The following is a 115343-nucleotide window of genomic DNA, read 5'->3' as shown; positions in this document are numbered from 1 at the left end:
TGACGCTGCGCATTCGCTGCGCGGGCTGAGCAAGCTTTCATGCGTGAAACCGCGTCGCTCAATGCGGTGTCGCTCCCAAGTTGCAACAACCAATGGACATGATCCGGCATCAACACCCAGGCCAGCAGCCTGGCATCGCAAGGCGTCGCTTTGGTGAATGCTCGACAGGCGGTTGCCGCAATCAGAAAATCTGCGAACACGGCGCGACGCTGCCATGTCGCGGTAGTCAGCAGGTAAGCGCTGTGGGCCGAAGACTGCCTACCGCGGCGCAGCGCGCGATGCCCGGGAGAGTCGATATTGGCCATACCGCAATGCTGATGGCCTTGGACCACGCGGGATATCGGCGGTTGCCGTGTTCTGCGCTAGGAATCCATGTGGCGACTGACTGTCAGAGGCCATCAGCGGGTCGACCGGTGAGGCCCGTCGCGCCCAGGTGCGCTCCTACGATGGGGCGCGCGCGTCTGTCTGCCCTACGGTGACAGGCACAAACAAGAACGCCCGCATGACGCGGGCGTTCTTGTTTCAAGGCAGAGCGATGTTTCAAGACAGAGCGATCAACGGTCGCTCTTGAGGTACTGCAGGAACGGGTCGTTCTTGTCCAGCACCACCACGCCGTTGCCGTCTGCCATGGAGCTGCGGTAAGCCTCCAGGCTGCGGTAGAACGCATAGAACGACGGGTCCTTGGAACCGGCCTGGCCGTAGATGCGGGCCGCTTCGGCATCGCCTTCACCACGCAGCTTCTGCGCGTCGCGCTCGGCGTCGGCCACGATCACGGTGGACTCGCGATCGGCTTGCGCGCGGATGGTCAGGGCCTGCTCTTCGCCTTCGGCGCGCAGCTTGCTGGCTTCCTGCTTGCGCTGGGCGCGCATGCGCTCGTAGACGTCGGTGATCACCTGGCTGTCGGTCGGCAGGTCGATCTGCTTGATGCGCAGGTCGGTGATCTGCATCCCTAAGCCCTTGATGGCGCCATTGATGCCCTTGAGCTGGTTGGCGATCAGTTCGCTGCGGTCGCCGGAAACCAGCTGTTGCAGGGTGCGCGAGTTGATCTGGTTGCGCAGCGAATCGGTGATGATCGGGGCCAGGCGCGAGTTGGCCACCGATTCCTCGCCACCGGTCGCACGATAAAACGCCCGCACATCGGAGATGTAGCCGATGGCGAAGAAATCCACGCTCACGTCTTTCTGCTCGGCAGTGAAGTAACGCGCCGGCGCGGTGTCCAGTACCTGAAAGCGGCGGTCGAACACGCGCACCGATTCCACCACCGGAATTTTGAAGTGCAGGCCGGGCTTGAGGTCGGCACGCACGACACGGCCCAGGTTGAGCACCATGGCGGTCTGGTCTTCGCGCACAACGAATACCGAGCCCATCAGGGTCAGCAAGACGGCGATGATCAGGCCGATGACTAGCGAATTCTTCATTATTCGGTTCCCTCACGGCCGGTCGGGCGCGGGCCGCGCTCCGGGTTGCGGATGGCCTCGCTACTGGCGCTTTGCGGCGGATTCAACAGCACGTCCTGGGGCACCATCGACGGCATGCCGGCATTGCCACCGGTCGTGGCCGGCTTGCTGGCGTCGGCCGGTAGCGGCACGTAGATGACCTGGCGGCCATCGCTACCGATGACCTTGCGGTTCTCCGACAGCACCTTCTGCACGGTTTCCAGCCACAGACGCTTGCGGGTGACTTCCGGCGCGCCGGCGTACTGCGCCTGCAACAGCGTGAAGCGATCGGCGTCGCCCTCGGCCTTGGAAATGGTGGCCTGCTTGTAGCCCTCGGCGCCGGTACGGGTGCGCGCACCCTGGCCGCGCGCTTCCGGCACCACCTTGGCGGCATACGCCTGGGCTTCGTTGATCAGGCGCTCGCGCACCTGTTGGGCACCGTTGACCTCATCGAAGGCCGGCTTCACTTCTTCCGGCGGACGGGCGTCGGGCAGGGTCACGCCGGTGACGGCCAGGCCGGTGTTATAGGCATCCAGCGCCGCCTGCAGACGGTCCTTGGACGCGATCGCCAGCGGGCCGCGATTGTTGAGCACGGTATTGAGGTCCGAACGCCCCACCTGCTCGCGCACGGCACTTTGCGCGGCCTGCTCCAGCACCAGATCGGCGTTGCGCGAACCGAACAGGTATTTGCGCGGGTCGCTGATCTGGTACTGCACGTTGAGCGAGACGTTGACGATGTTCTCGTCGCGCGTCAGCACCGGCACCTGGTTGCTGAAGGTCTTGATCTCGGTGGCATTGACCTTGCGCACCGACTCGATCGGCCAGGGCAGCTTGAAGTTCGGGCCGGGCTGCAGGATGCGCGAGAACTGGCCGAAGCGCAGCACCACGCCACGCTGCTGCTCGCCGATGAGCTGGAAGCTGGAGAACAGCACCATCAGCACCACCGCGACCAGGATCCAGCGCCCCACGCCGCCATCGAACAGCTCCTTCAACGGAGCGGGCAGATTGCCCCAACCGCCACCGTTGCCACCACCGCGCGGGCCCCAGGACCTGCGACGGTTGGGATCCGGGCCGTCTCCGCCCTTGTTGCCGGGTGTGTTCCAGGCCATGCACGCTCCATGATCGAGGGGCTGTGCGGGCCAGTCCCGCAGTGCCGCCATGTTGTTTGATTCGCCGATTCTACTAGATGGGGCAGACCCACCGTTTTGAAAGGCCCGGTGCGATGCATTGTTGGTTTAGCCGGCGGGGCGGATCGGGCTGACTGGGGACACACGCAGCGGCCGACCGGCAGGGGCCTTTGCGCTGAAGACCTGGAGACAAGGTTGCACGTGGCGGCGCCGGGCACCGGGTGCGCCTGCCGAGCGCTGCGTGCGCGTCCATTGGATGCAGCCGGGTACCTGATTGGTCTTGGGCGGCTGAAGACCATTTACCGGGCGCATGCCTGCTGGCAGGGATCCGGGCACGGATGGTGATGGGAGGGACGTCGCACGCGTGCGGGCCAAGCGGCGATTGCGTCCTTGGCACCCATTCTTTCAACCACACCTTGTCCCAGGCAATGACGGCTGCACCGCCTCACCCCAACTGATCTCCCCTGGCCCGTTGGCAAAAGATGGAGCTCGGCGCAGGCTGAGGGGTGCAGTTGCCAAGCGATGGTGCACGACGAGGTCGAGTTGCGCATCGCCGGGCTGCCGACCCTCACCGGCTCCCCAGCGCGCAGCAGAGGGTTGGCCCGTCTCCCGCTACTCCCACCTCTGCATTGCCGAAATCCGACTGCGATCACGGCTGGCCGGTGCACTTACGCTTTCGGCGGCTCGTCTTTCTGGTTGAACACGCGCTCCATCACTTCCAGCAGTTCGTCTTCGGAGAACGGCTTGGTGATGTAGGCGCGGGCCCCCTGGCGCATGCCCCACATGCGGTCGGTGTCCTGATCCTTGGTGGTGACCAGGATGACCGGAATATGCTGGGTGGTGGGCTCGCGCTTGAGCGTGCGCGTGGCCTGGAACCCGTTGAGGTTGGGCATCACCACGTCCATCAGCACCAGATCCGGCAGCGATTCCTTGGCCGCTTCCACGCCGGCGGCCCCATCGGTGGCGGTGATGGTTTCGTGGCCCAGCTTCTCGACGATGCGCTGAATCCCCAGCAGCTGCGACGGCGAGTCGTCGACGATCAAAATACGTGCCATGTGTTTCCCCTAGTGTGCGCGGCGAGTGTAGTGCGCCGGCCGCGCTTTCGATAGCTGGGCCAGGTGAGTTGTGTGCTGGTTCGAGGTTTGCGAGCGAGGCCAGAGGTGATGGAGCGAGGCGCTGTTTTTGCGAGCCGCTGGAGCCATTACGTCCAATAGCCCAGGCTGGATTCAATACAGGGCTTACCGAGCCACCGCGTTGATTCGCTGCCCCGCCTACTCCCCTTTCGGGGGCAGGGAAAGGGGCGCGTGGCGCTGGATGGGGCGGGATCCCGATGCGCCGGGGCAGATCGAGTTGATGATCACGTTGCGGGGCAACCGAATCCCCGCCCCGCCCCGCTCGCCCAAGGGAGAGGGGCTGGCTCGCCTCTCCGGGGCCGGCTGAGGGTGCGGCCAAGACTCGACGCTGTCGGGCGACATCAACGGCCGCATCGCTGGGCGACCCTAGCCTTCCTCATCCCTCGTGCGCGCAGCTGATCTAGCCCGCGTCGACCGGCTCAGCCCACGGTCTCGCCGAATGCCTTGGCCAGATTGCGGTATGCCTTCTTCTGCGCGTCGTCGGTCGGGGCCGGGGCGAGGATTTCCAGTTCCACGATCTGGTCGCCCGGGGTGGTGCCCGGCAGGCCGCGGCCGCGCAGGCGCAGCTTGCGCCCGGCATCGGAGTCGGCCGGCACCTTCAATTCGACCGAGCCGCCCAAGGTGGGCACGCTGATGGTGGTGCCCAGCGCCGCCTGCCAGGGCATGACCTGCAAGGTGTACAGGATGTTGCGCCCGTCCACTTCGAAATGCGGATGCGCCGCGTATTCGATCTCCAGCAACAGGTTGCCGCCGCCGTTGCCCTGCCCGCTCAGGCGGATTACCTGGCCGGGCTGCACGCCCTTGGGCACCCGCACGTCCAGTTGCTTGCCATTGATGGTGATGCGCACGCTGTCGCCCGAATGCACCGCTTCCAACGGCACCGCAAGCTTGGCGCGGGTGTCGCCGCGCGCCTGCGGGCCGGCACCTGCACCGGGCCCGGCGCCCGGGCCGCGCGGACGGCCACCGCGCTGGCCGGCGAACAGGCTTTCGAAGAAATCGCTGAAGCCGCCACCGGCACCGCCGTTGCCGAACACCTCTTCGAAATCGAAGCCCTGCCCGCCACCGTAATTGGGCGGGGCCTGGAACTCGTCGCCCGGCCGGAATCCCTGCGCCTTCAACTGGTCGTAGGCCTTGCGCTTGGCCGGGTCGCGCAGCGCTTCGTAGGCTTCGTTGATCGCCTTGAACTTGTCTTCGGCGCCGGCTTCCTTGCTGACGTCGGGGTGATATTTGCGTGCGAGCCGGCGGTAGGCGGTCTTGATCTCCGCATCGCCTGCACTGGGCTCCACGCCGAGCGTTGCGTAGTAATCCTTGAATTCCATCTAATCACCTCTGGAAAAAAAACGGCCCGCAGCCGAGGCCACGAGCCAGTCCGAACGGCCAGCGCTGCGGCGGACAGCGCGAGTGCGGCGCGGCAGGCACGCAACCCTGCACCGTACGGACGTACGTGCCGGGTTGGCATACCAGCCGCGTCCACAAGCGGTCACGCCATGGAGCTGTTGGCCAATCTATTCGCAGCCGGGCGGGCAACCGCGCCTATTCTACGGCGCGACTGTCGCCGGAGAGCGAAGCTGCGGCCTCGCTCCAGGTCCAGCGTCGCGCGACGGCCAGTTCCGGCATGGCATGAGGTGCCATGCGAAACTGCCGGGCGCCTGGCCAGCCTGCACGCACAGTACAGGCCGGCCCAGCGGACACCGCGCGCCTGCACAGCGCGCCGCCGCGACGTTCCTTACGCTTACTGCACCGTGCTGCCGCTGGTGCTCTGACCGTTGCCCACCTGGATACGGCGCGGCGTGGCGGCCGGGCGCTTGGGAATGCGGATTTCCAGCACGCCGTTATGGCCCGCAGCCGTGATGCCATCGGCATCGGCGCTGTCTGGCAGCGCGAAGCGGCGATGGAAGCTGCCGTGACGGCGCTCAATGCGCGAAAAGCGCTCGGTTTCGGTGCTGGATTCGCTCTTGCGCTCGCCCTTGATCGACAGGATGCCCTTGTCCATCTGCACCTCGATCTGGCTCGGGTCGATGCCCGGCAAATCGGCGTACAGCACGAAGTGATTGGGCTCTTCCTTGATGTCAACGCGCGGCACCCACTGCGCGGTCACCACGGCCGATTCGTCGGTGTCGCCGTTCTGCTCGAAGAAGCGATCGAACACATGCTTGATCTCGTTCTGCAGCGCGTGGGTGGGAAATTGGGGATAACGAACGATGTTCATTGAAAGCCTCCAAACAGGTTGATGACGGGGCCGGCAACTGCGCGGTGCGCGGTTGCGCCGACCATGTGCGTCAGATAGGCGTGGCCGTACGGATTTCAAGCGCGTTGACGCGCTTTTCCCCTACCCCTTTCTAGAATCCGTTCAGCCAAAGGAGCTAGCCGCATGACCATCCACGTTGGTGACCGCATTCCCGAAGTCGTGCTCAAGCACCTGCGCGATGGCATCGAGGCCATCGACACCCACAGCCTGTTCGCAGGCCGCAAGGTGCTGCTGTTTGCGGTACCGGGGGCCTTTACCCCCACCTGTTCGGCCAAGCACCTGCCGGGCTACGTGGAACACTTCGAGCAATTCCGCAAGCGCGGTATCGAGGTGTTGTGCACCGCGGTCAACGACCCGTTCGTGATGCAGGCCTGGGGACGCAGCCAGCTGATTCCCGACGGCCTGCACCTGTTACCCGACGGCAACGCCGAACTGGCGCGCGCCCTGGGCCTTGAAATCGACGCCAGCGGCTCGGGCATGGGCCTGCGCTCACGCCGCTACGCGCTGTATGCAGACGACGCCGTGGTCAAGGCGTTGTTTGTTGAAGAACCCGGCGAATTCAAAGTCTCTGCAGCCGATTACGTGCTGCAGCATCTGCCGGATTGAGACCCCTTTCTCCCATCACTCAGAAGGAAAACGGCCAGCCATGTCTGATCAGCCAGCCACCAAAACTCCCGCCGGTATCACCGACACTGCCACCTTGCGCGCCCGCGCGCGCCAGAGCATCGAAGACGGCGCCATCACCGAGAGCTACCACGCCGATCGCGAGAAGGTGATCGAATTGCTCAATACCGCGCTTGCCACCGAATACGTGTGCACCTTGCGCTACTACCGCCACTATTTCATGGCCAAGGGCATGCTTGCCGACGCAGTGAAGGGCGAGTTCCTGGAGCATGCGCAACAGGAGCAAGAGCACGCGCACAAGCTGGCCGAGCGCATCGTGCAGCTGGGCGGCGAACCGGATCTCAATCCGGACACCCTGACCAAGCGCTCGCATGCCGAATACAAGGAAGGCACCGACCTGCGCGACATGGTCAAGGAAAATCTCATCGCCGAACGCATCGCCATCGATAGCTACCGGGAGATGATCGACTTCATCGGCGACAAGGACACCACCACCAAGCGCATTCTCGAAAGCATCCTGGCCCAGGAAGAAGAGCATGCCGATGAATTTGCCGACATGCTGGAAGGCTGGATTGGCGAGTGAGTTGAGTTCTGCGATGTAGCGCTGCGTTGCGATGAAGATCGCAGCGAGTTGAATTGAAATCGATTCAATGATGAGACAGACAGGGCAGCGCCTAGAGCGCCCTGTCTGTCTTTTTTGTGCCGCCAGATTGCGCGTAAACGGTCGCGTCCCGAATGAGCAACGACCGCATGAGGCGGCCAGATCCCGACACGCCGCCGCCTTCGTCAACGCCTCTGTAGGAGCGCACAGCCGGTCTGCCGCCACGCACGGGGCGGTCGCACTTGGTTGGCAACCCGGTCAGCGCAACACGCGAAAGCGCAACTGCGTCCATGCGCCATCGCTGGCCATTGCGGTGAGCGTGTGCAACCCCACTTCTTCGAAATCGCGCTGAAACCCTTGTCTTCCGCTGGTTTGCGCAATCCAGCGGCCATCCAGCAGCCAATCGATTCGCGCCTCGCTGCCCAGCGCTCGTAACTGCAACCGCACCGGGCGCGCGGCGTCGTTGGCCCGCGCAAGCGTGGCGCGGTCGCTCAAGCCGTCGATGCGTAGCACCCCGCCACCGGTCATGCGCCCGTCCGGCACGCAATCGTCAGCCAAGGGCGGCAGTTGCGCGGCGGCGCGTTCGGATGTACTGAGCCAGGGCGAGACCAACGCTGGCCAACGCGCCACCGCGCGCGGTGCACGCGCATGCGGTTGGCTGCATTCCTGCGACAACCGCTGACCGCTGCGCGCATCGGCCTCGAAGCGCATCTGCCCGCTTTGCCAAAGGCGCGCATCGCGCTCGGCAAAGGTGGGTGGCACCGCACCGTCGAGTGCATATGCATCGGCACGACGTGCGCACAGAGGCGGTGGCGTTTGATCGGCAGCGCCGCCCAGCGGCCAGCAGATGTCGATTGCCTGCACCGAGGACGGCATCGGCAATGGCGCACTGTCGCCAGCGCTGCGGGGCAAGGCATCGATGACTTCGAACATCAACGGCAATGCGGTGACCGCACCGTATTGGCCCGGCAACGGGGTGCCGTCCGGCCGTCCTACCCAGACGCCGACGGTGTAACGCCGCGTTCCGCCAATGGCCCATGCATCGCGGTAGCCGTAACTGGTGCCGGTCTTCCACGCCACGCCGGGGCGTGCAGTGGTGTCGAACGTGCCGCTGCCGTATCCGGGCCGCGGATTGCTTTGCAAGATTTCGCGCACGATCCACGCCGCACCCGGCGACATCAGGCGCCGATCGATGCGCGCGTCATCCGGCGTATAGCGCACGCGTCCGGCAATGCCGCCGCGATTGAGCGCGGCGAACGCGCCCACCAACTCCTGCAACTGTGCGCCGGTGCCGCCCAGTATCAAGGCCAGCGACGGCGTGCTGCCGGAGGGAAAATGCAGCGCAATCCCGGCATTGGACAGTCGCGCAGCAAAGCGCGCCGGGCCGATGCGATCAAGCAGATCCACCGCCGGTACGTTCAACGACAGCCGCAACGCCGTGGCCGCGCTCACCGGGCCGTTGAACGCCGCATCGAAGTTGCCGGGCCGATAGTCGCCAAAGCTCTGCGGCGCATCCACCAGCAGGCTTTCGGAATGGATCAGGCCATCGTCCAGCGCCATGCCATACAGAAAGGGCTTGAGCGTAGAGCCGGGCGAGCGCCATGCCTGCACCATGTCGACATGACCCAGGCGCTTGCGGTCGCCAAAACTGGCCGAGCCCACATAGGCGCGCGCCTCCATGGTGGCGTTGTCCACCACCAGCAATGCCGCGGAAGTGCGCTCCGGCAGCTGCGAAAAATACGTGGACACGCGCTCTTCCAGCGTGCGCTGTAATTCCACATCCAGCGTGGTGACGATACGCGCCGCACGCGGCTGCGCACTGTGCAGGCGCTGCGCCAGCAAGGCCGCATGCAACGGTGGCTTGAGCGAGCGGGTGACCACCGGTTCGATGCGCGCATCGTCCACCTGCGCGCGCGACCACACGCCCAGCTCGACCATGCGATCGAGCACCTTGTCGCGCGCGCGCTGCGCGGCTTCGGGATGACGGTCCGGGCGCAACCGGCTGGGCGACTGCGGCAATACCGCCAGCAACGCGGCCTCGGCGTGCGACAAGGCCCTGGCCGGCTTGCCCAGATACGCCCAGCTGGCCGCCTCCACCCCTTCGATGGTGCCGCCATAGGGCGCACGCTCCAGATACAGCATCAGAATCTCGTGCTTGCTCAGGTGCGCTTCCAGCTGCAACGCGCGCAACAATTGCTTGGCCTTGCCCCACGGTGTGCGCGTATGCGGGTCCAGGATGCGCGCCACCTGCATGGTCAGTGTGGAGCCGCCGGACACGATGTGGCCCTGCCCGATCCACTGCCCACCGGCACGCAGCAGACCCCAGGGATTGACGCCAGGGTGACGCCAGAACCAGCGGTCTTCGTAGTTCAGAAGCGCCTGCAAATACAGCGGCGAGACGCTCTGCGGCGTGGCGGGATAGCGCCATACGCCATGACGGTCGGCGAATGCACGCAACGGCGTGCCGTCGCGCGCAACCACCAACGTGGAGGTGTCGCGGGACTTAGGCAACGGCAATGGAAAAGCCAGATCGAGCAACAGCATGACGCCCAGCAAGGCCGCCGCACTCAAGCGCAGCCACCGCAGCCAGCGACGTCGGTTGCGGGCCTGATGGTTCGGCGCTTGCGGGCGCGGCTGCGTGCGATCCATCCCTGTTGGTGCCTGCGGCTGTTCATCCATTGCGCAAAGCATGCAGGGCAAAACGCGTTTCGGCCACTCCTACGCGGCTCGGGCCTGGCGTATCGGCAGCGCGATCAGCCGCACAGCCAGCCGGACAAGCGACGGGCGCAAGGCCAGGCACAGCCCGTGAGCGACATGTGGACCCCTGCGCGCAACCGTCTGATCCCACCTGTGGCCACCGCATGCAGGTGGCTGCGATGATCAGCCGCTCACGCCGAAGGCGCGGCCGGCGCCCTTCGGCAGCAGCACGCATTGGCGGCAGCTGGTGGCGATGCCCACGTGCGCACTTCGGTAGACGTTATGTCTCGTCCGTCGATTTGTCTGGTGCACGGCGCGCCGTGCCAGACCTGGTTGCCGCCGCCTGTGACGGCGGCATAGTCACTTCCGCTCAGCGCTTTTCCAACGTGGCGCGGTAGCGCAACAAGGCTTCCGGTGCATCGGTCTGGATGATCGACACACCGTCGCGGTACATCCGGCCCCAGACCCTGCCAGGGTCGCGCTCGGCGTCCGCATCGCCGCCATAGCCGGCAATGAAACCTTCCCACAACGAATTGACCATCAGCCGCACGTTGTGCGCCTTGCTCACCGCTGCCAGGGCCGGCAATTGCGCGGCGGTCATCTTGGGCAACTCGAATGCCATCGGACGCGCATTGCGCGTCTGTGCCGTTGCAATGGCCGCAAGATCGGCATTGCCATGCGCGTTGATCAGGATCGGGAAGAAGTACACGGTGTTGAAGGGCGGCATCGCAGCCAGTGGCGCGGTGGAAATACCGGCTTCGGCCTTGACGATCACCTGATGCTGCATGCCGGCGCGTGCGACCGCGTCGATCACCTGCACGTAAATCGCGTCCTTGACATCCAGGTTGAGCAGGATGTGCCCCTTGGCCTTGGCCAGCATCTGCTCGAGCGTGACCACGCGCTGGTCGGTCAGCGGTGCCTGTGCACCGCCTTCGTCGCTGCGCAGGCGTAGCTTCTGCAGATCGGCCAGGGTCAACTCGGAGAGCTTGCCGGTGCCATCGGTGGTGCGGTCCACGGTGGCGTCATGCAGCATCACCAGGCTGCCGTCGGCGGCACGCCGCACATCGGTTTCCATCACATCGGCGCCGATGGCGATGCAGCGCTCCAACGCCGCCAGCGAATTTTCCGGTGCGGTCTCGGTGAAGCCATGCTGTGGCGCAGCGGCATGACATCCGCGGTGCGCCACCACCACGAGGCCGCCCAGCGGGTTGGTCAGGCGCGCCTGGATCGCGGCCACGCCTGTCGGTGCGGCACTTGCTGCAGTGGTCACGACTGTGCACAGCACGGCGGCGAGGACGGCAATGGGGCGTGATGTCATCGAACAACTCCAAGCAGATGTTTGCAAACGGTAGCGCGGAGGACCGGCGTTGCCGCGCGTCGCACACGCGGCTGAAATTAAGCGGGTGGACGGCAGGCATCGAATTCAGGATGGCAGGCTTCGCCACCTCTTGCCTGGCTGCCCTCACAACGTGGGCGTGAACCGCAGACCCACCCAATAGGTGGTGGGCACCGAGTAACTGTCCTTGAGCAGATTCTGCCCGGGGCCGGTCACGCTGGTGATGCGGCTGTGGGTGATGTTGCTGACCTGGCCGATCAGGCTCAACTGCTTGCTCACCGCATAGGTGGCGGTGAAATCCAGTTGCGAACGCGGCGACCAATACAGGTCCTGCCAGTCGATATTGCTGACGACCGAGCGCAGCGCCTTGCCTTGCCGGTTGTAGGCCGCGCGCAGTTCCAGCCCGCCGGTGTTGTAGAACAGCGTCGCGTTGGCGGTGTAATCGGGTTGACCGACCAGATTGTCGAGCGTGCGCTCGCGCTGGGTCAGGCTGCTGCCGCTGCCGACGCTGTAAGGCACGTCCAGGCTGCCATCGAGCAATGCGAGGTTTGCGCTGAAACCGACGCCGCTCAACCACGGCGCGACCGGCCCTAACGTGTTGACGATGCCGTTGAACTCCACACCACGGATGCGCGCCTTGGCGGCATTGGCCGGTGTGCTGATCAACGCATTCGCATACGTGGTGCCGTCGAAGGTGAAGCTATCGGTGCGCGAGAGCGTGAAGATCTCGTCCTGGATATGTTTGTCGAAGACGGCAGCGGACGCGAACGCATCGAAATCGCCGGGAAGGCGCCATTCCAGCGACAGGTCCAGGTTGTTGGACACGCGCGGCTTGATGTCGGGGTTGCCGATGGTGACGGTGACGCCCTGCGCATTCGGGTTGCCGGCGTCTGTCGTATTGACGAAGCCGATGGAGGTGCGCGCCGCATAGGCGTCGTACGGCGGGCGGCCCAACGTGCGGCTTGCACCGGCACGCAGATCCAGCGCATCGGTCAGGTGATAGGTCATCACCGCCGAAGGCAGCAGATAGTCGTAATCCGCACTGGTCGGGTTATCGACGTACTCGTAGTGATTGGTTGCCGCATCCAGCTGCCGCTGGCGGCCCACCGTGTCGAGCTTGGTGCTGTCGAAATGCACACCGGCCTGCGCGTTCAAGCGATCGCTGCGATAGCTGACCAAGCCATAGCTACCGAAGATTTTTTCGGTGTGCGTGAAATTATCCTGGTTGCTGAAGGCCTGCTGGTCGGTGCTGTTGAACGCGCTCAACGGCGTGGCCGCCAGCACGCGATTGGCCTTGTTCGGGTCGATGCTCAGCAGGTTCAAACCGGCATAGCGCATCGGCGCCCTGCCGGTGCCCACCACGTCGGCCAGGCCGAACGCCGGCGCCGTCGTATTGGGCTGATACTCGACCCGATAGATCTCATAGGACGGCTTGTCGGTGGTATACGACACGCCTGCCGCAAAACCGATGCCTTGATCGCTTTCGCCTTGGTTGAAACCGTAATCGAGCCGACCGGTGAGGATGCGGTCGGACGCGGTGCGTTTATAGTCCGGGCGCCAGTACGACAGGCTGTAATTGTCCAGGTCGTCATACGCCTGCGGCGACACGCCGAAGCGTTGATCCAGGCCGGAAGTGTCGTAATTGAACGCATAATTGGGCGTGGCATTGATGGTCACGCCACTGCCGGTCTGGCCCACCGGCACCGGTGCCGGACGCGTGATGCCGGTGGCGTACTTGATCATGCGAATCGGCTCGTCATAGGTCGCATCCGACCACGCGCCACGCGCGGAAAGCTGTTGGCGATCGGTGGGCCGCCAGATCGTTCCCAGCTGCGCCACCTTGGTACGCGTGGTGACGATCTGGTTCGAATAGCCCACCTCGATGTCGCCACCGGGATAACTGCCGGAGGTTGCGGTTTGATTGAAGACCTGGCCACGGTTGCGCGGGTCGATGATGACCTCGTTGCGCTCCATGTCGTCCTTGAAATAGTAGTAGCCGGCCATGGCGTAGGCTTCGAGCGCCGCACTGGGCCGCATCTCGAACTTGCCGGTGAGGCCATAACGGTCGCGCTGATCTTGCACGTACCAGTATTTATCCTGCTGCGGCACCGCCCAGCCATTGCCGAGATTCTCGCCGGTCTGCAACACACCGCCGTTGTCGTAGAACCCGTAGTGCACCGTGTCGGTGGTCATATGGGTTTCGGTGTAGCTGCTCAGCGTTTGATAGTTGGCAGACACGGTGAGACCGTACTGCTGCTCGCTACCGAAGGTGCGGCTGCCGGTGGCGTTGAGGCGATAGCCCGGATCGTCCTGATCGCGCGGCTTGCCCACATCGTTGGCGTGGCCTAGCGCCGCCTCGGCGCTGAAGAACGGCTTGCCGCCGTTTTCGAACGCGCTGCGGGTTTTCAGGTTGATCGCACCGCCGGTGGCGTTGGGGTCCAGGTCGGGTGTGAAGGTCTTGACCACCTGCAATTCGCTGACCATCGAGGCCGGCAACAGATCCAGGCGCACACCGCGGGTGATCGAACCGAGCGTGCCGTTCGGTGTACCGGGCGAGGCGATGGTGAGCCCGTCGATGGTGACGTTGTTGTATGACGGCCCCAGGCCACGCAATACCGGCGTGGCCGCTTCATCGCGCGGATGCTCGTTGTCGGTGGCAGGCAAGACGGACAAGCCCGGCACGCGCCGCAATGCCTCAACGATGGTGCTGTCGGGCAAGGCACGCACGTCGGTGGCGCTGATCACATCGGTGATATTGGTGGCCGCACGCTTGCTTTCCACCGCAGCCGCGTTGGCGCGGCGCACGCCGGTGACCTGCATGGCATCGAGGGTTTGTACGCCGGTTTTGGCGATGTCTGCGGCAGTTGCATCTCTGCTAGGTGCGTCGCTGTTGGGTGCCTCGCTCGGCGAGGCTGCGGTCGCGAGGCCAGAGAGTTTTTCAAAGGCTGACGCTGTCTCGACAGGTCGCTGGCTTTCGTTGGATGAAGCACCGGCTGGGCGCATCGATGACGCCAGGCGCGCGGAGTCGGATGAGGTAGCGACACTTTGAGCCTGCACGCCAGGCGAGCATGCTGCGATGGCCACAGCGAGAACGGACAGGTGCATACGGTACGGATCGAAGCGCTGCATGGAATCCCGTAAGTCGCGCATCAATCATGCTGCGCTGATGAGAAAGCACGCCACCGTAGAGCGTAAAAATGACCTTTGCGTGTCGCTACCATCGCACCGAAAAGACAAGGCGCAGCGATATCGCTGCACGCGAAGCAAGCACTCGCGGCTACCGGGAAACATCGCAAGCGCGCTGCAAAAGCCCCTCCACTTGCGGGAGAGGGGTTGGGGTGAGGGTACGGGCGAAGCCACTCATGCCATGCCAACGACACCAGGCTTCGCTCGTCCCCTCATCCGTCCCTGGCGGGGCCCCTTCTCCCGACGGAGAAGAGCGAACGCGTCGCCTTACGGCTGCACCACCGTCATCGTGGCTGGCGTGCTGCGCCCCACGCCACGCAGCTCCGGCCGGTACATGTCTTCCACCAGCGAGGGCGGCACCGTGTAGGTCCCCGGGGTGACGGCACGCACCAGGTAGTACACCTGCGCCTTGCTGCCCGAAGACAGCGCCAGCGCGGCCACATAGCGGTCGTCGCGGAACTCTTCGTGCTTGACGTCGGCGGCGCTGGACCGCTCGCTGATGCCGATGCCGTCCACCACCACGTCGGCCCACTGCTTGGCATCGCCGAGATTGAAATTCTCGATTTCCAAACCGGCCGGCAACAGGTCGGTGAGCAAGGCGTCGGGCATGCTGCTGTTGGCAGTGATGCTGACGCGCACGATCAACGCTTCGCCTTCCTTGAGTGGACGCGGGGTCCACGGCTTGCCGTCGGTGGTGTACCAGCTGCGCTCCACGCTGAGATTGCGCGTGTCCGGTTCCGGTGCGCTGCGCGGAATGCCGGCCACTTCCAGGCTGGCGTACATCGGCGCCTCGCCTTGTGGCGCGAACTGCACGCCGCGCGCCAGGGCGGCACTGTCGAAACTGCGCCCGAACACGCGTGCCGGTGCGATCTGCTGTACCTGGTCGCCCACCGTCAAGCTGCCGGACACCTGCTTGCCCTGCCCGGCCATCAACGCCTTGCCCAACCGCGCAAGCGCCACTTGCTCCTGCGTGCTCAGCCACAACCAACCGGTCGCGCGACGTGCATCCAACGCGCGGCCCAGGGCCCCCGCGCGGGTGTCGTACTCGGGCTTGGACAAACCGCGTTCGTGCAGCAACGCCATCATCAAGGCGTCGTCGCGGATCGCGCTGCCGTAATCGCCGAAGTACGGCGGACGCTCGCTGCTGTCCTTGGCAAACCCGGCCTTGATCGCCGCATCGCCACGCTTGGTATCGCCCTGCAGCGACAAGGCGATGCCCAGATGCACCAGCGACAGGCCCGTCAGCGCCTTGTCGCGCTGGTTGTCGTACAGCGCGCGCAGCGTGCCCAGCGGCGCGCGGTTGACGCGTGCCAGTACGTAGCCGGACCAGGCCTGATTGGCGAACTTCAAGTTGTCGCGACGGTCCTGCCCATAGAACTCGTTGCCACCGGACAACAGATCTTCGCTCAGGCGATTGAGCGCCTTCTGCAGCACCGTGTCGGGCACCGCGAAACCGGCGTCCTTGGCGTCGAGCAGGAATTCGGCAATGTATGGGGTCAGGCCCGGATTGACGTGGCCATCGTCGCCCCACATCGAAAAATGCCCGCTGGCGATCTGCATCGACGCCAGACGCCCGAACGCGCCTTCCATGCGCTCGCGGCGCTTGGCCGCCTCCAGCCCCTTGGTGCCGAGCGTTCTGGCGGTGGCATCGTCGAGCAGCAGCGCCGCATAGCCCTTGCTGGTGGTCTGCTCGGCGCAGCCGTACGGATACTCCAACGCGCCCTGCAGTGCGCTGGCGAACGGAATCGGCGGCAACGCGCTGACCACCATGCGCGCGGTCACCGAGCCGGCCATCAGGCCATCGGCAAAGCCGCTGTCCAGGGTGATCGGCGCCAGCGGGTCGAGCACGCGGGTCTGTGCCCGCAACAACTGTGGCCAGCCGGCGCGCACCGGCAACTCGTAGCTGCGGTCCGCCTTGAAGCCATTGCCATCCACGCGCACGCGCACCTTGGCCACGCTATAGCCTTCGGTGGCGCTCAGCGGGAAGCTCAGCGTCTGCTTGGCGTCCACGCCGAGCTTGACGCTGCGCGACGCCTCGCCGATGGCGAGCGGGCCAATGCCCTCCACACGCACGTTGAATTCCCCCGGCTTGCCGGTGAAATTCTGCACGTCCAGCGTCACCGTGCTGCGGTCGCCCGGTGCCATCACCCGCGGCATGCTGGCTTCGGCCAGGATCGGCGCACGCACGATGGTTTCCATATCGCGGTTGCCGTAACGGGTATCCGAGTACACCAACGCCGACACGCGCAAGCTGCCGTTGAAGTCCGGCACCGGCAGTTGCACGCGCGCATTGCCCTTTGCGTCGAGTTTTACCGAGCCGGAAAACAGGTCAACCGTCTGCACGCGCGCGGTCGGGCGCTTGGCCTGCGGCAAGGCTTCCAGCGCCATGTCGCCGCCGAACTTCAGCTTGCCGCTGGCGCCTTCGAAACTTTCGATCACCCGCCCATAGATGTCGTACGCATCGGTCCCCAGACGACGCTGCGCGAAGAACTGCGCGTTGGCATCGGGCACCGGGAAACGGGTGATGTTGAGGATGCCCACGTCCACTGCCGAAATGGTCACGTGCGCGGCCTTGCCTGCCAGTTCGGGCACGCTCACCGTCACCGGCAAGGGCTGCTCGGGGCGCATCTGCTTGGGCGCGGACAAGCCCACCGCCACCCGCCGCGCCTTGCGGTCCATCGGCACATAGGCCACGCCCACCGCGCGTGCCGGGGTGATCTTGCTGGGCGCACTGCCGCCGCGGAAGACCAGTGCGGTGACATACACATCGTGGCGCTCCCACGCCTCGGTCACCGGAATCTCGAAGCTGCTGCCGGGCTTGACGTCGATGTCCTGCACGTACAACAGCTTGTCGCTTTCCACCAGCAGCACGCCCTTGCCGGCATGCGGCGGGGTCAGCGTGACCTTGAGCGTGTCGCCGGCACGGTAGCCGGTCTTGTCCAGCGCCAGCTTGACCTTGTCCGGGCGCGCATCCAGGCCACGGTTTTCATCGTTCCAGCTCCAGCCGGCGCGGAACGGGTAACGCGTGGTCAGCCCGCTCGCCGGGTCGAATACGTCCAGGCGGTACTCGCCCCATTCCACCGGGAAATCGATCTTGGCATTGACGCTGCCCACATCGAGCGTGCGCGTGTCCTTGTTTTCGAAGCGACGGGTGAAGTCGTAATCCCAGTGGTTGTCGGTGTAGTTCCAGTGGTAATCGCGCAGCTCGCGCACCAGCGTGACCTTCAGGCCCTTGGCCGGCTGCGGCTTGCCATCGGCATCCACGCGGGTCACTTCGAAGCGCGCCGTCCCATTGGCATCGGCGCCGTCGGCGTCGTCGAACAACGGCCGCACGCCGACCAGGGCCTTGGCCGGCCACAGCACGCGCTTGAGGGTGCGGGTGACCGTGCGCCCGCCGGTTTCGTACACGCTGCCGGAGACGACCGCGGCAATCGTGCTGACCGGCTTGGCCTCGTCCGGCAATGCGATGTCTTCGCGCAGGATGCCGTCGCCGCCGAATTCGGTGTCGATCACGTCCCTGGCTTCGCGCGGCAGCTCCAGCGTGGGGTCGCCGAAGAACCAGCCGGGCAACGCTTCGAGCGGATGCTGCTCGACGCTCACTGCCAGCTTGGCGGTGAAACGGTTGCCAGCGGCCGGTGCGCCGTACAGATACGCGGCATTGGCCACCAGCTTGAACGGCTGGCCGGCGCTCAAGGTCTTTTGCGTGCTGTCCAGGTCCAGCTTCATGCGCTCGGGCAGGAACTCTTCCACACGCACGGTCATGCCCTGCACGGCGTCCTTGCTGGCCGGATCGGTGCGAAATTCCACCTGCCAACGGCCGGTCGGTGCATCGGCCGGAATCTGCTGGGCGAATTCGAAGTAGCCCTGCTCGCCCGGCAGCAGCTTGGTCTCGCGGAAGGTCTTGCCGTCCGGCTGCTTCAGGCGCAGGAACACCGGTTGCGGCTTGGTCGGCTTGCCGTCGTTGTCGCGCAGGATCGCCGAGACGCGCATGGTCTCGCCGGGGCGATACAGATCGCGACCGGCCCAGGCGAACACATCGAACCACGCGCCCTGGCGCCCGGCCACGGCGAACTCGCTCAGATCCAGTGCGGGCTGGTTGAACGGCAGCAGCGTAATGTCGGTCTTGCTGCGTGCGGTCAGCACATGGCCGGCGTCGAGCGTGTAGTTGAGCAGCGCATTGCCGTTACCGTCGGTCGCCCCTTTCAGGAACAACTCGCCCTTGACATCGAGGATGCGCAGCTCCACGTTCTTGACCGGCTCGCCGCTCTGCAACGAGGCGGTGTGGACGAACAACTTGTCCTTGTAGGCGCGCGTATGCAGGCCGATGTCGCTGACGGTAAAGAACGCGGTGTCGAATTCGTTCTCGAAACTGCCGGCGCGCTTCATCACCGCGAAATACAAACCCGGTTCCTGCAGCTCCTTGATGTCCTGCGTCGGCAGGTAGGTCAGCACACGCTCGTTCTGCTTGCCGCCAAGGATGAAGCGATTGACGTAGACCGGGTCGGCCAGCTTGGACAACGGCTGGTTGCCGCTGTATTCGCTCTCCAGATCCCAGCTGCCACGGCGCCCGCCACGCTGGAACTGCTGGAAGAACGCCGGCAGCGACTTCTCGCGCACGCGCAGGAACTCGACGTCCACTTCCGGCACGTTCACCGACACCACCGGCAGGCCACGGCTCTCGCGCGCCGGCAGCACGCTGCCCTGCGAAGCGAACCCGGCCACAGGCTTGAGTTCGCCGGTGTAGACCTTTTGCTTGAGTGGCTTGCCCAGGCGGCTGCCGTCGGCGGCCAGCAGGTTGGCGTCGACCAGGACGGTGTAGTCCTTGGCCGCTTCGACGTACGGGTAGCGCAGCGTCTTGCCGTCCTCGGACAGCGTCCAGCTACTGTCGCCCGTGCCGACCTTTTCTTCGAAGCGCACCAGCGCATCGAAATCCTGCGTGCCGACCAGTGGCCGCGAGAATTCCAGTGCCAGCGACAGGCCGTCGCTGGTCTGGTCGGGATAGGCACGCGCCAGCGCGAAACCGGTGATGGCCTGCTTTTCGGCCTTGATCGCCTCGCCACTGGCGGCGGGTAGCTGACCGCTTTCGTTGCGCTTGCACGCCACCGCGCCGATCGCCACGGCCAGCAACACCGCCCACAGCACAACCCGCCGCGTGCCCGACCGCATCATCCGTGATCCCTGGCTGTCCATTCGTGCTACTCGCAATGTGAGAACGCAAGTATAACGACGCTGCGCATCTGGCTGATGGCGCCGATGCGACGACGTGGCTGCTTGCCGATGGGCGGCAAGCGTGCGCTGCTGGCGAGCGATGCGATGGCAGACTGGCGGTGAGCGCAGTGGTCTGGTACTCGCGCTTGGAGCGACCGCCGAACCACGTCATGCCGCCTGGCGCAGGCAGCTGGACTGCGACTTGCCTGCAGGGCCTCGCTCGTTCTGTCATCGCGTCCATCGAATGCCAACAATCGATCCGCGGCAGCACGCGAGCCGAGTGACCCGCGTTCAGTTGGTCAGCAGCCAACTGTTTAGCGCGGTGCCCTCACCGCTTGCGGGACCGATGGCGGCATGGATGACGCCATCGATCCCCCACGGACAGGTTCACGGCGTGTCCCGTGATCGGTGAGGGCACCGCGCTGTCGACCAACCCGGCTTTTGGCTAGATCACAAAGAGCTGCAAAGAAGCACTCGCCGCGGGATCAGGCATGACTCTTTGTGTTCCTCATTCTCCGTGCAACTCCAACAACGCACGCATGTACATCTCGATCAGCGCCGGCTTGTCCACGTGCAAACAGGCCTGCACATTGGGCGCACCAGCCCCTTCGCGGGTATAGCCTTGCGCATCCACGTCCAGATGCAAGGGCGTGGTCGGGCACAGCGCCGGACGTAGCAACCAGGCCACCGGCACCACATCGAACAACGTGGGCGTGGCACTGGCCCAGGGCTGGTCGGTGTTGCGCCACTGGTAGTACAGCTGCGTGAGCGCATCGGTCAGCCCGTCGCCATGCGCAAACAGTGCAATGCGCTCGGGTTCTTCCAGGGTGATCTGCGTGGCATCCAGTGGCAACAGCACGATTGGCACACCAGATGAGAACACGCGCTGCGCTGCAGGCACATCGGCCAGGATGTTGTACTCCGGCGCCGGCGCACTGGCCGGACGATACGCAGACTTGCCATAGCCCATCCGCACCGATCCGCCCATCGCCACCACACGCTTGAGCTTGGCAAAGCCGGCCGGGTCACGTTGCTGCGCCAGCGCCGCATCGGTCATCGGCCCCAATACCAGCAAGGTGACCTCGCCCGGATGCTGGCGCACCTGCTGCAGGATCATCGCGGCCGCATCCGGCAGTGCCGCCGGCAACTGCCCCTTGGCCGCCCAGCGCGCCTGGCTAAAGGCGATAGTGCTGGTGGTACGCGCGCCCGCTGCCAGCGGAATCTCGCTGCGCCCGGCCTGCTGCAACAACCGCTGCAGCAACTGCGCACGCAACGCGGTGTCGCCCCATGCCGATGCGATGCCCAGCACCTGCAACTGCGGGCGACGCAGCAATAGCCCTAAGGCGAAGGCATCGTCGATATCGTCGCCAACGTCGGTAGAGACCACCACTTTCTCGGCCTGCACCGATGCCAGCGTGGATTGCACGGCCGCGGCCGACTGCTGCGCCCCCGCGGTTGTCGCCACGCACCACATCGCCATCGCTACCCACGCGCGTTGCCAGGTCCGCTGCATCTGCCCACTCCTGCTGCCATAAAAAAAACCGCCGGCATGATCGCCGGCGGTTCGATAGTGCTCCACCAAAACGCCGATCAGAAGTTGGCGCGGAACTGCGCACCCACGATGCGCGGGTCGTTGATGAAGCCGGTGAGGTTGTTGAAGTCGATCGCACCGGTCACGCGGATCTGATTGGTGCAGTTGCGGCAGAACACCGACAACTCGTACGCACCCGCGCCCCAGTTGTAGCCGATCTTGGCGCCACCTTCGACCAGCGGCTGGCCGGTGAATTCCTTGGAGTCGTACAGGAAGAAGTTCACTTCACTGCGGTACGACCAGTCCGTGTAGAAGAACAGCTCGCCGTCGTTGCCCATCGGAATGCCGTAACGCAGGGTGGCGTTGGCCATCCACTTGGCTGCCTGCGGCAGGTCGTTGCCGTCGATCACCGCACGGCCGGCCGCGTTGATCGGGTCGGTGACCGTGCAGGTACGGCAGATGCCCACCGACAGGTTCGGGTCGTCGATGCGGGTCCAGTTGTAGGCGCCGCCGGCGGTGACGCGCAGGTTCTGGGTGAGCAAGGCTTCGAAATCGAACTCCGCGCCGCGGGCCTTGGTCTTGTCGGCATTGAGCAGGCGGATGTCGTTGGACGCGCCACCCACCGCCGTGAGCTGCTGGTTCTTCACGCGGAAATCGTAGATGTCAAAGCTCAGGCGCGCGCGGTTGTCGAACAGGTCCGACTTGATGCCGACCTCGAACGAGTCCACCGTCTCCGGCTCGGCCACGGTCAGCGGCGCGGTGCCCGACGGCACGCCGAAGCTGGCGCCGCGGAAACCGCGTGCGGCACGTGCGTACACATTGACGGCGTCGTTGATGGAGAACGTAGCCGCCAGATCGCCGGTGACCTTGGAGTTGTCGGTCTCGCCGCTGGACGGTTCGACCAGGGTGACGCGGTCCAGCGCCAGCACGTCGAAGGTCTTCTTGTCGTAGGTGTAGCGGATGCCGGCGCGCAGGTTCAAACGGTCGGTGGCCGCGTAGTTCAACGAGCCGAACGCCGCCCAGGAGGTATTGCGCTGGCGGGTCAGCTGATAGCTGGCCAGATCACCGCCGCTGAGGGTGTTGTAGGTGTAGTTTTCGCCTTCCACATCGTCGTGGAAGTAGTACAGGCCGGCCTGCCAGTTGAGCGGGCCGTCGTACTGCGATTCGGCGCGCACTTCCTGGCTGTACTGGTCCAGGCTCTTGATGCCGCCGGCGGTTTCCACCGGGAACGGAATCACGCCCGGGCCCGACGGCGGCGCAAACACCGCGCCGAAGCCACCGTCGATATCGCCACGGCTGTAGTACTTGCCGATCCCTTCGTAGGCGGTGATCGAGTGCAGCGCGATGTCGCCCAGGTCCCAGGTCAGGTTGGCGCTGCCGCCGTAGGTCTGCAGTTCCTGGCGGTTGGCACCGTCGATGAAGGATTTTTCCGCATCGAAGCCATCCACCAGCTGATTGGTACCGGGCTGGATGATGTTGGCGCGGAACAGGCGCGCGGTACCGTCCAGATGGCGCGCATGCGCATTGAACAAGGCACTGAAATCGTCGCTGGCCTGGTACAGCAGCTGCAGGCGCACGGCCGAATCGGTATAGCCTTCCAGATCGCGGCCGTCGCGGTTTTCCACCCAATCGTCGCGGCGCTGGCCCAGCGTGGACAGACGCGCTGCCCAATGGTCGCCCATCGCGATGCTCAGGCCGCTTTCCAGGGTCATGGTGCCGTAGGTGCCGTACGACAGGCTGGCGTAGCCGTCATTGGCGCCGATGGTCGGCTTGACCGAATTGAACTTGACCACGCCTGCCGGCGTGTTGCGGCCGAACAGCGTGCCCTGCGGGCCGCGCAGCACTTCCAGGCCTTCCAGATCGAAGATCGGGAAGCCCTTCAGGAAGGCGTTTTCCTGCACCACGTCGTCATAGATCAACGACACCGGCTGCGAGGCGTAGGTGTTGAAGTCCGTATTGCCGTAGCCGCGGATGTACACGCGCGGGAACACACGGCCGTTGGACGATTCGATGTTCAGGCTGGGCGCCTTGCCGGCCAGCACGCGGATGTCCGAGCCGCTGGTGGAGATGGCATCCAGGAACTCCGGGCGCAATACCGAGGCGGAAACCGGCACATCCTTGGAGTCTTCCGAACGCCGCTCGACCGTGACCTTGACCGCATCCAGACGCACGACGCCGTCGTCGCCGGGCGTCTGCTGTGCAGCGGCATGGAGCGGAAGAAAGGAAGCGACGGCAACGGCAAGCGCGCTGATCTTGAGCGACCGGCTGGCGGACATGGGAAGAACTCCGGATTCTGGTGGCGGGGCGGCCCGGCCTGCGTGCCGCGGTGCAACAGAATTAACACGATTTACACAATTATGGCAGGGCGCGTGCGAAAAAGTTTCCAGAATTCGAAACAGCGTTCGAATTAATGCAACACGGCAGTGCGTTTTACACGATGGCGAAAAAGGAGGCTTGGTTAGCGACGCTGGCCACGCTGCCATTTACTGCGCTGTGGTGGCCAGCGCCAATCACTTGGGGGCGCAACAACATCGATCAATGGCATTGGGAATGACCATCCAGCGTGGACATACGCCGGACTGAAACGCAGATGTTCCGGGTTCTACGCGTATGCCTGGAAGAGCCGATGCGGAGCAGATCCGGCTAATGCGGGCAGCGCGACGCCGGCTCCGCATCGCCACCAGGCGTGCCCGACCGACGCGATGCACATCTCGCACACCAGCACCAGTGAAGTGCCTCGCACGCCAGGCATGTGTCGCGTGCATCCACGCGCGCCAACACCCTGCGCAGGCCTATCCAACCTCGGCAACCGGCGCCGGCACCCTGACCCACCCCTCCATCAACACCCGCGCACTGCGGCTCATCAGCGCCTTGGTCACCTGCCACTGGCCCTCGACCAGCTGCGCCTGCGCGCCGACCCGCAAGGTGCCGGATGGATGCCCGAAGCGCACCGCCGAGCGCGCCGCACCGCCGGCAGCCAGATTGACCAGCGTGCCCGGCACGGCTGCAGCGGTGCCGATCGCCACTGCTGCAGTGCCCATCATCGCGTGATGCAATTTGCCCATCGACATCGCACGCACCAACAGATCGATTTCGGCCGCATGCACCGGCTTGCCGCTGGACGCGGTGTAGTCGGCCGGCGGCGCCACGAAGGCGACCTTGGGCGTGTGTTGCCGTGTCGCGGCGTCTTCCACCTTCGCAATCAAACCCATCCGCACCGCACCGTGTGCGCGCAATGTCTCGAACATGGTCAAGGCGCGCGGGTCGCCATTGATGGCGTCCTGCAGCTCGGTCCCGGTGTAGCCCAGGTCGCGCGCGTTGACGAAGATGGTGGGAATGCCCGCATTGATCAGCGTGGCATCGAGCGTGCCCAGCCCGGGAATTTCCAGTTGATCGATGACGTTGCCGGTGGGAAACATCGCCCCGCCCTCGCCTTCGGCATTGTCGGCCGGGTCGAGAAATTCCAGCTGCACTTCGGCTGCAGGAAAGGTCACGCCGTCCAGTTCAAAGTCGCCGGTTTCCTGCACCAGCCCATCGGCCATCGGCACATGCGCCACAATCGTCTTGCCGATATTGGCCTGCCAGATGCGCACCGTGGCCACGCCATCGCGTGGCACGCGTGTGGGATCGATCAAGCCGCCGGCGATGGCGAATGGCCCCACCGCCGCCGACAGATTGCCGCAGTTGCCGCTCCAATCCACGAACGCGCTATCGATGGACACCTGCCCGAACAGGTAGTCCACATCATGCCCATCGCGCGTGCTGGCCGACACGATCACGCTCTTGCTGGTGCTGGAAGTGGCACCGCCCATGCCATCGATCTGCTTGGCATACGGATCCGGACTGCCGATCACCCGCAACAACAGCGCATCGCGTGCAGCGCCCGGTTGCTGCGCGGCCGCGGGCAGATCCTGCAGACGGAAAAACACGCCTTTGCTGGTACCGCCGCGCATGTAGGTGGCGGGGATGCGGAGTTGGGGAGCGAATGCCATGCATGTTCCTTGGAAACGACGTGCGGACGTGATGTGAATAATTTTGCGTAATGCATCTGTACGGCCTGGCGAAGGTCGCCATGACAGTCGCAGGCACGCCTTGCTGCTCATGTCATAGTGGCAGTTGCGTCTGCTCCGGCATGAGCCCCTCAGGTCGCAATGGCCAAGATCCGATGGGTACATAGCGATACGGTCGCCCACCGCCTTCGACCAATAGCACCTCGGTGGCGTGCCAGGTGATGGGCACGATTGGCTGGTTGAGCTTACCGGGCGCGGCATAGCTGATCGTTATGTGTGGCGTGTGTCCGCCCCCGCCATGCAGGCCTTCCGCACACAGCGCTGCTGCGATGGCAGCCTGCAATGCAACGAAGGCAAATGGCGTGCCCTCTGCCCGGAATGCCCAATGCACCGGGTCGGTTCCGCCACTGGTGATCCGGTTCAAGCAGAACGTCACTGCCTGAGCATCGAGACGATCGCCCGCGCGCAGCATTGCGGCACGCGCAGCCGACCCTTCCAACCGATCCGAAACCGATTGATGCCAGTTGCCTGGATCGAAGTACGCCTCACCAAGCAGTGCATCCAGGCGGTGTGCAGCCACGACACCGGCCATCGCTTCAAGCACCTGCGGTGGCGGCTTGAGCATGAAGATCAATCGCGAAGAATCGGCCATGGTGCTGCCCTATGCGGCCTTGTTTGCCTCAAGAAAATCCTGCGCAAACCGCTGCAAGACGCCACCGGCTTCGTAAATCGACACTTCCTCTGCAGTATCCAGGCGGCAAGTCACCGGCACCTGCAGTTGCTCGCCATTGCGCCGGTGGATCGACAACGTCAGCGTGGCGCCGGGCGTGCGCTCACCCACCACGTCGAAGGTTTCGCTGCCATCGATGCCCAAGGTCTTGCGATCGGTGCCCGGTTTGAACTCCAGCGGCAGCACGCCCATGCCGATCAGGTTGGTGCGGTGAATCCGCTCGAAGCCTTCGGCGACGATCACTTCCACACCGGCCAGCCGCACGCCCTTGGCCGCCCAGTCGCGCGAAGACCCCTGCCCGTAATCGGCGCCAGCGATGACGATCAGCGGCTGCTTGCGCGTCATGTAGGTTTCGATCGCCTCCCACATGCGCAGCACCTGGCCTTCCGGCTCCAGCCGCGCCAGCGAGCCGGCCTTGACCTGCCCATCGACCACCGCCATTTCGTTGATCAATTTGGGGTTGGCGAACGTGGCGCGCTGTGCGGTGAGATGGTCGCCGCGATGGGTGGCGTAGGAATTGAAGTCCTCCTCCGGCACGCCCATCTGCGCCAGGTATTGCCCGGCCGCACTGCCGGCCATGATCGCGTTCGACGGCGACAAGTGGTCGGTGGTGATGTTGTCGCCCAGCACGGCCAACGGGCGCATGCCGCGTAGCGTGCGCGCACCGGCCAACGCGCCTTCCCAATACGGCGGACGCCGAATATACGTACTGGTCGGGCGCCAGTCGTACAGCGGGTTCACGCTGCCCCCCTGCCCCACGCTGCGCTTGAACATCGGGTCGTATACGCTGCGGAAGTGTTCCGGCTTGACGCTGCGCGCCACCACCGCGTCGATCTCGGCATCGCTCGGCCACAGGTCCTTGAGCGTGACCGGCACGCCGGCGGCGTCGATGCCCAACACATCCTTCTCGATATCGAAGCGCACCGTGCCGGCAATGGCGTAGGCAATCACCAGCGGCGGCGAGGCGAGGAACGCCTGCTTGGCATACGGATGGATGCGCCCATCGAAATTGCGGTTGCCCGAAAGCACCGCCGTGGCATACAGATCGCGATCGATGATTTCCTGCTGGATCGCAGGATCCAGCGCCCCGCTCATGCCATTGCAGGTGGTGCAGGCAAACGCCACGATGCCGAAGCCCAACTGCTCCAGCTCGCCCAGTAAACCGGCCTCTTCCAGGTACAGCTGCACGGCCTTGGACCCCGGCGCCAGCGAGCTCTTCACCCACGGCTTGCGGGTCAATCCGCGTGCATTGGCGTTGCGCGCCAGCAAGCCGGCAGCGATGACATTGCGCGGGTTGGAGGTATTGGTGCACGAGGTGATCGCTGCGATGATCACTGCGCCATCAGGCATCTGCCCCGGCACCTGCTCCCACGCACCGGCAATCCCACGATCCGCCAGCTCGGTAGTGGCCACGCGTTTGTGCGGATTGGATGGCCCGGCCATGTTGCGTACCACGCTGGCCAGATCGAACTGCAGCACGCGCTCGTACTGCGCGGTGGCCAGATCGTCTGCCCATAGGCCGGTATGCCGCGCATAGGTCTCCACCAACGCGACTTGCGCATCGTCGCGACCGGTCAAGCGCAGGTAATCGATGGTTTGCTGGTCGATGTAGAACATCGCCGCCGTCGCACCGAATTCCGGTGTCATGTTGGAAATGGTCGCGCGGTCGCCGATGGTCAGTGCGCGTGCACCATCGCCATAAAACTCGAGATACGCGCCGACCACGCGCTGCGCGCGCAGGAATTCGGTCAATGCCAGCACGATGTCGGTGGCGGTGATGCCCGGCGCCGGCCGGCCGGTCAGTTCCACGCCGACGATGTCCGGCAGGCGCATCCACGAGGCGCGCCCCAGCATCACGTTTTCCGCTTCCAACCCGCCAACGCCAACCGCGATCACGCCCAGCGCATCCACGTGCGGCGTATGGCTGTCGGTGCCCACGCACGTATCCGGAAACGCCACCCCGTCCAGCGTGTAGATCACCGGCGACATTTTCTCCAGATTGATCTGGTGCATGATCCCGTTCCCCGGCGGAATGACTTCCATGTTCTCGAACGCACGCTTGGTCCATTCGATGAAGTGGAAGCGATCGGCATTACGACGATCTTCCACGCTGCGATTCTTGGCGAACGCCTGCTTGTCGAAGCCGGCGTATTCCACCGCCAGCGAGTGATCCACGATCAACTGCACCGGCACCACCGGATTGACCTGCGCCGGGTCGCCGCCCTGCTCGGCAATGGCATCGCGCAAGCCCGCAAGATCCACCAGTGCGGTCTGGCCCAGGATGTCGTGACACACCACCCGTGCCGGAAACCACGGGAAATCCAGATCGCGCTTGCGCTCGATCAATTGCCGCAGGTACGCCTCCAGCAGTTGTGGCTCTGCCCGCCGCACCAGGTTCTCGGCATGCACGCGTGCGGTGTATGGCAAGGTTGCATACGCACCGGGCTGCAGCGCATCGACGGCGGCGCGTGCATCGAAGTAATCCAACGAGGTGCCCGGCAAGGGCTTGCGGTACTGGCTATTCATGGCTGGCGATATCGAAGCGGGCGGGGGGAATCGGGAATCGGGAATCGGACTTGGCGTTGCAGAGGTTTGCAGGTCTTGCTGCTGACCTGGCTTGCGAGGTCCGATCGCCTTCATGGAAGGCGACCGAAGCCCAGAAATCAGCGGCTGCGCAAAGCGTCCTCAGCTGCGCTGATCCAGCGGCACGAACACCTGATCTTCCGGCCCGGTGTAATTGGCCGAGGGGCGAATGATCTTGCCGTCCATGCGCTGCTCGATGATGTGCGCGCTCCAGCCGGCTGTGCGCGCCAGCACGAACAAGGGAGTGAACATCGCCGTCGGCACGCCCATCATGTGGTAGCTCACCGCACTGAACCAATCCAGGTTCGGGAACATCTTCTTGATGTCCCACATCACGCTCTCCAAACGCTCGGCGATGTCGTACATCTTGCGGCTGCCCTGCTCATCGGACAGCTCGCGCGCCACCTCCTTGATCACCTTGTTGCGCGGGTCCGACACCGTGTACACCGGATGTCCAAAGCCAATCACCACTTCCTTGCGTTCCACCCGCGCCTTGATATCGGCTTCTGCTTCGTCCGGGGTGTCGTAGCGCTTCTGCACTTCGAACGCCACTTCGTTGGCGCCGCCATGCTTGGGGCCACGCAGCGCACCGATGCCACCAGCGATGGCGCTGTACATATCGCTGCCGGTCCCGGCAATCACGCGGCTCGCAAAGGTAGATGCATTGAATTCGTGCTCGGCATACAGGATCAGGCTGGTATGCATCGCGCGCACCCACGAATCCTTGGGGGCAAAGCCGTGCAGCAGGTGCAGGAAATGGCCGCCGATGGAATCGTCGTCGGTCTCCACCTCGATGCGCTTGCCGTTGTGGCTGTAGTGATACCAGTACAGCAGCATCGAACCGAGTGAGGCCATCAGTTTGTCGGCGATGTCGCGCGCACCCGGGTGGTTATGGTCGTCTTTTTCCGGCTGCAGGCAGCCCAGCACCGACACGCCGGTGCGCATCACATCCATCGGATGCGCCGACGGCGGCAACTGTTCCAGCGCAGTTTTCACCGCTGCCGGCACACCGCGCAGCGAGCGCAGCTTGGCTTTGTAACCGCGCAGCTCGCCGCTGTTGGGCAGCTTGCCGTGCACCAGCAGGTACGCGATTTCTTCGAACTCGCTGGTGGTGGCCAGATCGAGAATGTCGTAACCGCGGTAATGCAGATCGTTACCGCTGCGCCCCACCGTGCACAGGGCCGTGTTACCGGCGGCAGTGCCGGACAGGGCAACGGACTTTTTCGGCTTGAAACCAGCAATAGCAGTGTCGTTCATGCGATGAGCTCCCAAACTGTGTGGTGTCGCGGTATGGCGTGCGAGGTGGCAATGAGATGATCAGCAGCGCGCAATCATGCGCCTTTGCGCGCAAACAACGCATCCAGACGCTGCTCGTAATCGTGATAGCCGATGCGCTCGTACAGCTCTTCGCGCGTCTGCATGCTGTCCAGCACGCCCTGCTGATGACCGTCGCGCCGAATCGCGGCATAGACCGCCTCGGCCGCCTTGTTGGCTGCGCGAAATGCCGACAGCGGAAACAGCTGGATCGCCACGCCAGCCTGCGCCAGCTGGTCGCGCGTAAACAACGGGGTCTTGCCGAACTCGGTAATGTTGGCCAGCACCGGCACGCCTACCGCATCGACGAAGCGCTTATAGGTGTCCAGGTCGTAGGCAGCTTCGGCGAAGATGCCGTCCGCACCCGCTTCCACGCAGGCGATGGCACGTTCGATCGCCGCATCCACGCCTTCCATCTGGATTGCATCGGTGCGCGCAATCAGGAAGAACGCCGCATCGGTCTTGGCATCGGCCGCGGCCTTGACCCGATCCACCATCTCGCCCTGGCTCACGATCTCCTTGCCCGGCCGGTGACCGCAGCGCTTGGCGCCCACCTGGTCTTCGATATGGCAACCGCCCGCGCCGGCCTTGATCAGCGACTTGATGGTGCGCTCGATATTGAACGCGCTCGGCCCGAAGCCGGTGTCAACGTCCACCAGCAGCGGCAGCTCGCACACGTCGGTGATGCGGCGCACGTCGATCAATACGTCTTCCAGCGTATTGATGCCCAGGTCCGGCAACCCCAAGGACCCGGCCGCCACGCCGCCGCCGGACAGGTAGAGGGCCCGATAGCCGGCGCGCTGGGCCAGCAGCGCATGGTTGGCATTGATCGCGCCGATCACCTGCAGCGGCGATTCGGCAGCCAGTGCGGCGCGAAAGCGCATGCCAGCAGAGGGAGTGGACGAGGACGTCATGGCGGTTCCTTGGATGGGATCACCGTGCAGGCGCAAGCACCATGCCAAGTACAAGTCGTTGATTTGATGGCAACCCCACGCGCCAATTGTTGCAAAAGTGCAACGTCTGATTCACTATGAAACATCATTGAAACGCGACACCGTCATGCGCCCGCCTGCCCCTTCGGAAACCGCAGACGCCTCCTTGCCCATCATCTGGACCGTCAGCGTCTCGCGCCTGACCGGCCTGCTGGCCGATGTCATCCCCGAGTTCGACCAGCGCGCGCGCATCGAGCAGATCAACCTCGGCTTTGCCGAAGCGGTCGAGGTCATCGGCCAGCGCCTGCGCCGCGAGCGCTGCGACGCGCTGGTGGCCGGCGGATCCAATGCGGCGTACCTGCGCAGCCGGCTCGCGCTGCCCTTGGCGCCCATCCAGGCCACCGGGTTCGATCTGATGGAAGCGCTGGCGCGTGCGCGCCGCATTGCGCCACGCATCGGCGTGGTCACCCACGCCACCGATGTGCCGTCGTTCCGCGCGTTTCAACACAGCTTCGATCTGGAGATCGAACACCGCCGTTTCGTCACCGCCGAAGACGCACGCGACTGCATCGCCGATCTGCGCGCCAGCGGCATCCAGGTCATTGTCGGCACCGGCATGGCGATCGACTTCGCCGAGCAGGCCGGGCTGCCTGGCGTGCTGCTGTATTCGGCCGATTCGGTGCGTCATGCGCTGGAGCAGGCCATCACGCTGGGCACCGCTCCAGGCATCGATCGCGTCGCCGGCCGTGCCGCCCCGCGCCGCGCACGACGCGCCGACGCCCTGCTGGGCGAAGACGGCGCAATGCGGCGCGTGCGCGAGCTGGTGCAGCTCTACGCACCGCATACCGGCACCGTGTTGATCAGCGGGGACACCGGCACCGGCAAGGAACTGGTCGCAAGACAACTGCATGCCGGCAGTCGTCGCCGCGGCCGTTTCGTGGCGATCAACTGTGGCGCCATCAGCGAATCGTTGCTGGAGGCGGAACTGTTCGGCTACAGCGACGGCGCCTTCACCGGTGCACGTCGCGGCGGCCACACCGGCCTGATCGAAGCCGCGCAGGACGGCACGCTGTTCCTCGACGAAATCGGCGAATTGCCCGTGCCGTTGCAGACCCGGCTACTGCGCGTCCTGGAAGAACGTGAAGTAGTGCGTGTCGGCGCAACGGTGCCCGTTGCGATCGACGTGCGCGTGGTCGCCGCCAGCCTGCAGGACCTGCAGCAGTTGGTCGAACAAGGCCGCTTCCGCCGCGACCTGTTCTATCGTCTTGCCGCGCTGCGCATCGCACTGCCTCCGTTGCGCAATCGCCGCAACGACATTGCGTTGTTGCTTGCGCATTATTTCCAGCAACTCGGCAGCATCGCATCGCCGTTATCGCCAGCGGCATTGCAACGCCTGCAACAGCACACCTGGCCCGGCAACGTGCGCGAACTGCGCAATCTGGTCGAACGCCTGTGCATTCACTGGAAATCCCAACCGCACGACAGCCTCAGCCTGGAGCAACTCGAACGCTGGGCGCCGGAATTATTCGATACGCATTTCGGCAACCACGAAGCACCGCGTGAGCTTGCCGATTTGGCAACCTCTCGCCTGCAGCTCACTGCCACCGCAGTCCGCGCAGCGCTCGACCGCGCCAACGGCAACCGCGCCCTTGCCGCGCAAGCGCTCGGCGTCTCGCGCACCACGCTGTGGCGCTGGATGCAGGCGCAGGCGGTGGCATCGCGTGCATAAGGCAAGCGCGAACTCGCGCGGCTGACCAGGCCACACATGAATGGCATGCACGCTCGGCGCATGAATGCCCGAGCCACGCTGATCGCGATATGGGCGCACTCAGAACGACACGAGGCAGCGATCTGGTGAAACGATCAACTCGCCGACCGCAAACGCCGCGCGCCTTCATCGCATGCCTTTGAAAAGCGTCTCGCCGTCACTTGACCCGCGTGTACTCGGTATCGCCCGTGCTCAACTTGCCGGTCGCCTCATCGATCGCGTAGTTGACCGTGCCGACCCCGTTGGACACCTGCAGCACGCCCTTGGTCAGCAGCGCCGGATGGTTGCGGGTCTTGACGCCATTGCCGAACAGCTCCGGCTGGGTGTCGCGAATGATGAAACTCTCGCCATTGTGCTCGATGCTCAGCACATTCTTTTCCGACTTCACGTTGACCCACTTGCCCACGTACTGCTCGCCAACGTCGCGCGCGCACCCGGCCAACAGCAATGTCGCAACCAGCGCACTTCCAAGCAGCGTCTTCATCGCCACTCCATCTCGATCCGGGGCCTTGAAGGATGGCAAGTCCCTGTCGAGCTCGCAAGGCACCGGCCTTAGCGAAAAGTGCTTAAATGCAGCGTCTGTCGCCAATAGTGCCGAACGCCGTTCTCAATTAAGCATGGTGATACCAGCACCGGAGCCAGTTGCTCTGGCAGTCGATAGGCCAAGCAAACTGTGCAGCGCCCGGTTCAACGATGAATCTGTGTCGTCAAAGCGCTGTCGGGATCGAGCAGATGGATCGCGTCGTTGATGAGTAACAGTTGTTCATTGAGAAAAATCATCTCGCTGACTGTCAGACCCTGCATTCCAGCAACAAGATCCAGCTGCCGCCACCGAAGCGGCAACTTTGCATTCCCGAAATTCCAGTCGTCCCTACGATGGGCATATGCGTTGCGCAAGGCGCGCAGCAAGACAACGGCGGGCTCACTTTGATAGCTCCGCTTGGGGCCTGATGCGCATACCTTCACATGGCATCAGAGATGTCGACGATTGCTTGACGCGCGGTATATCGAACCACTTCCTGCGCACGCTCGCGCCACTGCTCCGGGTAGACCTTAAAGGTCCAGTTCACGCCAGGACTGGGAATGGCTCGGTGGCAATGTCGTCGCCGTCGAGAATGAGCTCAAAGGGGACCCCTGCATCCACCGCCTCCCGCATGTAGCGGAAGCCAGCGATCGCATGCCATACCGCCGAGTTGGCGGCGGTGACTGCCTGTATCGCTGCATCGAAAGGTGACTGCCGCGTAGTCATATCACCAAGCCTGTGGCTGATGCCCTGCAACTACGAAAAAACCGGCTTTCGCCGGTTTTTGTTTGACTCTGAATTCATGGTGGGCGGTACAGGGTTCGAACCTGTGACCCTTGCCGTGTGAAGGCAATGCTCTACCGCTGAGCTAACCGCCCGGTGACGCGAGCCGCACATTATAGGGCAGCGGCGGCGGTCGTCAACAACTGTTTACCTGCCCTCTTTCACGCCAGCCAGATCGCACCTTCATCGCACAGGTCTGCCGCGATGACCTAGCAGCTTCACCGCGAGCCTCACTGGCGTCTTGCCGTGCCCCTGGCGCTTACATCGTATGCGTCGGCTTGTCCGAGGTGGTCAATCCGGCCAGCAGCGTCTCGATCTTGTTGCGTACCGCCTCGCCTTCCGGGCCGTCGGGGAACTGCACGCCGATGCCGGCGGCGCGGTTGCCCTGCGCGCCGGCAGGCGTCGTCCAGATGACCTTGCCGGCGACCGGCAAGCGCTCGCTGGAGTCCGGCAGGGTCAGCAGCAGGAAGACTTCGTCGCCCAGCATGTAGCGCTTGGGCGTGGGCACGAAGATGCCGCCGCCTTTCACGAACGGCATGTAGGCGCTGTAAAGCGCTGGCTTGTCTTTCAACGCCAGCGACAAAATGCCTTGGCGTGCATTCATTGCACTCATCGAGTTCCCCTAGAACGTGGCTGGCGCTCTCCCTCGCGCCAGGACAGCAATAATTCCGTCACTGCCAGGTCGGCGCGGACGGTGGTGCGCAGCAGATCGCGGGTGCGGTTGGCAGCGTCGAACCAGGTCGCCAGCTTGTGCAACCGCGATGGATCGGTCAAGCCGGCCGATGCTTGTGCCAATGCCAGATCGGCGGCATGGCGCAGGCGCTGGTCGGCCTGGCCGTCGTTGGTCCAGCGCTGCGCGACATCGACTGCGCCGGCGCGTCCACTGGCGATCTGCTCCAGATCCTGCGCGACCGCACGCCGCACGGCTAGGCCGTCTTCGCGCAACCACTGCGCGGCCAGGCCGGGGTGGCCGCGCGCGGCGTCCAGCGCTTCCTGCGCGGCGCGCTCGCTCACGCCTTGCGACAGCAGCCAGGCCAGTGCCTCGTGCGCAGGCGGCAGCTTGAATTCCAGGCGCTGGCAACGGCTGCGGATGGTCGCCGGCAGACGCGCCGGTTGCGCGCTGATCAACCACAGGTAGCGACCCGGCGACGGTTCTTCCAGGGTCTTGAGCAAGGCATTGCAGGCCGAGCGATTGATCGCATCGGCCGGGTCGACGATCACCACCTGGGCGATGCCGTACTGCGGGGTCAGCGCGAGCTTCTGCGAAATCTCGCGCACCTGCTCGATGATGATCTCGGTACGCAGTTTGTCGCCGGTGCGATTGGGAATGAACGAGACCAGTTGCAGGTCCGGATGGGTACCGGCGGCAATCAGCTGGCGCGTGCGCTGCACCAGCGTCGGGTCGGGCGAGGCGGCCAGGACGTGCTCGGCCAGGGCCAGGGCGACGGCACGCTTGCCCAATCCTTCCGGGCCGCAGATCAGCAGCCCATGTCCAAGCCGCCCCGCATCCAGCGCAGCCACGGTCTGGTCGAAGGCGCGCTGCTGCCAGGGCGAAAATGCGGCGGTCATGGCGTGGTCTCCGTCTGCGGCGTACTCGGCAGGCGGCGGCGCTGCAGATAGCGCGCCACCGCTGCGTTATGTTCGGCCAACGTGGCCGAAAACGCGTGCGCGCCGGTGCCATCGCCCACCGCCACGAAATACAGCGCCTCGCCGGGCGCCGGCCGCACCGCCGCCAGCAGCGCCTCGCGCCCCGGCATGGCGATCGGCGTCGGCGTCAGGCCGGTGCGGGTATAGGTGTTGTACGGCGTATCGGTGGTCAGGTCGCGGCGACGGATATTGCCGTCGTAGCTGCTGCCGATGCCGTAGATCACGGTGGGGTCGGTCTGCAGCTTCATGCCCAGCTGCAAGCGGCGCAGGAACACCCCGGCAATGAGCGGGCGCTCGGAGGCCAGCGCCGTTTCCTTTTCGATGATCGAGGCCAGGGTCAATGCCTGCTCCGGCGAGGCAAGCGGCAGGTTCGGGGCGCGCTGCTCCCAGGCCTGTGCCAATGCCTTGTCCATGGCCGCATGCGCGCGCTTGAGTACATCGATGTCGCTGTCGCCACGCTGGTAGACATAGGTTTCCGGCAGGAAGCGCCCTTCCGGATGCTGCTTGGCAAATCCCAGGCGGGCCATCAGTGCCGCATCGTCCAGCGCATTGATGGAATGTTGCAGCGGCGTGGCGGTCGCCAGTGCGGCGCGCAGCTGACGGAAATTCCAGCCTTCCACGATCGTGAAGCGGTACTGGATCACCCGTCCCTGGCGCATGCGCGTCAGCAGTTCCCGCGGCGACAGCGCTGGCGACAGCGCGTATTCGCCCACCTTGAGCTTGCCGGCCGCATCGACCTGGCGCGCCAGCAGCTGCCACTCCAGCTCGGCGCCCTGCACCAGGCCGGCAGCGCGCAGTTTGCGCAATGTGGCCTTGAGCGAATCGCCGGGCGCAATCACCACGCTGGGCGCGCTCGCAGGCACGGGGGTATCGGCGAAGTGCAGGTAATGCCGCCACGCCACCACGGCGGCAATCGCCAGCAGCGCTGCAAGCAGCAATGCCGTGCCCAGCACGGCCAGACATCCGCGTTTGCCAGTCACCGCCACACCCACCTCGTCATTGCCCCTGCGCCGCGCAGGATACCGCGCGCCGGTGATGTCCCGTTGAAGCGCTCATGTCTGCTCGATCGCGCGCAATACGCCCCGTGCCTTGGCGCGGGTTTCGTCCAGCTCGCGCTGCGGATCCGAATCCACCACGATCCCGGCCCCGGTGCGGAACCGCACCTGGTGACCGGCCACCTCGGCCGTGCGGATCAGGATATTCAGATCCATGTCGCCGTCGCGATTGAGCCAGCCGAATGCGCCGGTATAGGCCCCACGCGCGGTCTGTTCGAGCTCGGCGATGACCTGCATGCAGCGCACCTTCGGGCAACCGGTAATGGTGCCGCCGGGGAACACCGCGGCAATCACCTCACCGGGCGTCACTCCGGCACGCAGGCGCCCGCGCACGTTGCTGACGATGTGATGCACATGGGCATAGCTCTCCACGCACATCAACTCGTCCACCTCCACGGTGCCCGGCGCGCAGAGGCGGCCCAGGTCGTTGCGTTCCAGATCGATCAGCATCACGTGCTCGGCGCGCTCTTTCGGATGCCCGACCAGCTCACGGATACGTGCGGCATCGTCGTCGCCGGCAAACCGCGCGCGGGTGCCGGCGATCGGGCGCGTCTGCACCACATCGCCCTGTACCGACACCAGCCGCTCGGGCGAGGAACTGGCCACTGCACGCCCGGCCGCCACGAACAGGCCGGCGAACGGCGCCGGATTGGCCGCACGCAGGCGCGCATGCAACGCGGCCGGATCGACCACCGCAGCGAATGCCGCGTGCCACGCGCGCGAGATATTGGCCTGGAACACATCGCCGGCGCGCAGGTAATCGAGCACGCGCTCCACCGCCGCGGTGAAACGCTCGGGAGCATCTTCGTCCACGGCAAGCGGCCCGGCCCAGGCAGGCAGCGGCGGCAGTGCGGCGCAGGCAGCAATGTCCTCGCCGATCTGCTGCAACAACTCCTCGCGGCCCGGCTCTGCCAGCGCCACGCAGTGCCCGTGCAGGCGATCGCGCAGCACCGCTGCCGGCGCGCGCAAGGCCAGCGCAGTGGGCAAGCCATCGGCGCGCGTCGGCAGTTGCAGAATCGGTTCGACCTGCGCGGCCAGTTCGTAATCCAGCAGCACCGCCCAACCGCCGCGAAACGGCCAGGGGCTTGCAGGCGCGTGCGGCACCCGCTCGGCCTGCCAGGCGGCATCCAGCGCCGCCAGAAAGCCGCCCTCCAGCACTTGCCCAGCGCCATCGCGCGTGCATCCGTCCGGATCCAGCCGCAGGCATGGCCCCTCTGCCAGCAACAGCACATCCCAGCGACCGTGCTCGGTGCCGGAAGCGCTGGATTCCAGCAGGGCCGGATAGCGTTGCGGTGACAGCCGATGCAGCGCCAGCAGGTCGATGTCCGCGTGCAGTGATCGGGTAAGCGTCATCGGTCCGGCATGGCGTGGGATACAGACGCGCCGCTGCCGTACGCAGCGCGCGAGGAGTGAATCAAAGGGTGATCGCAGGAGTGAACATCAACCCGCAAGCCGGCAGTGCATGCGGCAGCCAGGCAGGTCGCGCGCCGATGACGGCCACGCGACCGATATGCAGGGTCAAACGCGCTTGAACACCAGCGTGCCGTTGGTGCCGCCAAAGCCGAAGCCGTTGGACATCACCGCATCCACCTGTACCTCGCGCGCCACGTTCGGCACGTAATCCAGGTCGCAGCCTTCGCTTGGCTCTTCCAGGTTGATGGTCGGCGGGATGATGCCGGTGTGCAGCGCCATCACCGAGAAAATCGCTTCCACACCGCCGGCCGCGCCGAGCAGATGCCCGGTCATCGACTTGGTCGAGCTCACCATGGTCTTGTAGGCGTGATCGCCCAGGGCGCGCTTCATCGCCATCGTTTCGGCCAGGTCGCCCAGCGGCGTGGAGGTGCCGTGCGCGTTGAGGTAGCCGATCTGCTCGGGGTTGAGCTTGGCATCGCGCATCGCTGCCGCCATGCTGCGCGCCGCGCCCTCGCCGTCTTCGCTGGGAGCGGTCATGTGGAACGCATCGGAACTGGCGCCAAAGCCCACCAGCTCGGCATAGATGCGTGCGCCACGCGCCTTGGCGTGTTCGTACTCTTCCAGCACCAGCACGCCGGCACCGTCGCCCAGCACGAAGCCATCGCGCTGCTTGTCCCACGGCCGCGAAGCGCCGGTCGGGTCGTCGTTACGGGTGGACATCGCCTTCATGGCGCAAAAGCCGCCCACCGAACTGGGCGACGAACCGCGCTCGGCACCGCCAGCCAGCATCACATCGGCATCGCCGTGCTGGATCATGCGCATCGCGGTACCGATCGAGTGGTTGGACGTGGCACAGGCCGATACTGCCGAGAACGTCGGGCCTTTCAGGCCTTTGATCAGGCTCACCTGGCCGGGCAGCATGTTGATGATGGTGCTGGGCACATAGAACGGCGAAATCTTGCGCGCGCCGCCCTCATGGAATTTGATGGTCTGCTCTTCGATGCCGAGCAGCCCGCCGATGCCGGAGCCGAGAATGGCGCCCACGCGTTCGGCATTGCTTTCGTCGATTTCCAGGCCGGAATCGTCCAGCGCCATGAACGAGGCGCCGACACCGTAGTGGATGAACGAATCCATCTTCTTGACGTCCTTGGCGGACACAAAAAGCGTGGGGTCGAAATTCTTGATTTCACCGGCGATCTTGGTGGTGAACTGCGAGGCATCGATCTGCGTGATCGGGCCAATGCCCGAGCGGCCGTGGACGATTCCATCCCAGCTGGTGGCCAGATCATTGCCCAGCGGCGACACCATGCCCATGCCGGTAACGACAACACGACGACTCATTGCAGATCTCCTCACCACGGAACGGACGGTGCTTGGGGTTTGCGGGTGACACTTGAAAAACACAGGGCCGCATCAGCGGCCCCATGGAATGTCTGATGCGGCAGCGGCTTGATGCACGCCGCCACGATCAGGAACAACGCATCAGCTCTTGACGTGAGCCTTGACGTAGTCGATCGCCTGCTGCACCGAGGTGATCTTCTCGGCCTCTTCGTCCGGGATCTCGCACTCGAACTCTTCTTCCAGCGCCATCACCAGCTCGACGGTGTCCAGCGAGTCGGCACCCAGATCATCGACGAACGATGCGCTGGTGGTGACTTCCTCTTCCTTGACGCCGAGTTGTTCGACGACGATTTTCTTGACGCGTTCTTCGATGGTGCTCATTGGGGATATCGCTCCAGCTGGAGTAGTGGTGGTTCGAGTTTTAGGATCCCCGCACACGGATGTGCGGTGCTCCTGTGAGGGACTCACAAAACGCCATCGCCGCTGCGATGGCCGCGTTGGATAGTGTAGTGGAAGCGACCGGGCCTTGCATTGCATCACAACTCCCGGCCGATCAGCCACTTAGCGCCTCCCGGCGCCGCACGCTTACGGCATGTACATGCCACCGTTGACGTGCAGGGTCTCACCGGTGATGTAGCGGGCCGTCGGGCCGGCCAAAAACGCCACCGCATTGGCGATGTCTTCCGGCTCGCCCAGATGGCCCAGCGCAATCTGCTGCAGCAAGGCGGTCCTGGCCTCGTCCGGCAGCGCCTTGGTCATGTCGGTATCGATGAAACCGGGCGCCACCACATTCACGGTCACCCCGCGCGAGCCGATTTCCTTGGCCAGCGATTTGGAGAACGCGATGATGCCGGCCTTGGCGGCGGCATAGTTGGTCTGGCCAGGATTACCGGTCACGCCCACCACCGAGGCGATATTGATGATGCGGCCCTTGCGCGCCTTCATCATGCCGCGCATGACCGCCTTGGAGGTGCGGAACACGCTGGTCAGGTTGGTGTCGATGATCGCCTGCCAGTCGTCGTCCTTCATCCGCATCAACAGATTGTCGCGGGTGATGCCGGCGTTGTTGACCAGGATCGAGATGGCGCCGAATTCCTTGCCGATGGCATCGATCAGGCCATCGACTGCAGTCGCGTCGGTGACGTTCAACTCACGGCCGTGTCCGCCGTGGGCGGCCAGACGCTCGCCGATCGCCGCGGCGCCGGAGGCCGAGGTGGCGGTGCCGATGACCGTGGCGCCCTGGGCGGCCAGGGTGTCGGCAATAGCCGCACCGATGCCGCGACTGGCGCCGGTGACGAGGGCGATTTCGCCCTGCAGGGGCTTGCTCATGATTGCTGTTCCTCGATGGGGGGACGCCGCAACCGTGGCCGCGAACGTCGAGGGATGCCGGCACGACCGGCAGCGGCGTTGGATCAGTGCGCCCACGCGTCGAGTGCGCCGGCATAGTCGGCAGGCGTTGCCAGCGGCCGCGCGTCCAGGCTCTTGTCGATACGCTTGATCAGCCCGCTCAACACCTTGCCCGGGCCGCATTCGGCAATGCGGGTGATGCCCCGGCTTGCGAGCGCCTGCACGCAGCCGGTCCATTGCACCGGCAGGTAGAGCTGCTCCACCAAGGCCTGGCGGATGGCCGTGTTGCCCTCATGCACGCGCGCGTCCACGTTCTGCACCACCGGAATCTGCGGGGCGTGCCAGGTCAGCCCGGCCATCGCCTCGCCAAGCTGATTGGCGGCATCGCGCATCAGCGGGGTATGCGAGGGCACGCTCACTGCCAGCTTGACCGCCTTGCGCACGCCGCGCTCGGCCAGCAGCGCCAACGCGCGATCCACCGCCGCAGCGTGGCCGCCGATCACGATCTGACCGGGCGAATTGAAGTTGGCCGGCACCACCACGTCGCTACCGGACGCCTGGTCACAGACCTCCTGCACCACGGCGTCTTCGGCGCCCAGCACCGCAGCCATCGCGCCAACGCCCGCCGGTGCCGCAGCCTGCATGAACTGGCCGCGCAACCGCACCAGATGCGCACCATCGTGCAACGACAGGGCGCCAGCCGCGACCAGCGCGGTGTATTCGCCCAGGCTGTGTCCCGCCAGCAGCACCGGGCGCTGCCCGCGCTGGGCAGTCCACAGACGCCACACCGCCACGCCCGCAGCCAACAAGGCGGGCTGGGTGTATTCGGTGCGATTGAGCATTTCTTCCGGGCCGCCCTGGGACAATGCCCACAAGTCGACGCCGGCGCCCTCGGAGGCTTCGGCGAACGTTTCACGAATCTGCGGGTGCAGTTCGGCCAGTTCGGCCAGCATGCCTAAGGACTGCGAGCCCTGGCCGGGAAACACGAAGGCGAGAGTGGATTCGGTCACGCGTTGCTGCCTACAAAAATCGAGCCGGGATCATACGTGCGAAATCGCTCCGGCGTCTGTACTGCCGCGTATGCAGAAGGCTCCGCGAACGTGTCGCGACGTCGCGAAACCGCACACCGGGCCTGGTCGGGCCGGGCGCGCGCAACGGCAACCGTCGCGCTGACGCGCCGCTATTCGGGTTTCGATGGTGAAAGCGCTGCCGGCAAAGGCGGCGCGGCCAACGCCCGCAAGGCCGGCGGGCGAGGAAGTGAAGGGCCAGGCGCACCCGGTGCTGCCACCTGCGCCTCGTCTACCCTGGCAATGGGAATGTTGCCGCTTGTCCACGCAGCATCCCGTCCTCATCGACGAGTTGCCAGACCACACCGTCGGCGATCCGGAAGCGGGAACCATCCTTCGCGATCCGCACACCTGCGTAGTCCCTGACGACGCCATCGCGGGTGACCGCATCGAGCAAACGCTGACGTTCCGCGCGTTCCGGCAATTCTGCCGATAGCCGCGATGGCATGCCGACGAACTCGCCCCAGCTGTAGCCGAATACGCGCTGCGCCGCCTGGTTCGCATAGACAAACCGCGGATCTGCCGCGATATCGTGCGCAAGCAGGGCGAACGGCGCATCGCGATACAGCCAATCGGGCTCGATCTGTCGATCTGCGACCAGCGGGCGGCCTGCAAACCGCTGGTAACTGCCAGTGAGCAAGGCGACGAAAACGGGGTCGTGGGCGGGGTGCATGCGCAGACTTTACTTGCCGGCCGGCCTGTCCGACGCCCCGGCCCGCAGACGGGTCGCATCCAGCGAATCAAGCCACTCACGTGACCTAAAACCGGGCGCTACCCTTCACGGAATTCAAGCGCTCCGGAAACCTACACAGGCACCAGGCGGCAAGATTGCCACCATCGCAAGGAAAGACGAGTGTCCCGCCATGCACGCATCCGCGTGAGTGGACGTGCGCACCTGCTCGGCGCAGGACGCAGAAACGTCAGTAGCGCAGCAGCGCCGAGCCCCAGGTAAACCCGCCGCCGAAGGCTTCCAGCAACAGCAACTGGCCGCGCTGCACGCGACCGGAGCGCACCGCCTCGTCCAGCGCCAGCGGCACCGACGCAGACGACGTATTGCCATGGCGATCCACGGTGACGACCACCTGATCCATCGGCAGCTCCAGCCGCTTGGCGGTGGCTTCGATGATGCGCAGGTTGGCCTGATGCGGAATCAGCCAATCCAGGTCGTGCTTGTCGAAGCCATTGGCCGCCAGGGTCTCATCGACCACCGAGTCCAGCGCCTTGACCGCATACTTGAAGACGTCGTTGCCCTTCATCAGCAACGCGCCGCCGCCATTCTTGCCTTCGCCGAAGCCCACCGAGACCCCAACCGGGTCCCACAGCAGTTCTTTCTTGCTGCCATCGGCGTGCAAATGGGTGCTGAGGATGCCGGTTTCTTCGTCGGCCTTGAGGATCACCGCGCCGGCACCATCGCCGAACAGCACGCAGGTGGTGCGATCGGTCCAGTCGACGATGCGGGTCAGGGTTTCTGCGCCCACCACCAGCACGGTCTTGGCGTCGCCACTGCGCACGAACTTGTCGGCCACGCTGAGCGCGTAGACAAAACCCGAGCAGGCAGCGTTGATGTCCATCGCACCGCAACCGACATTACCCAGCCGGGCCTGCAACAAGCAGGCGGTCGACGGAAAGATCAGGTCCGGGGTGGTGGTGCCGATGACGATCAGATCGATCTCCTCGGCGGTCACACCGGCCGCTTCCATCGCCTTCAGCGAGGCGAAATACGCCAGATCGCTGGTGGTCTGGTCGTCGGCAACGATGTGACGTTCACGGATGCCAGTGCGCGAGAAGATCCATTCATCGCTGGTGTCGACGATCTTCGACATGTCGTCGTTGGTCAACACCTTTTCGGGCAAATAGCTACCCGTGCCCGCGATTCTGGAATAGATCCGCTTGCTCATACTGTTCCCTGTTGCAAGAGCCGCGGTGACCGGCGGCTCCTGAAGAAGCGAGAGTCACCCGGCCGCGTCGAACGCGGCGGGCGCCACGGATCAATCTTCTTGGACGGCCGACGACTTGGTCGCGATCACCTTCTTGCCACGGTAGTAACCGTCGGCGGTGATGTGGTGGCGCAGATGGATCTCGCCGCTGGTCGGGTCGGTCGACAGCTGCTTGGCGGTCAGGGCATCGTGCGAACGACGCTGGCCGCGACGGGACGGGGTGACACGGGATTTCTGCACAGCCATGGGATTGCTCCAACTTTAGTTCGATAACTTGTCTGTTGAGTCGAACAGCACGCTCTACGCCCGCGTCGACCTGTCTTACCGCCCTTAACAGCGGCGGTTACTGTTTCTTCAACGCTGCCAGCGCCGCGAACGGACTGGCCTTGTCCTGCTCTTCCTGGGTCGGAACCCATTCGGCGTCGATCGCTTCGCTGCCCGGCGCCACCGGCACTACCGGCACCGACAGCACCAGTTCGTCCTCGACCATGTCGACGGCCCGCAGCATGCCATCTTCCGGTACCAGCAACGCTTCGTACTCGGCCGGCAATGCAGCTTCGTCGGCCTCGTCACGGATCAAACCAAGACGCTGTCTGATTTGCACCGGATACAGGAAGCGTTGCAGGCTGCGCTGGCAGGCCAGCGGAAGCTCCACATCGATACTGAGTTCGACATAGGCGACCTTGAGCAGATGGTCTTGATCGAATTGAAGCGAATAGACACATTCGCCATCGGTATCGACAAGGCTTCCCTGCAGGCGGGTCATCGCAAATAGCGGGATGCGGCCATCGAAGCGCCTGCGCGCTGCGACCATCCGCCAAGCATCCAGCATTTCGGGCACGTTCGCGGACATAAGCCGCAGAATGTTAAAGACCCGCGGCAGCCCTGTCAAATGACCCCATTCATGCGATTGCCGCATGGGCCGCAGGACGGCAGACTCCCGTGACCACCCCGGTAGCGCGCCATGATGCCACGCCTGATCCTTGCGTCCACCTCTGTCTATCGGCGCGAGCTGCTCGGCCGTCTGCAGCTCGACTTCGACACCGTCCGGCCGGAGGTCGACGAGCAGGCGCAGCCGGGCGAATCCTCGAGCGCACTGGCCAGCCGCCTGGCCGCGGAAAAAGCCGCCGCGGTGGCAGCCCGCTTCCCCGCCGCCTGGGTGATCGGCTCGGATCAGGTCGCCGACCTGGACGGTCAGCCGCTGGGCAAACCCGGCACGCGCGAGCGGGCCCGAATGCAGCTGACTGCCATGTCTGGCCACACCGTGCGCTTCCATACCGCCGTCAGCCTGGTCCGCCCGGAGCGCCAGCTGCACGCGCTGGACCTGACCGAGGTGCAGCTCCGCGCGCTGACGTCCGCCGAGATCGAACGCTACCTGGACGCCGAACCGGCCCTTGATTGCGCCGGCAGCTTCAAATGCGAAGGCCTCGGCATCAGCCTGTTCGACGCGATCCGCTCGCAGGACCCCACCGCCCTGGTGGGCCTGCCGCTGATCGCACTGGCGCGCTTGTTACGGCAGGCAGGGCTTCAAATTCCCTGAGATGCGCAGCGACTTGTCGGTTCCCTAACCAACCAACACGCCCTAAACCAAGTGCTGGACGCTGCTTGGCCTCGTTGAACAAGCGATCGACAATAGCACTTGCAAACCTGAACTCACCGGTTGCTAGGCGTCGCCTCTTCAAAAGGCGCGTATCCATACGAATACCAAGTGCGCAGACGATCCTCTGCAAATTTGGCGCGCCAGTCATAAGCCTCTAGCAACACTTTCTGGTCTATTTTAGGATATTCACGCCTCACCTGAACAGCAATTTGCCGCGAGCGCTCTGCCACTTTCATGGATTTCTTTGCAAGATGAAGCCCATTAAACGCAGCAGCACAAAGGCAAAACAACAATAGCGGCCTCACCCATCTCCACTGCGATTCATCGCGGAAAGCAGCAAGCATCACCCCAAGCCAACCAATCCAGAATAAAATAGAAAAACTAGCATAGCGCGGCATGAAGCCGTGCTCAGGACCGAAAAGTGCAGCACGCCCCCATGCCGTCATGATTGCGAAGCCCGTTGCAACCACCATAAGACTCAGCCAGGGAACTAGGTTCGCTCGCAATCGCACACGCACCACCGCCCAAAGCGTCAACATTATTGCGAGAACGGCGAAAAAAGGCGCCAACTCGTTAGAGAAGTGCATCACACCACTTCCCAAATAATTCAAAACGTAACGAGATATAACAAAAACTCCCGGATTCGCTGCAAACTCACCCGCATGCCCATCATGCAACAGCATGACAAGCCACATCACTGAGATCAACCAGGGCAGGCACATTGTCAGACGCCGGCCTACCGGAAAACCCACATGCCTAATTAACAACCATATTGCAACAGGAAAAACTGCAAGGGCAGTAGAGAAACCCAACACGCCTACCGTCGCACATGCCACAGCGCCAAAATTCGCAGGCCAGCTTATGACTCCATTAGTCAAAAGATAGACAGGCGCAACGACCCCCAGAAGACTGACAAATACGGCAACCTGCCAGCCCCACTGCAGATTAATGAGATGCCCAGGGTATAGCGCAAGTAAAACAAATCCATACATCCAACCAACACTCAGACGCGCACCAAAATCGCGCAGCGCCATTCGAACAATAAAGAAGCTACATACAGCCAGAATAAGCGAACTCACCAAACAATCTAGCCAGGTTTGCCCTTCCGATAACCAGGTAGTCAACAATAAAATTGCGTAGGCTGCAGTATGCAAATGACTACCATCATGCACTTTCCAAAAATCCGAATTTCCGAAATGTCCGTCTTGCCATGCCTGATAGATAGGCACTATATCAAGGTGATCCCAAAGCAAAATTGGAATTCGCCACCTAAAAGTCAGCCATGTCAATATTCCAAATGCACAAAAGAATACCCACCAAGTTAACTGGCGCATGCTAAAACCAGAACGTAAACCTTCAGAATGCGGCGACACATTCGCGACCTGATTTATCGAATTATAATCATTCACCTGTATTTTTCCTTGGAAAATCCCTAGGCAGCGAGGACAGAGATCGTAGCGGTAACAACTGCTGAAAAAGCTACTAACTCCGCGCTAGGACTGGAACGCATTGGGCAGAATGTCACCGACCTACAACAAGGTGTTGCTCCCACCAATCTTCCACGCTGCCGTCGCGGCCGTGCAGGCGTAGCCCCAACCAATGCGTGCCGGACGGCAAGGCGTGGGTGTCGAGCGTGGCGGTGAAGCCGACGTTGGGGTGCTGTGGATCGTTGGAGATTTTCCAGTATGGGCGCACATCGAGCGGCGTGCCGTACCTAGCCTGCGCGACCGGGCGACCGTCGAGCAGCAGCTCGACATTCGCCAGCCCGACGCCATCCTTGAAGGCCCAGCCGCGCACCTCAAACTTGCCGGACACCGAGACCTTCGGCAGCGGCGCATCGATCCAGGCCATCGCCGGGGCCACGCACGGGCCCGGCTGGCGTTGCGCAGGCAGTGCGAACAGCAGAAAGCGCTGATAGCCGTGATCGGTGGACACCACGGTGGGCGGCGGCAGCGGGCCGACCATGTCGCAGATGGCGTGGTAGCGCTTCAACAGCTCGCGATAGCGCTGATCGCTGGGTGAGAGCACCAGCAGCCGTGGTCCGGTGCGCGTGCCATCGCTGAGCAGGCCCCACTGCTGCAGCTGCGCGCTGCGCCCGTGCTTGTCGTTCAACGTGGCAGGCAGCACCTCGATCTTGGCGTCGTGCAATTGGAAGCCGAGCTCGGCGCCAACCTTGAAATTTTCTGCCAACACGCGTGTGCCTGGCGGCATCTGCGCCAATCGGGATTTGACCGCATGGGCCAGATCGTTCCAGCCGGCGAAGTTGCGCGGGTAGTACTTTTCGCCAGCGGCATGCGCGCGGATCGACGGCACCGACACCGCCAGGTAGTAGCCGTATGCGCCAAGCATGCCCAGCAGTGCGATGAGCCACGCCGCGCGGCGCAGCGGATGCGGCCAGCGCATCAGGATCACCGGCACCGCCACCAGCAACGCCAGGTAGCCGGGCAATGGCCAGTGGAAGCTGATCCGCTCGGCATCGCTGAAGAAGCCCAGCACGAAGATCGCCACGGTCGAAATGCCGCCGAGCAAACCGAAATAGCGCCACTGCGCGCGCGAGCCGCCGCCGCTGCGGGTGCCGGCCAGACCGACCTTGACCATCGCCCAGGCCAGTAGCGGCGTCACCGCCACCGTCTGGATCAGCACAAACCACAGCCCGCCGATCTGGAACCGCCACGGGTGCCGGTCGACCAATTGAAAACGCAACCCGGCATCGTCGTGGTCGGTATTCCAGAACAGCAGCGGCAGCCAGCTCACCGCGCCGACGGTCAGTGCCATCCAGATGCGTGGGTCGCGCAATACCGCACGCCCCTGCGGGATGCACAGCAATGCGATGCAGCCCACCCCGATCACCCCGACAAAGCGGTAGTGGCTGAGCGCGCCGATGACCAGGCCGATGGCGAGCTCCAGCGCGCTGGTGGCATCGACCTCGCGCAACAAGCGCGCCCCGGCATCCATGCACAGCACCGCCGCCAACGCCATCGGCACATCCGGCACGGCCAGAATGCCCAGCGTTGCAGACAGCGGCATCAGCAAGGTCAGGCTGCCAGCTTGCCACCCCAGCGTGGAGCCGAACCAGCGTGTGGCGATATGCGCGATCAACCAGGGAATCAGCGCGAAAATGGCCAGAAACGGCAGCCGCAGCGCCAGCAGATGATGTCCGCCCAGCTCCACGCCCAGTCGCGCCAGCCAGGCGGTCATGCCCGGCAGATCCGAATACGCCGCCGCCAGATGCTGGCCTTCCTGCCAGTAGAAGGCCTCGTCAACGAAGAGCGGCAAGCGTGCGGCGATCAACAGCTTGACGGCTGTCGCCAGTGTCCACAGGATCACGAAGGTGCGATGTGCGCGTTGGTCCCCCTGCATTGCCCTGTGCACTCTTCTTTTCACCTACGGAATTGTGATGTCGACACCGCTGCGTTCCACGGAAATGCTAACCGATGCGCTGCGCCAATCGCTGCGGCGCGCGCAAGACCAGGTCAATTCGCTGCTGCTGGGCAAGGCGCAGGAAGTGCGGCTGGCATTCGTGGCCTTGCTGTCCGGAGGACATTTATTGATCGAGGACCTGCCCGGCCTGGGCAAGACCACGCTCGCCCACGCGATGGCCTCCAGCCTGGGGCTGGGCTTCCAGCGCGTGCAGTTCACCTCCGACCTGCTGCCGGCCGATGTGCTGGGCGTGTCCGTTTACGACGCCGCCTCGCGGCAGTTCCAGTTCCATCCCGGACCGGTGTTCACCAACGTGCTGCTGGCCGACGAAATCAACCGGGCCCCGCCGCGTACGCAGAGCGCGCTGCTGGAAGCAATGGCCGAGCAGCAGGTGACCCTGGATGGCGTGACGCATGCATTGCCGGAGCCGTTTTTCGTGATTGCCACGCAGAACCCGGTCGATCTGTCCGGCACCTTTCCGCTGCCCGATTCGCAGCTGGACCGTTTTCTGCTGCGGCTGAGCCTGGGCTACCCCAGCGCCGATGCCGAGCGTGCGCTGCTGTCGGGTACGGATCGGCGCGAACTGATTGCCCAGGCCGCCCCGCAACTGAGCGACGCCGACGTGGTCGCGCTGCGCGGTGTGGTCAACCAGATCCATGCCAGCGATGCGCTGATCGGCTATGTGCAGGCCCTGTTGCTGCGTAGCCGCCAGCATGCCGGGGTGCGCGTGGGCCTGTCGCCACGCGCCGGGATCGCCTTGCTGCGCGCGGCCAAGGCCTACGCACTGCTGCTTGGGCGCGAGCACGTGCTGCCCGAAGACGTGCAGGCGCTGTTTGTGGCCGTGGCTGGGCACCGGCTGGTGCCGGAAGCCGAATCGTCGTCCGGGCCGGCACTGGCCAAGGCGCTGCTGCACAGCGTGCCGGTGGACTGACCTGGTGCGCGCGCACCTGCGCGGCATCGTCCGCCGACTCAGCCTGCTGGCGCGGCCGCGGGGCGCCGAGGGCTTGCCGATCGTGCTGGATCGGCGGCGCATCTATGTGTTGCCGACCCGCTTCGGGCTGTTCGTCACGGCGTTACTGCTGGCGATGCTGCTCGGCGCACTGAACTACAACAACAATCCGGCGCTGCTGCTCGCGCTGTTGCTGGCCACGGCCGGGATCGCCAGCAGCATCATGGCGCACCTGCAGCTATCGGCACTGCGTATCGAAGCGGTCTCGGCAGAACCGGTGGTCGCCGGCGAACCGCTGCGCATGCGGGTGTCGCTGGCGCGTCGCGATACCCGCGCGCGACGCGGGCTGCGGCTGGATCATCTGGACAGCAGCGGCTTCTGTGCGTTGATCGAGCACGACATGGCCGAGATCGACCTGCTGGTGCCGACCGAGCGCCGCGGCTGGCAGGATATCGAGCGCATCCGCCTGTCCAGCACCCAGCCGCTGGGCCTGGTGCGCGCCTGGTCGTGGGTATGGCCGGAAACGCCGTTGCTGGCCTACCCCCGGCCCGAAGAACAGGGTCCGGCGCTGCCCGCGGGGACGGGCTCGCCCAACAAGACGCGTCTGCACGCGCAAGGCGAAGAGCTGCACCAGCTGCGCCCGTATCGCGCTGGCGACGCTCCGCGCACCATTTCCTGGAAACACTCGGCACGGCGCGACACCCTCTTGGTGCGCGAATACGAACAACCGCTGGGAATCGACGTCACACTGGACTGGCGGGCGCTCAGCGCGCTGCCGTACGAGCGCCGCATTGCGCGCCTTGCCCGCTGGGTCAACCTGGCCGAGCGCGACGGGCGCCGGTATCGCCTGCTGTTGCCTGGCCAGCCACCGTTAGGTCCCGCGCAAGGACCTTCGCACCACCACCTGTGCCAACGCGCCCTGGCCCTGCTTCCGCATGACTGAGCCCTCGCCCCCGATCAGCCAGGCCAGCCGCGCCTGGGTACTGGCCACCAGTTGGCTGGCCTTGACCCCGCTGCTGTTGCAGTTGCCCGGCCTGCTTGCGGCCACTGTCGCGGTGGCGGCGGTGCTGGTCGGCGTGCTGAGCTGGCGCGGCACCTTGATGGCGCCGGTGCGGCTGTTGTTGGTGATCGCAATGCTGGCGGCGGTGTATTGGCAGATCGGCATGCGCTTTGGCCGCGACACCGGCTGCGCGGTGCTGGCATCGATGCTGGCGATCAAGGCCTCCGAACTGCGCACCTTGCGCGATGCCCGCAGCCTGTTGGGTTTTGCGTTGTTCGCACCGTTTGCCGCCTTTCTGCTCGACCAGGGCCCGGCAACGATGGGCCTGGCATTGTTGGCGGTGGTCAGCGCCTTGCTGAGCATGCAGCGGCTGGCCGACGAAGAACACCACACCGCCACGCCGGCCCTGCGCCTGCAATTGCGCAGTATGGGCAAGCTGGTTGCCATCGGCGTGCCGCTGGCGCTGGCCACGTTCTGGTTGCTGCCGCGGCTGAGTGCGCCGCTGTGGGGCGTGCCCGAGCGCGCGCTATCCCGGCCTGGCCTGTCGGACAACATGTCGCCGGGCGAATGGATCGACCTGATGGCCGACGACAGCCCGGCCTTGCGCGTGCAATTCGCCGGCAAGGCGCCGCCGCCGCAACAGCGCTACTGGCGCGGCCCGGTGATGTGGGACTTCGACGGCCGCACCTGGCAGCGCGCGCGCTGGACCGGCCGCGGTCAGCCCGCTTCGGTCACCGCAGGTCCGCAAACCTACCGTTATCGCCTGGATTACGAGCCCACCGATCGCCGCCAGCTGGTGTCGCTGGATCTGCCTACCCAGGGCGTGCCCAACGCCGAGTTATCGCCGGACTACGAACTGTTCGCGCAACGGCCGTTAAGCGCACTGACGCGCTGGGACCTGCAATCGGCACCGCCAACGCGCTTCGATACCGACCTGCCCGACCAGTTGCGCAAGCGTGCACTTGCCCTGCCGCCCGGTTTCAATCCGCGTACGCTGACGCTGGCACGGCAATGGCGTGGCGAGGCCGGCAACAACGACGATGCGGTGGTGCAGCGCGCACTGCAGTGGATCACCCGAGAATTCGCCTACACGCTGGACACGCCGCTGCTCGGCCGCAACAGCGTCGACGAGTTCCTGTTTCAGCAAAAGGCCGGTTTCTGCGAACACTTCAGCTCCTCGTTCGTGGTGCTGATGCGCGCGGCCGGCATCCCGGCGCGCGTGGTGACCGGGTATGCCGGCGGCACATACAACCGGTTGGGCAATTATTGGGTGGTACGCCGCATGGACGCGCACGCCTGGACCGAAGTCTGGCTGGCCGGGCGTGGCTGGGTTCGCGTGGACCCCACCGCCGCAGTGGCGCCGGAACGCATCTACGACACCCTCGAAGATCGCCTGCAAGCCGGCGGCGGCAACGACTTCGCCGACCTCGGCACATGGGCCCGCCTGGGCCAGGTCAGCGACTGGCTGCGGCGCGGCTGGAACGAGCTAGTGCTGTCCTTCGATGCCGACCGTCAGCAACGGCTGCTGCAACCCTTGGGCATCGATCGCCTGGACACCTCGCAGCTGGCCGCCATCTTCGGCGTGTTCGCGGTAAGCGCGCTAGCGTGGATGGGCTGGCTGCTGGCACGTGGCGAACGTGAGCGCGACCCGTTGCTGCGCGCCTGGCACCGGCTGAGCCGCCGCTACCGCAAGCTCGGCCTTGCCCGTGAACCGCACGAACCGGCCGGTGTGTGGGCGCAACGTGTCGCCCGCTCACACCCGAATACGGCACTGTTGGCACTCAGCCAACGTTTCGCTGCCGCGCGATACGCTGGCGCTGATTCGGACAGCGCCACTCTCTTGAAAGACTTGCTGCAGCATCGCCCGCGAACCGGAGCTTCCTCATGAGTACCCGTTTTCTTGTTCCTCTTATCGCTGTGCTCGGGCTCGCAGCCTGCGCCACCGCACCCAAGCCGCTGCAGGGCCAGTTCCCCGCGGTCAGTCCGAGTGATTCAACTGCCAGCGCCCAGGTCGGCACGTCCGTGCGCTGGGGTGGCAAGATCATCAAGACCACGCCTGGCCAGGGCCAGACCTGCTTCGAGCTGATCTCGCGCCCGCTCAATGCCAGCGGTCGCCCCGACCGTAATGCCGTGGATGCCAGCGATGGCCGCTTCCTGGCCTGCCGCTCGGGCTTCTACGATCCGGCGGTGTTCGAGCCGGGGCGCGAAGTGACCTTCATCGGCAAGATCGAAGGCTACGAAACCACTAAGATCGGCGAATACGACTACAAGCTGCCCAAGGTCAATGCCGACGTGGTCTACCTGTGGCCGGTCGTGCGCGACGTGGAAGTCGTGCCGGCTTACCCGTATGGCCCGTGGGGCGACCCGTGGGGCCCGCGCTGGGGCGGCGGTTGGGGCTGGGGCCGCGGCTGGTGGTAATGCGCCGCTGAGCTGGGTTACTCGCAAAAACGCCGCTCGCAGGGAGCGGCGTTTTTGTTTGTGCACGACGATCGCTGCATGACGCGGCTTGCGCGCAACGCGCGATCCGACGACGCGTCAAGGCGTGCCGAAGCGGCTCAGCGGCGCACCGGCCAGCAAATGCAGATGGAGATGGAACACCGTCTGGCCGGCATGCTCGCGGCAATTCATCACGATGCGGTAGCCGTCTTGCGCCAGCCCTTGCGCACGCGCATAGGTCGCCGCTGCGATGGCCAGCTTGCCAACCAGCAGCGCCTGCTCCGGCGGCACATCGTCCAGGGTCGGAAAAGCATGCTGCTTGGGAATGAAGAGCACATGCACCGGCGCCTGCGGCGCGATGTCTTCGAAGCCCAGCACCTCATCGTCCTCGTAAACGATGGTGGCCGGAATTTCGCGACGAATGATTTTGCCGAAGATGGTGTCGGTCATAGACGGGATTCGGGATTCGGGATTGGCCAAAGCTTACCGCGCGCGCCGACCGGCTTTTGCGAATCCCCAATCCCGACTCCCCAATCCCGGCCCTCAAAGCACCTCACTGCGGGTGCCGAAGGCGTGCGACAGGGTGCCACGATCCACATACTCCAGCTCGCCACCCAGCGGCATGCCCTGGGCGAGCCGGCTTGGGCGTACTGCGTGCTGGCGCGCCAGTTGCGCCAGGTAATGGGCCGTGGCCTCGCCTTCGACCGTCGCATTGGTGGCGATGATCATTTCGGTCACTTCGCCGGCAGCCAGACGCTCGCCGAGCCGATCCAGCCCCAGTTCGCGCGGGCCGATGCCATCCAGCGGCGACAGGCGCCCCTGCAGAATGAAATACAGCCCGCGGTAGCCGGTGGCATGTTCGATCGCCAGGCGATCGGCCGGCGACTCCACCACGCATAGTTGCTGCCGGTCGCGGCTGCTGCTGGCGCAAATGCTGCAGATTTCCGATTCGGTGAAGTCGCGGCATTGCACGCAATGCCCCACCTTTTCCACCGCGTTGCCCAACGCAGCGGCCAGCCGCCGCCCACCCTCGCGCTCGCGCTCGAGCACGTGATAGGCCATGCGCTGGGCCGACTTCTGGCCCACGCCGGGCAATACCCGGAAGGCCTCGATCAGTTGTTCGAGCAAAGTGGACATCGGGTGGCCGGGATTGGAAATTCGGGATTTGGGATTCGCAACGGCAAAGGCCTTTGCGCTTGGCTAATCCCGAATCCCCACTCCCGAATCCCCTCGCTTAGAACGGCAACTTCATGCCCGGCGGCAACTGCATGCCGGCGGTCGCAGAGCCCATGCGGTCCTTGGATTCGGCGTCGATCTTGTTGGAGGCGTCGTTGAAGGCGGCGGCGATCAGATCCTCGGCCATCTCCTGGTCGGAGAGGATGCTCGGGTCGATGCGCACCTTGCGGCACTCCTTGGCGCCGGTCAGCGTCACGCTGACCATGCCACCGCCAGCTGTGCCGGTGACTTCCAGCTTGGCCAGTTCTTCCTGGGCGCGCTGCAGGTTTTCCTGCATCTTCTGCGCCTGCTGCATCAGTTGGGCAATATTTCCACGCATGGGTCGTTACTCGTCGTAAGGGCGGATGGAATCGGGCACGATCCGCGCGCCTTGCTGCTGGATCAGCAACTGCACCGTCGGGTCGTTCATGAAGGCTGTTTCGGCCGCGCTCTGGCGCTCGCCTTTCTGGCGGTTGGCACGCTCGTGCAAGGTTTCGACATCGGCGCTGCCGGTTTCGATGACGATGCGCGGCGGGTTTCCCAACACCGGTGCCAGCGCCTGCGCGAGGTTGGCGATGGAGCGCTCGGAGTTCAAATATTCGAAGCCAGGCGCCAGCGCCAGCCGCAGCACGCCATCGCGATGGCCGATGAATGCGGCGTTGGCGGCCAGCTGCCGCGACGGGCCATTCAAGCCGCTGCGCGTGACCAGCTCCAGCCATTGCTCGGCATCGGCGATGCGGCCGTCATCGAGCAGGGCCGTCGCGTCGGTCGCCGAGTCTGATGCAGCCCCTGCCGTTGCCGATGGCGCGACCACCGCTGGCTCCTCAAGCGACGAGGGCTCGACAAGCGACGACACTGCGACCGAAGCCGGAGCCTCCACCGCAGCGTCAGACGCAATCGCATCGGGGTGCGCGAGCTCGGCGGGGGCAGATGGCGGAGCCATCGCCGCTTCAGGCGCAAGCACGGCCATCGTGTCGGGTGCCGGCGCGACCTGCGCACGCACCGGCGCATCGTCCACTGCCCACGGCGGCGTGTCATCATTACGCGCACTGGCTGCAGACGCACGGCTGTCCGGAGAAGACTCTTGGGGGGCAAGCACGACAACGGGAGCCGCAGCCGAAATCGGCGTTGCCCGGGTCGCTGATGCCGGCAAGGACGCCTCCGCAGCCACAGCCGGTACCGTATCCGTCACTGCAGCAGGCGCGGCCACTACGGCGGGCGCAGCCGTCACCGGCGCTGCCGCTGCCGGCGCAGCAGCCTGACCGCCGGCAGCGCCAGAACGCGCACCACCGCCCGCCGTGGCACCGCGACCGTCGTCCGAGCCGCCAGCCGGCACCGCCGCTGCGGGGCGGAAGGCAAGCATGCGCAGCACTGCCATTTCGAAACCGGCGCGCGGGCTGGGCGCCAGATACAGGTCGCGTCGCCCGTTGAGCGCCATCTGGTACCACAGCTGCACCACTTCAGGCCGCAGCTGCGCCGCAAACGGCGTCGGGTCGATCCCGTCGCCGACAAAGGCCACCGTTGGCACCAACTGCTGCACCTGCACCCGGTGCAGGGCCTCGGCCAGCGCCTCCAGCACACCGCTCCAATCGGGCGAAAATTCGGCCAGCGCGGCCACCACCTGCAACAGGCGCGCGCCATCGCCATCGGCAAGCGACTGCAGCATTGCGCCGACCTGGGTGCGATCGACCGTACCCAGCATGGTGCGCACCACATCCTCGCGCAGCGCGCCGCCGGCATAGGCGATGGCCTGGTCCAGCAGCGACAGACCATCGCGCAGCGAGCCGTCGGCCGCCTTGGACAGCTGCACGATCGCCGACGGATCCGACTCGATCTGTTCGGCGGCCAGGATGCGCGTCATCTGCCCCTGAATCTGGTCTTCGTCCAATCGCTTGAGGTTGAACTGCAGGCAGCGCGACAGCACCGTCACCGGCAATTTTTGCGGGTCGGTGGTGGCCAGCAGGAACTTCACGTGCTCCGGTGGCTCTTCGAGCGTCTTCAGCAGCGCGTTGAACGCCGCCTTGGACAGCATGTGCACTTCGTCGATCAGGTAGACCTTGAACTTGCCGCGCGAGGGCATGTACTGCGCGTTTTCGATCACCTCGCGCACATCGTCCACGCCGGTGTTGGATGCGGCATCGATCTCCAACAGGTCGATGTAGCGCCCGGCGTCGATGTCCAGGCAGGCCGGGCACGTCCCGCAGGGATCGGCACTGGTGCCGGTCTCGCAATTGAGCGATTTGGCGAAGATGCGCGCGATGGTGGTCTTGCCCACGCCACGGGTGCCGGTGAACAGGAACGCGTGATGCACGCGCCCACTGTCGAGCGCGTTACTGAGCGCGCGGACCACGTGTTCCTGGCCTACGAGTTCGGCAAAACGCTTCGGGCGCCACTTGCGGGCGAGAACGAGATAAGACATCGGGCAACCGGCTCTGTTTGAGCCGATATTGTGCCACGCCCGGTCTCAGCGGCTGCGGCTGGAAGATTCAGCTTGTGGTACGGGCCGGCGACCGCTAGAATTTGCGGCCCTGTTCGACCACGGTCGGGCAGGCACGGAGAGGTGTCCGAGTGGTTGAAGGAGCACGCCTGGAAAGTGTGTAAGCGTCTAAACCGCGCTTCGGGGGTTCGAATCCCCCTCTCTCCGCCAGTTTCATGATTTGCGCAATGACACCCATGTCGCAAATCGCAGGGCCATGCCAATGGCCCACGTCTTATGGTGGCCCCGTCGGTCCCTCGCGACGCTAGATCGAAAATCCCGCCAGGGCCGGAAGGCAGCAACGGTATCGATTGATGCGGGCGCCGAGGTCAACCGGCGGGGACACCACCCCAACTTTCGGCAATGCCAGGCGAACTAGCTGGAACCTCTGGCTTGGGCGCGATTGATCGAACAACTACGATCATCACGTGCAGCGCTGCGCGCATGCGCAAAGCCGAGGCGAAAGCTGACCAGTCATTCGTACCCGCCGTGGCGACGGCGCCCCCATCCCCGCAACGTGAGTGTTTCCCACGGCGCGATGCGGGCGCCGAGGTCAACCGGCGGGGACACCACCCCAACTTCGCAAGACTCCAGGCGAGCTACCCGGAGCATCGACTTGCGCACGATCGATCCAGCAAAAAGCGGCAGTCAGCTCGTGCTGCGCCGCGCGGCTATGCAAGGCCGGCGCCGGCTCGCGCGCAGGTGCGCGCCGGACCCGCATCCGCCTGCTACGGTTGCGATTGGGGATGCAACCAATCCGCGTCGCCTTCCAGATAATGCTCGTGCTTCCAGATCGGCACGCGCGCCTTGACCTCATCGATGATGTAGCGGCACGCATCGAATGCGGCGCCACGGTGCGCCGCACTGACGCCGACCCACACCGCCATGTCGCCGATACGCAGCTCGCCCACGCGGTGCACGCAATGCGCGTGCACGATGGCGTATCGCTGCATTGCTTCGTCCAGCACACGCTGCCCTTCGGCCTGTGCGAGCGCGGCATAGGCTTCGTAGCGCAAGCCGGCCACGCCGCGGCCTTCGTTGTGATTGCGCACCCAGCCTTCGAAGCTGGCGAACGCGCCGGCATGCGGATGTTCCGCCCCCGCACGCAGCCGATCGATCGGCAACGGCACCTCGGAAAGCGCAAAGATCGCTGCAACCTGTTCGCTCACGCTCAACCTCCCGACACTGGCGGAATGAACACCACTTCGCTGCCATCGCGCAGCGCATCCTCCCAGCGCGCGAATGCGCCATCCACGGCCACACGCAACTGCGCAGGCGTCCAGCGCAGGCCATGCCGCGCATCGAGTTCCGCGTACAGGCTGCGCAGATCCTGTGCGCCGCTCTGCACGCGCTCGTCGGCAATTCCTGCGGCCTCGCGCAGGCTGGCGAAATACAGCACCGTCACCGTGGCGGTCATTGTGCCGCTCCGATGTCGCGCTTGCCGCCGCGCTTGGACACCAATTTGGTCGGACCAATGCTCATGCTGTGCGACAACGCCTTGCACATGTCATACACCGTCAGCGCCGCCACGCTGGCACCGGTAAGCGCCTCCATTTCCACGCCGGTACGATGCACGCAGCGCACCGTGCAACGGATATCCAGCAGCTGCTCGCCCGCCCAGTCGATCTCGAAACGGCAGGCATCGATCGGCAATGGATGGCAGAACGGAATCAATTCGTGCGTGCGCTTGACCGCCATGGTGCCGGCAATCACCGCCGTCTCCACGATGCCGCCCTTGGCACTACGCAAGCCGTTGGCGCGCAACTGTGCGGCCACGGCCGCCGGAAAGCGCACGCGGCTTTCCGCAGTGGCGCTACGGGCGGTAACCGCCTTGTCCGAGACATCCACCATGGTGGGGAGCCCGGCATCGTCCAGATGGGTCAGGCGGGCGGAGCGGGAATTTGCAGGCATGGGAAGCGACGCGAAGACAGGCACTCAGGATGCGGCATTCTCGGTGAACAAGGTGCCTTGATGGAACAGCAGCTGCCATCCAGCAGCATTGCTGCGCCACAACGAACTGCGCAAGGCCTGCCGCTCAACACCCTGACGGCGATCCACCGACCGATAGCGCACCTGCGCAAGATCCGGTGCCAGCCGCGCGCATTCGAAGTCATCTGCGCAGTACTCGGCAGCGACACCGGGGACGCGCAGGGCCGCGATCACCTCGCTCCGCGTGTACCGGCGGCCCGACGTACCGAACTCGACAAAGGCCGGATCGAGCAGCGCTTCCAACACCTGCACATCGGCACGCTGCTGCGGATCGAGCAGACGCAGCTCCAGCGTGCGCAGTTGCACCAGCAGCGCGTCCTCGCTCATCCGCCGATCAAGAACATCTCGACCGGCTTGCCGCGCCGCGGCACCGAGGCGCGCACTTCGCTGTAGCGGTCGCCACGCACGCTCCAGCGCTGGCGCAGATGCATCGCCAGCGCAGGCCCGCCGTTGGCCAGGGCCGGCTTGAGGTCGTGGCCCTGACTGGCGAACAGGCAGGTATACAGATGCCCATCGGCCGAGACGCGCGCACGCTGGCAATCGCCGCAGAACGGCACGCTGACCGAACTGACGAAGCCCACTTCGCCAGCGCCATCCGAAAACGCGTGGCGCTGCGCCACTTCACCGGTGTAATTGGCGTCCAGCGCCACCAATGGCCAGCGCGCATGGATGCGTTCGTGCAATTGCGCCGAGGTCACCACCGCATCCGCCGTCCAACCGTTGCAGCTGCCCACATCCATGAATTCGATGAAGCGCAGCACGTGTCCAGTGCCGCGGAAGTGCTCCACCAACGGCAGCACCTGATCTTCGTTGACGCCACGCTGCACCACGCAGTTGATCTTCAGCCGCTGGAAACCGGCCTGCTCGGCGGCGGCAATGCCAGCCAGCACCTGCGCAATTTCGCCGCGATCGCCGCTCATGCGCCTGAACAACGCCGGTTCCAGCGCATCCATGCTGACGGTGATGCGGCGCAGCCCGGCCTGTCGCAGCGCGACGGCCTGGCGCGCAAGCAAGGTGCCGTTGGTGGTCAGCGCCAGATCTTCGATGCCCTCGATCGCGGTCAGCCGTGCGATCAGGCTCGGCAAGTCGCGCCGCAGCAGCGGCTCGCCGCCGGTCAGGCGCACCTTGGTCACCCCGACCGAAACGAAGGCACGCACCAGGGTTTCCAGCTGATCGAAACTCAACCGCTGCTGCGAGTCGAACCCGTAATCGTCTGGCACGCGATCGGCCGGCATGCAATACCCGCAGCGGAAATTGCAGGCCTCGATCACCGACAGGCGCAGATCGCGCAGCGGACGGCCGTAGCGGTCCTGCATCGGCGCCGTGGCAAGATCCGGCAGCAGCAAGGCGCCCATCAGGGCACCGTCGCTGCGGTCGGGTTCGCCAGCGCAAGGTATTGGCCGGGCACGGCGACGCGGTGGCCACGTGCACGCAGCACATCGCCGTCGGCGTCGCTGGCGTAGTGGTACAGCAGCATGCGGTTCAACAGGTCCTGCGGGTATTCCCGCTCCAAATCGTCCACGCCAGTATGCGACGGGTTGCCGTGAACGCCGCAGTCATGCGCGATGAGCTCGCTGTCGTCCGCATAACGCTTCAGCATTTCGGGGATCGGTCGGGTATCGCCAGTCCAGACCAGCGCCCCCTTCAAACGCAATCCGTATGCCGTCTCGGGCCAGTGGTGGCGTACCGGGAACACTTCCAGCCGCACGCCGTCGTGCCAGAACGCATCGCCGACCGGCACCAGCTGGAATGCGTCCCAGAAGTTCGCCCCGCCCTCGGCCAGCACATTCGGGTAATCGGCGATGCGCCGCTGCAGCAGCGGCACGACCGGCGCCGGCACGTACAGGCGCGTGCGCCCGCGGCGCTCGGAAAAATAACTGTCGACGAACACCCGTTCCAGGCCACCGACATGGTCCAGATGCACGTGGGTGATGAAGATTGCCTGTGGCAGCTGGCCATAGTGGGCCTGATAGGCGGTCAGCCCCTCGCTGCCGCAATCGATGGTCAGCCAGGGCGCACCGGCGCGCTCGAGCGTGGCCATCGGCGAGCCAAGGGCCACCGCCGACGCATTGCCGACTCCCTGCACCCGCAAGCCCCAGTCCATCAGTAGCCCCGGCCCCAGGCCAGTTCGTAGGCCCGATGCAGGCGCGCATAGTCCTTGTCGACGTCCTCGCGGCTGCGGTTGCCGCGCAGCTTCAACAGCGAGCGATGCAGCCGCCTGAGGTTGCGCTCGCGCCAGCGCGTGGCCGGAATGCGCAGCACGCCGCGGTCGAAATCGATCAGCCAGCCATGCCCGCCGGCATCGAACAGGATGTTGTGCGCGTTGAGATCGGCGTGATCCAGGCCAGCGCGATGGAAGCGTGCAATCAGCTGGCCGGTCGCCTCCCACGGCGCACCGCGACCGGCCACCTGGGCGTGGTCGGCCAATGAGCGCACGTTTTCCAGCCGCTCCATCAACAGCGCAGCGCGATAGCCCACGCCTTCGCGCAGATAGCAGGCGGCCAACGGGCGCGGCACCGGCAACTTGCGTTTGATCAGTTCGCGCATCAGCCGGAACTCGGCAAAACTGCGCGTGCGCCCTGCCCCTTTCCACAGGTAGCGATCGCGGCTCACGCGTGCGGCCATGCCGCCGCGCAGGTACTGCCGCAACACGCTATGGCCGAATGGCGCATCCACGAACCACGCGCCGCCACGCCCGCCTGCGTCCACCGGCCGCGCCCTGTCGCCCCATGATTGCGGCGAAAACAGGCTGGCATCGGCTTGCCGCAGCCGTTCGCGGTCGAACAGAATGGCGCCATACCCGCGACCTTCGCGGTACGGCGCCAGCGCTTCGGTGGCATCGAAAGAAACCATCTATCGAGTCTAACAACACCATGGCTGTAACGCCCGCATCGCTGTGTTTGCTGCGCTTGTCCGCCCTGGGCGATGTCACGCACGTGGTGCCGCTGGTACGCACGTTGCAGGCCGGGTTTCCTGAAACCCAACTGCATTGGGTCATCGACAAGGCCGGGCTGAAATTGCTCGAGGGCCTGCCCGGCGTGCAATTCCACGCCTACGACAAACGCAGCGGGGTGGCCGGCATGCGCGCACTACGCCGGTCGCTGGCACCGCTGGGCCGCTTCGATGCCTTGCTGCAGATGCAGGTGGCCTTTCGGGCCAATGTGCTGTCGGCCTTCGTGCCGGCGCGGCGACGCATCGGCTACGACCGCAGCCGCTCCAAGGACCTGCACGGCCTGTTCGTCAACGAGCGCATCGCCGATCGCCCCGGCATCCACGTGCTCGACGCCATCGGCAGCTTTGCCGAGCCGCTGGGCCTGCGCCAGACCCAGGTGCGCTGGGACCTGCCGGTGCCCGACCAGGCGCATGCCTGGGCACGCGCGCAATGGGACGACGATGGCCGCCCGGTACTGATGATCTCGCCCTGCTCCAGCCACCCGCGTCGCAACTGGTATCCCGATCGCCTCGCCGCGCTGGCCGATCATGCCGCCGCGCAGGGCTGGCGGATCGTGCTGTGCGGCGGCCGCAGCGACCTGGAACGCAGCACTGCCGATGCCACCGTTGCGGCCGCACGCACGCCGGTGCTGGATCTGGTTGGCAAGGACACCCTTAAGCAACTGCCTGCCCTGCTCGCGCGCGCGGACCTGGTGGTCACGCCGGATTCCGGGCCGATGCATATCGCCAACGCCATGGGCACCAAGGTGCTCGGCCTGCATGCGGCCAGCAACCCGCGACGAAGCGGCCCGTACTCGGACGTGCGCTATTGCGTGGACCGCTACGACGCCGCCGCGCGCAAATTCCTGTACAAGCCAGCCGACCAGCTACGCTGGGGAACGAAGATCGAATTCGACGAGGTGATGTCGCTGATCACCGTGGACGATGCGATCGCCGCCTTCGAGCGTTATCGCGCCGACCACTCACGCTGATTCTCGGCACCGGCGATCGGCAATCGATCGCCGCCACAGCCACAGCGCCGCATAGTTGGTGCGGCAGACACCGCGCGCAGCACGACGACGCACTCGCTACAGGATCGAGCAAGACTGACCACGGCAGTTGCCGGGTGGCGTGGACGGCGGGCGCTCACCACCCGAGTCGACGCGTGACATGCAACGCCTACGCACCGACTACGCGCGCCTCGTGGCCGTGCAGTCATTTCATCAGCCGCTGTATGTGGCTCGGCAATCCAGCGCCGAGCAAGTTGCAGCGGCGCCTGCGCAAGTGGGCTGAGATCGAGCGAACGCGTCCTGCAACCAATCGCGCCGTTCAGACCACCCGCGCAATCACCACGTCAATGCGCTCAGCCGCCAGTGGCGCGATAGTCCTGATAGGACTTTTCTTCCACATACGAAGAACCCAGCGCCAGGTTGATCTCCTTCTTGATGCGCGCGCGCTCGTCGTTTTCGATATACACGCTGCGCGCCAGCTGCACGAAGGCGTCATCGAAGCTCTGCGCCTGCTCCTTGAGGCGGATGTCGTCCTCGATCACCCACAGTCGCTCATTGACGGCCTTGAGCTCGGCGCGCAGGCGCACGATGTCGTGGCCGGCGGCCGGATGCGCCATCCAGCTGGTTTCCAGCGCAGACAGCTCGTTGCGCACATTGGTCAACTTGGCTGCATCGCGCATGCGCTCGGACTTGATCTGCAGGATCGCGATCTTGTCGAGCAGTTCACCAAAAGACACGGGCACCAGGATCTCGGACATGACAGGCCTCCAACGGGGATCGGGCGGATTGTAGTCATCGCCGCGGCCGGCGACTGCCACACATAAACAAAAGCCCCCTTGCGGGGGCTGATGCGAATCTGGCGGAGAGTGGGGATTCACTCGGCACTTCGTGCCTTCGCCCTACGGGCGGCTTCGCCGTGCAGACAGCTGCGCTGCCTGTCGAACCCGGGGATTCTCACCCCCCAATGCCGCCGGCGAAACCCACGCGGCACTGGCGCACCTACTCGCCTCAATCTGGCGGAGAGGGGGGGACAATACGACCCACACCAATTTCCGCAAATTGTTCAGGAACTTACGCCGGGAAACCCTCAGTGGGAAGTGTCCCCTACGAGTCCAAAGAATGTCCCAAATTGCCGCCCATCGTCAACCCTTCTTCTCGGCAATGGCTCTCAAGGCGGCTATCGCCTCCTGCTGACGATCCTCGGGCAACTTCGCGATCAACAAAATGGCCTCGGCGAGCATGTCGGGTGTTGCGTAAAAGTACGCCAACGGCAAACCCAACGCCTGAGCCAGTTCTGCTGCGGTTTCAGGATCCGGATCGTGTTGCCCCGTCTCGTAGCGGGAGATGCGAGGTGCACCGGTGTTTTGCTCTTCCATTCCCAACATCCTTCCCAAGTCTGCTTGACGCAGGCCCAAGGACAGCCGGGCCGTGCGCAATCGTCGTCCGAACAGTGATGCAGGCGGCTTGATGGGAGGCATTGGGGGGTGTACCGAAAACACCTCTCCATTGTGACAAGTCCGGCCAATTCAATCATTTGCGTTTGTCGCAAATTATGGCATAAGCTCGTTTCGCCGGCACACGGCCGGCCCGCTGCTCAGCACAGGACATGGCGATGATGCCCACACTTAGAAAGACCGCACCACGACCTCACACCACGGCACTAGCCCTAACCTTCGGCCTTCTTGTGCCTTTCGTCGGCAACACGCAAGACAGACCACAAAGCGCAGGTCAAAAGATTGGCGATCTATTTTCTGACGTGAAAAACAAATTGGGGCTGCGGATTGAACGGCCGGCGCAGGGTGGCGCTGGCGGTGTTCTCTACGCCCCCCTTAGCGGTGGACAAACCTTCCGTACGTTGTTTCGCAACGAGGACCACGACCAAGCCATTCAAGGACGCTTGCAGTGGCCTCGCGCGGCCCTGACCTTTGTCGAGTACGGCCGAAATCTACCGTGCTGGACAGTCAAAGCGACCATTTGGACCAGTCCTACGTCCTCGCATGACGAAACATTTAGAACGTGCACGACCGCCAAATTGACCAAAACGAACGATTTGGGAGAAGTCAGTACCTTTGGCCGCTCCATCGGATTTGTTGGACTGCTCAACGCCCAACCGCGTTTTGGAGCCGTGCCCACCACGGGCGACACTCGAACGCGCGGCCCAAACCCACCGCGACTGCTGTTTCAAGTCGATGTGGATAAGACTATGCGCGACAAACTGCGCGATATCGTCATCAACTCGGCTTGGGTCTCTGGTTTCTACGGTCAGGGCAATGATCTGTCCCACGCGTCCATTTTTTATGACTATAGGATGTGGATCGCCGGCTTTGAACCCACAGGCAACCGCGACCAAAGCTAAAGGCACGAAGTATGGGATATAAAATTACGGGCGAGCTAACGTTATTGGGCGACGCACAGTTCAGCGCCAACGGAGTTCGCCAATATTCGGTGATCGAAATCGGCGGAAAAGTCTACTCAAAACACCGTGCTCCCGCAGGTATCAACACTTACTTACAGCGCGCCGTCCGCATGAATGGCCCAACATCGCTGTACGTCGAAGGAAATTTTATTTATGGCGTAACACTTCCGGACGGTAAAACATATTGTTGGAAAAAGAACCCGATTGGCTCATTCTTTATTTTAGGGATCGGAATTATCGGACTACCATTTGTAATCGGGGTATTCTTCATCATTGCGGCGATCAGAGAATTGGCAATTAACAGCGGAAGCAATAATCTTTTGAGGCAAGGCGCCGCACGTGTCTAGAAAGATCAAGTTGTAAAATAATAAACCCCGCTTGACAAATTGGCGGGGTTTATTATTTTAGATATATGGCCACACAGTTTAGGCGACTATGTGGCGAGTAAGGCAAAAAGAGAGTTTGCGCTACCCAAGCAGTTGCTCCTTTCATCTAAGTTAGCAACGCACGCGAAAAAATCAAGCCCCTTATTCGTCACCAACCTGTTTGAATAGCCATCGGATATTGAAGAAACGGGGCAAGTAACCACGCCGCAAATATTCGTGACTGTCGCGCAAGGCGGGGATTATTGAACACGGCGCACTGCATAACTAGGTACGAAGGGTTGGACGATTTCCCCCCAACGTACTGGCCCTGACCAGGTTCAAGGCGGAGTTTATTCCGCGCACGGGGCTGACAACACTGATAAACCATGTGTTGTTTGTGGACTACGGCAGGGTGGGTTTGAAATCACATTCTGGGCGTTCACGGACAGGTTCGTTGCCCGCCTGGGGAGGTTTTCCCATGGGAAAACGAATAACATCTGTAAACACCCTCGCAAGAGTGGATATATATCCACCCTAAGTCTAACGACCTTATACCTTAGAAAAGCTACAGAATTTCATAGTAAAGCTAAGCTAAATTTTTTATAGCAAAGCAATATTATAAACGCGTAGCGGGGTGGGAAGGGGTACAACCCCTTCGGGTTAAAATATTCTCTAAGTAAAACCAAATCGGGGCGGACCGAAATTTTACTAATGAGCATTAGCCAAATGGAATAAGCCCATGCATTGGACATCAAAGTATCATACATGACATCATCTCATGGGCTTGGCAAGTTGATGTCGCCCCACACTTTTTAGATATAACAACTGTCGCCTTAATGAGAAATTTAACAAAAGAGTACTTCCAGGAATTGATACCAAAAATTCCAATTACCTGGACCAGCGCGAGGTTACGCCCACTATGATCGTTGTCTTCAGGAAGCACTGGCAGTCGCGCTAAGGCTGATACCTGTGCAAATGGCATCCGCCGCATTATGATAGAAGGATGGAAATTGTGACTAGGCAGCCGAAGTGAGCAAGAAGGACAAGGACAATAACGAGCGTAATACCGAAAACTTGGTGCGTGATGCATTGCGCGACCTAGATTATTACGATGAAGGCAATAGTATAAGTGTTGAAGAACAGAAGAGCGTCATTGATGAGGTAAAACGACTACTGAAGAGCGGAAGCAAAAGCGCCAAAGGTGGTCGTGGGTACCCAGAATTCCTAATAAGCAACGCCGACACTCCCGACTTCTTGATTGTATATGAATGCAAGGCTTCACTTTCCGACCACGAAAGCAAACATGTGCAGTCTATCCTTAGAGATATTGATCTAGTTGAGAGCGAAGAAGTCGCGGCCAAACGCATAAAGCGATATGCGGTAGATGGCGCACTTCATTACGCCAAACTCATTTCCCGCAGCTACAATGTAATAGCAGTAGCGGTAAGCGGTGAGAAAAAAACTACTGCCCGAAAATCTGTCTATCTTCACTCTAAGGGTGCCAGAGCGGCGCGTCCGCTGCTCAGCAAAAGCAACGGCAACCCCATCAACGAGATTCTATCTTGGAAAGATTTCTTGAGCCACGCGGTTTTCGATCCTGCTGTTCGAAAAGCACGACTTGAAGACCTGATGACTTTTGCACGTGAACTGCATACGTTCATGCGCGACTACGCCAAACTCACGGAAAGTGAGAAGCCACTACTTGTTAGTGGCACGCTCATCGCGCTCCAAAATAAAGCCTTTTCGGCCTCCTATGGGTTGCATGAAACAAAGGAGCTACCTAAAAGGTGGATAGAGACTATCAAACATGAGATTGATCGCGCAGAAATACCACAGGCAAAAAAAGATAATATGGCGCAGCCCTACGCGTCCATTTCCGTTCATCCGGAATTAGATAAAAAGAGAAATAACTATCCAAAAGGAATTCTTTATGAACTGATTAAACGCATTCACGAGAAGGCCGCCCCTCTCATGACCGCTGAAGAAGGAACGGATATCCTTGGTCACTTCTATGGCGAGTTCTTGAAATACACGGGCGGCGATAAGAAGGCGCTGGGTATTGTTTTGACGCCACGGCACATCACCGAACTATTCGCGCTCATTGCAAATGTCAATAAAAAGTCTACAGTGCTTGATATTTGCGCTGGAACCGGTGGCTTTCTCGTGGCAGCCATGTCGCAGATGATGGGAGAAGCCACTACCGAACAAGAGCGTAATCGCATCAAAAGTAAGGGCCTCATCGGTATTGAGCAGCAGCCCAACATGTTCGCTTTGGCGGCCAGCAATATGATCTTGAGGGGGGATGGAAAGGCCAATCTCTACCAAGGTAGTTGCTTTGACGATGCCATTGCCAAAGCGGTAAAAAAACACAAGGCCGATGTCGGCTTGCTAAATCCACCGTTCGCCCAAGGCACGGCAGATCTTCACGAGCTTCGTTTTATCCAACAGATGCTCTACGCCTTGGAGGAAGGGGGCACCGGAGTCGCTATTGTTCCAATGGGCTGTGCAATCGCGCCAAACCTATTACGGCAAGAGTTAATGGCCGAACACACGTTGGAAGCCGTGATGTCTATGCCAACAGAGCTCTTTTATCCCGTGGGGGCTGTGTGTTGCATAATGGTATGGACTGCACATAAACCACACGCACAATCTAAGCGGGATACTTGGTTTGGCTATTGGAAGCAAGATGGCTTCATCAAGACCAAGCACAAAGGTCGCATAGATCCCGAAGGTGAGTGGCACATTCTGAGGGATCATTGGATTGACATGTACCGCAACCGCCGTGTTAGGCCAGGCGAAAGCGTCTTGAAGGCAGTCAGATACGACGACAAGCAACAAGATGAATGGTGTGCTGAGGCCTACATGGAGACCGACTATTTAACTTTGACGGAAATAGATTTTCAACATGTAGTGAGAAAGTATTTGATGTTCCAACTCGTCAATGAAGCAGAAGAAAAAGCAAGGGTTGTCGCGGGCGAGGATGCAGAAGATGAAAATGAGTGAGGCACCAAAACTTGTTTCACTTGGCAGCATATTCTCTGTTCACTATGGAGTGAACATGGAGCTCAACGCGCTTAAAAAAGATCCGAGCGGCATTAACTTTGTTTCTCGCTCCGCTCGAAACAACGGTGTATCGGCAAAAGTTGCTCGCGTTGCTGATGTAAAGCCACTTTCGGCAGGATTGATGACGGTAGCAGGCGGCGGAAGTGTTCTTGAAACATTTGTTCAACCCGAACAGTTTTATAGTGGGCGAGATCTTTACTATTTAGTCCCTCCTAAAGACATGTCTTTGCAGGAAAAGTTGTATTACTGCATGGTGATTCGAGCCAACCGCTACCGATTTAACTATGGCCGCCAGGCCAATAGGACGTTGAAAGACATACAAATCCCTGATCGCTCGGAGATTCCTAATTGGGTAAAAGGGATCTTCACCAAAGAAGTTGGGACATGGCAGAAAAAACTCTCAGGCTTGAATAGCCCGGGAAATTTAGCTAAGTAAGCCTTTCTCCGGGTTAGCAGTCTGTAAGAGAGGGCTTAATATTAAGCCCTCTTCAGCCGAAAAATCCGTGGAAACCTCTATGCCCGCGCAGAGCCGAGGATCACAATAATTCATTGTGTTTGCCTCGCCGTTTTACGTGCCTCAAAATAAGAAATTCCTATTTCCTTCAGCGCGGGCAGCCTGTCGGCGGGCAAGTTCCGCAATGCGGTTAATAATAAGCCGCACAATTCTGCAGGATCCAGTTTATCTGCGCCTACAGCGATCACTATACCGCCCAGTTGAATCTTGCGGTGGGCATCTTTTTCCCGTGTCAATTTCCACGCCTCAGCGAATTGTTGGCGTTTCTCTACGGCAGCGGCTCGGCTCTTTTCTTTTTGGATCTTTAGCTTTTCTTGAGCTTTAAGTTGCAACAAGTGCTTTTCAGTTTCTTTTATACGCTCGCTAAGTGGTTTTTTCTTGCTCATAGAAATCTCCCAATTTGGTCATTTCATTCAAGCAGAAAATTGGCACTTGTCGAATCTAATTTTTCTGCTTCAATATATTAGGGTGAGGGTAGAGCGTAGCGAAACCCGCCTGATTGGTTCTGTTGCGACGCCCGAAGGGTGTAGTAATAGCGCACTTATGTTTTCACCCTTCGGGTGAAAACGCGCGGTCAGGGGCTACGCCCCCGACACCCCAAAATGCCGATTGGCTTTTCTGTGTGGTTGGGGATGGTTTTTCTGTGTTTTATATTTTGCGGAGTTGTGGGCGTGGCGATATACCATTGTGAGATAAATAGCATAAGCCGAGCGAAGGGCCACAGTGCCACCGCCGCTGCCGCTTATCGTGCCGGTATTCGCATAGAGGACGACCGTTTGGGAGTAATCCAGGACTACACAAAACGAAGTGGTGTCGCCTCCTTTGAAATCCTTGCCCCATCTGGGTCTCCCGCTTGGATCTTTGATCCGTCGCGATTGTGGAACGCGGCCGAAGCCGCTGAAACCCGTAGCAATGCAAGAGTTGCACGGGAGATGGAAATTGCTTTGCCGTGTGAGTTGACCGAACTGCAACGTGAAGAACTGGCGCGTGATATTGGGCGGCAACTGGTTGATCGATATAACGCAGCCGTACAGATTGCGATCCATACACCGGACAAACACGGTGACCAGCGCAACCACCACGCTCATATTTTGTTTACATCACGGCAAGTTGGCGCCGACGGCCTTACCGATTACGCGGCTAAGGCGTTCGACGACTTCAAGCAGGGACCTAAAGAGGTGCTCTACTGGCGTGAGCAGGTCGCCAGTACAACCAATAAGCACCTGAAGAACGCAGGTCACGATGTGCGCGTTGACCACCGCACTCTTGAAGCCCAGGCGGTGGACGCCGCCAAGCGCGGCAGTTTAGATGAGATGCGCGAACTGGACAGGCTTCCCACAGTAAAGGAAGGCCGCGCACCGTCACGACGCCGACATGCGCGCATTCGCAACGCAAAAATCCGCGAAGAGAATGCCGTCAGACAGCGAGAGTGGGACCAAATGGAAATACAGGCGAACAACGAAGCGCGGCTGATGCCCGCGCACCATGATCGAAAACCCGGAGAAAATAATAATGAAGATGGAGCAAGAACCGTTGCCCGATCCCGAGCACGAAGAAGCCGAAAAGGTCCGGCACCTCTCACCAGTGATTCGGTCAATACTGATCGATTGCGAGTTGACGGACCTGGCCGAAAGCCTGTGCTTTCAGTGTCGCCAAGCCACCGTGTTGCAGTTGTCCAGTCCCGATGGAGTCCAGAACGCGGCCGTCATTCACTGCGCAGCACTTTCGAGGGACATTCAGGTGACGGTGGCGCGCTGCACTTCACATCTTCCACAGTCATCCGAGGCGGTTCACTGACTGAAACACCGATTGTTCAAGCATTAGGGGCGGTAGCCAAACCCGCTTTGGATCCATCGCAGCCCGCGCGCGTAGCGCGTGGAACAGTGGCCCCAAAGGGGGCGCTAAAAATCTTCAGTTCCGCGCCTAGCGGAGGGGGCAGCAACGCTCGGATTTCTGTGACTGGAAGTGAGTACGACCGCAGGATGATGCAGTTGGATCAAGAGCGCTTAGACATGGAAGCCGACGCGGCACGGCAAGGGCGACAACGGGATGCGGAAGTTAAAGCATTATTGGAGTCGTTGACTGCGTTGGAGGCAATGCATTGGCGCGACCAGAACCGCCGAATTGCGGAGGCGCGTGCTTGGCTCTCCACGCACGAACACGAGGAGCAGCACCGGTTCGCTGAGCGTGAGCGGCGCAAACGTGTGAGAGATACGGAATGGGCACGGCTGCAACAGTGGAAGCAAACCAATCCCGAGCCGTGGCAATTTTTCCCAAAACACAAGCATTGGGCGTCTGCATTGGAAGAACGTACGAAGTCACTACGAACGGCAGACATAGATTATAAGTTGGCTAAAACCAATGCCGACTTGCCAGCCTTGCAGAAGTTGGGACGCGAACGCATCAAAATGCAAAGACAGTTGGCACGGGCCACCGCAGCCCGTCAGGCCATTGCTATGCTTCCCAGCGAACATGAGCAACAAATCGCTTTACCCATTGCACCGCAACCGCCCATCATGGAGCCGCAGCGCGATACACCCAAAGTTGCGCGCAGTCGCTGGGCAAGATTTCCGGCTCTAAATCCACCGGGATACAGAAGGCCCATTGGCTGAATAAGCGGCTAGCTTTACAAGAACTCCTTCAATTTCTTGATGTTCAACACACCTTGCTGTTCCCAACACAATGACGGGTGACACTGTTTCGACAACTGCTCATAAGCGTTTTGACTATAGTTTAAACTGTGCGCCGTATCCAAGGTGCTGGGCTTTTCGCTTTGTTCGTGTCCTACGTACCGTTCGCGCCAGCCCTGAGAAACGCCATGTCGTGTCATCTGCGTAATTACAGTGTCGCGGAATGAATGGAGTCCCATTTGTCCCATCCTTGGCTTGATGCCTCGCCGCGCGATATAGCGAATAAAAGCACGTTGTGGGGCACCTGCGGGCCCGTTGTTCGCGGCCTGCGTCAGATCTGGAAAAAAATACTGTTCCTTTGCAATTTTTAGTCGCTCCACACGCTCTAGAATCCCTAATTCAATCAAATCCGGATGGATTGGAACTTTGCGTTCGCTGGCTTCGCTTTTCGTGCTTTTGTATTCTCCCAACAGGTTGAAGTCGAACACCCACACTCCCTCTTCCTGCACGATGTCAGCCACTTCCATTTTCGCAATTTCGTTGCTGCGGGCACCTGTGTACACACAAATTAAGGCTACCCAGCGGTCGCGCTCATTGCCCAAGTCGTGGAAATGGTTGAAATCGAAAATATTCTTCAACTGCTCAATATTGAATGGCTCCGATCCAAGCGCCGCCGCTTTTCGCTTTTCCTTTTTAGTGATCGTAATGTGACCGTGAGCAGGGTTTTTCCCATCCTCGAAGTACCCTGATGCCATCGCCCATTTGAAAAATCCCGCAAGCCAAATTTGCGTACTATTGACCGTACTGCGTTGCAATCCCTTTGTTAGTTCCTGTTCGAGAAATGCCGCAATTTGGTGGCGTTGAATTGCGTACACAAACGAGCGGGGTTTGATGTAAGCCGTAAACTCATCGATTGTCTTGACCACACGGCCAAACGTCTTTGCTTTACCTAGCCGCTTGCGTACGACTTCAATATATTTTTCTCTAGCGATGGCGATGGTAATCGCCTTCACTCCCGGGGGTGCGCCAAGTACAGCCGAGACAGGAGGCAGCGTAGCAGGCGCAAGCGTCGGCGGAGACGATTGTGTCCGTGCCTGTTCATTTAGCCGCAACAGCATTGGGAGCGCCGCAACCAAATTATCGGCATCCGCTTGCGTTCCATCGGTTTCAACACGCAGCCCCCCGTTTGAACTGACCTCCAAGGTGTAATCACGTGTCTGATCCTCTCCAAACGCTGTCTGCGCGCTTCTGAGAAGGTCCTCTAATGATTTGGTCACACCACCCCCATCAATCTGCACGAACGCTTGTTGATAGCGTACAGCCAGATACAGCGCCTTGACTTGTGCAAGACGTGGATCGGTTGTGTGCAAAGCATGCTTGATGACCTTACGGCGCAGAGTATTGCGCAGGCGCAAGGGAACAATAATACGAAAGGAAAAGCCGCCAGAACGGCGAACAAGGTAGGTCGGTAAGCGCACAAGTGTCCCAACGTTGTCCCGTTGAGTGTCCTCGGCGCTCGTTCCTTGTTGCGTGTAAGTTGCTGTTCTACAACAACTTATCTGAAAGTGGCGGAGAGGGGGGGATTCGAACCCCCGAGGCGCTATAAACGCCTGCCTGATTTCGAGTCAGGTACATTCAACCGCTCTGCCACCTCTCCAGATGGTCCCCAGTGTCCTGGGGCCGTGCATCATACGGGCACATGGCCCGCGCCACAAGCGGCCCGGGCCGGCGCAGGCAGGGCCAGGCGCGCGTCCAGGCGTGAACCGGTGCTGCGGCACCCGTGCGAGGCGTGTTGCCGCTAACCGGCCGGGCCGCGATGATGGTGGCGCATCTTCTCCTTGGCGACCCGGCCCCATGCTCGAATTCGGACACCTCACCCATGTCGGCCTGCGCCGTGACCTCAACGAGGACACCTACTACGGCGACAGCGAGCTGGGATTGTGGCTGGTCGCCGATGGCATGGGGGGGCATGCCTGCGGGGAAGTGGCCAGCGCACTGGCCCGCGAAACCATCGTGCGCGAAGTCCGCGCCGGTACCCCGCTGGCGCAGGCGGTACGCATCGCCGACGAAGAGATCATCAAGACCTCGCGCCGCTGCAACGACACCTTGCCGATGGGCACCACCGTGGTCGCCGCGCGCGTACTCGGCCAGCGTTTCGAAGTGGCCTGGGTTGGCGACAGCCGCGCCTACCTGTGGCGCGATGGCCGGCTGGCGCAGCTGAGCCAGGACCACAGCTATGTGCAGGAGCTCATCGCCCAGGGCACGCTGACCAGCGAGCAGGCACGCGCGCACCCGCATCGCAACGTGGTGACCCAGGCACTCGGCGTGACCGACCCGGCGCATCTGAATGTCGCCATCATGCAAGGCGAACTCAAATCCGGCATGCAGCTGTTGCTGTGCAGCGACGGCCTGACCGAAGAGGTGGACGATGCCGCCATCGCGGCCACGTTGTCGCAAGCCGATTGCAGCGCGCAGGAATGCGTGGAATGCCTGGTCGCCGCCGCACTGGATGGCGGCGGTTCGGACAACATCACCGCGATCCTGGTGCGCAGTTACTGACGTAGCGCGGCGCGCGAGCAAAGTACCTCAGGCCAGACGCCTCACCCGGCGACCGCAATCTCCTCGACCGGCGGATCCCACAACGCACGCCCTGCCTTCTTGCGCAGCTGCGCCAAGCGTGCCTCGTGGGCCTGCAATTCGGAAGCGGTCACCGCAATGCGCGGACGCGGCAACAGCAGCGCCGGGTCGAACGCAATCACGCCGCTCGCCGCATCGGTCTGCTGACCGGCATCGGCACTGGCAAACCCGATTTCCTCCTGGCCGGAGGTCAGCGCGATATACACATCGGCCAGGATCTGGGCATCGAGCAACGCGCCGTGCAGCTGGCGATGCGAGTTGTCCACGCCCAGACGCTTGCACAAGGCATCCAGGGAATTGCGCTGCCCCGGATAGCGCTCGCGCGCCATCATCAAGGTATCGACCACCGTGGCGCGCTCGACGATGCGCCCGTAGTGATCGCCCAGCAGCGCCAGTTCGTTGTCCAGAAACCCCAGGTCGAACGCAGCGTTGTGGATGATCAGTTCCGCGCCGTCGATATAGGCGAGAAACTCATCCACCACCTCGCCGAACAGCGGTTTATCGGCAAGAAATTCCAGGGTCAGCCCGGTCACCTCCTGCGCGCCCGGCTCGAAGTCGCAGTCCGGCTTCAGGTAACGATGGAAATTGTTGCCGCTCGGGCGCCGCTCCAGCAGCTCCACCGCGCCGATTTCGACGACGCGGTTGCCCTTGCGCCATTCCAGGCCGGTGGTTTCGGTATCGAGAATGATCTGACGCATGTGTCCTCTTACGATGTCGCAAGATCATCGCGCTGGGCGATGGCCTGATTGCGGGCGAGCACGTCGACGCGCTCGTTGTCCGGGTCGCCATTGTGGCCTTTCACCCAACGCCAATCGATGCGATGGCGCTGCGTGGCCGCGTGCAACCGCTCCCACAACTCGCGATTTTTGACCGGATCGCCACCGGCGGTCTTCCAGTTGCGTCGCACCCACCCCGGCATCCATTCGGTGATGCCCTGGCGCACGTACTGCGAATCGGTATGCAACACGATCTGGCACGGCTCGGTCAGCGTTTCCAGCGCCATGATCGCCGCCATCAATTCCATGCGGTTGTTCGTCGATACCGCCTCGCCGCCGGCCAGCTCCTTTTCGCGGCCGTTGTAACGCAGCAAGGCCGCCCAGCCGCCCGGGCCGGGGTTGCCGAGGCAGGAGCCATCGGTATGCACTTCAATGGATTTCATCAGGTTCCAGAGTTGAACGTAAACAGGTCAGATCGTGGCCACCGGCTGTGGCCAGCGGGCAGGCAGGGCGATCGGCGTCGGCCCGATCGCCGCGGCAGCACGCTTTTCCACTTCCAGCAGATACACCGCGCGCCAGGGTGCCCGGCCGGGGTCGGTGGACTCGCCGCTGGGGCGCCAGATCGGCCCCAGGTAGCGCTCGGCCTGCACGCTGTGCAGACCGGCACGCTGGGCCAGGAGGCGCCAGCGATCCGGGCGCAACGCGACCGGCCCGCGCCGCGCCCAGCGGAAGCGGTAGGGGCTCATCGGATTGAGCGTGAACAGCCACAGACGGCCGCCGGGCATCAGCAGACGCTCGCATTCGGCCAGAAAGTCCGCTGCCCCGCCAACCACCGCATGTTGCGCCACGATCGCCTGCAGGCTCTCGGTCGGCAGCGGAAACGGTAGCGCGCAGCGTGCGTCGCCGGCAAAGCGGCCGGCACTGCGATGCAGGCGCAAACCGCGCCCTTGCAGCAACTCGCGCGCAGGCATGTCGGCGGTCGGCGTCAGCCACAACCACGGCTGCGACGGCCGTGTCTGTAGCGCTTCCAACGCCAGACGACGCTCCAGTTGAAGCAGGCCGCGCCCCGCGCCGGTTTCAAACCAGGATGAGACGCCAGCTTGACGTGAGAATGGCGGGGCAGGCATGGTCCCAATTCTATGCGACTGATCGCCCTGCCCGCATTCGACGACAACTACATCTGGGCGCTGATCGCTGCAGATGGCCGCGCCATCATTGTCGACCCCGGTCAGGCCGAGCCGGTCCTGGCTGCCGCGCAGCACCAGGGCCTGGTGCCGAGCGCCGTCCTGCTCACCCACCACCACGGCGATCACATCGGCGGCGTTGCCGAGCTCCAGCAGCGCTGGCCGAACCTGGCGTTGTTCGGCCCGGCCGACGAACGCATCCCGGCGGACGCGCGTCAGGTGGGCCAGGGCGAGCGCTTGCGCCTGCTCGATGTCGAGTTCCAAGTGCTCCAGGTGCCCGGCCACACCCGCAGCCACATCGCCTTCGTCGCTGACGGCTACCTGTTCAGCGGTGATACCCTGTTCAGCCTAGGCTGTGGGCGGATGTTCGAAGGTACCGCTCCCCAGATGTTCGACTCGTTGCAGCGCCTGGCCTCCCTGCCTGGCGAAACGCTTGTGTGTTGCGGCCACGAATACACCTTGGCCAACGCGGCCTTCGCGCTGCACGTCGATCCCACCAACGCTGCCTTGCAGCGCCGTCAACAGGAAGCCCAGGCCATGCGTCATGCAGCCCGTCCTACCCTGCCGATTTCGCTCAAGAGTGAACTGGCCACCAATCCGTTCTTACGCACCGGCCGCCCCGAGATCCGCGCTGCAGTAGCACCGCGCGCAGCCAGCGAGCTTTCCTCTGAAGTCGATGTTTTCGCCGAACTTCGGCGCTGGAAAGACGAATTTCGCGCATGAGGCGCCTGGTTTTGACAGTGCTGGCCGCCTGTTCGGCCATCGCACCGGCAGCCGCATCGTCCAACGACGCAAGCTCCGCCCCCGCCAGTAGCCAGGCCGCGCAAGTCAGCGCGCCAAGCCTCCGCAACGGGCGCGAGATTTTTTCGGCCTTTCTCGACGGTCGCGCCGACCCGGGCTGCGACAGCGCCCATAGCGATGCCCGCTGGGAACAGCATTTTTCGCGCGCCCCGGCACGTCTGGCAGACGATGCGCAGGATGTCCTGCCGTTATTCGGTTATGTCGTGGACGAGTTGCGCAAGGCCGACATGCCGACCGAATTTGCGCTGATTCCATTCGTTGAAAGCGGCTACCGCCCCGGGGCCCGCAACGGCAGCGGCCCTGCCGGCCTGTGGCAGTTCATCGCGACCACCGCGCGCAACCACCAGGTGCCGGTCGGTGCGCAATACGACGGACGCCTGTCGGCAGTGGACTCCACCACTGCGGCGGTGCGCTATCTCAAAACCCTTTACGGCATGTTCGGCGGAGACTGGCGCCTGGCCCTGATGGCCTACAACGCCGGCGAGTACCGCGTGCTGCAGGCAATGCGCAGCGCCGGGATGAACGCGCAAAACGCACGCCCCTCCGAATTGCCGGGCATGTCCAAGGTCACCTACGACTATGTGGAGAAACTGCACGCACTTGCCTGCGTGCTGGATCACGCGCAACAGCAGGGCAACCTGCTGACGTCGCTGGATCGCCAGGTGCCCGTCCTCACCGAACATGCGTTGCCGGCAGGCACCAGTCTCAACGCCTGGGCCGGACAGCGCGCGATCGAGCCGCAACTGCTCGCGCGCCTGAATCCCGCCCTCGCTGGCGCGCGCGCTGCGCCGCGCGGCGTGCACGTGCTTGCGCCGCTTGCGCCGCCGCAGCCCGGTGCAAATAGCGCCATGGTCGCCTCTGCCGAGGTGGGAACTGGCGCCGCCAGCAGCACTCCCGCACCGACCGCCGTTGCCTCTGCAGCCAGCAAAGCGTCGACCTCGCCAGCACGTACCCACACCGTGCGCAATGGCGAATCGGCCTGGGCGATCGCACGCCGCTATGGCATCACCGTGACGACGCTGCTCGCCACCAATGGCCTGGACAAAAGCGCCATTCTGAAGCCTGGCATGGTGCTGTCGTTCGACGACTCGCCCTAAAGTGACGCGCCAAGGTGCGACGCACCTTGGACGTTGTCGTGGGCACAGGCAGGCGGTAGGCGGTAGGCGGTAGGCGGTAGGCGGCATGATCGCGCCGATCCTGAACTTCGCTCACCAACCCAGCCTTCTCGTCAGGCCGCTTCGGTCGCGAAAGATGGATCTTGAGCGTTGCCGGGGTGCAAAGGCACAGTTAGCGTCTGCTGCGCGTCGCGCCGGGGAACCGACTTGGCGCTGTACGTGCGAGCCGAGCTCCGGCAAAACTCGAAGCTTGCAGGCCTCTCTGCAATGCGCGCCACGACGTTAGCGGTGCTCCCCGGCGAGTCAATACGCCGAGCCATTCAGCTGACCCGGCCACCGGAGATCATCAGCGGGACACCTGGCATGTCTGTCAGGAGCGCTCCCGGCGCGCGCCGTCGCCCAATCGAGCGTCAGCGACGACTGCCAGATCGTCAGGCGACTAGCCGACAACCGGCGATTGGCGCCCAGGAATCGCAGCTCCCGGCAGCCATGCAGCGCGCAGACACCGCCGGCAAATCGACATGCGCCGCGGAAGATCGACGGCGACTGCGCGCCAGCCGGCCGGTGTTCTCCACGACAAACGCCCAAAGAAAAAGCCCGGTTGCCCGGGCTTTTCTCACCAATCGATTATCCAGCCTTACAGCTGGGCTTCTTCGATCTGGATCTTGTAGCGCTTGCGCATTTCCTTGACGTAAGCCTGCGCAGCGTTGTTTCCGTCGATCTGGCTCAACTGCTCGCGCAGCATCGTCTGCTGCTCGGCCGGCATCTGCTTCAGATCGCCCGGCGTCGCCTTGCTGATGACAAAGACAGCAAAGCGCCCGCCATCCAGCTCCACCTTGCCAACCGACGGCTTGCCTTCGGTCGGTCGCGGCGCGCTGAAGATCGCACGGTTCGCAGCCGGGGTCGGGATCGGTGCCGTCCGCGGTAGCCCCGGGATCGGCTGCACCTGCAGCTTCTCGCTGGCGGCCAGCGCCTGCAGCGTCTCACCCTTCTGCAAGCGTGCCAGCAAGGCATCGGCAGCAGCCGCGGCGGCCTTCTCGGCACGGTCCGCACGGATTGCCGCGGTCACCTTGTCGCGCACCTTGTCCAACGGCAAGGCCTGTTCGGCGGTGTGGTTGGTGACACGCAACACCACGCTATGGTTCGGCGCGATGGTGATGGGATCGCTCACCGTACCGTCCTGCACCAGCGTTTCTGAGAACGCCGCGCGCAGCACAGCCGGGTTGGCAGCAACACCGCTGGCATCACTGCGCGAGAACGGTCCCAAGGTCTGCACCGGCAAGCCGACCTGCTTGGCCGCCGGCTCCAGTGCGGTGGGGTTCTTGTAAACCTGGTCCACCAACTTGCCACTGACATCGGCAAAGGCCTTGTCTGCGTCAGCCTTGAGCTGCTCGGCCGCCAGTTGGTCGCGCACCTGCTCGAACGACTTGCCCTGGCCGCCCTTGACCTCACGCAGCTGGATCACGTGGTAGCCGAATTCGCTCTTGATCGGGCCGACTACCTCGCCAGCCTTCATCGAGAACAGCGCGTCCTCGAACGGCTTGACCATCGTGCCCTTCTCCACCCAGCCCAGGTCGCCGCCGGCATCCTTGGAGCCGGGGTCCTGCGAATTGGCTTTGGCCAGCGCAGCAAAGTCGGCACCCGGCTGCTTGGCCTCGGCAGCGAGCTTGGCAGCCTTTGCCTCGGCAGCCTTTTGCGCGGCGGCATCGGCGCCGGCGCTGATCAGGATGTGCGACGCAAGACGCTGCTCCGGCTCGACGAAACGTGCCTTCTCGTCTTCATAGCGCTTGCGCAGCGTGGCCTCGTCGGCCGCAGTGGCTGGCGGCATCGTGGCGGCGTTGAGCTCCACGTATTCGATCATCACGGTTTCCGGCTGACGGAAATCCTGCGCGTGCCCGTCGTACCACTGCTTGATCTGCGCATCGCTCACCGGCGCGGTATCTGCGGCCGGTGGCGGCAGCATCGCCAGCTCCACATCGCGCGTTTCGCCCATCAGCTTGAGCAGGCGCTCGAACTCGGACTTGGTGGCAAAGCCGGACTCCGCCACCGCCTGCGGGATGACCGACTGCTGCAGGCTATCGCGCACCAGCGCATCGAACTGCGCTGGCGTGCGCGGCGGCGTGCCCTGCGCGAGTGCGGCGCGGTACTGGTCGGGACTGAACTTGCCATCGACCTGGAATGCGGGAATGTTGGCGATGTAATCGCGCACAGTCGCATCGCCGATGACGATTCCAGCGTCTTCCGCCCCCAATCGCACCACCTGTTCGTCGACCAGTTGGTCGAGCACCTGCAGCTTGTTTTCGCGGGACTCGAAGGTGCGCGGATCGAATTTCTCGCCCTGACGCTGACGCTCCTGCATGCGCGCCTGCTCAAAGCGCGCGCGGAAATCCTGCGTGCTGATTTCATGGTGCTGCCACAGCAAAGAGACCGGCCACCACGACGGTGCCGATTTCCACCAGGTCGGCGGCGCCTGCACCTTGGCCACGTTGTTGGCGCCAATGCCGCCGAGGTAGCTGTTGTCGATGACGAACAGGAACGGAATCATCAGCAACCCCAGGATGGCGGTAGCGATCCAGCCTGACGTCTTGTCGCGAAGTTTCTGCAGCATTGGCAAATCACGGCCTGTGGGCGAGCCGCGCAGTGTAACGCGCTTGACGCCAGGCACCCAGCCCAATGCCCGTGACGATGGCGTCGTGGCGCGTTCATCTGTCCAGGGTGGACGGCGCCAGCTCGGGCCAAATACCCGAGCACCTTTAGACGCAGCAGAACGCGCCGCTGCCGGATGCGCTGCAATAAGCCGCACCGCCATGCCTGCATGGACCCACATCCATCAACCGACATCCAAAAAAAAAGCCCCCGGCACAGGGCCGAGGGCTTCGTATAACTGGCGGAGCGGACGGGACTCGAACCCGCGACCTCCGGCGTGACAGGCCAGCATTCTAACCAGCTGAACTACCGCTCCGCTTTAAACTTGGACATCTGCCCCCACTCCATTCGCATGACGAATTTCGTGGAGAAAACGAAGCCCCCAATTGCTCAGGGGCTTCGCGTGTAACTGGCGGAGCGGACGGGACTCGAACCCGCGACCTCCGGCGTGACAGGCCAGCATTCTAACCAGCTGAACTACCGCTCCGCGCTTGAAGCATTTGCCTGGTGCTTAATGGTGGGTGCTGAGGGTTTCGAACCCCCGACCCTCTCCGTGTAAGGGAGACGCTCTACCGCTGAGCTAAGCACCCTAGCGAGTCGATTAGTTTACTGCATCCTTCAGGGCTTTACCAGCCTTGAATGCAGGATTCTTCGAAGCAGCGATCTTGATGCTGTCGCCGGTCTTCGGATTGCGGCCGGTGCGCTCGGCGCGCTCGCGGACCTGGAAGGTACCGAAGCCAACGAGGGTGACGGCGTCGCCCTTCTTCAGTGCCTTGGTGATTTCGCTCACAACCGCGTCAACAGCACGGCCAGCTTCAGCCTTGGAGATGTCAGCGGCAGCGGCAACGCCATCGATCAATTCGGTTTTATTCATTCTTGAAACTCCCTTTGCGGCAGATGCCGCGGAATCGACAATCGGCGCTCTTGCCGTAAGCGAAGAACCCGACACAAGTGGTATCGCATGACGCATCACATTTGCCGCGCCCACGAGTCGTGCATTTATACCAGCGCCCCCAACAGCACGCAAGCCAAAACCCAATAACGACGCGGGTTTTGGCTTGTTTTGGCGAGGCTCAGACAGCCCTCGTTAGTGCTTGACGCGGGTACCCGGCGTGCTACGCGACTTGCCGCGCACGGTCACGCGCGAGGCCGCCTTGCGTGCCTTTTCCTTGCCGGCCTTCTTCGGCGCGAGCGGACGTTCCAACGCCAGATCGAGCACCTCGTCGATCCACTTCACCGGCACGATCTTCAGATCGCGGGTCACGTTCGGCGGGATGTCGGCCAGATCCTTGCGGTTCTCGTCGGGGATCAGCACGGTGCGGATGCCGCCGCGCAGGGCCGCCAGCAACTTCTCCTTCAAGCCACCGATCGCCGATACCCGTCCGCGCAGGGTGATCTCGCCGGTCATCGCCACATCGGCGCGGATCGGCACCCGGGTCAGTATCGATACCAGCGAGGTCACCATCGCGATACCTGCGCTTGGACCGTCTTTGGGCGTGGCGCCGTCAGGCACATGCACATGCACGTCCTGCTTCTGCAGGAAATCCACATCGATGCCAAGCCGCTCGGCGCGCGAACGCACCACCGACAATGCAGCCGATGCCGATTCCTTCATGACATTGCCGAGCTGGCCGGTGAGGATCAGGTTGCCCTTGCCCGGCACCAAGGTGGACTCGACCTGCAGCAGTTCGCCGCCGACTTCGGTCCATGCCAGACCCGTGACCAGACCGATCTCGTTTTCTTCTTCGGCACGGCCGAAGTCGAAGCGACGCACGCCCAGATACTTGTCGAGATTCTTCGCGTTGACGGTGACCAGTGCCTTCGGCTTGCCCTTCTTGGCAACCGCCTTTTTTGCCACCGGCTGCGGACCTGCGAGCGCGATCTCCTTGACCACCTTGCGGCAGATCTTGGCTACCTCGCGTTCGAGATTACGCACACCCGACTCACGCGTGTAGTAGCGCACGATGTCCTGGATCGCATCGCTGGCGATTTCGATCTCTTCCGGCTTCAGGCCGTTGGCCTTGATCTGCTTGGGCACCAGGTAGCGCGTGGCGATGTTGAGCTTCTCGTCCTCGGTGTAGCCGGGGATGCGGATCACTTCCATGCGGTCCAGCAACGGACCGGGAATATTGAGCGAGTTGGAGGTGGCTACGAACATCACCTCCGACAGGTCCAGGTCGACTTCCAGATAGTGGTCGTTGAACGAGTTGTTCTGCTCCGGATCGAGCACCTCCAGCAACGCCGACGACGGGTCGCCACGGAAGTCCATCGACATCTTGTCGATCTCGTCCAGCAGGAACAGCGGGTTCTTGCTGCCGACCTTGTTGAGGTTCTGCACCAGGCGGCCCGGCATCGAACCGACATAGGTCCGGCGGTGGCCCCGAATTTCGGCCTCGTCGCGAATGCCGCCCAGGCTCATGCGCACGAACTTGCGGTTGGTCGCCTTGGCGATCGACTGCCCGAGCGAGGTCTTGCCCACGCCCGGCGGCCCGACCAGGCACAGGATCGGGCCCTTCATCTGCTTCACGCGCGACTGCACGGCCAAGTACTCGAGGATGCGTTCCTTAACCTTGTCCAGGCCGTAGTGATCGGCGTCCAGCGTGTCTTCGGCAACCTTGAGGTCCTTGCGCACTTTGGTGCGCTTTTTCCACGGCACGCCCAGCAGCCAGTCCAGGTAGTTGCGCACCACGGCCGCCTCGGCGGACATCGGCGACATCTGCTTGAGTTTGTTGAGCTCGGCCTTGGCCTTGGTTTCGACCGGCTTGGGCATGCCCGCCTCGGCGATCTTGCGCGCCAGCTCTTCCAGCTCGCCGGGCGCATCGTCCAGGTCGCCCAGTTCCTTCTGGATCGCCTTCATCTGCTCGTTGAGGTAGTACTCGCGCTGGCTCTTTTCCATCTGCGACTTCACGCGGCCGCGGATGCGCTTCTCCAGCTGCTGCACGTCGATTTCGCCATCGACCAGGCCGACCAGCAATTCCAGCCGCTCGCCGATATCGGTGATCTCCAGCAGGCGCTGCTTGTCGACCAGACGCACACCGATGTGGGCGGCGATGGTGTCTGCCAGGCGGCCCGGCTCATCGATGCCGGCCAAGGTCTGCAGCAGCTCCGGCGGCAGCTTGCGATTGGTCTTGACGTACTGTTCGAACAGCGACATCAGCGACCGCGCAATCGCTTCCACCTCGCGCGGCTCACGCGCATCGCTGGCTTCGATTTCGGTGCCCTGCCCCTGCAACGCGCCGTCCTGCTCGACCACCTTGTCCACGGTGACCCGCGACAGACCCTCGACCAGCACCTTGATGGTGCCATCGGGGAGCTTGAGCAGTTGCAGCACCTGCGCCAGGGTGCCGACGGTATACAGATCGCCGGCAGCCGGGTCGTCGGTCTCGGCCGACTTTTGCGCAACGAGCAGGATGCGCTTGTCCGCCTCCATCGCTTTTTCCAGCGCACGCATCGACTTGTCGCGGCCGACGAACAGCGGGATCACCATGTGCGGAAACACCACCACGTCGCGCAGCGGCAACACTGGCAGATCGAGAATTTCTGGTTGGGACTGGGCCATGGGGCACTCCGCAGGAATGGGGGTTTTTGGGGCAGTAAAAAGCCGATGGCCCCGTTATGGGGCCATCGGCGAGGTGTTGCAAGTAGCGTTCGGAAAGCGGTTATCCGCCAGCGAGGCCGAGGCCTGGCGAGGCGGCCAACGGACTCAGTCTCCGGACGCAGCCTTGGCGGGCGCCGGTTGCGCCTGGTAGATCAGATACGGCTCGGATTTATGCTCGATCACCGACTCGTCCACCACGACCTTGCTGACATTTTCCTGCGACGGCAGCTCGTACATCGTGTCCAGCAGCACCGATTCGACGATGGTGCGCAGGCCGCGGGCGCCGGTCTTGCGCTTGAGCGCCTTCTTGGCGATCGCAGACAGGGCATCGGGGCGGAACTCCAGCTCCACGCCTTCCATGTCGAACAGCTTCTTGAACTGCTTGGTGATGGCGTTCTTGGGCTCGGTCAGGATCTTGATCAGCGCCGGCTCGTCCAGCTCTTCCAGCGTGGCGACCACCGGCAGACGGCCGACGAACTCGGGAATCAGGCCGAACTTGATCAGATCTTCCGGCTCGACTTCGGCCAGGATCTTGCCCACTTCCTGCTTGCGCTCGCTGCTCTTGACCTTGGCGCCGAAGCCAATGCCGCCGGCATCGTTGGAACGCTGCTGAATCACCTTGTCCAGCCCAGCGAACGCGCCGCCGCAGATGAACAGGATGTTCTTGGTGTCCACCTGCAGGAATTCCTGCTGCGGATGCTTGCGGCCACCCTGCGGCGGCACCGAGGCAACCGTGCCCTCGATCAGCTTCAACAGCGCCTGCTGCACGCCTTCGCCGGACACATCACGGGTGATCGACGGGTTCTCGCTCTTGCGCGAGATCTTGTCGATTTCGTCGATGTAGACGATACCCTGCTGCGCCTTTTCGACGTCGTAATCGCACTTCTGCAACAGCTTCTGGATGATGTTTTCCACGTCCTCGCCGACATAGCCGGCTTCGGTGAGCGTGGTGGCATCGGCGATCGTGAACGGCACATTGAGCAGGCGCGCCAGCGTTTCGGCCAGCAGCGTCTTGCCCGAACCGGTCGGGCCGACCAGCAGGATGTTGGATTTCGCCAGCTCGACGTCATCGTTCTTGCTGCGGCTCTCGATACGCTTGTAGTGGTTGTACACCGCTACAGCGAGCGTGCGCTTGGCGCGCAGCTGCCCGATCACGTATTGATCCAGCACCTCGAGAATCTCGCGCGGCTTGGGCAGGCTGGAACGTGCCGACTGCGCCTTCTCTTCGAGTTCCTCGCGGATGATGTCGTTGCACAGCTCAACGCACTCATCGCAGATGAATACGCTGGGACCGGCAATCAGCTTACGGACTTCATGCTGACTCTTACCGCAGAACGAGCAGTAGAGAATCTTGTTGCTGTCGCCGGAACGACCTTGGCGGTCTTCGCTCATGCTTCTGTTACCCAGTTACCCCACCCGATGCACGGGGGTTCGATTTCGAGAATAACACAGGGTCGGGAGGACATTCGCCCCGCCCGACCCTGCCGGTTTTTCCTACAATTTCAGTGACTTGACGATCAAGACGGCTGGATCGACTCTTCCGGACGACGCTCGAGCACCTGATCCACCAAGCCGTAGGCCTGCGCATCGACCGCGCTCTTGAAGTTGTCGCGTTCGGTGTCGCGCGCGATGGTCTCCAGCGATTGGCCGGTGTGCTTGGCCAGGATCTCGTTCAAGCGCGAACGCAGGGTCAGGATCTCGCGCGCGTGGATGTCGATATCGGTCGCCTGGCCCTGGAAGCCACCCAGCGGCTGATGGATCATCACGCGCGAATTCGGCAGCGCATAACGCTTGCCCGCCGCACCCGACGCCAATAGCAGCGCGCCCATTGAGGCGGCCTGGCCGACGCAGATGGTGCTGACGTCCGGCTTGATGTACTGCATGGTGTCGTAGATGGCCATGCCGGCGGTGACCACGCCACCGGGCGAATTGATGTAGATGCTGATGTCCTTTTCCGGGTTGTCCGCTTCCAGGAACAGCAGCTGGGCCACGATCACGTTGGCCATATGGTCGTCGATCGGACCGACCAGGAAGATCAGACGCTCCTTCAGCAGACGCGAGTAGATGTCGTACGCACGCTCGCCACGGCTGGTCTGCTCGACCACCATGGGCACCAGGTTCAGGGCTTTGGTCACAATGCTCATCAGTCTTCCCGTTGTGGCAGCGGCCTGTGCCGCTGCCCGTGTTCGACATCCGCACCCCAGACTGCGGGCGCGGTTCTTCTCTTACTGCCGGATCAGACGCGGATGGCGTCCTGGAACGACAGCGACTGCTCGGTGTGCTGGGCGCGCTCGGCGATCCAGTCGATCACCTGCTCTTCCATCACGCGGCTCTGCAGCCCGTTCATCAGTTGGGGGTCGTTGCGGTACATCTCAATGACCTGTTCCGGCTCTTCGTAGGTCGAAGCGATCAGACGCAGCGTTTCGCTGACGCGCTTGGATTCCAGGCGCAATTCGTTGCGGCGCGCCACCTCGCCCACGAGCAGGCCGACCAGCACGCGCTTGGCGGCGGCATCCATGAATCCCTGGTGCGCGTCGGCCGGCACCTGACCCGGATCGCGACCGCTGCGGCGGACCTGCTCGACCTGCTGGGCCAGCATCGAACGCGCTTCGTTCTCGACCAGGCGCGGCGGCATTTCGACATGCGCGTAGGCGGCAATCAGCTGTTCGCCCACTTCGCGGCGCAGGCGGTTCATCAGCGCACCCTTGAGCTCGCGCTCCAGGTTGGTACGGATATCGGCGCGGAACTGCTCGGCATCGCCACTCTTCACGCCGAAGCTCTTGATGAACTCCTTGTCCACTGCCGGCAACACCGGCTCGGAGACTTCGACCGCCTTGACGTGCACCTGCACGGTCTTGCCGGCCAGCTGCGGCACGCGCCATTCGGCGGGGAAATCGACGGTCAGGGTCTTTTCTTCACCCTTGGTGAGGCCTTCCAGGCCCTTTTCGATCTGGTCGAACATCACGCCCGAACCCAGCACGCTGCTGCCGGTCTCCACGCCTTCGGCGGGCAGACGCTCGTCGCCGGCCTGCGACCAGGTCTCCAGCGCCACCAGGTCGCCGACCTGCGCACCGCGCTCGACCGGATTCCAGGTGCGGCGCTGCAGGCGCAGGTTTTCGATCATCTGGTCGATGTCGGCATCGGTCACTTCAGCGGTCGCGCGCACCACCGACAGCTTGGTCACGTCGATGTCGCCGAAATCCGGCACCACTTCGAAGGTGGCGACGAAGTCGAAATCGGTCTCGCCCTGATCGATACGCGGGTTGCCGGCCAGGCGCAGCGAATGCTCGCGCACGGCCGAATCGAAGGTCTCGCGCAGCAGGCCCTCCATCGCCTCGGCACGCACCTGCTGACCGAAGCGCTGCTCGATCACCTTGGTCGGCACCTTGCCGGGACGGAAGCCCTTGATGCGCGTGGTCCGCGCAAGCTCGCGCAGGCGGCCACCAACGTGCGTCTCCAGGCGCTCCTGCGGCAGGGTGAAGGTCAGGCGGCGTTCCAGATTGCCGGTGGATTCGATCGATGCTTGCATGTTGACTCCTGCCACCGACAGCGCACAGCGTCGGCACGAGATGGAAGATGCGGGTTGACGGATGGCGAGAATGCCGCCGAGCCTTGTAGTTTCGCCGATAACGGCGGCCGCTGCCAGCGGCATGCGTGCAGCGGCCTCACGGACAGAAGCGACTGGTTTGCAGGAAATGCAGCGGCCGGAACCCACACGGCCGCGCGGCGTTGGTGCGAAAGGGGGGACTCGAACCCCCACGCCTTGCGGCGTCAGAACCTAAATCTGGTGCGTCTACCAATTCCGCCACTTTCGCAATGCCGTAGATGCCCGGCTATTGTTGCAGGGATGCCGGTAAAGAAAAAGCGCTGCGAGGCCTGGGCGCGTGATGACTGCAGTGGGCATGGGCTGCTTGGCGCGGTGACTTGAGGCTCACGCACTGCAGAGGGGCGGCAGCGGCCAGCCCGCCTGAATCCAGACAAAGCCCATGTTCGCTACCGGCACTTTGCAGCAACCGGATTTGCGAAAATTCCGTTAATTCCATTCCGGGGGCAGCAATTGCAATGACAGACCGATATCGCCAGATCGTGGCACTGTCGCGCGATTGCATCAAAGAGATCGACCTGGATGGGCGAATCACGTCGGTCAACCGCAACGGCCTGGTCGGACTTGGGGCCAGTTCTGCGGATCAGGTTGTTGCCCGCCCCTGGCGCGAGCTGTGGCCACCCGAGGCGGCGGCCATGGTGGATGCGGCCATGGCCGAGGCGGCCAAAGGCGCAACCCGGGAATTCGAGGCCAGCTGCGTGAACCTGGCCGGCGTGCGCCAGACCTGGCAGGTCGTCACCAGCCCATTGTTCGACGAGCTGGGCAAGGTCGAGGCCATCCTGGCGGTCAGCAGGAATGTCTCCGACCGCCGTGCGCTGGAGGCAGCCTGTCACACCCTGGACAGCACCCTGTCGGCAGAACGCGCGTTTTCCACCAGTGCCCTGATGCTGGCGCGCGCGCGCGAAACCTCGCTGTCGACCGAGCTGCACAGCCTGCGCGACTTGCACGAGCGCATCGAAGGCGACCTGGACATCGCGCGCGCCGCGCAGAACGCCGCCGAGAAGATCTCCGAGCAGGCGCAGAAAGGCGAAGCGGTAGGACAACTGCTGGCCGGCGTGGTCCACGACTTGAACAACGTGCTGCAGGCTGCCACATCGGCGATCGACCTGGTCGTGCAGCGCGCGCAGATCGACGCGCACGACGCCAAGTTGCTAAGCGTGGCCGACGCGGCGCTTCAACATGGCTCGGTGATGGCGCAGCGCCTGGTCGGCTTCTCGCGTCAGTACCCCTACAGCCCCGAAGCGATGGACCTGGCCGAACTGGCAGAACAGCTCAGCCCGTTACTGGAACAGGTGGTCGGCGCAGACCTGCGGTTGCAGCTGCGCACCGCAGAGGGCGGATGCTGCGCGATGGTCGACCGCCACACCGTGGAGCGCGCCATCTTGAACCTGGTGATCAATGCGCGCGATGCCTGCACCAGCGGCGACTGCATCAGTGTGGAAACCGGCGAAACCTTCGTCACCGAGGAGCAGGCGCGACTGGCCAAACCGGCCGGGCACTACATGACCATCGCGGTTGCCGATACCGGGCACGGCATGGACAGCGTGGTGCAGGCGCGGTTATTCGAGGCGTACTTCACCACCAAGCACGCCAATAAGGGCGCTGGCCTGGGATTGGCGCAGGTCTATAGCGCCGTGCGCCAGGCCGGCGGTTTTATAGACGTTTTCTCGGCGCCGGGCCAGGGCGCGCGCTTCGTGCTGGCATTTCCGCGCGTGCAGCGAGGCTAGACGCCTGTTGCAGGTGTTGCACGGACGCGCTTATGAGTGACATGGCTGCTTCCTGCAACTGCTTGCAGATCGCGCAGAGCACGTCGCGCCAAGCGCTCAGCACAGGCAACGACGGGGTGCAGGAGTGGCGCACGGCGCTACTTCTGGCATCGCCGACGATCTCACCGGGGTTCGATCGCTGACCGCGGCTGCGGCAAGCGCGCTCCAGCCAAGGCATTCGATAGCGAGCGTTGCCCAAGGGCGTTGTAAAGCCATCGGTATCCAGCCGGATCTTGCGCGGTCGACGCCAACTATTGCGGCCTCGATGCGTTCACAGCAGGCCAACGAGCGCGCCTCTGTTTTCAGTCCGGGAAAAAGAAAAGCACCTAGGCAGACGCCTAAGTGCTTTTGTTTGGTGGGCCGTCAAGGATTCGAACCTTGGACCTATTGATTAAGAGTCAACTGCTCTACCAACTGAGCTAACGGCCCTGAAACTGGGCGCACATTGTATGTGCATTTTTGCTTCGTTGCAACACCCCGTGACACATCGGGTCGAACATTCCTGCAATCGCTCGTCATCAGTGGGGTGGCTGAGGGGACTCGAACCCCCGACATCTGGAATCACAATCCAGTACTCTAACCAGCTGAGCTACAGCCACCACTGAAAACCTGCTCCCTACCGTACCGCCGATGGCGCGCCCGACAGGACTCGAACCTGTAACCGCCGGCTTAGAAGGCCGGTGCTCTATCCGGTTGAGCTACGGGCGCCCGGACCGAACTTCGCATTCCCACGCCGTCGAAAGCTCGGAATGGTCGGGGTAGAGGGATTCGAACCCCCGACATCCTGCTCCCAAAGCAGGCGCGCTACCAGACTGCGCTATACCCCGGCGGGACCTTTCAATCCCGAAGGCTCGAAAGGTCGGCTATTTTGGGAATGATTGGCCTCGCTGTCAATCACCCTGTGTAACTTGAACGATCAGCTATCCTCACACCAACGTTCGCCAGTAGGGTGAGCACTATTTTCATGGAGAACATGCATGCGTAGCGGTAACCCTGCCCTTCGGGAATCCACATTCCTCGACTCCGGCTCCGGCTCGATCGTCACCCGCGACGGTCAGGCGATGACCCTCAACGGCACGGTCAACAAGACCGGCGCGTTGTTGCTGATGGCGGTGATCACGGCCGCCTTCGCCTGGTCGCAATCGATCGGGGCCGATGGCATGCCGCTGCCCGTCGCGCGCATCTACATGATCGCCGGCGCGATTGGCGGCCTGGTATTCGCGCTGGCCACCAGCTTCAAGCCGACCTGGGCACCGATCACGGCGCCGCTGTATGCATTGATCGAAGGCTTCTTCCTCGGCTCGATCTCTGCGGTGTACGAAGCGCGCTTCAACGGCATCGTGTTCCAGGCCGTCCTGCTCACCTTTGGCACCCTGTTCGCGCTGCTGTTCGCGTATCGCAGCGGCATGATCAAGGCCACCGAGAACTTCAAGCTGGGCGTGGTCGCAGCCACCGGCGGCATTGCACTGGTGTATCTGGCGACCATCGTGCTGGGCTTGTTCGGTGTGCGCATCCCTTTCATCCACGACTCGGGCCTGATCGGCATCGGCTTCAGCCTGTTCGTGGTGGTGGTGGCGGCACTGAACCTGGTGCTGGACTTCGACTTCATCGAGAGCGGCGTCGAGCACGGTGCGCCCAAGCACATGGAGTGGTACGGCGCATTCGGCCTGATGGTGACGCTGGTGTGGCTGTATATCGAGTTCCTGCGCCTGCTGTCGAAGCTGCAGTCGCGCAATTGAGCGGGGAATCGGGATTGGGGAATCGCGACAGCGTTTCCCCTGCGCTCGATGGCCGAGGACGGCTCAGGACGAGTTCCGAGCAAAAAGAAAGGGCGCCTAGGCGCCCTTTCTTTTTGTGCAATTTGGCAGTGCGCTCAGAGGCGGCTGGCGATGGCCTTGGCAAAGCCCATGGTGTTACCGGTGCCGCCCAAGTCGGGGGTCAGCGAATCCTTGGCTTCCAGGGTGGCGACGATGGCTTCGCGCAGGCGCTCGGCATTCTGCGGCTGACCGATGTGGTCCAGCATTTGCGCCGCGCCCAGCAGCAGCGCGCACGGGTTGGCCTTGCCCTGCCCTGCGATATCCGGCGCCGAGCCGTGCACGGCTTCGAAGATCGCCGCATCCAGACCGATGTTGGCGCCCGGGGCCAGGCCCAGGCCGCCGACCAGACCGGCGCACAGGTCGGAGATGATGTCGCCGAATAGGTTGGTGGTCACGATGATGTCGAACTGCTCCGGACGCATCACCAGCTGCATGCAGGTGTTGTCGACGATCATTTCCTGGAATTCGATGTCCGGATATTGCGCGGCGACATCGCGTGCCACCTTCAGGAACAGGCCCGAGGTCGACTTGATGATGTTGGCCTTGTGCACGGCGGTGACCTTCTTGCGGCCGGTGCTCTTGGCCAGCTCGAAGGCGTAGCGCACGATGCGCTCGGAGCCCTTGCGGGTGATCCGGGTGCCGGAGAACGCGGTCTCGCCATCCTCGGACACGGTCTGGCCTTCGCTCAGGTACGCGCCTTCGGTGTTTTCGCGGACGGTGATCAGGTCCACGCCGTCGGCGAAACGCGACTTGGTGTTCGGGAACGACTTGGCCGGACGCACGTTGGCGTACAGGTCGAACTTGCGACGCATGGCGACGTTGATCGAGCTGAAACCCTCGCCGACCGGCGTGGTCAGCGGGCTTTTCAACGCCACCTTGTTCTTGCTGATCGACGCCAGAGTGGACTCGGGCAGCAGATCGCCATGCTTTTCCAGGGCGACCAGGCCGGCGTCGGCGTACTCGTAGGTCAGGCCAGCCTGCAGCGCGTCGAGCACGAACAGCGTGGCATCCATGATCTCCGGGCCGATGCCGTCGCCGCGGATGACCGTGATTGTCTGCGTCATAACGTTGGGTTTCCGAACTTGAAGGGGGGAGCGCCAGCCGCGATACCCGGCAGAGCGGCGCAAGGAGGTTTCACGGGCAATTATGCCCGATGCCGGTGAAGGCGCCCAAACCGACCTTGGTCTAAGGGTGCAGGCGCCCGAACGCAACGCGCCGCCTCGGTGGGCGGCGCGTGCGTTACTCGCTTTGACGAACCCCGACCGACGCTTGCGCGCCGTAGTGACCCGTTCAGTCGTGTGCGTGCTGGGCCGGCGCCTGCGCACCGCCTTCGAGCTGGTCCAGGAAATCCACCGCGCGGCGAAGATGCGGGATGACAATGGAGCCGCCGACCACCAGGCCGACCGAGAAGGTTTCGAAGAACTCTTCCCGGGTCACGCCGGCTTCCTTGCACTGGGCCACGTGATAGCTGATGCAGTCGTCGCAGCGCAGCACCATCGAGGCGACCAGGCCGAGCAGTTCCTTGGTCTTCACGTCCAGCGCGCCGGCCTGGTAGGTCTGGGTGTCCAGCGCGAAGAACCGCCGCACCACCTGGTTCGGCTCGGCCAGGATGCGCTGGTTCATGCGCTGGCGGAATTGCGTGAACTCGCGCAGGCGGTCGGCGCTGCCGTCGTCGGGGCCACTCATGCCTGGCCGCCCGCGCTGCCGGCCAGCAGCGGCTCGAGCTTGCCGGCACGATGCATGGCCATCATGTCGTCGTAGCCGCCCACGTGGACGTCGCCGACGAAGATCTGCGGCACGCTGGTGCGCTTGGCCAGGGCGATCATCCTGTCGCGTTCGGCCGGATCCAGGTCGATCCGCACTTCGGTCCAGGTCTTGCCCTTGCTCTTGAGGAAGTTCTTGGCCGCCACGCAATACGGGCAGATGGCAGAGGAATACAGGGTGATCTGCGGGCCGGAGGCCGCATCCTGATCGGTATGGTCTTGGCTCACGGGAAACTCCGTGGTTGGTGTGAGGTCTGACACATGGTACCGGGCGACTGGAATTTCCATGTCGTCACCGCAACACTGTGGGTTAACCGATGATTCACGCCTCTGCGCCGGGCTGCCCGCATGCTCCGCGCACCACCTGGGAGTTCCACTTGCGCCTGCTACCGCTCGCCACTGCCCTCACGCTGGCCGTCGCCATGGGCGTGGCACCTGCGCAGGAAAGCCGCCTGCCCGATATCGGTTCGTCGGCCGGCGAGTTGCTGACCCCGGCCCGCCAGGCCGAATACGGCCGGATGATGCTGGCCGAGTTGCGCAACTACGACTACGTGCTGGACGACCCGCTGATCACAGACTGGCTGCAGACCATGGGCACCCGGCTGGGCGCCAACAGCGACCAACCGCAGCAGCCGTTTACGTTTTTCATGCTGCGCGACCGCCAGATCAATGCATTCGCCACGCTGGGCGGCTACATCGCCGTCAATGCCGGGCTGGTGTTGACCGCCGAGCGCGAGGACGAAGTGGCGGCGGTGCTGTCGCACGAAATCGCCCACGTCACCCAGCAGCACGTGCTACGTGGAGTGGAGCGAGCGCAGCGCGACCAGATTCCGATCCTGCTCGGCATGCTGGCGGCGGTGGTGGCAGCGCAGCAGGCCGGGGGCAACTCCAAGGGCGACGCCACCATGGCCACCATCACCAGCGCGATGGGGCTGATGCAGCAGCGCCAGATCGACTACACCCGCTCCAACGAATCCGAAGCCGACCGGCTGGGCATCCGCACGTTGGCGCGCAGCGGCTACGACGTGGATGCGATGGCCGGCTTCTTCGAGCGCATGTCGGTGGCGATGCGCGCCAACGAGGGCGGCTACAGCGCGCCGGATTTCCTGCAGACCCATCCGGTGACCGTCACCCGCATCAGCGAGGCCAAGTCGCGCGCCGAACAGATGAAGAAGAACACCGTGGTGCTGACCACCTCGGTGCCGGGCGGGACGCGCCAGGAGCGCGTAGACCCGGCCGACCCGTCGCTGTCGGAGCCGCTCAGTCGCAATGGCAACGCGCTGCTCCCTTACGCGCTGCGGTTGCCGGTGGATGCGCTCAGCCGCGGCGGCGACCAGCAGGGTTTCGATTGGGCCAAGGAACGCCTGCGCGTGCTCAGCGCAGCCACGCCGGATGCGGCCATTCGCGAGTACGAAAACCTTCGCCGCAGCGCCAAACAAGGCTTGAGCGATCCGCAGCGCTATGGCCTGGCGCTGGCGCGGCTGCGCAACAGCGGCGGGCGGCCGGGCGAGCCGGTGGCCGAGCTGACCAGCCTGCTCGAGGCGCATCCGGACAATGTGTGGCTGGCGCTGGGCCTGAGCGAGGCGCAGGCGCGCGTGGGTCCGCGCGAGGCGGCCAATGCCCGCTTCGATGCGCTGCTCAAGCAATTGCCGAACAACCGCGCGGTTGCGCTGACCTATGCCACTGCGCTCAACGAGCAGGCCAGCAAGGAATCCGGCCAGCGCGCGCGCCAGGTGCTGGAACCGTTGTTGCACCGGAGCAGCGACGACCCATTGTTGCAACAGAGCTACGCGCGGGCCTGCGAGCTGTCCGGCGACCCATTGCGCGCCAGCGAAGCGTATGCGGAGGCGGCGTTCTTGAACGGCCGCGCCGAACAGGCCCTGATCCAGCTGGAAGCACTGAAGAAGAAAGATCTCGACTATGTGACACGGGCGCGCGTGGATGCGCGCATCGCCGCGATCACCCCAACCGTGCTGGAGCTGCGTCGCCAGGGGATCCGCGACCCGGATTTGTCCACGCGCTGATCGCCGATGCATTGCCGGCTGTTCACGACGACAGGGCATCGCGCGGCCGCCTCCCGGTAACGGAACTGCCCAGTCCGCTTCACGCCCCTGTTTCGCCACGCAGGCGCCGCCGGGGATGTCACATTAGAGTCACAAAACCGTAGTCTACTGGCGATCAACCAAAGCCAGACGGTAAGCCCCGCGTGCAGAAACGCATTCTGATCGTCGATGACGAACCCGCGATCCGCGACATGGTGGCGTTCGCGCTGCGCAAAGGCGAGTTCGAGCCCATCCATGCCGGCGATGCCCGCGAGGCGCAGACCGCCATCGCCGACCGCGTGCCGGACCTGATCCTGCTGGACTGGATGTTGCCGGGCACCAGCGGGCTGGACCTGGCAAGGCGCTGGCGCAAGGAGCAGCTGACCCGCGAGATTCCGATCATCATGCTCACCGCGCGCGGCGAAGAAAACGACCGCGTGGGCGGCCTGGAAGCCGGCGTCGACGATTACGTGGTCAAGCCGTTCTCGGCACGCGAGCTGCTGGCGCGCATCCGCGCGGTGATGCGGCGCACCCGCGAAGACGACGAAGACGGTAGCGTGGCGGTCGGCAAGCTGCGCATCGACGGCGCCGCGCACCGGGTGTTCGCCGGCGATGCGCCGGTGCCGATCGGCCCGACCGAATATCGTCTGCTGCACTTTTTCATGACACACCCCGAGCGCGTGTATACACGCACCCAGCTGCTGGACCATGTCTGGGGTGGCAGCGTGTATGTGGAAGAGCGCACCATCGACGTGCATATCCGCCGCCTGCGCAAGACGCTGGAACCGTTCGGGCTGGAAAACATGGTGCAGACCGTGCGCGGCTCGGGCTATCGTTTTTCCTCGGCGACCTGACGTGCCGCAAAGCCGCCCTGGCCGCAGTCCGGCCGGGTGGCTGCCTACCTGACGCTTCGTGGTAACGCCTTCCATGCCTCAACACATCCGTTCCGCCTGGCTCAAGACGCTCGGCACCCTCGCGCTGTTGTTGGGCGCTGCCGTCGTCGTCGGCGTGCTGATCGGACATGTGTGGATGGCGCTGACGCTCACCGCCCTGGGCGTGCTGGCCTGGCATTACTGGCGGCTGCGCCAGGTGCTGCGGCGGCTGACTGCACGCCAGCGTGCCGAGCCTGCGGCCGGAATCGGGGCCTGGAACGAACTGGACCGGCTGCTGTATCGCAGCCAGGACGAAATGCGCGCGCGCAAGCGGCGCCTGATCGAAATGTTGCGCACCTACCGCGCCGCAGCGCAGGCGCTGCCGGATGCAGTGGTGGTCGTGGATCGCAACAGCCAGCGCGTGCAGTGGTTCAACAAGGCGGCCGGCGGTTTGCTCGGCCTGCACCATCCCGGCGACATGGGCGTGTCGATCGTGGAGCGGCTGCAGCCGTTGCCGCTGGCGCATTGGCTGGCGGCCGGGCGCAACGCCGAGCCGATGCTGGATGCCGCCTCGCCGGCAGACCCGGATCTGCGCCTGAATCTGCGCCTGATCCCCTACTCCGACGACTACTGGCTGCTGGTGGCGCGCGATGTCAGCAAGCTGCTGCGGCTGGAACAGGTGCGACGCGATTTCGTGGCCAACGTCTCGCATGAACTGCGTACCCCGCTGACGGTGGTGCACGGTTATCTGGACATGCTCGACCCGGAAGACTTCCCCGATTCGGGTCCGATGCTGGCGGAAATGCGCAAGCAATCCCAGCGCATGGCGCAGCTGGTCGAAGACCTGCTGACGCTGTCGCGGCTGGAATCGCAGGAAGAACTCGGCGAAGAACACGTGGCGATGGCGCCGATGCTGTCGACCTTGCGCCGCGAGGCCGAGGCGCACAGCCAGGGCCGCCACACCGTGGAGGTGATCGACGAGGCCGGCGTGGATCTGCTCGGCTCCAACAAGGAGCTGCACAGTGCGTTTTCCAACCTGGTGACCAATGCGGTGCGCTACACGCCCGGCGGCGGCACGGTGACGATCCGTTTCGTGCGCGAAGGCGATGGTGCGGCGCTGGCCGTGCGCGACACCGGCTATGGCATTCCCGCCTCGCACCTGCCGCGCATCACCGAACGCTTCTACCGGGTGTCCAGCAGCCGCTCGCGCGAGAGCGGCGGCACCGGGCTGGGGCTGTCGATCGTCAAGCACATCCTGGGGCTGCATCAGGCGCGCCTGGACATCGAAAGCGAAGTGGGACGCGGCAGCGAATTCTCGTGTCATTTCGTGCCTGCGCGCGTCGTGCAGCGCGAGCAATCGGTGCCACTGTCACGCTCGGCGTGATATGTAGTCAGTGCGCGCCGCAGCGCGCTGCGATGGACGCGTCTGCCACGCGCCGCATTGCCTGCGTTGCGCGCCCCAGGCAATTACACAACCCGTCTTGACGATCGATTCCATGGGCCACGCCAAAGAACTGCACGACATCACACCCGGCGACGACATCGCCACCGATCCGTTGCGTGATCCGGCGCTGTACATCAACCGCGAGCTGTCGCAACTGGACTTCAACTTCCGGGTGCTGGCGCAGGCGCTCGACGAGCAGGTGCCATTGCTGGAACGGCTGCGCTTCCTGTGCATCTCGTGCACCAACCTGGACGAGTTCTTCGAAATCCGTGCGGCCACGGTGCGGCACGCACAGGAGTTCGGGCTGCCGCCGGCACCGGATGGGCTGAGCCCGACCGCCATCCTCAACGCCGTGCACGATCGCGCCGCAAAATTGGTCGAGCAGCAATACCACGCGTGGAACGAGGTGCTGCGGCCGGCGATGGAAGACGCAGGCGTTGCCGTACTCAGCCGCTCGGCATGGACGGCGCGGCAGAAACGCTGGCTGCGTGCGTATTTCCGCAACGAGATCATGCCGGTGCTGTCGCCGCTGGGCCTGGACCCGGCGCACCCGTTCCCGAAGATCCTCAACAAGACCTTGAACATCGTGGTGGTGCTGGAAGGCCAGGACGCGTTCGGTCGCGCCGGGCATCTGGCCATCGTGCGCGCACCACGTTCGCTGCCGCGCATCATCCAGCTGCCGGCCAGTCTGTCGCCGGAGGGCACGCAGAGCTTCGTTTTCCTGTCGTCGGTGTTGTCCGAATTCGTCGACGAGCTGTTCCCGGGCATGCAGGTGATGGGCTCGTACCAGTTCCGCGTCACCCGTAATTCCGAACTGGTGGTGGACGAGGAAGAAGTCGAAAACCTGGCACTGGCGCTGCGCGATGAACTGGTCACGCGCGGCTACCGTCCGGCGGTGCGGCTGGAGATCGCGCACGATTGCCCGGCGCCGATCCTGCGCACCTTGTTGCAGAATTTCGGCCTGAACGAGAACGCGGTGTACCGCATCACCGGGCCGGTCAACCTGAGCCGCGTCACCCAGGTCTATGACCTGGTGCAGCGCCCCGAACTCAAGTATCCCTCGTTCAATCCGCGCACCTTGCGCGACAGCGAGGGCATCTTCGAGATCGTCAAAAAAGGCGATGTATTGCTGCATCACCCCTTCGATGCGTTTACCGCGGTGCTGGATGTCATCCGCCAGGCCGCGGTCGACCCGAACGTGCTGGCGATCAAGCAGACGCTGTACCGCACCGGCAAGGATTCGTTGATTGTCGATGCGCTGATTCTGGCCGCGCGCAACGGCAAGGACGTCACGGTGGTGGTGGAGTTGCGTGCGCGCTTCGATGAAGAAGCCAACCTGGGCCTGGCCGACAAACTGCAGGAAGCCGGCGTGCAGGTGGTCTACGGCGTGGTCGGCTTCAAGACCCACGCCAAGATGCTGCTGATCGTGCGCCGCGAGGGCCGCAAGCTCAAACGCTACGTGCACCTGGGCACCGGCAATTACCACAGCGGCACCGCGCGCCTGTATACCGACATCAGCCTGATCACCGCCGATGCCGAGATCGGCAACGACGTGCACATGCTGTTCCAGCAGTTGTCCGGACTTGCGCCGCGCATGAAGCTGGACCAGTTGCTGCAGTCGCCGTTTACGCTGCATGCGGGCGTATTGAAGCGAATCGATCGCGAGACACGGCTGGCCCGCAAGGGTCGCCCGGGCCGCATCATCGCCAAGATGAACGCCCTCAACGAACCGCAGGTGGTGCGTGCGTTGTACATGGCCTCGCAGGCAGGGGTGCAGATCGATCTGATCGTGCGCGGGGCCTGCACGCTGCGCCCCGGGGTGCCAGGCGTGTCCGACAACATCCGCGTGCGTTCGATCGTGGGCCGCTTTCTGGAACATAGCCGCGTGTACTGGTTCGGCAACGACGGGGCCGCCGAGTTGTACTGCGCCAGTGCCGACTGGCTGGAACGCAATCTGCTGCGGCGGGTGGAGACTTGCTTCCCGATCCTGGAACCGGACCTGGCCAAGCGCATCTACCGCGAAGTGCTGCAGAACTATCTGGACGACAACGTCAGCGCCTGGGAGCTGGACGCCGAGGGCGTGTACCACAAGCGCACGCCCGCCCCGGGCGAGCCGGCGCATTCGGCGCAGATGACCTTGCTCGAGCGGATCTGAGCGCGCACTGCCGCACGCCAGGTGGCAAGCCGCTTGCGCAGGCATGCGGCATGCCCATCACGGCGATTGACCGCCCGCTTGCCGCGCTTGCGAATGCAGATCTGGTGCGCCTGCCGCTGGGCGCACGCATGGCCCCTCACGTGGCCAACAGCCCATCGGCTACCATGCGGCCATGCCAATGCCCTCCCCCACGATTCCGCCCCTGCGCGATGGCGATTTTCTTGCCGCCATCGACCTAGGCTCCAACAGTTTCCACATGGTCATTGCGCGCTACCTGATGGGTCAGCTGCGCGTCGTCGATCGCCTGCGCGAGACCGTGCGCATGGCCGATGGCCTGGATGGCAAAGGTGGGCTCTCCAATGAAGCACGACAGCGCGCACTGGAATGCCTGGCGCGGTTCGGCCAGCGCATTCGCGACGTGCCTTCGCTGCGCGTGCGGGCGCTGGCGACCAACACGGTGCGTCAGCTGCGTTCGCCACAGGCGTTTTTGATGCCGGCCGAAACCGCGCTGGGCCATGCGATCGAAGTGGTCAGCGGGCGCGAGGAAGCGCGCCTGATCTATCTGGGCGTTGCGCATGCGCAACCGCCCAAGCCCGACCAACGCCGGCTGGTGATCGACATCGGCGGCGGCTCGACCGAGTTCATCATCGGCCGCGGGTTTCAGACACTGGAACGCGAAAGTCTGCAGGCCGGATGCATTGCCAGCACGCGGCGGTTTTTCCCCGGCGGCAAATTATCCAAGAAGAAATGGAAGGACGCGCTGACCGAGATCGGCGCCGAGTTCCAGCAATTTGCCGGCCAGTACAAGGCACTGGGCTGGCATGAGGCGATCGGCTCGTCCGGCACGCACAAGGCCATCGGCGAGATGTGCGCGGCGATGAAGCTGACCAAGGGCGCGATCACCGCGCAGGCGCTGCCGGCGCTGCGCGATGAGTTGCTCAAGGCCAAGCGTATCGAAGACATCCAGCTGCCCGGCCTGGCGGCCGAACGGCGGCCGATCATCGCCGGTGGCATCCTGGTGCTGGAGGCTGCGTTCCAGGCGCTGGGGCTGGAGAAACTGATGGTCAGCAAGGCGGCGATGCGCGAAGGCATCCTGTACGACATGCTTGGCCGCGGCGGCGAGAACGACCCGCGCGACAGTTCGGTGACCTCACTGATGCAGCGCTACGGCATCGACGAAGTGCAGGCGCAGCGCGTGGAAGCGACCGCCTGCCGCCTGTTCGACCAGGTCTGCGAATCCTGGCAACTGGATGGCGACGATGCGCAGGTGCTGCGCCGCGCCGCGCGCCTGCACGAGCTGGGGCTGATCATCGCGCACAGCCAGTACCACGTGCACGGCAGCTACATCCTGGAACATTCGGATATCGCGGGTTTTTCGCGACAGGAACAGCAGGTGCTGGCGGCGCTGGTACGCACGCACCGGCGCAATGTGCCCAAGACCGCCTTCGATGCGCTGCCCGACCGCCTGCTGCTGCCAACCCGACGCAAGGCTGCGCTGCTGCGACTGGCGGTGTTGCTGCACCGCGCGCATGAGTCCGACCCGATTCCGACCCTGGAACTCACCGCCGACGACACCCGGCTGTCGTTGATCCTGTCGCAAAGCTGGATCGACTCGCGCCCGCTGCTGCGCGCCGACCTGATCGGCGAAGTCGACAGCATGGCCGGGCTGGGAATTGCGTTCAAACCGTTTGTGACCTGAGGCCTGCGGCCGCAGGCGGGATTGGTGATTGGTGATTGGGGATTCGGGATTCGGGATTCGCTTAAAGCCAGAGCAGCATCGTTGTGGGGTACGTGCCGAAAAGATGAAATTCGCTGTTGCGAATCTCCAATCCCGAATCCCGTCACACCTGTCACCGCCACGTCTTACTAGCGCAACATCAATGCCATCGCACTCCCGGAAGCTAGTCAAAACGGGAGAACGGGCATGCGCTACGCGATCGTTACCGAAACCTATCCCCCCGAGGTCAACGGTGTTGCGTTGACCGTGCACGGTCTGGAAACCGGTCTGCGCACGCGCGGACACCAGGTGGATGTGGTGCGGCCACGCCAGAGCGCCGATACCGCCCCGACCGATGCGCTACTGGTGCGTGGCGCGTCGTTGCCGCGCTACCCGGGATTGAAATTCGGCCTGCCGGCGACGCAACGCCTCGTCCGTCATTGGCGCAGCACGCAGCCGGACGCGATCTATGTGGCCACGGAAGGCCCCCTGGGCTGGTCGGCAATGCGCGCAGCCCGCCGGCTCGGCATTCCGGTCGCCACCGGCTTCCACACCCGCTTCGACGAATACCTGCCCGACTACGGCGCTGCCTGGCTGCAGGGCACCGCGTTGCGCTGGATGCGGCGCTTCCACAACCAGGCCGATGCCACCCTGGTGCCCACGCGCGAGCTGCAGCAGTTCCTGCGCAACGATGGCTTCGAGCGTGTGCAATTGCTGGCGCGGGCAGTGGATAGCCAGCAATTCGATCCGAGCCGTCGCGATTGCGCATTGCGCGCCGATTGGGGCATGGAAGGCGAAGGCTTTGCCGCCATCTATGTGGGGCGCATCGCCAGCGAAAAGAATCTGCCGTTGGCCGTACGCGCCTTTCGCAAACTGCAGCAGATCCGCCCGAAGGCACGCTTCGTCTGGGTGGGCGATGGCCCGGCGCGCGAGAAGCTTGCGCACGACAATCCGGACTTCATCTTCTGCGGCGTCCAGCGTGGCGATGCATTGGCCCGTCACTTCGCCAGCGGCGATCTGTTCCTGTTTCCCAGCCGCAGCGAAACCTTCGGCAACGTGACGCTGGAAGCGATGGCCAGCGGCGTGGCGACGGTCGCTTTCGATTACGGCGCGGCCCGCGAATATCTGCGCAACGGCCATACCGGCGCGGCGGTGGACACCGACGAGGCCTTTATCCAGGCCGCCGTCGCGCTCACCGAAGACGACGCCCTGCGCCAGCGCATGGGCACGGCGGCGGCGCAGGCGATGAAGAAATTGCATCCGGACAATGTGGTCTGCGACTTCGAAGCCTTGTTGCTGGGAATCAGCGCTGCACGGGGGCGTTATGTCGTCAACGCGGCTTGAGGTCTTGCGCGGTCACGAAGCGCGCTGGTGCCGACGCGCCAATCTGTGGTGCCGACGCCACCCGGTACGGCGCGTCTTCGCCACCATCAGCCGCCTGGGCGACGGCGTGTTCTGGTACGCCTTGATGGGGTTGCTGGTGGTGCTCGACGGCATGGACGGTGTACGTGCATCGGCGCACATGGCTGCCACCGGCGTGCTTGCATTGACGCTCTACAAGGCGCTCAAACGCTGGACCCGGCGTCCGCGGCCATATGCGGCGGACGTGCGTATTCGCGCGTGGGTGGCACCGCTGGACGAGTTCAGCTTTCCCTCCGGCCATACCTTGCACGCGGTGTCCTTCAGCATCGTGGCGCTGGCCTATTACCCCTGGCTGGCCCCCTTGCTGGTGCCGTTTTCGGCCGGCGTGGCGCTCTCGCGGGTGGTGCTAGGGCTGCATTATCCCAGCGACGTGCTGGCCGCCACGCTGATCGGCGTGCTGCTGGCCAGCCTGTCGCTGTGGGGCTTGCCGGTGGTGTTGGGATACGCGCTAGGGGTTGCGTGATGGCGGCTTGCTGACAGGTAAGCGTAACGGCAAACGGACAGGTACCAAGACGCTGCCCAGTCAGCAACAAGGCCTCTTCGCCTCATCTTTCTCCCTTCGGGACATTGTCCTCCTTTATGGGGGAGAAGGGCCGATGAGGGTACGTGCGAGGCCTCATGCATTCGCCGTCGATGGGTGTTTTCGCAAACGCCGAAAAGAGCCCCAGCGCAGCAATTGCGACTCCAGCGCGTGGCTTCGCCCCGTACCCTCACCCCTCTCCCGCAGGGAGAGGGGATCTTGCGCTGACGGTACGCGGTGAACTGGCGGCAGGTTGCCCACCCACGCGCATGTCGCACGGCGCGTGCGACCCGCAGGATGTCTGAATGGCGATCGCCAGCCTGCGGCGTCGTTGCAAGTTGGCACACCAATCGCCGCGAAGCTGCAATGCTTCTGCGATTCCCGATTCCCGATTCCCGATTCCCGATTCCCGATTCCCGCCCCGCTCTACCGCCGTACAATGGCGCAATGACGACCCTGTTCATTTCCGACCTGCATCTGGATCCGGCCCGGCCGGCAATCACCGAGTTGTTTCTGGAGTTCCTGCGCACGCAGGTTCCCGGCAGCGACGCGCTCTACATCCTGGGCGATCTGTTCGAAGCCTGGATCGGCGACGACACCCCATCCACCGCCGCCGATGCAGTGGCGGTGGCCCTGCATGCAGTGGCAGATTCCGGGGTGCCGGTGTTCTTCATGGCAGGCAACCGCGACTTCCTGGTAGGCGAAACCTATGCGCAGCGCGCGGGCTTCCGGATCCTGCCCGACCCCACCGTCATCGATCTGTATGGGCACACCACGCTGCTGATGCACGGCGATTTGCTGTGCACCGACGACACGGCCTACCAGGCCTTCCGCGCGCAGACGCGCGACCCGGTGTTCCAGGCGCAGTTCCTGGCCCAGCCGCTGGCCGCACGCGTCGCGTTCGCGCAGCAGGCGCGCGCTGCCAGCCAGGCGCGGCATGCAGAACTCAAACAGGGCGACCAGTCGCGCTTCGAAACCGTCACCGATGTCTCGCCGGCCGAAGTGGAAGCCACCTTCGTGCGTTACGGGCTGGATCGGCTGATCCACGGCCACACCCATCGCCCTGCCATCCACACCTTGCAGGCCGGCGGCAACACCTGCACGCGCATCGTGCTGGGCGACTGGTACGAGCAAGGATCGGTCCTGCGCGTGGATGCCGATGGCGTGTCGCTGGAGCAGTTGGCGTTATAGCGCGGCAGATCCACGCGCCTGCCATGGCAGGCGCAGCGACGCGGTGCTGCATTCAAGGCACGCAGCAAGATCGAAAGCGCGCCTGACGCCACAGACACGCGGCGATGCAACCATGGATCGGCAGCGCTTGCCGATCGAGGCACGCAGCATCGTCGAGCGTGCCAATCAATGACCGCACCGCATCACTGCAGGCTTCGCGCACGCTCGGCGTAGTCGACGAAATCGGCATTCACCACGTCGTACCACAGCAGCGTGCCATCGGCCTGTACGCGGAAACGGTCGCGTACCGGGCTGGTCTGCGGGTCGCCGGGGCAGCCGTCGCCATGGCGTTCGCGCACCGCAAAATCGAACGTGTCCGGCGCAGGCGCATCGCCGTCCTCGGCCATGATGCTGATGCAGTTATCCGGGTACACCTTGTCGCCCTGCAAGCGGCTTTCGAGCGCCTGCAGTGCGCGGGCCTGCGCGTCGCCGCCGGGGGGTGGCGCCGGTGCGCTCACGGCAGGTTTGGGTTGCGTGGCGACAGGGTCGGCCGGTTGCTGCTTGCATCCGACAACCGTCAGCGCGGCCAGGAACACAAGCGCATGACGCAGAGACGTGGACATGAGGGCTCCGCTCGACAGGACAAGGCCGGCAGTCACCGGCGGTGCGCCTAGTCTGCGCGATCCATGCGCGCGGGTGTAGCCAAAACGCCCGGCACTTGCGGTGCCGGGCCGGGCTTGGATCGGTCAACAACCGCTCAACGGAAGGCCGCAATCGTGGCCTTGGTATTGACCAGCACGCGTTGGTTGTCGGCGGTGCTGGCATTGCCCATGGGCACGCCGTTGTAGCTGATGTTGGGGTTGGACCAGTAGTTCAGGCGTGGGCAACCGCTGGTGCAGTCGTAGGCCATGATGGTGCGCCAGCTGTTGCCGTAGCGGTAGCCGTGGCCATACGCATACGGCGAGGTGCTCGGGTCGTTGGTGGCGTCGTGGCGTGCGCTTTGCAGATGCCCGATTTCATGAGCGAAGCTGTAGTAGCCGGTGGCGCAATCCCAGTACACCGACGCAAATGCGCTCGCGGCGTTAGAGCCAATACCCGACGCCAGGCCGCAGTAGCTGCTGTTGTCCAGCACGATGACTCCCACATCGGCCGTGTAGGTGTTGCGGCTGGTGTGGATGCTGTCCATGTAGCCGTCGTTGGTCACGCGGAAACGCTGCAGGTCGGTCGTGAAGTTGCCGGTCTCGGTGTAGCTGGTGGTCTCGTAGCGCGCCAGCTGCAAGGTGATACCCACGTTGCTGTTGATGTAGCCCTGGTTGGCTTCGGCCACCGCAAGTTGCACCAGCGACTGCATGTTGCCGCCGTAAGCGGTCACGGCCTTGTTGGTGGCCACCACGAGCACGCGAATGGTGGCCGGGCTACCTGATGAGGCAGCAGCGGCAGTCACGCGTCCGTCGCCGGGCATGTCGAACTTCGGCAGCAGGCTGTATTCGGCCGGATGCTCCTGCGGCATGCGCTGCTCATCCACCTGCACCAGCACGTGGCGGCCATCGGCCAGCGGACGCAGGCGATAGAGCTTGCCGGCGTAGCGAATCGTGCCGGTCACGGTGTCGCCGCTGCGCACCAAGATGGCCGAGTTCAGCGGGTCCACGCCCGAGAGCGTGCGTGCGCGGGTGCCGGCACGCGGCCCGAGGTTGCCGTACCAGACGCTGTCGCCACCCTCCAGGGCATCGACCTTGGCCTGGGTGGCGGTGATGGTCTGGCCATCCAGCTGTAGCTCCAGCAATTTTTCCGAGGCGGTCACCGCGCCGGCATCGAGCTGAACCACCTGCGCGTTGGCAGTGGACGGGGCGCTCAACAGGCGTTGCAGCGAAGGTTCGGCTGCAGCGGTGGCGGTGGCACTGCGGCTCAGCGCAGGGCCGGTTTGATACAACGGCTTGCCGGCAGCGGCGGCCGAGCCGGCCAGGCACATGGCAATCAGACCGACCGTGGTGCACATCGACTTCGACTTCATCGTCTTTCTCTCCTAAGACATGAAAGTTACGGATGTGAAACACCGGCCCCCTGTCCCCGGGACGCCATTAGGGCGCGTGGCACTGCACAGAATGCAAGTTGTTGCAACGGAAAATTATGTTTCTGTGATGTTTACCAATCCCTGGATGCGATTCCAGCAGCTCTCGAACGGGAACCAACGCACAGTCGTACTGAAAGAGCGCGTGCTGAAGCCGCGTGTCAAACGAGCACAAGCCGTCTTCACGGACAATACGGCGATCCTGCGTCGCCCTATGGATCGATGCACATGGACCCGATTGCGTCCGCCCAGCGATTGGCTTCGTCGATCCTCGCCTGTGTCGTGGACACCGCTGCGTCGGCGTCGGTGCAGATGGCGAGTGACGCCAGGTCGTCATGCATGGCATCGCGTGCATGGATGCCCGCCTCATCGGCCATGACGTGAAGGTGCGCTCCAAGCTGTGGCGCGTGACGCGGCGTGTGTGGCGTCACTGGAATCCGCGCACGCATGCGTCAGGTAGATTCACAGTACAGGTCACGAACGCAGATTCGCAGCTCCCGTGCAGGCACGCTCAGCCAGCCTGCTCCACCAGGTCGGCCAGCTCGTCCTCGTCGAAACCGGCGAGCAGGCGCGCCTGCAGATTGAACGGCCCATGCAGATACCCGCCAGCGTATTCGCGCAGCAGCGCCTTGAAGCGTGCGCGCGGCTCGACACCGGCCTGCTCGCAATACCACCGGTACCAACGCGAGCCGGCGGCCACGTGCGCCACCTCTTCGCGCAGGATGGTTTCGAGCACCTCGGCAGTGGCAGCGTCGCCGAGCGAACGGAGTTTGACGATCATCGCCGGTGTCACGTCCAGGCCGCGCGCTTCGAGCACGCGCGGCACCAGGGCCATGCGCGCCAGGCCGTCGTGTGCAGTCTTCTCACACATTTCCCACAGCCCGTTATGCGCGGCGAAATCGCCGTAGTCGTGGTCGTGCGCCTGCAATCGTGCGCGCAGCAGCATGAAGTGGCGCGATTCATCGTCGGCGACCGCGACCCAATCGGCATAGAACGCCGCGGGAAGCCCGCGAAAGCGATACACCGCATCCCAGGCCAGATCGATGGCGTTGAGTTCGATGTGCGCAATGGCATGGATAAACGCAGCGCGCCCTTCCGGCGTGCCCAGTCCACGGCGCGGCAAGTGGCGCGGATGCACCAGCAGTGGCGTGGCCGGACGGCCTGGCATACGGATCGGCGCAGGCGCAGGCGCTGCCGGATCGAGCGTCAAGACGCCTTCGCGAAAGGCGGCCGCGTAGTGCTGGGTCAGCGCGACTTTCTGTCGCGGGTCGGCCTGGTCCAGGCACAGCCGCGCAGCGTCGAACAGATCCGCGCTTGCGAACGGATCGCTGCTCACGCCGTTGGCCGCACGGGGCACTGGCGCGCTGCAGAAACCCACTGCGCTTGCACACGTTCGGCCGCAGGTAGCTGCCCGTTGCGCAGGCGCGCTTCATCGAGCGTGTCGATAGCTGCGGTGTTTTGTTTGCCGCACCCCGCCGACACTCTCCACTCGCCAACCAGCACAGCCAATCGGCCGCCCTGGTTCGGTGACTCAGGCGCGGCGACGCTTCTTGGCATCGTCCGAGCGCAGCTGCTGGATGCGTTCGAAATACCCCGGCTCGATGCCGGTGATGTATTCGCCGTTGAAGCACGAGGAATCGAACTGCTTGATGTCCGGGTTGCCCTCGCGCACCGCCACTTCCAGGTCTTCCAGATCCTGGTAGATCAGCCAGTCGCAGCCCAGAAACTCCTGGATTTCCAGCTCGCTGCGGCCATGTGCGATGAGCTCTTCGGCCGCCGGCATGTCGATGCCGTAGATGTTGGGGTAACGCACCGGCGGCGCGGCCGAGGCCAGGTACACCTTGCGCGCACCGGCATCGCGCGCCATCTGCACGATCTGCCGGCTGGTGGTGCCGCGCACGATGGAATCGTCCACCAGCAGCACCACACGGTTACGGAATTCCAGGTGGATCGGATTGAGCTTGCGGCGCACCGATTTCTGCCGTTCGCCCTGCCCCGGCATGATGAAGGTGCGGCCCACGTAGCGATTCTTGACGAAGCCCTCGCGGTACTTCACGCCGAGCACATTGGACATCTCCAGCGCCACATCGCGCGAAGTGTCCGGGATCGGAATGATGGTGTCGATGTCATGGTCCGGTCGCAGGCGCAGGATCTTTTCGCCCAGCTTCAGGCCCATGCGCATGCGCGCCTTGTGCACCGAGATGTTGTCGATCATCGAATCGGGGCGCGCGAAATACACGTACTCGAAAATGCACGGCGCGTTGTTGGTCGGTGCGGCGCAGACTTCCGAGAACAGCTCGCCGCGCGCGGTGATCACCAGCGCTTCGCCCGGGCGCACATCGCGCATCCGCTGGTAGCCGAGGATATCCAGCGCTGCCGACTCGGAGGACACGATGTATTCGGTGCCTTCGGCGTGTTCGCGCTTGCCCAGCACCAGCGGGCGGATGCCGTGCGGGTCGCGGAACGCCACCAGGCCCAGGCCCAGCACCACGCTGACCACCGCATAACCGCCCTTGCAACGGCGGTGCACGCCGGCCACCGCGCGGATCGCCGCTTCAGGGGTGAGCATGCGCTGCGCGTCCAGCTCGTAGGCGAACACGTTCAACAGCACTTCGCTGTCCGAATCGGTATTGATGTTGCGGCGGTCGGCTTCGAACACCTGCTGGCGCAAGGCCTCGGTGTTGATCAGGTTGCCGTTGTGCGCCAGCGCGATGCCGTAGGGCGAATTGACGTAGAACGGCTGCGCCTCGTCCATGCCTTCCGAGCCTGCGGTCGGGTAGCGGCAATGGGCGATGCCGACGCGCCCTTCCAGCACCGCCATCTTCTTTTCGTCGAAGACGTCGCGCACCAGGCCGTTGGCCTTCTGCACGCGCAGGCGCGTGCCATCTGCGGTCGCGATGCCCGCGGCGTCCTGCCCACGATGCTGCAGGACGGTCAGGCCGTCATACAGCTGCCCGGCGACGTTCTGGTTGCCGACAATACCGACGATGCCACACATGGTGCGCGTTCTCCGCTTCGGCTTGCGCCGTTACTGTGAAGGTGGCCGTGCCTGGCCTTGGGATTCGACCCGAGCCGGGTCGCTTTCTCCGCCGCGAACCTGCGCCGGATCGATGTTGGCCGGCATCGCCTGCGTCGGATCGCGTCCGTCGCCAGCCGTCTTGCCGGGGTTGCCAAGCGCACGGGTGATGGTGTCGCTCAGCCCGGAACCGCCAAGTGCCTTGCCCAGGTCCGTATTATCGCCTGCCGAAGGCAACTTCCCCAACTCCGTGGGCAAGTTGCCGAGTTCCATTGATGGCATCTCCATCGATGGCATTCGCCAGGCCGGCAGTTGTGCCCGCATCCAGCCCGCGCCCGGCTGCAGCATGGGCAGCAGCACCGACTGGCGCCATGCCGGCTCGCGCGGCAGCGGGGTGAAGCCCATCAGCAGCACCAGCACGCTGGCCAGAAACGCACCGCGCACCACGCCCAGGCCGAACCCGAGCATGCGGTCGGTGCCGCCGAGCTTGATCGCATCCACGCCCGCGCGGATCACCATGCCAATCACCGCCACGCTGATCAGCACACCGACGAACACCATGGCGTAGCCGCCGAACGATTCGGTCGCAGACGGATGCTTGCCATCGGCCAGCCAGCGCGCGGCCGCGCCGCCGAACATGAAGGTGGCCCAGCCGGCCAGCAACCATGACAACGTACCCACCACGATGGCCACAAAGCCGCGCAACAAGCCCAACAGGGCTGACACCAGAATGATGACGCCCAGCACCATGTCGATCATGGGCAACCTCTCCGCGTGGCGCGCGCGCCGTGAATGCAATGGGGCTCGGTCGTCATTGCCCTCCCCTCCATGGGTGCGAGGCGTTGGAAAATCCAGCAGCTGCAGGCGCGCAGTGCAGGCAGTTGGCAGACACGTGACGGTCCGCCGGCAGTGCAGTGTACGAGCGGCTGCCACCTGCGCGGCGGCCGCGTTTGCTTGCGGCCGGCATGGCGGTTACGGATGCGGACGCACCATGCCGGAGATACCGACCTTGGCTGCCACCTGGGCACGCAACTGTTCGGCATCGCTGCGATTGGCGACCGGGCCGACGCGCACGCGGTTCAACGCGCCCTTGTCGGTCCGCACCTGTTCGACGAAGGCACTGAAGCCGGCGGCGCGCACGCGGTCGCGCAAGGCATCGGCATCTTCGGCACGACCGAACGCGCCCAGCTGCACTGCAAACCCGACCGCACTGGCCGCAGGCGCTGCCGGCGCGGTGGCCACCGGCTTGGCGGGGGCGGGCTTGGTGACCTCAGGCTTGGCCGGCACGGGCTTGGCCACCTCGGCCGGCTTGGGCGCGGCGGCCACCGGTTTGGCGGGCTCCGGCGGCAGGCTTTCGGTCTTTGTCGGTGCGGTGGTGCTGGCGGCGGCGACGCTGCTGCCGGGTTTGACGGCAGGCGCAGGCGCCGGTGCGCTGGCGACAGGCGCCGGCGCGGCGGCGTTGGCGTCCAACGTCACCACCTGGGCGTTGACGTCGCTGCGTACCTTCACTGCCTGCAGCCGGGCCGATTCGGCCTGCGCCTGGTCGGCATACGGCCCCACGCGCACGCGCCAGGCGGGGCGGCCGTTGATCTGGGTCTTTTCGCTGAAGCCGGGCAATTGCGCCTGCTTGAGCCGCGCAATCACCGCGTCGGCGTCGGCGCTGGTGGCGTATGCACCAAAATTCACTGCGTAGTTGCCGGCAGCCACTTCCGGAGCCGAGGGCGTGCTGGACGGAGCGGCCAGATCGGCGGCATCGGGGTTGTTCTGCACCGGCGCCGGCGCACCGGCCATGCCTAGCGCCCCACCGGCCGGCGCATTGCCCGGAGTGACCAGCGGCAATTCGCGGGTTTCGAACTCGCCATTGGCGGGCGCTGCGGGCGCCTCGAGCGGTACATCGGCCACACCGCTCGACGGCGCGGGGCCCTTGACCAGCATCGGCACGAAGATCACGGCAAGCGCCACCAGAACGATGGCGCCAATCAGTCGCTGTTTCAGAGCAGTATCCACGGAAGAGACGAGAGGCGGCGTGGCGGGGTGCCGCGGCGATTATAAGGCCGGCGCCACCCCGACGACCTCAGCGGGCTGAATGAAGTGCGTCGAGCGCGTCGGCCACGGTGTGAAACGAGCCGAACACCAGCACGCGGTCGCCGGGGCTGGCCCTGTCCAGGACCGCGCGCACTGCACTGGCAACATCGCGATGACACGGCGCGTGCGCGGCGGCACTGCCTTGCAGACGGGCATGCAATGCTTGCGCCGATTGGCCGCGCGCGCCTTCCAGCCCCGCCAGCGCCCAGTGGTCGATCTGCCCAGCCACTGCCTCCACCACGCCCAGCACATCCTTGTCGGCCAATGCGGCGTAGATCGCATAGGTGCGGCCGGCATGCGCCTGCGTACCGAGCGCGGCGGCCAGCGCGCGTGCGGCCTGCGGGTTGTGTCCGACATCCAGCAGTACCTGTACGCCATTGACCTCAAGCCGCTGCAGTCGCCCGGCCACTTGCGCGTTGCCGATGCCCTGCGCCCAGGCCGCGTCGGGCACTTCCACCGGCAATGCCTGCAACGCGGCGATCGCGGCAGCGGCGTTGGCCAGCTGCACCGGCGCACGCAGTGCCGGCATCGGCAGTTCCAACGTCACTGCCACATCGCGCCAGCGCCAGCGCGGCGCGTCGGATTGCGGGCTCTCGGTGTGCCGTGTGTCGATCGGCTCGAAGAAATAATCGCTGCCGGCACGGATGGCATTGGCACCCAGCTGGTAGGCGCGACGCAGCACGCTGGACGGCGGATCGATCTCGCCCAGCACCACCGGCTTCCAGGCGCGGATGATGCCGGCCTTCTCGGCGCCGATGGCCTCGCGGTCCTCGCCCAGCCAGTCGGTGTGGTCGATATCGACCGTGGTGATCACCGCCACATCCGAATCGACGATGTTGACCGCATCCAGGCGCCCGCCCAGGCCGATTTCCAGCACCGCCAACTCCAGCGCCGACTGCTGAAACAACCACAGCGCCGCCAGCGTACCGAACTCGAAATAGGTCAACGCGGTGTCGCCGCGTGCTGCTTCGACCGCTGCAAACGCGTCGACCAGCTGCGCGTCGCTGGCCTCTTCGCCATCGATGCGCACGCGCTCGTTGTAGCGCAGCAGATGCGGCGATGTGTAGGCCCCCACCTTCCAGCCGGCAGCACGCCCGATCGCCTCGATGAAGGCCACCGTCGAGCCCTTGCCATTGGTCCCACCCACGACGATGACATGCGTGGCCGGCGCGGCAAGCTGCAACCGCGCCGCAACCGCGCGCACACGCTCCAGGCCCATCGCAATGGCACTGGGATGCTGCTGCTCGATATAGGCGAGCCAGGCGGAGAGGGAGTCGGTTGCGTTCATGGGGAGGGCTGCGCAGAGAGGGGCACATTATCGCCATTTGCGCTTGCGCAACGCACGCCACGTCGGTGTTGGATGTATCGCGCGTGCTTGGTTAGTACGACGCAGCTCGGTTGATCGCGCATGGTGCGAACGCCGTCACCAGCGCATCCCAGGACGTTTAGCGATCACCCCAAGACGCAGCCCCGACACGGAGCGTTGACTACGCAACCGCACCGAGGCCTGTTCCACCAACTCACCCAAACCTGCAAGCGTGTATCAACGACGTTCGGCATTTTGGCACCTGCAACGACATGGCGTGTCATTGGCGATACAGCGTCCTTGCCTCGCCTTACAACGCCCGATGCTTTGCCTCACCAAAGAACGGTGTGTGATGCGCACAGTCGTTGAGGCGCACCACTTCGAGATGCTCCACGTCATCGCCTTCGAGCAGGTTCAGCGTGGTCGGGGCCTGGCGGAAGCTCCATAGCTTGGACAACGGCAGGCCCAGGATCTTGCACAGGATCACGCGATTGACCGCATCGTGCGCAACCACCAGCAAGGTGTCGTGCGCGCCCAACCCATCGGCGGCGCGCACCAGGCCGCGCCAGCTGCGGTCCAGCACCTGACGCAGCGACTCGCCACCCGGCATCAACACGGTATCGGGCTCTTCGCGCCAGGCGCGCAGGCGTGCGGGATCCTTGTCGTTGATCTCGCTGGCCAGCAGGCCCTCCCACTCGCCGTGCGCAATTTCCTGCAGATCGGCATCGGTCTGCAGCAGCGCTTGACGCGACGCGCCCAACGCGGCCTTGGCAGTGGCCTGCGCACGCGACAACGGCGATGCCACCGCTCGGTCGATCTGCAGCGTGTGCAGCCGTTCGCCCAATGCGCGCGCCTGGCCTTCGCCGACCGGCGAAAGCGGAATATCGATCTGGCCCTGGTAACGGCCTTCGGCGTTCCACGGCGTCTCGCCGTGACGAGCAAGCAGGATGCGCATGCGCTGGGAGTTCCTTGGGGGAGGGGCCCGCTCGCCGCAGCGAAAACGGGACCGCATGATAACCCCTGCCGCCCCCGCGCCGGCGCCGGCGTCAGCGCACGCCGAGCTCCTTCAACAGCTGTGGCGCCGGAGCGACCTCGGTCATGATCCAGCGCAGATAGCGGCTGTCCACGGCAATCATGCGGGTCATTGCCGGGTCGAAGATCCAGTTGCTGCTCACCGACTCCCAATTTCCGTCGAACGCCAGGCCGACCAGCTTGCCCTGCGCGTCCATCACCGGCGAACCGGAGTTGCCGCCGGTGATGTCCAGGTCCGACAGGAAATTGACCGGCACCGAGCCCAGGCGTTTGTCCTCCAGCCCGGCGTAGCGCTTGGCCTTGACCGCATCCAGCAGGGCCTTGGGCGAATCGAACGGATCGGCGCCGGTCTCCTTGGCGACCACCCCTTCCAGCGTGGTGAACGGTGTGTAGGCCACGCCATCTTTCGGGGCGTAGCCCTTGACGTTGCCGAAGGTGATGCGCAGCGACAGGTTGGCATCCGGATAGACCGATTCGCCCCGGCTCTTCCTGTAGTCGGCCAGGGCTTGCAGATACACCGGCCGCGCCTTGAGCTGCTCGCCGGTACGCAGTTTGTCCTCGCGCTCGATCTGCAACAGGGCCGGTGTCACCGCCACGGCGTACTGGATCGCCGGGTCGGTGCTGGCTTCGAAGGCGGCCCGGTCGGCGGTGAGCCACGTCAGCCGCGCTTGCGTGCTCCCCAACGCCGTGCCATCGAGCTTGCCCACGGCCGCCTGCACGGCCGCCGCATCGCGACCGCCCAACCACTGGTCCAGCGCGGCGATGCGCTGGTTGGCCGGCAGCTTCAGGTACTGGCTGAGCCAGTACTGCTGCAGCTGACGATCCATGGCCGGCACGTAACGGCGCTCCATCTGCTTCATCGTCGCTTCGATCGACGGCAGGTCGCGGTCCTGGTACCCGGATTCGCGTTGCGCATTGGGCTTGGCACGCTCCAGCGCCAGCCGGTACAGCGTCACCGCGGCACCCACCGTGCCGGTGGAGTCGAACTGGCGCAGCACGAAGTCGCGCTGTTGCGTGGCCTGGGTCTGCTTGAGCAGCTTGACCAAGGTGTCGTGCGCGGCAAGCGCATTACGCCCGCTCGCACCCCGCCCCTTGAGCCAGGCCAGCACGGCCGCTTCGTCGGCCTGCTTGGTGGCCTGCGCATTGATGCGCTTGAAACCTTCCAGTTGCCCGTCGAAGTTCTTGGCGGAGTTATTGAGGCTGGCGACGGTGCTAGCGTATTTCACCTGGATGTCGGGATCCTGCTTGCCTGCCTG

Annotated in this window: 95 protein-coding genes, 11 tRNA genes, 1 other RNA gene and 1 pseudogene (2 of these 108 only partly in view); 29 read left to right on the top strand and 79 right to left on the bottom strand. The window is 63.8% G+C overall.

The genetic code is table 11. The features are described 5' to 3' along the window. The 6 genes from ACCQ15_RS05660 to ACCQ15_RS05635 form a co-directional block, all read right to left on the bottom strand. Positions 1–305: the 5' portion of an REP-associated tyrosine transposase gene (locus tag ACCQ15_RS05660; RefSeq protein WP_372381301.1), read on the bottom strand. It extends 160 nt beyond the left edge of the window; only the first 305 of its 465 coding nucleotides appear in the window; it begins with the start codon at positions 303–305; its stop codon lies beyond the left edge, outside the window. A gap of 249 nt (positions 306–554) precedes the next feature. Continuing rightward, positions 555–1418 carry a protease modulator HflC gene (hflC, locus tag ACCQ15_RS05655; protein ID WP_008578171.1) on the bottom strand — a complete coding sequence of 288 codons (864 nt, stop codon included), beginning with the start codon at positions 1416–1418 and terminating at the stop codon, positions 555–557. Beyond that, the gene (gene hflK / locus ACCQ15_RS05650) at positions 1418–2545 is read right to left on the bottom strand and encodes an FtsH protease activity modulator HflK (protein ID WP_011346658.1); all 1128 of its coding nucleotides are present in this window, start codon (positions 2543–2545) and stop codon (positions 1418–1420) included. The genes hflC and hflK overlap by 1 nt, the downstream gene beginning before the upstream one ends. A gap of 686 nt (positions 2546–3231) precedes the next feature. Continuing rightward, positions 3232–3618 carry a twitching motility response regulator PilH gene (pilH, locus tag ACCQ15_RS05645; protein WP_008578169.1) on the bottom strand — a complete coding sequence of 129 codons (387 nt, stop codon included), beginning with the start codon at positions 3616–3618 and terminating at the stop codon, positions 3232–3234. 497 nt (positions 3619–4115) lie between these two features. Beyond that, positions 4116–5015, bottom strand: a complete 900-nt coding sequence (locus tag ACCQ15_RS05640; RefSeq protein ID WP_109292132.1) for a DnaJ C-terminal domain-containing protein — start codon at positions 5013–5015, stop codon at positions 4116–4118. Between the two features lie 413 nt (positions 5016–5428). Then, positions 5429–5905, bottom strand: a complete 477-nt coding sequence (locus tag ACCQ15_RS05635; RefSeq protein WP_008571577.1) for an Hsp20/alpha crystallin family protein — start codon at positions 5903–5905, stop codon at positions 5429–5431. 162 nt (positions 5906–6067) lie between these two features. Here ACCQ15_RS05635 and ACCQ15_RS05630 point away from each other — a divergent pair, with 162 nt between their 5' ends. Both ACCQ15_RS05630 and ACCQ15_RS05625 read left to right on the top strand, forming a co-directional pair. Further along, the gene (locus ACCQ15_RS05630) at positions 6068–6550 is read left to right on the top strand and encodes a peroxiredoxin (protein WP_031421467.1); all 483 of its coding nucleotides are present in this window, start codon (positions 6068–6070) and stop codon (positions 6548–6550) included. A gap of 40 nt (positions 6551–6590) precedes the next feature. Continuing rightward, positions 6591–7151, top strand: a complete 561-nt coding sequence (locus tag ACCQ15_RS05625) for a ferritin-like domain-containing protein (RefSeq protein WP_008571580.1) — start codon at positions 6591–6593, stop codon at positions 7149–7151. Between the two features lie 276 nt (positions 7152–7427). Here the strand turns inward: ACCQ15_RS05625 and pbpC are convergent, their stop codons facing one another. From pbpC to prpB, 11 genes are all read right to left on the bottom strand, one after another. Beyond that, positions 7428–9848 (bottom strand): penicillin-binding protein 1C, encoded by a 2421-nt coding sequence (gene pbpC, locus ACCQ15_RS05620; protein WP_372381300.1) that lies wholly within the window; start codon positions 9846–9848, stop codon positions 7428–7430. Between the two features lie 388 nt (positions 9849–10236). Beyond that, on the bottom strand, positions 10237–11184 hold the full coding sequence (locus tag ACCQ15_RS05615; RefSeq protein WP_277572287.1) for a glycerophosphodiester phosphodiesterase family protein: 948 nt from the start codon (positions 11182–11184) through the stop codon (positions 10237–10239). Positions 11185–11328: 144 nt separating this feature from the next. After that, positions 11329–14331, bottom strand: coding sequence for a TonB-dependent receptor (locus tag ACCQ15_RS05610; protein WP_372381299.1), 3003 nt, complete (start codon positions 14329–14331; stop codon positions 11329–11331). Positions 14332–14655: 324 nt separating this feature from the next. Next, positions 14656–19557 carry an alpha-2-macroglobulin family protein gene (locus tag ACCQ15_RS05605; RefSeq protein WP_372381298.1) on the bottom strand — a complete coding sequence of 1634 codons (4902 nt, stop codon included), beginning with the start codon at positions 19555–19557 and terminating at the stop codon, positions 14656–14658. 547 nt (positions 19558–20104) lie between these two features. After that, complete coding sequence (locus tag ACCQ15_RS05600; protein ID WP_218532961.1) at positions 20105–21109, bottom strand: nucleoside hydrolase; 1005 nt, start codon at positions 21107–21109, stop codon at positions 20105–20107. 77 nt (positions 21110–21186) lie between these two features. Further along, positions 21187–23403: a TonB-dependent receptor gene (locus tag ACCQ15_RS05595; RefSeq protein WP_031421458.1), complete on the bottom strand. Its 2217-nt coding sequence runs from the start codon at positions 23401–23403 to the stop codon at positions 21187–21189. A gap of 516 nt (positions 23404–23919) precedes the next feature. Further along, entirely contained in the window at positions 23920–25119 is a 1200-nt protein-coding gene (gene prpF / locus ACCQ15_RS05590; protein WP_372165482.1) for a 2-methylaconitate cis-trans isomerase PrpF, read from the bottom strand. A 112-nt stretch (positions 25120–25231) separates the two neighbouring features. Continuing rightward, positions 25232–25789 (bottom strand): hypothetical protein, encoded by a 558-nt coding sequence (locus ACCQ15_RS05585; RefSeq protein ID WP_372381297.1) that lies wholly within the window; start codon positions 25787–25789, stop codon positions 25232–25234. Between the two features lie 9 nt (positions 25790–25798). Next, the gene (gene acnD, locus ACCQ15_RS05580) at positions 25799–28393 is read right to left on the bottom strand and encodes a Fe/S-dependent 2-methylisocitrate dehydratase AcnD (RefSeq protein WP_372381296.1); all 2595 of its coding nucleotides are present in this window, start codon (positions 28391–28393) and stop codon (positions 25799–25801) included. Positions 28394–28552: 159 nt separating this feature from the next. Then, positions 28553–29707, bottom strand: a complete 1155-nt coding sequence (gene prpC, locus ACCQ15_RS05575) for a bifunctional 2-methylcitrate synthase/citrate synthase (RefSeq protein WP_008571591.1) — start codon at positions 29705–29707, stop codon at positions 28553–28555. Between the two features lie 74 nt (positions 29708–29781). Continuing rightward, entirely contained in the window at positions 29782–30678 is an 897-nt protein-coding gene (prpB, locus tag ACCQ15_RS05570) for a methylisocitrate lyase (RefSeq protein ID WP_046935143.1), read from the bottom strand. A 127-nt stretch (positions 30679–30805) separates the two neighbouring features. On the opposite strand from prpB, the gene prpR reads away from it, so the two are divergent. Continuing rightward, entirely contained in the window at positions 30806–32425 is a 1620-nt protein-coding gene (gene prpR / locus ACCQ15_RS05565) for a propionate catabolism operon regulatory protein PrpR (protein ID WP_218555765.1), read from the top strand. A gap of 196 nt (positions 32426–32621) precedes the next feature. Here the strand turns inward: prpR and ACCQ15_RS05560 are convergent, their stop codons facing one another. The 15 genes and pseudogenes from ACCQ15_RS05560 to ACCQ15_RS05490 form a co-directional block, all read right to left on the bottom strand. Then, a complete protein-coding gene (locus ACCQ15_RS05560) occupies positions 32622–32948 on the bottom strand; it encodes a hypothetical protein (RefSeq protein ID WP_008571594.1) in 327 nt (108 codons plus the stop codon). 203 nt (positions 32949–33151) lie between these two features. Beyond that, positions 33152–33713 (bottom strand): annotated as a pseudogene (locus ACCQ15_RS05555) (hypothetical protein). Between the two features lie 77 nt (positions 33714–33790). Next, a tRNA-Val gene (locus ACCQ15_RS05550) sits at positions 33791–33865 on the bottom strand. Positions 33866–34029: 164 nt separating this feature from the next. Beyond that, positions 34030–34383: a PilZ domain-containing protein gene (locus ACCQ15_RS05545; RefSeq protein ID WP_003483889.1), complete on the bottom strand. Its 354-nt coding sequence runs from the start codon at positions 34381–34383 to the stop codon at positions 34030–34032. Next, complete coding sequence (locus tag ACCQ15_RS05540; RefSeq protein WP_372381295.1) at positions 34380–35339, bottom strand: DNA polymerase III subunit delta'; 960 nt, start codon at positions 35337–35339, stop codon at positions 34380–34382. Before ACCQ15_RS05540 ends, ACCQ15_RS05545 begins: the two co-directional genes overlap by 4 nt. After that, positions 35336–36409: an endolytic transglycosylase MltG gene (mltG, locus tag ACCQ15_RS05535; protein ID WP_039416293.1), complete on the bottom strand. Its 1074-nt coding sequence runs from the start codon at positions 36407–36409 to the stop codon at positions 35336–35338. The genes ACCQ15_RS05540 and mltG overlap by 4 nt, the downstream gene beginning before the upstream one ends. A 60-nt stretch (positions 36410–36469) precedes the next feature. Beyond that, entirely contained in the window at positions 36470–37825 is a 1356-nt protein-coding gene (locus ACCQ15_RS05530; protein ID WP_011346637.1) for an aminodeoxychorismate synthase component I, read from the bottom strand. 165 nt (positions 37826–37990) lie between these two features. Further along, positions 37991–39226, bottom strand: coding sequence for a beta-ketoacyl-ACP synthase II (gene fabF, locus ACCQ15_RS05525; RefSeq protein WP_011346636.1), 1236 nt, complete (start codon positions 39224–39226; stop codon positions 37991–37993). Positions 39227–39367: 141 nt separating this feature from the next. Beyond that, positions 39368–39607 carry an acyl carrier protein gene (acpP, locus tag ACCQ15_RS05520; protein WP_002814322.1) on the bottom strand — a complete coding sequence of 80 codons (240 nt, stop codon included), beginning with the start codon at positions 39605–39607 and terminating at the stop codon, positions 39368–39370. Positions 39608–39811: 204 nt separating this feature from the next. Next, complete coding sequence (gene fabG, locus ACCQ15_RS05515) at positions 39812–40555, bottom strand: 3-oxoacyl-ACP reductase FabG (RefSeq protein WP_008571604.1); 744 nt, start codon at positions 40553–40555, stop codon at positions 39812–39814. 83 nt (positions 40556–40638) lie between these two features. Further along, on the bottom strand, positions 40639–41583 hold the full coding sequence (gene fabD, locus ACCQ15_RS05510) for an ACP S-malonyltransferase (RefSeq protein ID WP_136733044.1): 945 nt from the start codon (positions 41581–41583) through the stop codon (positions 40639–40641). Between the two features lie 289 nt (positions 41584–41872). Then, positions 41873–42313: an MEKHLA domain-containing protein gene (locus ACCQ15_RS05505; protein ID WP_277569213.1), complete on the bottom strand. Its 441-nt coding sequence runs from the start codon at positions 42311–42313 to the stop codon at positions 41873–41875. A gap of 247 nt (positions 42314–42560) precedes the next feature. Further along, the gene (locus tag ACCQ15_RS05500; protein WP_372381294.1) at positions 42561–43538 is read right to left on the bottom strand and encodes a beta-ketoacyl-ACP synthase III; all 978 of its coding nucleotides are present in this window, start codon (positions 43536–43538) and stop codon (positions 42561–42563) included. Between the two features lie 90 nt (positions 43539–43628). Further along, positions 43629–43823, bottom strand: a complete 195-nt coding sequence (gene rpmF / locus ACCQ15_RS05495; protein WP_003483870.1) for a 50S ribosomal protein L32 — start codon at positions 43821–43823, stop codon at positions 43629–43631. Positions 43824–43920: 97 nt separating this feature from the next. After that, a complete protein-coding gene (locus tag ACCQ15_RS05490; protein WP_218507928.1) occupies positions 43921–44430 on the bottom strand; it encodes a YceD family protein in 510 nt (169 codons plus the stop codon). Positions 44431–44541: 111 nt separating this feature from the next. Here ACCQ15_RS05490 and ACCQ15_RS05485 point away from each other — a divergent pair, with 111 nt between their 5' ends. Beyond that, positions 44542–45117, top strand: coding sequence for a Maf family protein (locus ACCQ15_RS05485; protein ID WP_372381293.1), 576 nt, complete (start codon positions 44542–44544; stop codon positions 45115–45117). Positions 45118–45230: 113 nt separating this feature from the next. On the opposite strand, the gene ACCQ15_RS05480 is transcribed toward ACCQ15_RS05485, so the two are convergent. Together ACCQ15_RS05480 and ACCQ15_RS05475 are read right to left on the bottom strand one after the other, a co-directional pair. Further along, the gene (locus ACCQ15_RS05480) at positions 45231–46586 is read right to left on the bottom strand and encodes a hypothetical protein (RefSeq protein WP_372381292.1); all 1356 of its coding nucleotides are present in this window, start codon (positions 46584–46586) and stop codon (positions 45231–45233) included. A gap of 112 nt (positions 46587–46698) precedes the next feature. Continuing rightward, a complete protein-coding gene (locus ACCQ15_RS05475; RefSeq protein WP_372381291.1) occupies positions 46699–48537 on the bottom strand; it encodes a glycosyltransferase family 39 protein in 1839 nt (612 codons plus the stop codon). Positions 48538–48574: 37 nt separating this feature from the next. On the opposite strand from ACCQ15_RS05475, the gene ACCQ15_RS05470 reads away from it, so the two are divergent. The 4 genes from ACCQ15_RS05470 to ACCQ15_RS05455 are packed head-to-tail and all read left to right on the top strand — an operon-like array spanning position 48575 to position 52964. After that, positions 48575–49528: an AAA family ATPase gene (locus ACCQ15_RS05470; protein WP_031421433.1), complete on the top strand. Its 954-nt coding sequence runs from the start codon at positions 48575–48577 to the stop codon at positions 49526–49528. A 4-nt stretch (positions 49529–49532) separates the two neighbouring features. Continuing rightward, the gene (locus tag ACCQ15_RS05465) at positions 49533–50489 is read left to right on the top strand and encodes a DUF58 domain-containing protein (protein ID WP_372381290.1); all 957 of its coding nucleotides are present in this window, start codon (positions 49533–49535) and stop codon (positions 50487–50489) included. Beyond that, a complete protein-coding gene (locus ACCQ15_RS05460) occupies positions 50482–52434 on the top strand; it encodes a transglutaminase TgpA family protein (protein ID WP_372381289.1) in 1953 nt (650 codons plus the stop codon). The genes ACCQ15_RS05465 and ACCQ15_RS05460 overlap by 8 nt, the downstream gene beginning before the upstream one ends. Continuing rightward, on the top strand, positions 52431–52964 hold the full coding sequence (locus ACCQ15_RS05455; RefSeq protein ID WP_007968994.1) for a Slp family lipoprotein: 534 nt from the start codon (positions 52431–52433) through the stop codon (positions 52962–52964). The genes ACCQ15_RS05460 and ACCQ15_RS05455 overlap by 4 nt, the downstream gene beginning before the upstream one ends. Before the next feature lie 117 nt (positions 52965–53081). Here the strand turns inward: ACCQ15_RS05455 and ACCQ15_RS05450 are convergent, their stop codons facing one another. From ACCQ15_RS05450 to dnaX, 4 genes are all read right to left on the bottom strand, one after another. Continuing rightward, positions 53082–53432, bottom strand: a complete 351-nt coding sequence (locus ACCQ15_RS05450) for a histidine triad nucleotide-binding protein (protein ID WP_372381288.1) — start codon at positions 53430–53432, stop codon at positions 53082–53084. A gap of 93 nt (positions 53433–53525) precedes the next feature. Further along, a complete protein-coding gene (gene recR / locus ACCQ15_RS05445; RefSeq protein WP_008571619.1) occupies positions 53526–54119 on the bottom strand; it encodes a recombination mediator RecR in 594 nt (197 codons plus the stop codon). Between the two features lie 97 nt (positions 54120–54216). Beyond that, positions 54217–54537, bottom strand: coding sequence for a YbaB/EbfC family nucleoid-associated protein (locus ACCQ15_RS05440; RefSeq protein ID WP_005913896.1), 321 nt, complete (start codon positions 54535–54537; stop codon positions 54217–54219). Positions 54538–54543: 6 nt separating this feature from the next. Then, on the bottom strand, positions 54544–56616 hold the full coding sequence (dnaX, locus tag ACCQ15_RS05435) for a DNA polymerase III subunit gamma/tau (protein WP_057681021.1): 2073 nt from the start codon (positions 56614–56616) through the stop codon (positions 54544–54546). Positions 56617–56751: 135 nt separating this feature from the next. On the opposite strand from dnaX, the gene ACCQ15_RS05430 reads away from it, so the two are divergent. Both ACCQ15_RS05430 and ffs read left to right on the top strand, forming a co-directional pair. Continuing rightward, a tRNA-Ser gene (locus ACCQ15_RS05430) sits at positions 56752–56844 on the top strand. Between the two features lie 75 nt (positions 56845–56919). Then, positions 56920–57016, top strand: an RNA gene (gene ffs / locus ACCQ15_RS05425) — signal recognition particle sRNA small type. Positions 57017–57401: 385 nt separating this feature from the next. On the opposite strand, the gene ACCQ15_RS05420 is transcribed toward ffs, so the two are convergent. From ACCQ15_RS05420 to ACCQ15_RS05390, 7 genes are read right to left on the bottom strand one after another with little or no spacing between them, the layout of a single operon-like run. Further along, positions 57402–57848: a molybdenum cofactor biosynthesis protein MoaE gene (locus ACCQ15_RS05420; RefSeq protein ID WP_029818813.1), complete on the bottom strand. Its 447-nt coding sequence runs from the start codon at positions 57846–57848 to the stop codon at positions 57402–57404. Continuing rightward, a complete protein-coding gene (gene moaD, locus ACCQ15_RS05415; protein ID WP_008571288.1) occupies positions 57845–58090 on the bottom strand; it encodes a molybdopterin converting factor subunit 1 in 246 nt (81 codons plus the stop codon). Before moaD ends, ACCQ15_RS05420 begins: the two co-directional genes overlap by 4 nt. After that, a complete protein-coding gene (gene moaC, locus ACCQ15_RS05410) occupies positions 58087–58584 on the bottom strand; it encodes a cyclic pyranopterin monophosphate synthase MoaC (RefSeq protein WP_008571290.1) in 498 nt (165 codons plus the stop codon). The genes moaD and moaC overlap by 4 nt, the downstream gene beginning before the upstream one ends. Before the next feature lie 24 nt (positions 58585–58608). Then, a complete protein-coding gene (locus ACCQ15_RS05405; protein WP_081029549.1) occupies positions 58609–58989 on the bottom strand; it encodes a nuclear transport factor 2 family protein in 381 nt (126 codons plus the stop codon). Further along, complete coding sequence (moaA, locus tag ACCQ15_RS05400; protein WP_014089520.1) at positions 58986–60017, bottom strand: GTP 3',8-cyclase MoaA; 1032 nt, start codon at positions 60015–60017, stop codon at positions 58986–58988. The genes ACCQ15_RS05405 and moaA overlap by 4 nt, the downstream gene beginning before the upstream one ends. Then, positions 60017–60766, bottom strand: a complete 750-nt coding sequence (locus tag ACCQ15_RS05395; RefSeq protein ID WP_014089519.1) for an MBL fold metallo-hydrolase — start codon at positions 60764–60766, stop codon at positions 60017–60019. Before ACCQ15_RS05395 ends, moaA begins: the two co-directional genes overlap by 1 nt. Next, positions 60766–61515, bottom strand: coding sequence for a 3-deoxy-D-manno-octulosonic acid kinase (locus ACCQ15_RS05390; protein ID WP_008571294.1), 750 nt, complete (start codon positions 61513–61515; stop codon positions 60766–60768). Before ACCQ15_RS05390 ends, ACCQ15_RS05395 begins: the two co-directional genes overlap by 1 nt. A 20-nt stretch (positions 61516–61535) precedes the next feature. Between ACCQ15_RS05390 and ACCQ15_RS05385 the strand changes: the two genes are divergently transcribed. Then, positions 61536–62585, top strand: coding sequence for a glycosyltransferase family 9 protein (locus tag ACCQ15_RS05385; RefSeq protein ID WP_372381287.1), 1050 nt, complete (start codon positions 61536–61538; stop codon positions 62583–62585). A gap of 371 nt (positions 62586–62956) precedes the next feature. Here the strand turns inward: ACCQ15_RS05385 and ACCQ15_RS05380 are convergent, their stop codons facing one another. Both ACCQ15_RS05380 and ACCQ15_RS05375 read right to left on the bottom strand, forming a co-directional pair. After that, complete coding sequence (locus ACCQ15_RS05380) at positions 62957–63361, bottom strand: DUF6165 family protein (RefSeq protein ID WP_008571564.1); 405 nt, start codon at positions 63359–63361, stop codon at positions 62957–62959. Positions 63362–63745: 384 nt separating this feature from the next. Continuing rightward, the gene (locus ACCQ15_RS05375; RefSeq protein WP_074038610.1) at positions 63746–64081 is read right to left on the bottom strand and encodes a helix-turn-helix domain-containing protein; all 336 of its coding nucleotides are present in this window, start codon (positions 64079–64081) and stop codon (positions 63746–63748) included. A 134-nt stretch (positions 64082–64215) separates the two neighbouring features. Here ACCQ15_RS05375 and ACCQ15_RS05370 point away from each other — a divergent pair, with 134 nt between their 5' ends. The 4 genes from ACCQ15_RS05370 (at position 64216) to ACCQ15_RS05355 (ending at position 68883) form a co-directional block, all read left to right on the top strand. Continuing rightward, complete coding sequence (locus tag ACCQ15_RS05370; RefSeq protein WP_372381286.1) at positions 64216–64959, top strand: hypothetical protein; 744 nt, start codon at positions 64216–64218, stop codon at positions 64957–64959. Between the two features lie 11 nt (positions 64960–64970). Continuing rightward, positions 64971–65366 carry a hypothetical protein gene (locus ACCQ15_RS05365; protein WP_074038611.1) on the top strand — a complete coding sequence of 132 codons (396 nt, stop codon included), beginning with the start codon at positions 64971–64973 and terminating at the stop codon, positions 65364–65366. 1047 nt (positions 65367–66413) lie between these two features. Beyond that, positions 66414–68387, top strand: a complete 1974-nt coding sequence (locus ACCQ15_RS05360; protein WP_228884884.1) for an HsdM family class I SAM-dependent methyltransferase — start codon at positions 66414–66416, stop codon at positions 68385–68387. Then, complete coding sequence (locus ACCQ15_RS05355) at positions 68326–68883, top strand: hypothetical protein (protein ID WP_126952843.1); 558 nt, start codon at positions 68326–68328, stop codon at positions 68881–68883. Before ACCQ15_RS05360 ends, ACCQ15_RS05355 begins: the two co-directional genes overlap by 62 nt. 110 nt (positions 68884–68993) lie before the next feature. On the opposite strand, the gene ACCQ15_RS05350 is transcribed toward ACCQ15_RS05355, so the two are convergent. Then, on the bottom strand, positions 68994–69347 hold the full coding sequence (locus ACCQ15_RS05350; protein WP_011346595.1) for a conjugal transfer protein TraD: 354 nt from the start codon (positions 69345–69347) through the stop codon (positions 68994–68996). A gap of 216 nt (positions 69348–69563) precedes the next feature. On the opposite strand from ACCQ15_RS05350, the gene mobQ reads away from it, so the two are divergent. Further along, entirely contained in the window at positions 69564–71573 is a 2010-nt protein-coding gene (gene mobQ / locus ACCQ15_RS05345; protein ID WP_372381285.1) for a MobQ family relaxase, read from the top strand. A 14-nt stretch (positions 71574–71587) separates the two neighbouring features. On the opposite strand, the gene ACCQ15_RS05340 is transcribed toward mobQ, so the two are convergent. Next, on the bottom strand, positions 71588–73069 hold the full coding sequence (locus ACCQ15_RS05340) for a site-specific integrase (RefSeq protein ID WP_033478510.1): 1482 nt from the start codon (positions 73067–73069) through the stop codon (positions 71588–71590). Positions 73070–73157: 88 nt separating this feature from the next. Further along, positions 73158–73248 (bottom strand) — tRNA-Ser (locus tag ACCQ15_RS05335). Positions 73249–73445: 197 nt separating this feature from the next. Between ACCQ15_RS05335 and ACCQ15_RS05330 the strand changes: the two genes are divergently transcribed. Further along, positions 73446–74150: a PP2C family protein-serine/threonine phosphatase gene (locus tag ACCQ15_RS05330; protein ID WP_003483822.1), complete on the top strand. Its 705-nt coding sequence runs from the start codon at positions 73446–73448 to the stop codon at positions 74148–74150. Between the two features lie 41 nt (positions 74151–74191). Here the strand turns inward: ACCQ15_RS05330 and dnaQ are convergent, their stop codons facing one another. The 3 genes from dnaQ to ACCQ15_RS05315 are packed head-to-tail and all read right to left on the bottom strand — an operon-like array spanning position 74192 to position 76071. Further along, a complete protein-coding gene (gene dnaQ, locus ACCQ15_RS05325) occupies positions 74192–74926 on the bottom strand; it encodes a DNA polymerase III subunit epsilon (RefSeq protein ID WP_008571573.1) in 735 nt (244 codons plus the stop codon). 8 nt (positions 74927–74934) lie between these two features. Then, positions 74935–75387, bottom strand: a complete 453-nt coding sequence (gene rnhA / locus ACCQ15_RS05320) for a ribonuclease HI (RefSeq protein WP_372381284.1) — start codon at positions 75385–75387, stop codon at positions 74935–74937. 27 nt (positions 75388–75414) lie between these two features. Next, complete coding sequence (locus tag ACCQ15_RS05315; RefSeq protein ID WP_003483816.1) at positions 75415–76071, bottom strand: class I SAM-dependent methyltransferase; 657 nt, start codon at positions 76069–76071, stop codon at positions 75415–75417. Positions 76072–76083: 12 nt separating this feature from the next. Here ACCQ15_RS05315 and gloB point away from each other — a divergent pair, with 12 nt between their 5' ends. Beyond that, on the top strand, positions 76084–76851 hold the full coding sequence (gene gloB / locus ACCQ15_RS05310) for a hydroxyacylglutathione hydrolase (protein WP_029818805.1): 768 nt from the start codon (positions 76084–76086) through the stop codon (positions 76849–76851). Then, complete coding sequence (locus ACCQ15_RS05305; RefSeq protein WP_029818804.1) at positions 76848–78026, top strand: lytic transglycosylase domain-containing protein; 1179 nt, start codon at positions 76848–76850, stop codon at positions 78024–78026. Before gloB ends, ACCQ15_RS05305 begins: the two co-directional genes overlap by 4 nt. Before the next feature lie 655 nt (positions 78027–78681). On the opposite strand, the gene ACCQ15_RS05300 is transcribed toward ACCQ15_RS05305, so the two are convergent. From ACCQ15_RS05300 to ACCQ15_RS05255, 10 genes are all read right to left on the bottom strand, one after another. After that, positions 78682–80652 (bottom strand): peptidyl-prolyl cis-trans isomerase, encoded by a 1971-nt coding sequence (locus ACCQ15_RS05300; RefSeq protein WP_057681039.1) that lies wholly within the window; start codon positions 80650–80652, stop codon positions 78682–78684. Positions 80653–80929: 277 nt separating this feature from the next. Continuing rightward, positions 80930–81006 (bottom strand) — tRNA-Asp (locus tag ACCQ15_RS05295). 94 nt (positions 81007–81100) lie between these two features. Continuing rightward, positions 81101–81177, bottom strand: a tRNA-Asp gene (locus tag ACCQ15_RS05290). A 28-nt stretch (positions 81178–81205) separates the two neighbouring features. After that, positions 81206–81280: transfer RNA gene (locus tag ACCQ15_RS05285), tRNA-Val, on the bottom strand. Between the two features lie 11 nt (positions 81281–81291). After that, complete coding sequence (hbs, locus tag ACCQ15_RS05280) at positions 81292–81564, bottom strand: non-specific DNA-binding protein Hbs (protein WP_002806049.1); 273 nt, start codon at positions 81562–81564, stop codon at positions 81292–81294. A 213-nt stretch (positions 81565–81777) separates the two neighbouring features. Next, positions 81778–84249, bottom strand: coding sequence for an endopeptidase La (lon, locus tag ACCQ15_RS05275; RefSeq protein ID WP_372381283.1), 2472 nt, complete (start codon positions 84247–84249; stop codon positions 81778–81780). Positions 84250–84393: 144 nt separating this feature from the next. Then, on the bottom strand, positions 84394–85680 hold the full coding sequence (gene clpX, locus ACCQ15_RS05270; protein WP_003483788.1) for an ATP-dependent Clp protease ATP-binding subunit ClpX: 1287 nt from the start codon (positions 85678–85680) through the stop codon (positions 84394–84396). 125 nt (positions 85681–85805) lie between these two features. Beyond that, positions 85806–86432 carry an ATP-dependent Clp endopeptidase proteolytic subunit ClpP gene (gene clpP, locus ACCQ15_RS05265; RefSeq protein ID WP_002806026.1) on the bottom strand — a complete coding sequence of 209 codons (627 nt, stop codon included), beginning with the start codon at positions 86430–86432 and terminating at the stop codon, positions 85806–85808. A 92-nt stretch (positions 86433–86524) separates the two neighbouring features. Continuing rightward, positions 86525–87817, bottom strand: coding sequence for a trigger factor (tig, locus tag ACCQ15_RS05260; protein ID WP_005913863.1), 1293 nt, complete (start codon positions 87815–87817; stop codon positions 86525–86527). Between the two features lie 201 nt (positions 87818–88018). Beyond that, positions 88019–88103 (bottom strand) — tRNA-Leu (locus tag ACCQ15_RS05255). 247 nt (positions 88104–88350) lie between these two features. On the opposite strand from ACCQ15_RS05255, the gene ACCQ15_RS05250 reads away from it, so the two are divergent. Then, the gene (locus ACCQ15_RS05250) at positions 88351–89619 is read left to right on the top strand and encodes a PAS domain-containing sensor histidine kinase (protein WP_372381282.1); all 1269 of its coding nucleotides are present in this window, start codon (positions 88351–88353) and stop codon (positions 89617–89619) included. Between the two features lie 392 nt (positions 89620–90011). Here ACCQ15_RS05250 and ACCQ15_RS05245 read toward each other — a convergent pair. The 4 genes from ACCQ15_RS05245 to ACCQ15_RS05230 form a co-directional block, all read right to left on the bottom strand. Then, positions 90012–90087, bottom strand: a tRNA-Lys gene (locus ACCQ15_RS05245). A 93-nt stretch (positions 90088–90180) separates the two neighbouring features. Next, a tRNA-His gene (locus tag ACCQ15_RS05240) sits at positions 90181–90257 on the bottom strand. A gap of 32 nt (positions 90258–90289) precedes the next feature. After that, positions 90290–90366, bottom strand: a tRNA-Arg gene (locus tag ACCQ15_RS05235). Positions 90367–90408: 42 nt separating this feature from the next. Further along, positions 90409–90485: transfer RNA gene (locus ACCQ15_RS05230), tRNA-Pro, on the bottom strand. 150 nt (positions 90486–90635) lie between these two features. On the opposite strand from ACCQ15_RS05230, the gene ACCQ15_RS05225 reads away from it, so the two are divergent. Further along, a complete protein-coding gene (locus ACCQ15_RS05225) occupies positions 90636–91397 on the top strand; it encodes a Bax inhibitor-1/YccA family protein (protein WP_008575005.1) in 762 nt (253 codons plus the stop codon). A 134-nt stretch (positions 91398–91531) separates the two neighbouring features. Here the strand turns inward: ACCQ15_RS05225 and ACCQ15_RS05220 are convergent, their stop codons facing one another. The 3 genes from ACCQ15_RS05220 to grxC all read right to left on the bottom strand — a co-directional run bounded on the left by ACCQ15_RS05220 (position 91532) and on the right by grxC (position 93466). Further along, positions 91532–92539 (bottom strand): isocitrate dehydrogenase, encoded by a 1008-nt coding sequence (locus tag ACCQ15_RS05220; protein WP_008575004.1) that lies wholly within the window; start codon positions 92537–92539, stop codon positions 91532–91534. Positions 92540–92765: 226 nt separating this feature from the next. After that, positions 92766–93161 carry a carboxymuconolactone decarboxylase family protein gene (locus tag ACCQ15_RS05215; protein WP_008575003.1) on the bottom strand — a complete coding sequence of 132 codons (396 nt, stop codon included), beginning with the start codon at positions 93159–93161 and terminating at the stop codon, positions 92766–92768. Next, positions 93158–93466, bottom strand: coding sequence for a glutaredoxin 3 (gene grxC, locus ACCQ15_RS05210; protein ID WP_017158114.1), 309 nt, complete (start codon positions 93464–93466; stop codon positions 93158–93160). Before grxC ends, ACCQ15_RS05215 begins: the two co-directional genes overlap by 4 nt. Before the next feature lie 149 nt (positions 93467–93615). Between grxC and ACCQ15_RS05205 the strand changes: the two genes are divergently transcribed. The 8 genes from ACCQ15_RS05205 (at position 93616) to lpxH (ending at position 104601) form a co-directional block, all read left to right on the top strand. After that, a complete protein-coding gene (locus ACCQ15_RS05205) occupies positions 93616–95262 on the top strand; it encodes a M48 family metalloprotease (protein ID WP_033837401.1) in 1647 nt (548 codons plus the stop codon). Positions 95263–95444: 182 nt separating this feature from the next. Beyond that, a complete protein-coding gene (phoB, locus tag ACCQ15_RS05200) occupies positions 95445–96134 on the top strand; it encodes a phosphate regulon transcriptional regulator PhoB (RefSeq protein WP_003483753.1) in 690 nt (229 codons plus the stop codon). A 73-nt stretch (positions 96135–96207) separates the two neighbouring features. Further along, positions 96208–97536 carry a phosphate regulon sensor histidine kinase PhoR gene (gene phoR / locus ACCQ15_RS05195; RefSeq protein ID WP_011346580.1) on the top strand — a complete coding sequence of 443 codons (1329 nt, stop codon included), beginning with the start codon at positions 96208–96210 and terminating at the stop codon, positions 97534–97536. A 112-nt stretch (positions 97537–97648) separates the two neighbouring features. Next, on the top strand, positions 97649–99751 hold the full coding sequence (gene ppk1, locus ACCQ15_RS05190) for a polyphosphate kinase 1 (RefSeq protein ID WP_008571427.1): 2103 nt from the start codon (positions 97649–97651) through the stop codon (positions 99749–99751). A gap of 178 nt (positions 99752–99929) precedes the next feature. Then, on the top strand, positions 99930–101450 hold the full coding sequence (ppx, locus tag ACCQ15_RS05185; protein ID WP_008571425.1) for an exopolyphosphatase: 1521 nt from the start codon (positions 99930–99932) through the stop codon (positions 101448–101450). 225 nt (positions 101451–101675) lie between these two features. After that, the gene (locus ACCQ15_RS05180; RefSeq protein WP_136732519.1) at positions 101676–102812 is read left to right on the top strand and encodes a glycosyltransferase family 4 protein; all 1137 of its coding nucleotides are present in this window, start codon (positions 101676–101678) and stop codon (positions 102810–102812) included. Further along, positions 102793–103353 (top strand): phosphatase PAP2 family protein, encoded by a 561-nt coding sequence (locus ACCQ15_RS05175; protein WP_372381281.1) that lies wholly within the window; start codon positions 102793–102795, stop codon positions 103351–103353. Before ACCQ15_RS05180 ends, ACCQ15_RS05175 begins: the two co-directional genes overlap by 20 nt. Positions 103354–103857: 504 nt before the next feature. Beyond that, the gene (lpxH, locus tag ACCQ15_RS05170; protein ID WP_008571623.1) at positions 103858–104601 is read left to right on the top strand and encodes a UDP-2,3-diacylglucosamine diphosphatase; all 744 of its coding nucleotides are present in this window, start codon (positions 103858–103860) and stop codon (positions 104599–104601) included. A gap of 182 nt (positions 104602–104783) precedes the next feature. Here lpxH and ACCQ15_RS05165 read toward each other — a convergent pair whose 3' ends face one another. From ACCQ15_RS05165 to ACCQ15_RS05125, 9 genes are all read right to left on the bottom strand, one after another. Beyond that, positions 104784–105203: a hypothetical protein gene (locus tag ACCQ15_RS05165; protein ID WP_071117307.1), complete on the bottom strand. Its 420-nt coding sequence runs from the start codon at positions 105201–105203 to the stop codon at positions 104784–104786. 134 nt (positions 105204–105337) lie between these two features. Next, positions 105338–106591: a zinc-dependent metalloprotease gene (locus ACCQ15_RS05160; protein ID WP_011346573.1), complete on the bottom strand. Its 1254-nt coding sequence runs from the start codon at positions 106589–106591 to the stop codon at positions 105338–105340. Between the two features lie 568 nt (positions 106592–107159). Further along, positions 107160–108005, bottom strand: a complete 846-nt coding sequence (locus tag ACCQ15_RS05155) for a ferritin-like domain-containing protein (RefSeq protein WP_014089506.1) — start codon at positions 108003–108005, stop codon at positions 107160–107162. 174 nt (positions 108006–108179) lie between these two features. Continuing rightward, positions 108180–109646, bottom strand: coding sequence for an amidophosphoribosyltransferase (gene purF, locus ACCQ15_RS05150; RefSeq protein WP_008571628.1), 1467 nt, complete (start codon positions 109644–109646; stop codon positions 108180–108182). A gap of 30 nt (positions 109647–109676) precedes the next feature. Beyond that, the gene (locus tag ACCQ15_RS05145) at positions 109677–110423 is read right to left on the bottom strand and encodes a CvpA family protein (RefSeq protein WP_008571630.1); all 747 of its coding nucleotides are present in this window, start codon (positions 110421–110423) and stop codon (positions 109677–109679) included. A 213-nt stretch (positions 110424–110636) separates the two neighbouring features. Further along, positions 110637–111671, bottom strand: coding sequence for an SPOR domain-containing protein (locus ACCQ15_RS05140; protein WP_372381279.1), 1035 nt, complete (start codon positions 111669–111671; stop codon positions 110637–110639). Positions 111672–111738: 67 nt separating this feature from the next. Next, positions 111739–113037: a bifunctional tetrahydrofolate synthase/dihydrofolate synthase gene (gene folC, locus ACCQ15_RS05135; RefSeq protein ID WP_372381278.1), complete on the bottom strand. Its 1299-nt coding sequence runs from the start codon at positions 113035–113037 to the stop codon at positions 111739–111741. Positions 113038–113365: 328 nt separating this feature from the next. Then, on the bottom strand, positions 113366–114010 hold the full coding sequence (locus ACCQ15_RS05130) for a histidine phosphatase family protein (protein ID WP_218492951.1): 645 nt from the start codon (positions 114008–114010) through the stop codon (positions 113366–113368). A 91-nt stretch (positions 114011–114101) separates the two neighbouring features. After that, on the bottom strand, positions 114102–115343 hold the 3' portion of the coding sequence (locus ACCQ15_RS05125; protein ID WP_372381542.1) for a S46 family peptidase. 843 nt of this gene lie beyond the right edge of the window; 1242 of the gene's 2085 nt are visible here — the last part of the coding sequence; its start codon lies off the right edge, out of view; it ends in the stop codon at positions 114102–114104.

Origin of the sequence: Xanthomonas sp. NCPPB 1754, assembly GCF_041475725.2 — a bacterium.
Taxonomy (GTDB): Bacteria; Pseudomonadota; Gammaproteobacteria; order Xanthomonadales; family Xanthomonadaceae; genus Xanthomonas; species Xanthomonas euvesicatoria.
Note: the sequence above shows the minus strand (reverse complement) of the source record. Positions and strands in the feature narration are given on the sequence as shown.

Coding starts and splice junctions, on each gene's coding strand:
- ACCQ15_RS05460 (WP_372381289.1), top strand. CDS start 50,482: ATGACTGAGCCCTCGCCCCCGATCAGCCAGGCCAGCCGCGCCTGGGTA.
- ACCQ15_RS05385 (WP_372381287.1), top strand. CDS start 61,536: ATGGCTGTAACGCCCGCATCGCTGTGTTTGCTGCGCTTGTCCGCCCTG.
- ACCQ15_RS05315 (WP_003483816.1), bottom strand. CDS start 76,071: ATGCCTGCCCCGCCATTCTCACGTCAAGCTGGCGTCTCATCCTGGTTT.
- ACCQ15_RS05475 (WP_372381291.1), bottom strand. CDS start 48,537: ATGCAGGGGGACCAACGCGCACATCGCACCTTCGTGATCCTGTGGACA.
- hflK (WP_011346658.1), bottom strand. CDS start 2,545: ATGGCCTGGAACACACCCGGCAACAAGGGCGGAGACGGCCCGGATCCC.
- ppx (WP_008571425.1), top strand. CDS start 99,930: ATGCCCTCCCCCACGATTCCGCCCCTGCGCGATGGCGATTTTCTTGCC.
- ACCQ15_RS05635 (WP_008571577.1), bottom strand. CDS start 5,905: ATGAACATCGTTCGTTATCCCCAATTTCCCACCCACGCGCTGCAGAAC.
- ACCQ15_RS05485 (WP_372381293.1), top strand. CDS start 44,542: ATGATGCCACGCCTGATCCTTGCGTCCACCTCTGTCTATCGGCGCGAG.
- ACCQ15_RS05130 (WP_218492951.1), bottom strand. CDS start 114,010: ATGCGCATCCTGCTTGCTCGTCACGGCGAGACGCCGTGGAACGCCGAA.
- hbs (WP_002806049.1), bottom strand. CDS start 81,564: ATGAATAAAACCGAATTGATCGATGGCGTTGCCGCTGCCGCTGACATC.
- ACCQ15_RS05640 (WP_109292132.1), bottom strand. CDS start 5,015: ATGGAATTCAAGGATTACTACGCAACGCTCGGCGTGGAGCCCAGTGCA.
- ACCQ15_RS05405 (WP_081029549.1), bottom strand. CDS start 58,989: ATGAGCGAGGACGCGCTGCTGGTGCAACTGCGCACGCTGGAGCTGCGT.
- ACCQ15_RS05250 (WP_372381282.1), top strand. CDS start 88,351: ATGACAGACCGATATCGCCAGATCGTGGCACTGTCGCGCGATTGCATC.
- lpxH (WP_008571623.1), top strand. CDS start 103,858: ATGACGACCCTGTTCATTTCCGACCTGCATCTGGATCCGGCCCGGCCG.
- ACCQ15_RS05365 (WP_074038611.1), top strand. CDS start 64,971: ATGGGATATAAAATTACGGGCGAGCTAACGTTATTGGGCGACGCACAG.
- pilH (WP_008578169.1), bottom strand. CDS start 3,618: ATGGCACGTATTTTGATCGTCGACGACTCGCCGTCGCAGCTGCTGGGG.
- fabG (WP_008571604.1), bottom strand. CDS start 40,555: ATGAGCAAGCCCCTGCAGGGCGAAATCGCCCTCGTCACCGGCGCCAGT.
- ACCQ15_RS05500 (WP_372381294.1), bottom strand. CDS start 43,538: ATGAGCAAGCGGATCTATTCCAGAATCGCGGGCACGGGTAGCTATTTG.
- ACCQ15_RS05455 (WP_007968994.1), top strand. CDS start 52,431: ATGAGTACCCGTTTTCTTGTTCCTCTTATCGCTGTGCTCGGGCTCGCA.
- dnaQ (WP_008571573.1), bottom strand. CDS start 74,926: ATGCGTCAGATCATTCTCGATACCGAAACCACCGGCCTGGAATGGCGC.
- ACCQ15_RS05625 (WP_008571580.1), top strand. CDS start 6,591: ATGTCTGATCAGCCAGCCACCAAAACTCCCGCCGGTATCACCGACACT.
- rpmF (WP_003483870.1), bottom strand. CDS start 43,823: ATGGCTGTGCAGAAATCCCGTGTCACCCCGTCCCGTCGCGGCCAGCGT.
- ACCQ15_RS05145 (WP_008571630.1), bottom strand. CDS start 110,423: ATGATCGACATGGTGCTGGGCGTCATCATTCTGGTGTCAGCCCTGTTG.
- ACCQ15_RS05595 (WP_031421458.1), bottom strand. CDS start 23,403: ATGTCCGCCAGCCGGTCGCTCAAGATCAGCGCGCTTGCCGTTGCCGTC.
- ACCQ15_RS05505 (WP_277569213.1), bottom strand. CDS start 42,313: ATGCACCCCGCCCACGACCCCGTTTTCGTCGCCTTGCTCACTGGCAGT.
- ACCQ15_RS05395 (WP_014089519.1), bottom strand. CDS start 60,766: ATGGACTGGGGCTTGCGGGTGCAGGGAGTCGGCAATGCGTCGGCGGTG.
- ACCQ15_RS05610 (WP_372381299.1), bottom strand. CDS start 14,331: ATGCAGCGCTTCGATCCGTACCGTATGCACCTGTCCGTTCTCGCTGTG.
- ACCQ15_RS05605 (WP_372381298.1), bottom strand. CDS start 19,557: ATGATGCGGTCGGGCACGCGGCGGGTTGTGCTGTGGGCGGTGTTGCTG.
- ACCQ15_RS05600 (WP_218532961.1), bottom strand. CDS start 21,109: ATGCAGCGGACCTGGCAACGCGCGTGGGTAGCGATGGCGATGTGGTGC.
- ACCQ15_RS05225 (WP_008575005.1), top strand. CDS start 90,636: ATGCGTAGCGGTAACCCTGCCCTTCGGGAATCCACATTCCTCGACTCC.
- recR (WP_008571619.1), bottom strand. CDS start 54,119: ATGTCCACTTTGCTCGAACAACTGATCGAGGCCTTCCGGGTATTGCCC.
- purF (WP_008571628.1), bottom strand. CDS start 109,646: ATGTGTGGCATCGTCGGTATTGTCGGCAACCAGAACGTCGCCGGGCAG.
- acpP (WP_002814322.1), bottom strand. CDS start 39,607: ATGAGCACCATCGAAGAACGCGTCAAGAAAATCGTCGTCGAACAACTC.
- clpP (WP_002806026.1), bottom strand. CDS start 86,432: ATGAGCATTGTGACCAAAGCCCTGAACCTGGTGCCCATGGTGGTCGAG.
- gloB (WP_029818805.1), top strand. CDS start 76,084: ATGCGACTGATCGCCCTGCCCGCATTCGACGACAACTACATCTGGGCG.
- ACCQ15_RS05355 (WP_126952843.1), top strand. CDS start 68,326: ATGAAGCAGAAGAAAAAGCAAGGGTTGTCGCGGGCGAGGATGCAGAAG.
- ACCQ15_RS05630 (WP_031421467.1), top strand. CDS start 6,068: ATGACCATCCACGTTGGTGACCGCATTCCCGAAGTCGTGCTCAAGCAC.
- ACCQ15_RS05615 (WP_277572287.1), bottom strand. CDS start 11,184: ATGACATCACGCCCCATTGCCGTCCTCGCCGCCGTGCTGTGCACAGTC.
- ACCQ15_RS05375 (WP_074038610.1), bottom strand. CDS start 64,081: ATGCCTCCCATCAAGCCGCCTGCATCACTGTTCGGACGACGATTGCGC.
- folC (WP_372381278.1), bottom strand. CDS start 113,037: ATGAACGCAACCGACTCCCTCTCCGCCTGGCTCGCCTATATCGAGCAG.
- ACCQ15_RS05545 (WP_003483889.1), bottom strand. CDS start 34,383: ATGAGTGCAATGAATGCACGCCAAGGCATTTTGTCGCTGGCGTTGAAA.
- ACCQ15_RS05560 (WP_008571594.1), bottom strand. CDS start 32,948: ATGAAGACGCTGCTTGGAAGTGCGCTGGTTGCGACATTGCTGTTGGCC.
- ACCQ15_RS05305 (WP_029818804.1), top strand. CDS start 76,848: ATGAGGCGCCTGGTTTTGACAGTGCTGGCCGCCTGTTCGGCCATCGCA.
- rnhA (WP_372381284.1), bottom strand. CDS start 75,387: ATGAAATCCATTGAAGTGCATACCGATGGCTCCTGCCTCGGCAACCCC.
- ACCQ15_RS05380 (WP_008571564.1), bottom strand. CDS start 63,361: ATGTCCGAGATCCTGGTGCCCGTGTCTTTTGGTGAACTGCTCGACAAG.
- ACCQ15_RS05470 (WP_031421433.1), top strand. CDS start 48,575: ATGTCGACACCGCTGCGTTCCACGGAAATGCTAACCGATGCGCTGCGC.
- ACCQ15_RS05585 (WP_372381297.1), bottom strand. CDS start 25,789: ATGGCCGATTCTTCGCGATTGATCTTCATGCTCAAGCCGCCACCGCAG.
- hflC (WP_008578171.1), bottom strand. CDS start 1,418: ATGAAGAATTCGCTAGTCATCGGCCTGATCATCGCCGTCTTGCTGACC.
- prpC (WP_008571591.1), bottom strand. CDS start 29,707: ATGAACGACACTGCTATTGCTGGTTTCAAGCCGAAAAAGTCCGTTGCC.
- clpX (WP_003483788.1), bottom strand. CDS start 85,680: ATGAGCGAAGACCGCCAAGGTCGTTCCGGCGACAGCAACAAGATTCTC.
- ACCQ15_RS05300 (WP_057681039.1), bottom strand. CDS start 80,652: ATGCTGCAGAAACTTCGCGACAAGACGTCAGGCTGGATCGCTACCGCC.
- mobQ (WP_372381285.1), top strand. CDS start 69,564: ATGCCGATTGGCTTTTCTGTGTGGTTGGGGATGGTTTTTCTGTGTTTT.
- ACCQ15_RS05220 (WP_008575004.1), bottom strand. CDS start 92,539: ATGACGCAGACAATCACGGTCATCCGCGGCGACGGCATCGGCCCGGAG.
- moaC (WP_008571290.1), bottom strand. CDS start 58,584: ATGCCTGCAAATTCCCGCTCCGCCCGCCTGACCCATCTGGACGATGCC.
- ACCQ15_RS05440 (WP_005913896.1), bottom strand. CDS start 54,537: ATGCGTGGAAATATTGCCCAACTGATGCAGCAGGCGCAGAAGATGCAG.
- pbpC (WP_372381300.1), bottom strand. CDS start 9,848: ATGGATGAACAGCCGCAGGCACCAACAGGGATGGATCGCACGCAGCCG.
- ACCQ15_RS05370 (WP_372381286.1), top strand. CDS start 64,216: ATGATGCCCACACTTAGAAAGACCGCACCACGACCTCACACCACGGCA.
- ACCQ15_RS05530 (WP_011346637.1), bottom strand. CDS start 37,825: ATGACGCTTACCCGATCACTGCACGCGGACATCGACCTGCTGGCGCTG.
- ACCQ15_RS05540 (WP_372381295.1), bottom strand. CDS start 35,339: ATGACCGCCGCATTTTCGCCCTGGCAGCAGCGCGCCTTCGACCAGACC.
- dnaX (WP_057681021.1), bottom strand. CDS start 56,616: ATGTCTTATCTCGTTCTCGCCCGCAAGTGGCGCCCGAAGCGTTTTGCC.
- ACCQ15_RS05160 (WP_011346573.1), bottom strand. CDS start 106,591: ATGAAGTCGAAGTCGATGTGCACCACGGTCGGTCTGATTGCCATGTGC.
- ACCQ15_RS05350 (WP_011346595.1), bottom strand. CDS start 69,347: ATGAGCAAGAAAAAACCACTTAGCGAGCGTATAAAAGAAACTGAAAAG.
- prpF (WP_372165482.1), bottom strand. CDS start 25,119: ATGGCATTCGCTCCCCAACTCCGCATCCCCGCCACCTACATGCGCGGC.
- ACCQ15_RS05450 (WP_372381288.1), bottom strand. CDS start 53,432: ATGACCGACACCATCTTCGGCAAAATCATTCGTCGCGAAATTCCGGCC.
- ACCQ15_RS05390 (WP_008571294.1), bottom strand. CDS start 61,515: ATGGTTTCTTTCGATGCCACCGAAGCGCTGGCGCCGTACCGCGAAGGT.
- prpB (WP_046935143.1), bottom strand. CDS start 30,678: ATGACGTCCTCGTCCACTCCCTCTGCTGGCATGCGCTTTCGCGCCGCA.
- moaA (WP_014089520.1), bottom strand. CDS start 60,017: ATGGGCGCCTTGCTGCTGCCGGATCTTGCCACGGCGCCGATGCAGGAC.
- phoR (WP_011346580.1), top strand. CDS start 96,208: ATGCCTCAACACATCCGTTCCGCCTGGCTCAAGACGCTCGGCACCCTC.
- ACCQ15_RS05175 (WP_372381281.1), top strand. CDS start 102,793: ATGTCGTCAACGCGGCTTGAGGTCTTGCGCGGTCACGAAGCGCGCTGG.
- moaD (WP_008571288.1), bottom strand. CDS start 58,090: ATGACCGCCACGGTGACGGTGCTGTATTTCGCCAGCCTGCGCGAGGCC.
- ACCQ15_RS05215 (WP_008575003.1), bottom strand. CDS start 93,161: ATGAGTGGCCCCGACGACGGCAGCGCCGACCGCCTGCGCGAGTTCACG.
- ACCQ15_RS05180 (WP_136732519.1), top strand. CDS start 101,676: ATGCGCTACGCGATCGTTACCGAAACCTATCCCCCCGAGGTCAACGGT.
- lon (WP_372381283.1), bottom strand. CDS start 84,249: ATGGCCCAGTCCCAACCAGAAATTCTCGATCTGCCAGTGTTGCCGCTG.
- tig (WP_005913863.1), bottom strand. CDS start 87,817: ATGCAAGCATCGATCGAATCCACCGGCAATCTGGAACGCCGCCTGACC.
- ACCQ15_RS05165 (WP_071117307.1), bottom strand. CDS start 105,203: ATGTCCACGTCTCTGCGTCATGCGCTTGTGTTCCTGGCCGCGCTGACG.
- ACCQ15_RS05490 (WP_218507928.1), bottom strand. CDS start 44,430: ATGTCCGCGAACGTGCCCGAAATGCTGGATGCTTGGCGGATGGTCGCA.
- fabF (WP_011346636.1), bottom strand. CDS start 39,226: ATGAGTCGTCGTGTTGTCGTTACCGGCATGGGCATGGTGTCGCCGCTG.
- ppk1 (WP_008571427.1), top strand. CDS start 97,649: ATGGGCCACGCCAAAGAACTGCACGACATCACACCCGGCGACGACATC.
- ACCQ15_RS05330 (WP_003483822.1), top strand. CDS start 73,446: ATGCTCGAATTCGGACACCTCACCCATGTCGGCCTGCGCCGTGACCTC.
- acnD (WP_372381296.1), bottom strand. CDS start 28,393: ATGAATAGCCAGTACCGCAAGCCCTTGCCGGGCACCTCGTTGGATTAC.